Annotated in this window: 110 protein-coding genes and 2 pseudogenes (1 of these 112 running past the window's edge); 58 read left to right on the top strand and 54 right to left on the bottom strand. The window is 38.8% G+C overall.

Features of this window, described 5'->3' with window-relative positions; all coding sequences use genetic code 11:
• The 4 genes from lepB to J678_RS07255 form a co-directional block, all read right to left on the bottom strand.
• On the bottom strand, window positions 1-294 hold the start of the coding sequence (lepB, locus tag J678_RS07270) for a signal peptidase I (RefSeq protein ID WP_017394349.1). Its footprint begins 534 nt before the window's first position; the window shows 294 of its 828 coding nt (coding positions 1-294); it begins with the start codon at window positions 292-294; its stop codon lies beyond the left edge, outside the window.
• 70 nt (window positions 295-364) lie between these two features.
• Window positions 365-2,182, bottom strand: coding sequence for a translation elongation factor 4 (lepA, locus tag J678_RS07265; RefSeq protein ID WP_002052578.1), 1,818 nt, complete (start codon window positions 2,180-2,182; stop codon window positions 365-367).
• A gap of 176 nt (window positions 2,183-2,358) precedes the next feature.
• Window positions 2,359-2,811, bottom strand: coding sequence for an acyl-CoA thioesterase (locus tag J678_RS07260; protein WP_002052732.1), 453 nt, complete (start codon window positions 2,809-2,811; stop codon window positions 2,359-2,361).
• A 118-nt stretch (window positions 2,812-2,929) separates the two neighbouring features.
• Window positions 2,930-4,306, bottom strand: a complete 1,377-nt coding sequence (locus J678_RS07255; RefSeq protein ID WP_004707541.1) for a Do family serine endopeptidase — start codon at window positions 4,304-4,306, stop codon at window positions 2,930-2,932.
• A gap of 230 nt (window positions 4,307-4,536) precedes the next feature.
• On the opposite strand from J678_RS07255, the gene nadB reads away from it, so the two are divergent.
• Window positions 4,537-6,180 carry an L-aspartate oxidase gene (nadB, locus tag J678_RS07250; protein WP_017394350.1) on the top strand — a complete coding sequence of 548 codons (1,644 nt, stop codon included), beginning with the start codon at window positions 4,537-4,539 and terminating at the stop codon, window positions 6,178-6,180.
• 50 nt (window positions 6,181-6,230) lie between these two features.
• Here nadB and J678_RS07245 read toward each other — a convergent pair whose 3' ends face one another.
• From J678_RS07245 to pabC, 4 genes are all read right to left on the bottom strand, one after another.
• Entirely contained in the window at window positions 6,231-6,653 is a 423-nt protein-coding gene (locus J678_RS07245; RefSeq protein ID WP_004885824.1) for a PaaI family thioesterase, read from the bottom strand.
• A 133-nt stretch (window positions 6,654-6,786) separates the two neighbouring features.
• A complete protein-coding gene (gene tmk, locus J678_RS07240; RefSeq protein ID WP_017394351.1) occupies window positions 6,787-7,386 on the bottom strand; it encodes a dTMP kinase in 600 nt (199 codons plus the stop codon).
• 9 nt (window positions 7,387-7,395) lie between these two features.
• Window positions 7,396-8,466 (bottom strand): endolytic transglycosylase MltG, encoded by a 1,071-nt coding sequence (gene mltG / locus J678_RS07235; RefSeq protein ID WP_017394352.1) that lies wholly within the window; start codon window positions 8,464-8,466, stop codon window positions 7,396-7,398.
• 1 nt (window position 8,467) lies between these two features.
• Complete coding sequence (gene pabC / locus J678_RS07230; RefSeq protein WP_004885819.1) at window positions 8,468-9,280, bottom strand: aminodeoxychorismate lyase; 813 nt, start codon at window positions 9,278-9,280, stop codon at window positions 8,468-8,470.
• Between the two features lie 262 nt (window positions 9,281-9,542).
• On the opposite strand from pabC, the gene J678_RS07225 reads away from it, so the two are divergent.
• The 6 genes from J678_RS07225 (at window position 9,543) to J678_RS07200 (ending at window position 15,052) form a co-directional block, all read left to right on the top strand.
• Window positions 9,543-10,550 carry a sulfate ABC transporter substrate-binding protein gene (locus tag J678_RS07225; protein WP_017394353.1) on the top strand — a complete coding sequence of 336 codons (1,008 nt, stop codon included), beginning with the start codon at window positions 9,543-9,545 and terminating at the stop codon, window positions 10,548-10,550.
• A 30-nt stretch (window positions 10,551-10,580) separates the two neighbouring features.
• Window positions 10,581-11,189: an RBBP9/YdeN family alpha/beta hydrolase gene (locus J678_RS07220; protein WP_017394354.1), complete on the top strand. Its 609-nt coding sequence runs from the start codon at window positions 10,581-10,583 to the stop codon at window positions 11,187-11,189.
• Between the two features lie 80 nt (window positions 11,190-11,269).
• Complete coding sequence (gene cysT / locus J678_RS07215; RefSeq protein ID WP_004707527.1) at window positions 11,270-12,103, top strand: sulfate ABC transporter permease subunit CysT; 834 nt, start codon at window positions 11,270-11,272, stop codon at window positions 12,101-12,103.
• Window positions 12,100-12,984, top strand: a complete 885-nt coding sequence (gene cysW, locus J678_RS07210) for a sulfate ABC transporter permease subunit CysW (RefSeq protein ID WP_004707525.1) — start codon at window positions 12,100-12,102, stop codon at window positions 12,982-12,984. Before cysT ends, cysW begins: the two co-directional genes overlap by 4 nt.
• 11 nt (window positions 12,985-12,995) lie before the next feature.
• A complete protein-coding gene (locus J678_RS07205; RefSeq protein ID WP_031981985.1) occupies window positions 12,996-14,057 on the top strand; it encodes a sulfate/molybdate ABC transporter ATP-binding protein in 1,062 nt (353 codons plus the stop codon).
• A 71-nt stretch (window positions 14,058-14,128) separates the two neighbouring features.
• Window positions 14,129-15,052 (top strand): CysB family HTH-type transcriptional regulator, encoded by a 924-nt coding sequence (locus J678_RS07200; protein ID WP_017394355.1) that lies wholly within the window; start codon window positions 14,129-14,131, stop codon window positions 15,050-15,052.
• Window positions 15,053-15,142: 90 nt separating this feature from the next.
• On the opposite strand, the gene carO is transcribed toward J678_RS07200, so the two are convergent.
• Entirely contained in the window at window positions 15,143-15,886 is a 744-nt protein-coding gene (gene carO / locus J678_RS07195) for an ornithine uptake porin CarO type 2 (RefSeq protein ID WP_000866523.1), read from the bottom strand.
• 285 nt (window positions 15,887-16,171) lie between these two features.
• Between carO and dapD the strand changes: the two genes are divergently transcribed.
• From dapD to J678_RS07155, 8 genes are all read left to right on the top strand, one after another.
• Window positions 16,172-16,993: a 2,3,4,5-tetrahydropyridine-2,6-dicarboxylate N-succinyltransferase gene (dapD, locus tag J678_RS07190; protein WP_017394356.1), complete on the top strand. Its 822-nt coding sequence runs from the start codon at window positions 16,172-16,174 to the stop codon at window positions 16,991-16,993.
• A gap of 78 nt (window positions 16,994-17,071) precedes the next feature.
• On the top strand, window positions 17,072-17,782 hold the full coding sequence (gene queE, locus J678_RS07185) for a 7-carboxy-7-deazaguanine synthase QueE (protein WP_017394357.1): 711 nt from the start codon (window positions 17,072-17,074) through the stop codon (window positions 17,780-17,782).
• Between the two features lie 40 nt (window positions 17,783-17,822).
• Window positions 17,823-18,494 carry a 7-cyano-7-deazaguanine synthase QueC gene (queC, locus tag J678_RS07180; RefSeq protein ID WP_001247780.1) on the top strand — a complete coding sequence of 224 codons (672 nt, stop codon included), beginning with the start codon at window positions 17,823-17,825 and terminating at the stop codon, window positions 18,492-18,494.
• A 13-nt stretch (window positions 18,495-18,507) separates the two neighbouring features.
• A complete protein-coding gene (locus J678_RS07175; protein WP_002052853.1) occupies window positions 18,508-18,924 on the top strand; it encodes a hypothetical protein in 417 nt (138 codons plus the stop codon).
• Window positions 18,925-19,015: 91 nt separating this feature from the next.
• A complete protein-coding gene (locus tag J678_RS07170) occupies window positions 19,016-19,702 on the top strand; it encodes a diphthine--ammonia ligase (protein WP_017394358.1) in 687 nt (228 codons plus the stop codon).
• A 17-nt stretch (window positions 19,703-19,719) separates the two neighbouring features.
• A complete protein-coding gene (locus J678_RS07165; RefSeq protein ID WP_004885795.1) occupies window positions 19,720-20,181 on the top strand; it encodes a peroxiredoxin in 462 nt (153 codons plus the stop codon).
• A gap of 121 nt (window positions 20,182-20,302) precedes the next feature.
• Window positions 20,303-20,872: a CAP domain-containing protein gene (locus J678_RS07160; RefSeq protein ID WP_017394359.1), complete on the top strand. Its 570-nt coding sequence runs from the start codon at window positions 20,303-20,305 to the stop codon at window positions 20,870-20,872.
• A gap of 11 nt (window positions 20,873-20,883) precedes the next feature.
• Window positions 20,884-21,246, top strand: coding sequence for a glyoxalase superfamily protein (locus J678_RS07155; protein ID WP_017394360.1), 363 nt, complete (start codon window positions 20,884-20,886; stop codon window positions 21,244-21,246).
• A gap of 11 nt (window positions 21,247-21,257) precedes the next feature.
• On the opposite strand, the gene J678_RS07150 is transcribed toward J678_RS07155, so the two are convergent.
• Window positions 21,258-21,833, bottom strand: a complete 576-nt coding sequence (locus J678_RS07150) for a nicotinate-nicotinamide nucleotide adenylyltransferase (protein ID WP_017394361.1) — start codon at window positions 21,831-21,833, stop codon at window positions 21,258-21,260.
• A 109-nt stretch (window positions 21,834-21,942) separates the two neighbouring features.
• On the opposite strand from J678_RS07150, the gene J678_RS07145 reads away from it, so the two are divergent.
• Entirely contained in the window at window positions 21,943-22,743 is an 801-nt protein-coding gene (locus J678_RS07145) for an enoyl-CoA hydratase (RefSeq protein WP_017394362.1), read from the top strand.
• Here the strand turns inward: J678_RS07145 and J678_RS07140 are convergent.
• The 4 genes from J678_RS07140 to purL all read right to left on the bottom strand — a co-directional run bounded on the left by J678_RS07140 (window position 22,740) and on the right by purL (window position 28,573).
• Entirely contained in the window at window positions 22,740-23,057 is a 318-nt protein-coding gene (locus tag J678_RS07140) for an NIF3 1 (protein ID WP_004707506.1), read from the bottom strand. The genes J678_RS07145 and J678_RS07140 overlap by 4 nt on opposite strands.
• Before the next feature lie 68 nt (window positions 23,058-23,125).
• Complete coding sequence (locus J678_RS23930) at window positions 23,126-23,251, bottom strand: KGW motif small protein (RefSeq protein WP_000977276.1); 126 nt, start codon at window positions 23,249-23,251, stop codon at window positions 23,126-23,128.
• 200 nt (window positions 23,252-23,451) lie between these two features.
• Complete coding sequence (locus tag J678_RS07130; RefSeq protein WP_017394363.1) at window positions 23,452-24,657, bottom strand: multidrug effflux MFS transporter; 1,206 nt, start codon at window positions 24,655-24,657, stop codon at window positions 23,452-23,454.
• 82 nt (window positions 24,658-24,739) lie between these two features.
• Complete coding sequence (purL, locus tag J678_RS07125; protein WP_017394364.1) at window positions 24,740-28,573, bottom strand: phosphoribosylformylglycinamidine synthase; 3,834 nt, start codon at window positions 28,571-28,573, stop codon at window positions 24,740-24,742.
• Window positions 28,574-28,882: 309 nt separating this feature from the next.
• Between purL and J678_RS07120 the strand changes: the two genes are divergently transcribed.
• The 11 genes from J678_RS07120 to pal all read left to right on the top strand — a co-directional run bounded on the left by J678_RS07120 (window position 28,883) and on the right by pal (window position 39,209).
• Complete coding sequence (locus J678_RS07120) at window positions 28,883-30,223, top strand: deoxyguanosinetriphosphate triphosphohydrolase (protein WP_004885767.1); 1,341 nt, start codon at window positions 28,883-28,885, stop codon at window positions 30,221-30,223.
• A complete protein-coding gene (locus J678_RS07115) occupies window positions 30,223-30,891 on the top strand; it encodes a hypothetical protein (RefSeq protein WP_017394365.1) in 669 nt (222 codons plus the stop codon). The genes J678_RS07120 and J678_RS07115 overlap by 1 nt, the downstream gene beginning before the upstream one ends.
• A gap of 8 nt (window positions 30,892-30,899) precedes the next feature.
• Window positions 30,900-31,499 (top strand): Holliday junction branch migration protein RuvA, encoded by a 600-nt coding sequence (gene ruvA, locus J678_RS07110; RefSeq protein ID WP_017394366.1) that lies wholly within the window; start codon window positions 30,900-30,902, stop codon window positions 31,497-31,499.
• 8 nt (window positions 31,500-31,507) lie between these two features.
• On the top strand, window positions 31,508-32,512 hold the full coding sequence (gene ruvB, locus J678_RS07105; RefSeq protein ID WP_002052424.1) for a Holliday junction branch migration DNA helicase RuvB: 1,005 nt from the start codon (window positions 31,508-31,510) through the stop codon (window positions 32,510-32,512).
• 204 nt (window positions 32,513-32,716) lie between these two features.
• Window positions 32,717-34,051, top strand: a complete 1,335-nt coding sequence (locus J678_RS07100) for a M20 family metallopeptidase (RefSeq protein ID WP_017394367.1) — start codon at window positions 32,717-32,719, stop codon at window positions 34,049-34,051.
• Window positions 34,052-34,260: 209 nt separating this feature from the next.
• On the top strand, window positions 34,261-34,668 hold the full coding sequence (ybgC, locus tag J678_RS07095) for a tol-pal system-associated acyl-CoA thioesterase (RefSeq protein ID WP_002052673.1): 408 nt from the start codon (window positions 34,261-34,263) through the stop codon (window positions 34,666-34,668).
• Window positions 34,669-34,692: 24 nt separating this feature from the next.
• Window positions 34,693-35,391, top strand: coding sequence for a protein TolQ (gene tolQ / locus J678_RS07090; protein ID WP_002052880.1), 699 nt, complete (start codon window positions 34,693-34,695; stop codon window positions 35,389-35,391).
• Window positions 35,391-35,843 (top strand): protein TolR, encoded by a 453-nt coding sequence (gene tolR, locus J678_RS07085; protein WP_002052868.1) that lies wholly within the window; start codon window positions 35,391-35,393, stop codon window positions 35,841-35,843. Before tolQ ends, tolR begins: the two co-directional genes overlap by 1 nt.
• Before the next feature lie 3 nt (window positions 35,844-35,846).
• On the top strand, window positions 35,847-37,247 hold the full coding sequence (tolA, locus tag J678_RS07080; protein WP_017394368.1) for a cell envelope integrity protein TolA: 1,401 nt from the start codon (window positions 35,847-35,849) through the stop codon (window positions 37,245-37,247).
• Between the two features lie 90 nt (window positions 37,248-37,337).
• The gene (gene tolB / locus J678_RS07075; RefSeq protein WP_017394369.1) at window positions 37,338-38,618 is read left to right on the top strand and encodes a Tol-Pal system beta propeller repeat protein TolB; all 1,281 of its coding nucleotides are present in this window, start codon (window positions 37,338-37,340) and stop codon (window positions 38,616-38,618) included.
• A gap of 27 nt (window positions 38,619-38,645) precedes the next feature.
• Window positions 38,646-39,209, top strand: a complete 564-nt coding sequence (gene pal, locus J678_RS07070; RefSeq protein WP_002052670.1) for a peptidoglycan-associated lipoprotein Pal — start codon at window positions 38,646-38,648, stop codon at window positions 39,207-39,209.
• 55 nt (window positions 39,210-39,264) lie between these two features.
• Here the strand turns inward: pal and J678_RS07065 are convergent, their stop codons facing one another.
• Window positions 39,265-39,453: an NF038105 family protein gene (locus J678_RS07065; RefSeq protein ID WP_002052586.1), complete on the bottom strand. Its 189-nt coding sequence runs from the start codon at window positions 39,451-39,453 to the stop codon at window positions 39,265-39,267.
• A gap of 182 nt (window positions 39,454-39,635) precedes the next feature.
• Between J678_RS07065 and J678_RS07060 the strand changes: the two genes are divergently transcribed.
• From J678_RS07060 to J678_RS07040, 5 genes are all read left to right on the top strand, one after another.
• Complete coding sequence (locus tag J678_RS07060) at window positions 39,636-40,607, top strand: class 1 fructose-bisphosphatase (RefSeq protein ID WP_025466205.1); 972 nt, start codon at window positions 39,636-39,638, stop codon at window positions 40,605-40,607.
• Window positions 40,608-40,664: 57 nt separating this feature from the next.
• On the top strand, window positions 40,665-41,441 hold the full coding sequence (locus tag J678_RS07055) for a TrmH family RNA methyltransferase (RefSeq protein WP_017394371.1): 777 nt from the start codon (window positions 40,665-40,667) through the stop codon (window positions 41,439-41,441).
• 159 nt (window positions 41,442-41,600) lie between these two features.
• A complete protein-coding gene (locus J678_RS07050) occupies window positions 41,601-42,215 on the top strand; it encodes an RNA polymerase sigma factor (protein WP_004707480.1) in 615 nt (204 codons plus the stop codon).
• Window positions 42,205-42,525 carry a hypothetical protein gene (locus tag J678_RS07045; protein ID WP_002052599.1) on the top strand — a complete coding sequence of 107 codons (321 nt, stop codon included), beginning with the start codon at window positions 42,205-42,207 and terminating at the stop codon, window positions 42,523-42,525. Before J678_RS07050 ends, J678_RS07045 begins: the two co-directional genes overlap by 11 nt.
• The gene (locus J678_RS07040) at window positions 42,515-42,904 is read left to right on the top strand and encodes a DUF3106 domain-containing protein (RefSeq protein ID WP_002052406.1); all 390 of its coding nucleotides are present in this window, start codon (window positions 42,515-42,517) and stop codon (window positions 42,902-42,904) included. The genes J678_RS07045 and J678_RS07040 overlap by 11 nt, the downstream gene beginning before the upstream one ends.
• An 81-nt stretch (window positions 42,905-42,985) precedes the next feature.
• Here J678_RS07040 and J678_RS07035 read toward each other — a convergent pair whose 3' ends face one another.
• From J678_RS07035 to cxpE, 4 genes are all read right to left on the bottom strand, one after another.
• A complete protein-coding gene (locus J678_RS07035) occupies window positions 42,986-45,415 on the bottom strand; it encodes a CSLREA domain-containing protein (RefSeq protein WP_017394372.1) in 2,430 nt (809 codons plus the stop codon).
• Between the two features lie 15 nt (window positions 45,416-45,430).
• The gene (gene rbtA / locus J678_RS07030; protein ID WP_017394373.1) at window positions 45,431-47,284 is read right to left on the bottom strand and encodes a rhombotarget A; all 1,854 of its coding nucleotides are present in this window, start codon (window positions 47,282-47,284) and stop codon (window positions 45,431-45,433) included.
• Between the two features lie 324 nt (window positions 47,285-47,608).
• The gene (gene hda / locus J678_RS07025) at window positions 47,609-48,307 is read right to left on the bottom strand and encodes a DnaA regulatory inactivator Hda (protein ID WP_001249536.1); all 699 of its coding nucleotides are present in this window, start codon (window positions 48,305-48,307) and stop codon (window positions 47,609-47,611) included.
• Between the two features lie 20 nt (window positions 48,308-48,327).
• Window positions 48,328-49,521, bottom strand: coding sequence for a chloramphenicol efflux transporter CxpE (gene cxpE / locus J678_RS07020; protein ID WP_002052735.1), 1,194 nt, complete (start codon window positions 49,519-49,521; stop codon window positions 48,328-48,330).
• 135 nt (window positions 49,522-49,656) lie between these two features.
• Between cxpE and purM the strand changes: the two genes are divergently transcribed.
• Window positions 49,657-50,727 carry a phosphoribosylformylglycinamidine cyclo-ligase gene (gene purM, locus J678_RS07015; protein ID WP_000071984.1) on the top strand — a complete coding sequence of 357 codons (1,071 nt, stop codon included), beginning with the start codon at window positions 49,657-49,659 and terminating at the stop codon, window positions 50,725-50,727.
• Window positions 50,724-51,353 (top strand): phosphoribosylglycinamide formyltransferase, encoded by a 630-nt coding sequence (purN, locus tag J678_RS07010; protein WP_002052470.1) that lies wholly within the window; start codon window positions 50,724-50,726, stop codon window positions 51,351-51,353. Before purM ends, purN begins: the two co-directional genes overlap by 4 nt.
• A gap of 64 nt (window positions 51,354-51,417) precedes the next feature.
• Here purN and J678_RS07005 read toward each other — a convergent pair whose 3' ends face one another.
• Window positions 51,418-52,227: an alpha/beta fold hydrolase gene (locus tag J678_RS07005; protein WP_017393003.1), complete on the bottom strand. Its 810-nt coding sequence runs from the start codon at window positions 52,225-52,227 to the stop codon at window positions 51,418-51,420.
• An 18-nt stretch (window positions 52,228-52,245) separates the two neighbouring features.
• On the bottom strand, window positions 52,246-53,262 hold the full coding sequence (gene sppA, locus J678_RS07000; protein ID WP_025466117.1) for a signal peptide peptidase SppA: 1,017 nt from the start codon (window positions 53,260-53,262) through the stop codon (window positions 52,246-52,248).
• Window positions 53,263-53,398: 136 nt separating this feature from the next.
• Here sppA and J678_RS06995 point away from each other — a divergent pair, with 136 nt between their 5' ends.
• Entirely contained in the window at window positions 53,399-54,382 is a 984-nt protein-coding gene (locus tag J678_RS06995; RefSeq protein WP_079377395.1) for a lysophospholipid acyltransferase family protein, read from the top strand.
• Here J678_RS06995 and J678_RS06990 read toward each other — a convergent pair.
• From J678_RS06990 to J678_RS06980, 3 genes are all read right to left on the bottom strand, one after another.
• On the bottom strand, window positions 54,335-56,767 hold the full coding sequence (locus J678_RS06990; protein ID WP_017393006.1) for a DNA internalization-related competence protein ComEC/Rec2: 2,433 nt from the start codon (window positions 56,765-56,767) through the stop codon (window positions 54,335-54,337). The two genes, J678_RS06995 and J678_RS06990, sit on opposite strands and share 48 nt — an antisense overlap.
• Window positions 56,768-56,850: 83 nt before the next feature.
• Window positions 56,851-57,537 (bottom strand): lipoprotein-releasing ABC transporter ATP-binding protein LolD, encoded by a 687-nt coding sequence (gene lolD / locus J678_RS06985; protein ID WP_004707461.1) that lies wholly within the window; start codon window positions 57,535-57,537, stop codon window positions 56,851-56,853.
• Window positions 57,530-58,765: a lipoprotein-releasing ABC transporter permease subunit gene (locus J678_RS06980; RefSeq protein WP_004707458.1), complete on the bottom strand. Its 1,236-nt coding sequence runs from the start codon at window positions 58,763-58,765 to the stop codon at window positions 57,530-57,532. Before J678_RS06980 ends, lolD begins: the two co-directional genes overlap by 8 nt.
• A gap of 137 nt (window positions 58,766-58,902) precedes the next feature.
• Between J678_RS06980 and J678_RS23970 the strand changes: the two are divergent.
• Window positions 58,903-58,983: pseudogene (locus tag J678_RS23970) on the top strand (PilZ domain-containing protein); the annotation flags it as partial.
• Window positions 58,984-59,012: 29 nt separating this feature from the next.
• Here J678_RS23970 and J678_RS06975 read toward each other — a convergent pair.
• Together J678_RS06975 and J678_RS06970 are read right to left on the bottom strand one after the other, a co-directional pair.
• Window positions 59,013-59,921: a DMT family transporter gene (locus tag J678_RS06975; protein WP_004707455.1), complete on the bottom strand. Its 909-nt coding sequence runs from the start codon at window positions 59,919-59,921 to the stop codon at window positions 59,013-59,015.
• A gap of 10 nt (window positions 59,922-59,931) precedes the next feature.
• Window positions 59,932-60,417, bottom strand: coding sequence for a YaiI/YqxD family protein (locus J678_RS06970; protein WP_079377047.1), 486 nt, complete (start codon window positions 60,415-60,417; stop codon window positions 59,932-59,934).
• Window positions 60,418-60,673: 256 nt separating this feature from the next.
• On the opposite strand from J678_RS06970, the gene J678_RS06965 reads away from it, so the two are divergent.
• Both J678_RS06965 and J678_RS23660 read left to right on the top strand, forming a co-directional pair.
• Entirely contained in the window at window positions 60,674-61,615 is a 942-nt protein-coding gene (locus J678_RS06965) for a hypothetical protein (RefSeq protein WP_031955690.1), read from the top strand.
• 33 nt (window positions 61,616-61,648) lie between these two features.
• Window positions 61,649-61,795 (top strand): hypothetical protein, encoded by a 147-nt coding sequence (locus J678_RS23660; RefSeq protein ID WP_000691795.1) that lies wholly within the window; start codon window positions 61,649-61,651, stop codon window positions 61,793-61,795.
• A 58-nt stretch (window positions 61,796-61,853) separates the two neighbouring features.
• On the opposite strand, the gene serC is transcribed toward J678_RS23660, so the two are convergent.
• Complete coding sequence (gene serC / locus J678_RS06960; RefSeq protein ID WP_001203175.1) at window positions 61,854-62,933, bottom strand: 3-phosphoserine/phosphohydroxythreonine transaminase; 1,080 nt, start codon at window positions 62,931-62,933, stop codon at window positions 61,854-61,856.
• A 376-nt stretch (window positions 62,934-63,309) separates the two neighbouring features.
• On the opposite strand from serC, the gene J678_RS06955 reads away from it, so the two are divergent.
• The 8 genes from J678_RS06955 to J678_RS06920 all read left to right on the top strand — a co-directional run bounded on the left by J678_RS06955 (window position 63,310) and on the right by J678_RS06920 (window position 72,216).
• Complete coding sequence (locus J678_RS06955; RefSeq protein WP_001142040.1) at window positions 63,310-64,797, top strand: TolC family protein; 1,488 nt, start codon at window positions 63,310-63,312, stop codon at window positions 64,795-64,797.
• 12 nt (window positions 64,798-64,809) lie between these two features.
• Window positions 64,810-65,928 (top strand): HlyD family secretion protein, encoded by a 1,119-nt coding sequence (locus J678_RS06950; protein ID WP_016803995.1) that lies wholly within the window; start codon window positions 64,810-64,812, stop codon window positions 65,926-65,928.
• 3 nt (window positions 65,929-65,931) lie between these two features.
• Window positions 65,932-67,062, top strand: coding sequence for an ABC transporter permease (locus J678_RS06945; protein ID WP_212753003.1), 1,131 nt, complete (start codon window positions 65,932-65,934; stop codon window positions 67,060-67,062).
• On the top strand, window positions 67,059-68,150 hold the full coding sequence (locus J678_RS06940; RefSeq protein ID WP_004707441.1) for an ABC transporter permease: 1,092 nt from the start codon (window positions 67,059-67,061) through the stop codon (window positions 68,148-68,150). Before J678_RS06945 ends, J678_RS06940 begins: the two co-directional genes overlap by 4 nt.
• A 256-nt stretch (window positions 68,151-68,406) precedes the next feature.
• Window positions 68,407-69,201 (top strand): ChbG/HpnK family deacetylase, encoded by a 795-nt coding sequence (locus tag J678_RS06935; RefSeq protein ID WP_017393009.1) that lies wholly within the window; start codon window positions 68,407-68,409, stop codon window positions 69,199-69,201.
• Window positions 69,198-70,178, top strand: coding sequence for a glycosyltransferase family 2 protein (locus J678_RS06930; protein WP_004707439.1), 981 nt, complete (start codon window positions 69,198-69,200; stop codon window positions 70,176-70,178). The genes J678_RS06935 and J678_RS06930 overlap by 4 nt, the downstream gene beginning before the upstream one ends.
• Window position 70,179: 1 nt before the next feature.
• Window positions 70,180-70,560, top strand: coding sequence for a GtrA family protein (locus tag J678_RS06925; protein ID WP_016803997.1), 381 nt, complete (start codon window positions 70,180-70,182; stop codon window positions 70,558-70,560).
• A 9-nt stretch (window positions 70,561-70,569) separates the two neighbouring features.
• On the top strand, window positions 70,570-72,216 hold the full coding sequence (locus tag J678_RS06920; protein ID WP_017393010.1) for an ArnT family glycosyltransferase: 1,647 nt from the start codon (window positions 70,570-70,572) through the stop codon (window positions 72,214-72,216).
• Between the two features lie 55 nt (window positions 72,217-72,271).
• Here J678_RS06920 and gyrA read toward each other — a convergent pair whose 3' ends face one another.
• The 6 genes from gyrA to xerA form a co-directional block, all read right to left on the bottom strand.
• Complete coding sequence (gyrA, locus tag J678_RS06915) at window positions 72,272-74,986, bottom strand: DNA gyrase subunit A (protein WP_002048588.1); 2,715 nt, start codon at window positions 74,984-74,986, stop codon at window positions 72,272-72,274.
• 395 nt (window positions 74,987-75,381) lie between these two features.
• Window positions 75,382-76,341 carry an MBL fold metallo-hydrolase gene (locus J678_RS06910; RefSeq protein ID WP_017393011.1) on the bottom strand — a complete coding sequence of 320 codons (960 nt, stop codon included), beginning with the start codon at window positions 76,339-76,341 and terminating at the stop codon, window positions 75,382-75,384.
• 90 nt (window positions 76,342-76,431) lie between these two features.
• Window positions 76,432-77,274, bottom strand: a complete 843-nt coding sequence (locus J678_RS06905) for a helix-turn-helix domain-containing protein (protein WP_017393012.1) — start codon at window positions 77,272-77,274, stop codon at window positions 76,432-76,434.
• A gap of 77 nt (window positions 77,275-77,351) precedes the next feature.
• Window positions 77,352-78,284 (bottom strand): electron transfer flavoprotein subunit alpha/FixB family protein, encoded by a 933-nt coding sequence (locus tag J678_RS06900; protein ID WP_004699815.1) that lies wholly within the window; start codon window positions 78,282-78,284, stop codon window positions 77,352-77,354.
• Window positions 78,285-78,301: 17 nt separating this feature from the next.
• On the bottom strand, window positions 78,302-79,051 hold the full coding sequence (locus tag J678_RS06895) for an electron transfer flavoprotein subunit beta/FixA family protein (RefSeq protein ID WP_000646180.1): 750 nt from the start codon (window positions 79,049-79,051) through the stop codon (window positions 78,302-78,304).
• Between the two features lie 465 nt (window positions 79,052-79,516).
• Window positions 79,517-80,404: a site-specific tyrosine recombinase/integron integrase gene (xerA, locus tag J678_RS06890; RefSeq protein ID WP_079377049.1), complete on the bottom strand. Its 888-nt coding sequence runs from the start codon at window positions 80,402-80,404 to the stop codon at window positions 79,517-79,519.
• A gap of 162 nt (window positions 80,405-80,566) precedes the next feature.
• Between xerA and J678_RS06885 the strand changes: the two genes are divergently transcribed.
• A complete protein-coding gene (locus J678_RS06885) occupies window positions 80,567-81,190 on the top strand; it encodes a LysE family translocator (RefSeq protein WP_002048581.1) in 624 nt (207 codons plus the stop codon).
• Window positions 81,191-81,239: 49 nt separating this feature from the next.
• On the opposite strand, the gene J678_RS06880 is transcribed toward J678_RS06885, so the two are convergent.
• From J678_RS06880 to J678_RS06850, 7 genes are all read right to left on the bottom strand, one after another.
• Window positions 81,240-81,842, bottom strand: a complete 603-nt coding sequence (locus J678_RS06880; RefSeq protein WP_017393014.1) for an alpha/beta fold hydrolase — start codon at window positions 81,840-81,842, stop codon at window positions 81,240-81,242.
• 1 nt (window position 81,843) lies between these two features.
• A complete protein-coding gene (locus J678_RS06875; RefSeq protein WP_017393015.1) occupies window positions 81,844-82,767 on the bottom strand; it encodes an ADP-ribosylglycohydrolase family protein in 924 nt (307 codons plus the stop codon).
• A gap of 80 nt (window positions 82,768-82,847) precedes the next feature.
• Window positions 82,848-83,693 carry a diaminopimelate epimerase gene (dapF, locus tag J678_RS06870; protein ID WP_002048521.1) on the bottom strand — a complete coding sequence of 282 codons (846 nt, stop codon included), beginning with the start codon at window positions 83,691-83,693 and terminating at the stop codon, window positions 82,848-82,850.
• Window positions 83,694-83,698: 5 nt separating this feature from the next.
• Window positions 83,699-84,949 (bottom strand): diaminopimelate decarboxylase, encoded by a 1,251-nt coding sequence (gene lysA / locus J678_RS06865; RefSeq protein ID WP_004707425.1) that lies wholly within the window; start codon window positions 84,947-84,949, stop codon window positions 83,699-83,701.
• Between the two features lie 22 nt (window positions 84,950-84,971).
• A complete protein-coding gene (gene lptM, locus J678_RS06860; protein WP_002048546.1) occupies window positions 84,972-85,196 on the bottom strand; it encodes an LPS translocon maturation chaperone LptM in 225 nt (74 codons plus the stop codon).
• Window positions 85,197-85,336: 140 nt separating this feature from the next.
• Window positions 85,337-86,743, bottom strand: a complete 1,407-nt coding sequence (locus J678_RS06855; RefSeq protein WP_004885673.1) for an amino acid permease — start codon at window positions 86,741-86,743, stop codon at window positions 85,337-85,339.
• A gap of 300 nt (window positions 86,744-87,043) precedes the next feature.
• Window positions 87,044-88,462, bottom strand: a complete 1,419-nt coding sequence (locus J678_RS06850) for an amino acid permease (protein WP_002048578.1) — start codon at window positions 88,460-88,462, stop codon at window positions 87,044-87,046.
• A gap of 175 nt (window positions 88,463-88,637) precedes the next feature.
• Between J678_RS06850 and radA the strand changes: the two genes are divergently transcribed.
• Window positions 88,638-90,026, top strand: a complete 1,389-nt coding sequence (gene radA / locus J678_RS06845; RefSeq protein ID WP_004707421.1) for a DNA repair protein RadA — start codon at window positions 88,638-88,640, stop codon at window positions 90,024-90,026.
• An 82-nt stretch (window positions 90,027-90,108) separates the two neighbouring features.
• On the top strand, window positions 90,109-91,095 hold the full coding sequence (locus J678_RS06840; RefSeq protein WP_002048497.1) for a Tim44 domain-containing protein: 987 nt from the start codon (window positions 90,109-90,111) through the stop codon (window positions 91,093-91,095).
• A gap of 57 nt (window positions 91,096-91,152) precedes the next feature.
• On the opposite strand, the gene epmA is transcribed toward J678_RS06840, so the two are convergent.
• The 5 genes from epmA to J678_RS06815 form a co-directional block, all read right to left on the bottom strand.
• Window positions 91,153-92,127 (bottom strand): EF-P lysine aminoacylase EpmA, encoded by a 975-nt coding sequence (epmA, locus tag J678_RS06835; RefSeq protein ID WP_017393016.1) that lies wholly within the window; start codon window positions 92,125-92,127, stop codon window positions 91,153-91,155.
• The gene (locus J678_RS06830) at window positions 92,124-93,191 is read right to left on the bottom strand and encodes a 4-phosphoerythronate dehydrogenase (protein WP_017393017.1); all 1,068 of its coding nucleotides are present in this window, start codon (window positions 93,189-93,191) and stop codon (window positions 92,124-92,126) included. Before J678_RS06830 ends, epmA begins: the two co-directional genes overlap by 4 nt.
• Before the next feature lie 103 nt (window positions 93,192-93,294).
• Window positions 93,295-93,687 carry a YkvA family protein gene (locus J678_RS06825; protein WP_004885664.1) on the bottom strand — a complete coding sequence of 131 codons (393 nt, stop codon included), beginning with the start codon at window positions 93,685-93,687 and terminating at the stop codon, window positions 93,295-93,297.
• A gap of 119 nt (window positions 93,688-93,806) precedes the next feature.
• Window positions 93,807-94,598, bottom strand: a complete 792-nt coding sequence (gene fdhD / locus J678_RS06820; protein ID WP_017393018.1) for a formate dehydrogenase accessory sulfurtransferase FdhD — start codon at window positions 94,596-94,598, stop codon at window positions 93,807-93,809.
• A gap of 77 nt (window positions 94,599-94,675) precedes the next feature.
• Window positions 94,676-97,084 carry an FdhF/YdeP family oxidoreductase gene (locus J678_RS06815; protein ID WP_017393019.1) on the bottom strand — a complete coding sequence of 803 codons (2,409 nt, stop codon included), beginning with the start codon at window positions 97,082-97,084 and terminating at the stop codon, window positions 94,676-94,678.
• Between the two features lie 394 nt (window positions 97,085-97,478).
• Here J678_RS06815 and J678_RS06810 point away from each other — a divergent pair, with 394 nt between their 5' ends.
• Entirely contained in the window at window positions 97,479-98,636 is a 1,158-nt protein-coding gene (locus tag J678_RS06810; RefSeq protein ID WP_017393020.1) for a glycerate kinase, read from the top strand.
• On the opposite strand, the gene J678_RS06805 is transcribed toward J678_RS06810, so the two are convergent.
• On the bottom strand, window positions 98,633-99,199 hold the full coding sequence (locus tag J678_RS06805; RefSeq protein WP_017393021.1) for a TetR/AcrR family transcriptional regulator: 567 nt from the start codon (window positions 99,197-99,199) through the stop codon (window positions 98,633-98,635). The two genes, J678_RS06810 and J678_RS06805, sit on opposite strands and share 4 nt — an antisense overlap.
• A 121-nt stretch (window positions 99,200-99,320) precedes the next feature.
• Here J678_RS06805 and J678_RS06800 point away from each other — a divergent pair, with 121 nt between their 5' ends.
• Window positions 99,321-100,103, top strand: coding sequence for an SDR family NAD(P)-dependent oxidoreductase (locus J678_RS06800; protein WP_017393022.1), 783 nt, complete (start codon window positions 99,321-99,323; stop codon window positions 100,101-100,103).
• Window positions 100,104-100,140: 37 nt separating this feature from the next.
• The gene (locus J678_RS06795) at window positions 100,141-100,746 is read left to right on the top strand and encodes a nitroreductase family protein (protein WP_017393023.1); all 606 of its coding nucleotides are present in this window, start codon (window positions 100,141-100,143) and stop codon (window positions 100,744-100,746) included.
• A 69-nt stretch (window positions 100,747-100,815) separates the two neighbouring features.
• Here J678_RS06795 and adeE read toward each other — a convergent pair whose 3' ends face one another.
• Window positions 100,816-103,929, bottom strand: a complete 3,114-nt coding sequence (gene adeE / locus J678_RS06790) for a multidrug efflux RND transporter permease subunit AdeE (protein ID WP_017393024.1) — start codon at window positions 103,927-103,929, stop codon at window positions 100,816-100,818.
• Window positions 103,930-103,938: 9 nt separating this feature from the next.
• Window positions 103,939-105,063: a multidrug efflux RND transporter periplasmic adaptor subunit AdeD gene (gene adeD, locus J678_RS06785; RefSeq protein WP_017393025.1), complete on the bottom strand. Its 1,125-nt coding sequence runs from the start codon at window positions 105,061-105,063 to the stop codon at window positions 103,939-103,941.
• Window positions 105,064-105,142: 79 nt separating this feature from the next.
• Between adeD and J678_RS06780 the strand changes: the two genes are divergently transcribed.
• Window positions 105,143-105,760: a TetR/AcrR family transcriptional regulator gene (locus J678_RS06780; protein WP_004885637.1), complete on the top strand. Its 618-nt coding sequence runs from the start codon at window positions 105,143-105,145 to the stop codon at window positions 105,758-105,760.
• Between the two features lie 107 nt (window positions 105,761-105,867).
• On the opposite strand, the gene J678_RS06775 is transcribed toward J678_RS06780, so the two are convergent.
• From J678_RS06775 to J678_RS06760, 4 genes are all read right to left on the bottom strand, one after another.
• Window positions 105,868-106,623, bottom strand: coding sequence for an SDR family NAD(P)-dependent oxidoreductase (locus tag J678_RS06775; protein WP_017393026.1), 756 nt, complete (start codon window positions 106,621-106,623; stop codon window positions 105,868-105,870).
• Between the two features lie 73 nt (window positions 106,624-106,696).
• Complete coding sequence (locus J678_RS06770) at window positions 106,697-107,704, bottom strand: alpha/beta fold hydrolase (RefSeq protein ID WP_017393027.1); 1,008 nt, start codon at window positions 107,702-107,704, stop codon at window positions 106,697-106,699.
• A gap of 90 nt (window positions 107,705-107,794) precedes the next feature.
• Window positions 107,795-108,844, bottom strand: a complete 1,050-nt coding sequence (locus J678_RS06765; RefSeq protein WP_004885628.1) for an alpha/beta fold hydrolase — start codon at window positions 108,842-108,844, stop codon at window positions 107,795-107,797.
• 28 nt (window positions 108,845-108,872) lie between these two features.
• On the bottom strand, window positions 108,873-109,970 hold the full coding sequence (locus tag J678_RS06760; protein ID WP_004885626.1) for an alkene reductase: 1,098 nt from the start codon (window positions 109,968-109,970) through the stop codon (window positions 108,873-108,875).
• Between the two features lie 111 nt (window positions 109,971-110,081).
• Here J678_RS06760 and J678_RS06755 point away from each other — a divergent pair, with 111 nt between their 5' ends.
• Window positions 110,082-110,684 (top strand): TetR/AcrR family transcriptional regulator, encoded by a 603-nt coding sequence (locus J678_RS06755; protein WP_032011602.1) that lies wholly within the window; start codon window positions 110,082-110,084, stop codon window positions 110,682-110,684.
• Window positions 110,685-110,843: 159 nt separating this feature from the next.
• Here the strand turns inward: J678_RS06755 and J678_RS06750 are convergent, their stop codons facing one another.
• Window positions 110,844-111,398, bottom strand: coding sequence for a TetR/AcrR family transcriptional regulator (locus tag J678_RS06750; protein WP_017393029.1), 555 nt, complete (start codon window positions 111,396-111,398; stop codon window positions 110,844-110,846).
• A gap of 725 nt (window positions 111,399-112,123) precedes the next feature.
• On the opposite strand from J678_RS06750, the gene J678_RS23815 reads away from it, so the two are divergent.
• The 3 genes from J678_RS23815 to J678_RS06740 all read left to right on the top strand — a co-directional run bounded on the left by J678_RS23815 (window position 112,124) and on the right by J678_RS06740 (window position 114,170).
• Window positions 112,124-112,402 (top strand): hypothetical protein, encoded by a 279-nt coding sequence (locus J678_RS23815; protein ID WP_017393030.1) that lies wholly within the window; start codon window positions 112,124-112,126, stop codon window positions 112,400-112,402.
• Between the two features lie 484 nt (window positions 112,403-112,886).
• On the top strand, window positions 112,887-113,195 hold the full coding sequence (locus J678_RS06745; RefSeq protein ID WP_017393032.1) for a hypothetical protein: 309 nt from the start codon (window positions 112,887-112,889) through the stop codon (window positions 113,193-113,195).
• Between the two features lie 168 nt (window positions 113,196-113,363).
• Entirely contained in the window at window positions 113,364-114,170 is an 807-nt protein-coding gene (locus J678_RS06740) for a hypothetical protein (RefSeq protein ID WP_224272957.1), read from the top strand.
• 113 nt (window positions 114,171-114,283) lie between these two features.
• Here the strand turns inward: J678_RS06740 and J678_RS06735 are convergent, their stop codons facing one another.
• Window positions 114,284-115,024, bottom strand: a complete 741-nt coding sequence (locus J678_RS06735; protein ID WP_079377404.1) for a hypothetical protein — start codon at window positions 115,022-115,024, stop codon at window positions 114,284-114,286.
• 124 nt (window positions 115,025-115,148) lie between these two features.
• Here J678_RS06735 and J678_RS06730 point away from each other — a divergent pair.
• Window positions 115,149-115,343, top strand: a pseudogene (locus J678_RS06730) (IS256 family transposase); the annotation flags it as partial.

The following is a 115,343-nucleotide window of genomic DNA, read 5'->3' as shown; positions in this document are numbered from 1 at the left end:
ATTTACGATAGGTAAACGCACACCATAGTCGAATTTATTAACTAAGATAAAATCGCCAGTCTCTAAAGTTGGAACCATAGAGTCTGATGGAATATTAAATGGTTCATAAAGAAATGAGCGAAGTACAAGCACAATAGCTAAAACTGGCCAAAAGTCATAGGCCCATGTAATAACAAAATTTTCGTTCTCTCGCCCTTTATTTGCACGCTGTTTAAAAACAAGCTTATCTAGCAACCACACTGCAAATAAAATCAGCGTAACTGGAACAAGAATTAAATTAAAATCAAAATCCACATGACCTCACTCGCAGCCTAGCTGCTTGCTTTATGGCTGGGAGAATATAAGTTCATCCCAGCCCTTTCTTTTATCTTTCTACTTTCAAAACAGCTAAGAACGCTTCTTGTGGAATTTCTACACTACCCACTTGTTTCATACGTTTCTTACCTTCTTTTTGTTTAGAAAGTAATTTCTTCTTACGAGACACGTCACCGCCATAACATTTTGCTAGAACGTTTTTACGCATCGCCTTAACAGTCGAACGAGCAATAATTTGAGCACCAATAGCAGCCTGAATTGCAACATCAAACATTTGACGTGGAATCAAATCTTTCATTTTTTCAACTAAAGCAATACCACGATGGCGAGCATCATTACGGTGACAAATCATAGCCAAGGCATCCACCTTTTCACTATTAATTAATACATCAACCTTAACTAAAGATGAACTTTCGAAACGTACGAAGTTATAGTCTAGCGATGCAAAACCACGTGAACATGATTTAAGCTTGTCAAAGAAATCCATCACAACTTCAGCCATTGGAATTTCAAAAGTAATCGAAACTTGATTACCTAAGAATTTCATGTCTTTTTGTACACCACGACGCTCAATACATAAGGTCATGACATTACCTAAGTATTCTTGCGGCACAAGAATATGACACTCAGCAATTGGCTCACGTAAATCTTCAACAACTGAACCATCAGGCATTTTAGACGGACTGTCGATATAGATCGTATCGCCTTTTTTGGTAACGGCTTCATAGACTACTGTTGGTGCAGAGCTAATCAAATCGAGATCATACTCACGCTCTAAACGCTCTTGTACGATTTCCATATGCAACATGCCTAAGAAACCACAGCGGAAACCGAAACCAAGTGCATCTGAACTTTCAGGTTCAAAGAACAAAGCAGAATCGTTAATTTGTAATTTCTGTAATGCTTCGCGGAATGGTTCAAAGTCGCTTGAATCGATTGGGAAAAGACCCGCATAAACCTGTGGTTTAACCTTTTTAAAACCAGGTAAAGTTGCAACATCTGGTGTAGACGCAAGCGTAATAGTATCACCTACTGGTGCACCAAAAATGTCTTTAATACCAGCAATAACAAATCCTACTTCGCCAGCTTCAAGAATATCGGTTTCAGTATGTTTAGGGTTAAATACACCTACAGAAGTTACCGGATGAGTTTGTCCTGTCGACTTAACCAACATTTTATCGCCCTTACGGATACGACCTTCTTTAATGCGGACAAGAGAGACTACACCTAAGTAGTTATCAAACCATGAATCGATGATTAACGCTTGAAGTGGAGCTTCACGATCACCTTCTGGCGCTGGAATAACATCGACTAAACGTTCTAATACACCTTCAACGCCCAAACCTGTTTTTGCTGAACAAGTTGGCGCATCCGTCGCTTCAATCCCGATAATTTCTTCAATTTCATGAATTACACGTTCAGGTTCAGCCTGCGGTAAATCAATCTTATTTAAAATAGGAAGAACTTCGAGGCCTTGTTCAATCGCGGTATAACAGTTTGCAACTGATTGAGCTTCTACGCCTTGCGCCGCATCTACGACCAATAACGCGCCTTCACACGCTGCTAATGAACGCGATACTTCATACGAGAAGTCAACGTGCCCCGGGGTATCAATAAAGTTAAGCTGATATTCTTGCCCATTTGGATGGGTGTAATACAATGTCACAGACGCTGCTTTAATGGTAATCCCACGTTCGCGCTCAAGCTCCATTGAGTCCAAGACCTGAGCTTGCATCTCACGATCTTGTAAGCCACCGCACATCTGAATAAAACGGTCAGCCAAAGTAGACTTACCATGATCGATATGAGCGATAATCGAGAAATTTCGGATATTTTTGATATCAACTGATTTTTTAGCTTGCGCCATGGGCTACCTTGAGAAAATATAAAGTGCTATGTAGCTTGTTTTAATACATAGCCAAAGCGGTTTAACAAATTGCGAGAGATTATAGCAGATGGATATTTTAAAGTATCCAAAATAATCATGAGCTTTGTACTTATGTTCTAAAAAATGACAATTCAAAACACATGTAATACTTCCGACTATCGAGCATACGAAATAGTAAAATCTAAAGGATTTATACTTGAGTCAAGTGGCTTATAGGCTTGTGTAAAAGTCGGTGACATACGTTTTGGTCGGCCAGATTCAATTTCAATACATGCCCATTTGGTATTCCCAACAAATAAGACAGCCTGATCAGAAGGGCGAAAAAAAACATACTGGCGAAATGAATAAAGTGCATTGATATCATCGAGCCATGTCCGTAGTACGATTTCTTCGCCTTCAAACGCAGCTTTACGGTATTGTACATGATGCTCAACAGCAACCATTGCATGTTTAAGCTCAAGATATTTGGTTACGCCTACTCCTAATGTTTCAACATGAGCAGCTGCAACATCTTGCATCCATTGGACATACATTACATTGTTAACATGGCCCAAAGCATCAATATGCTGTGGCTGAACCTGAATATGTAAATCGAAAATACTGCTCACAAAACACCCACTTTAATTATTAAATCTAAAGCTACATTCAAATTAGCTAGATCACATTATGCCGAATCCAAATAATAAAAAACCACCCATTTTCAGGGTGGCTCATTTTTATGTCATATTACTGGATGCGCAAACCAAGCATTGCTCGTTGGCCTTGACGAATAATCCCAACCCGAGCAACCGTATTTTTTTGTAAGCTAGAAACAACTTTAGCAAAATCTTGGCTATTCAAAATTTGAGTATTATTAACCTGAACAATTACATCACCAGGAATGATATTTGACAATGATGCTAGCCCACCACGGCGAACATCTTGAACATAAATACCACCTTTCACGCTTAACGCATTTTTCTCTGGTTCAGCCAAATCACGAATACTCATGCCTAATACTGGACCTTTAGAAGTAGAAGCCTGAGTACCTGTAGCAGGTGTTTCATCTGGTGCAGTTGCCAGAGTTGCCGAAATATTACGAGTTTTATCATCGCGTAATACTTCAAACTGAACTGTTTGGTTTGGCTGTACTTTGTTTAAGGCATAGAGCAAATCACTTGTACGAAGTACAGAAGCACCATTAAGTTTTAAAATCACATCGCCAGCTCTAAGTCCTGCTTTTTGAGCAGGTGAATTTGGCGTAACTTGTGTGATAAGAGCACCTTCTGGTTTAGGCAGTTTGTAAGCATCGGCAAGGTTACGGTCAATATCTTGCATCATAACGCCTAGGTATGAACGAGTAACTTTGCCTTTTGTTTTAAGCTGTTCGGCTACATCCATCGCTACATCGATTGGAATAGAGAAAGACAAGCCCATATAACCGCCAGTACCACTAAAGATACGTGAGTTCACCCCGACAACTTCACCATTTTGGTTAAACAATGGACCACCTGAGTTACCAGGGTTTAAAGCTACATCGGTTTGAATAAATGGTACAGAGGTTTCACCGCTCATGTTACGTGATTTAGCGCTGACAATACCTGCTGAAGCAGAGTAGTCAAAACCAAATGGCGAACCAATCGCTAAAACAGGCTCGCCCACTCGTAAACGGTCAACATTTCCTACTTTTAAAGCAGGATAATTATTTCCATTCACTTTTAATAAGGCAACATCGGTACGTTCATCACTACCAACAACAGTTGCATCAATCTCACGACGGTCATTTAAAGTAATACTAATGCGGGAAGCATTTTCAATCACGTGATGGTTCGTAAGTAAGTAACCATCTTTACTAATAAAGAATGCACTACCGTATGCAGTTTTTTCTTGAGGACCTTGTTGCTGTGGAATGATGACCTGATTACCAAAGAAACGTTTTAAAATTTCAGGAACTTGCTGCTGTAACAGTTCATCCTGCGTCATTTTTTTTACAACGTTTACACTCACCACAGCCGGACTAACTTGTTCAACGAGGTTTGAAAAATCAACAGCAGCGTTTGCTTGAACAGCAGCAACTGTAAATACCGCTGCATACATTCCTTGTTGTAAATAGCGAGATTTCATTCGGTGCTCACCCACAATTGGTCTACGAGAATAAGAATAAAACTGTTGTATCACAACGCTTTGGAATTGTGCGTAACAATATGTTTATTTGTAAGGCATCCTCATCACGTTTATTTTACACATTGCAATTTTTTAAGCTAATTGCAATTTTTCTGTGACTTAGAGCGCTTAAGCTCTTGCCTTTTTAGGTAAAAAGGGGTGTCATTAGCGGACGTTTTAAATTGATGCGAATGGACATGCCTAATCAACAGACAATTCACCACTTTGACGTGATTATTGTGGGCAGTGGCGGTGCTGGTTTAAGCTTAGCTTTATCGTTACCAAGTCATTTTAATATTGCAGTTTTAGCCAAAGCTGCTTTAACTGAAGCAAGTACCTTCTATGCACAAGGTGGTGTTGCTGCAGTTCTTGATGAAACTGACTCTATTCAACAACATATTAATGACACTATGATTGCAGGTGCTCATTTATGTGAAATAGATGCAGTACAGCATACTGTAGAAGGTGGTCGTCCTTCTGTTGATTTTCTTTTAAAGCAAGGCGTGCAGTTCACCTTAGATGAAGATGAACAGCTTCATTTAACTCGTGAGGGCGGTCACTCACAGCGCCGTATTATCCATTCTGCTGATGCAACAGGCAAAGCTATTTCAACTACATTGGTTGAACGAGCGAAAGAACGCAAGAATATTACAATTTTTGAAAATTACATTGCGATTGATTTAATTACGTCGCATAAGTTGGGTCATATAGATCAAGCGAATCGTGCTATTGGTTTATATGCATTAGATGAAAAAACAGAAAAAGTTCATACTTTCCTTGCTCCATTTACCGCACTTGCTTGCGGTGGTGCGATGAAAGCTTATCTTTATACATCTAATCCAGATATTGCTACAGGTGATGGTATTGCTATGGCTTACCGCGCAGGTTGCCGTGTAGCCAATATGGAATTTAACCAGTTTCATCCAACCTGCCTATATCATCCGCAAGCACGTTCTTTCTTAATTACTGAAGCGATGCGTGGTGAAGGTGCTTATTTACGCCTGCCAGACGGCGAACGTTTTATGCTACGTTTCGATGATCGTGCAGAGTTGGCTCCTCGCGATATTGTGGCACGTACCATTGACCACGAAATCAAGCGTCTCGGTATTCGTCATGTCTGGTTAGACATTACCCACAAATCACCTGAGTTTATTAAAGAGCACTTCCCTACACTCTATGCAAGATTGCTTGAGCTAGGTATCGACATCACTAAAGACATGATCCCGGTGGTGCCGGCTGCACATTATACATGTGGTGGTGTTGTAGTTGATTCCAACAGCCAGACCGATATTGAAGGTCTATATGCAATTGGTGAAACCTCTTATACAGGCTTACATGGTGCAAACCGTATGGCAAGTAACTCGTTACTTGAGTGCTTTGTTTACGGTATGAGTGCAGCAAAAGACATCGAAAATAAATTTGATGAAAACTTCAAATTACCAGAAGTACCAACTTGGGATGATTCACAAGTAACCAACCCAGATGAAGATGTGGTTATTTTACAAAACTGGGATGAGTTACGTTCAACCATGTGGAACTATGTTGGTATTGTCAGAACCACAAAACGTTTAGAACGTGCTTTACACCGTATTGAGATGTTAAAGCGTGAAATCACTGAGTATTATCAAGACTACCGTGTCAGCAAAAACCTGATTGAACTGCGTAACCTTGTTTTAGTATCTGAAATGATTGTGCGCTGTGCCATGCAACGTAAAGAATCGCGTGGCCTACATTACACTCTAGATTATCCTGAAACTTCGAGTGAGATTCGTAAAACGGTACTAACGCCTCCAAACTTTGCAGTAGAGCAGCCCTTGGTTAATACTGACATTTAGGCTATTTTTCTACAAAAAAGCACAGCTCTGGCTGTGCTTTTTATTTAGTTTTATATTTGTGGTCTTGGTGGAATTGAATAAGTCGCGGTCACATGCGCTACTGGTTCTTCTAGCCCAACTGAATAAATCCAGACCTCACCCACGACTAAGCTTTTTCCTACTTTCATAAGCTTACATTCACTACGTAAGTCTTTATCACCTGCAGGTTTTCTTAGAAAATTAATATTAAAATTCGTCGTTACCGCCAAACCCACAATTCCAATTTCACCGAGTATTGCAATATACAAAGCAAAATCTGCCAAAGTCATCATGGTTGGACCAGATATGGTACCGCCTGGGCGTTGATGTCTTTGATCTACATGATAATAAACGACAGCAGCTCTAGGTGTAACTGATTCAATCGTGCAATGTTCAAGACTTGGGGGAAATTCCTTTTCAAGAAACGCTATGATTTCTTCTTTTGAACTTTTCATCCTTATTTTTCTTCAATTTTAGAACAGTATTCAAAATAGCATAAAATACTGTTCAATATGTTCTATGATCTTTTTAAGCAGATTTGTCGTCATTTTTAACCACTCCCACAGAACTGAGAGTGGCTTTTATTATTTATCCTAAGTATTGCAAGGCTTGCTCAAATACCTGTTCAGGACTTTGCGTAGCATCTAAACGTTTAATACGTTCTGGTTCAGATTTCCATAAAGTCTCATAACCTTCGCGAACTTTAGTAAAGAAGCTTAACTTTTCTTGCTCGAAACGGTCTAAAGCTCCACGCTCACGTGCACGATTCATACCGAGTTCAATCGGTGCATCTAACCAGAAAGTCACCTCTGGCATACGTGAAACAAAATTCTGATTTAAAAGCTGTAATTTTTCTTGGCTTAAACCACGACCAGAACATTGGTAAGCAAAGCTGGCATCTGTGAAACGATCACTTAAAACAATTTTGTTAGAGGCTAAAGCCGGCAAAATCACTTGTTGTAAGTGTTGAGCACGTGCCGCATAAATTAAGAGTAGCTCAGTATCATGACTCATATTTTCATCATGATTTACCGCTAAAAGCATCGAACGTATCTGTTCTGCGAGCGGTGTACCACCTGGCTCGCGAGTTAAAACAACTTGTTTACCTTGCTTTTCAAAATGCTGATGAATTTTTCGAATGAGTGTAGTTTTACCTACCCCTTCCGTGCCTTCAAAGCTAATAAACATCTCTTTTCCTTATTTCTTCGATCTCAACACGGATAAGTACTCTTGCACCGCTTGATTATGAGCCTGTAAATCTGCTGTAAATTTATGGCCACCATTACCAGTTGCCACAAAATAAATATTATTTGAGTCATCTGGATGTAGTGCTGCTTCAATTGCTTTTTGACTAGGCAAAGCAATTGGTGTTGGCGGTAGGCCGTTAATTGTATAGGTATTATATGCGGTTGGTGTACGTAAGTCTTCGCGACTGATCTTACCCTTATAGTTATCACCCATTCCATAAATCACGGTTGGGTCAGTTTGTAAACGCATACCAATTTTCAAACGGCGTACAAATACACCAGATACTTGCTCAAGCTCACTATCTATACTTGTTTCTTTTTCAACAATTGAAGCCATAATTAAAGCTTCATACTTATCTTTATAGGGTAAGTTTGGTGCGCGATTTGCCCAAGCAGTATCTAAAGCTTTCATTTGATGATGATATAAATCGGTGAGGATTTTTTTGTCAGTCTCACCCTTTGCGAAGAAATAAGTGTTAGGCGCAAATAAACCTTCCGGGTGATGATAAGGAATACCTAAAGCCTTCATAAGCTGGTCATCTGGTAAATCGAGTATTGTATTTTTTACATTTTTATCATTTTTGAGTGCAGTAATAAGCTGTTTAAAAGTCGTACCTTCAATCACCAAAATACGGTTCATCTGAGCATTATCAGCATTAGACAACATCTCCAATACTTGTCCTACGCTCATTCCCTGTTCGATTTCATACACACCAGCTTTCATGCTGTCATGAATCATAAACTTTTGATAAAGCTTAAGTACAATTGGGAAATGGATTTTATTTTCTTTGGCTAAACGATCAATAAAACCAGAATAGGTCTCACCTGATGTGATCGATAGCATCTGCTTTTTCCCTTCAACAGGATAAGCTTTAAATAAACTTGACCACAAAATAGCAAAAATAGAAATTAAAACGATAAAAAAGCCAATCAGCACCAACTTTTTAGGAAAATGAGATGCTGTTTTCTTGCCCTTTTTTTTAGCATTTTTTGCTTTCGCGTTCACAGGTGGCTTCGGCATATTAATGAATCTGATTCAAGTTAAGATTATGAAATAAATTTAGGCACGCCTGTGAATCTAGAGTTTGTTCACCGATTTGAGTAACCACTCGCATTGGATGTAAAGCATTACAAAAGAATAGACTCTGTATTTGTGGCACTTCATCTAATTCAATTATTCTGACTTCGCAGGCAATTCCATGGTGCTGCATACGTGCCAAAATTTCTGCACGCATCACACCGTGGACGCCATTATAGCGAAGTTCCGGTGTAATCCATCTATCATTTAAACGAATAAAACAATTACTGCTTACCCCTTCAACAATATAACCTTGTACATCAGATACTAATGCTTCTGCCCACCCTTGTTGATCTGCTTCTTTTTTTAGCAATACCTGTTCTAGACGGTTTAAAGATTTAAGTCCAACTAGACTCGGCATGGTTAAACCCAAGGCCTGATTTAAAACCCCGCACTGTATAAAGTCGGGTTGGAATTGCTCCAGTGCTTTTGGATAAAACCAGACATAAATATCTGCCTCATGCTTTGGTAAAGTATAACCACGATCACCTTCACCGCGGCTAATCACAATTTTTAAAGTGCCGTTGAGCACAAGGTTTTGTTGGTATAAATGCTGCAAACTCTGTTCAATTAATTCAAAATTTGCAATTAAAGCTAGTTTTTGACAAGCAAGTTTTAGACGTTCCCAGTGACGAGCTTTTAGCTCTATCTCATTCTGAAAAACACGAATTGTGCTAAAGCAACCATCTCCATAATGAAATGCTCGGTCTAGTAACGGAATGGTTTCAACAGGTTGTCCATTTTTAAAACACCACATGTTTAATCCGTCCTTATTTAAAAACCACTCAACAATACAACACCATTCATTTAATTAATAAACGACTGATTTTTAAAAATTATACCGATTTAGTTTGTACTTTTGAAACTTGTTATATATCAAGATTTAAGAATAGTTTATCCATTTTTATTATTTCTATTTTTTTCATATTAAATTCGTTTTTTATTATTTTTTTAGAATAAAGACTAGCGCTATTCTGCGTTCATGTTTTGAACATTTCGTATTTTTGAGGGGTTATCTCATGCGTTTTTCTCAATTAAAAGTTGGGGTTATTGCTGCGCTTCTTTCTGTTTCATCATTTGCAGCGCAAGAGTTTTTAAACGTTTCTTACGATCCTACTCGTGAGTTATATACAGACTTTAATAAACAGTTTGGTACTTACTGGAAGCAGCGTACTGGTCAAGATATTCAGTTTAAGCAATCACACGGCGGTTCTGGTAAACAGGCTCGTGCAGTAATTGATGGCTTAAATGCTGACGTTGTGACATTAGCACTTGCAGCTGATATTGACGAAATTGCTGAAAAAGCAAAATTACTTCCAACTGATTGGCAAAAGAAGTTGCCACAAAACTCTACACCATACACATCAACAATCGTGTTTTTGGTACGTAAGGGTAACCCTAAACAAATTAAAGACTGGGGTGACTTAATCAAACCAGGTGTAGAAATTATTACACCAAACCCAAAAACTTCTGGTGGTGCTCGTTGGAACTATCTTGCAGCTTGGGCTTGGGCAAAACATCAACCAGGTGGTAACGATGCTAAAGCACAAGAATATGTCCGCCAAATTTATAAGCACACTAAAGTTTTAGACTCAGGTGCACGCGGTGCAACAACAACTTTTGCTGAACGTGGCATTGGTGACGTATTGCTTGCTTGGGAAAACGAAGCTCATTTAGCTGTTCGCGAACAGCCAGGCAAGTTTGAAATTATTACCCCATCTCTATCTATTTTAGCTGAACCACCAGTTGCTGTTGTTGAGAAAAACGCTGCCAAAAAAGGCAATCTCACCATCGCGAAAGGTTACCTCAACTACCTGTACTCACCTGCTGGCCAAGAAATTGCAGCACGTAACTTCTACCGTCCGCGTAATGCAGCTGTACTCAAAAAATACAGCAATATATTTAAACCATTGAAACTCGTGACAATTGATAAAGAGTTTGGCGGTTGGACAAAAGTACAAAAACAACACTTTGATAATGGTGGTGTTTTCGATCAAATCGTGAAAATCAATAGTGCAGAGAAGTAATTCTTTGTACTAACGATAAGGAGAACAGACATGACTCACTCTGTAATTGTCCCAGGTGTAGGTGGAAGTGAACATCAACATTGGCAATCTTGGTTGCAGCGTCAACTCGTGTCTAGTTCTCGTGTTGAGCAAAAAAACTGGGATAGACCCGTATTAAGTGAATGGATTGAGCAATTTGTTAAAACAGTTCAATCAGTACAAGCACCCGTACAAATCGTTGCGCATAGTTTCGGTTGCTTAACCAGTGTTGCTGCTTTGGCTGAGCATCCTGATTTACAACTTCAAGTTAAAAAATTAATTTTGGTTGCTCCTGCAAATCCAGCACGTTTTGGTGAAGCAGGTTTTGCTCGCCATAGCCTGACTGACTACAAAGATTATTTTCATCAGTTAAAAATTAATGTGCCTACAACACTACTGATTAGTGAAAATGATCCTTGGCTAGATTTTTTCGATGCTTTACAACTTGCTAAAGCTTGGCGATTAGACCCGATTAATCTTGGACAAGTTGGGCATATTAATGTTGCGTCTGGTTTTGGCCCATTTCCTGACTTACTGAACTATCTACTTCCTGAAGACTCGATGTGTAGCCACTCATCTATTGATCCGGTAAAGACACATTTCTCTTTGAAATTTGCTTAATACCCAGCTTTATACCGCGCCGTTTATCTTTATTTATTCGCTTACTGGTTTCAGCAGGCTTTTCTCTTTGAGGAAATATCATGTCGCAGCGATCCCGAGTGCTGCCTGGGTTTGGTCTATCATTGGGCTTCACCCTCGCCTACGTTTCTTTTATTGTGCTTATTCCATTAGCCGCAGTCTTTATCAAATCATTTGGAATCGGATGGGACGGACTATGGGAAATTTTAACCTCTGAACGTATTTTAAAATCGCTTCAACTCAGCTTTAGTTCAGCTTTAATTGCGGCGTTTATTAATGTTGTTTTCGGACTACTTTTAGCTTGGTGCCTTGTCCGTTATAACTTTCCCGGAAAACGTCTAGTTGATGCTTTAGTAGACTTACCTTTTGCACTACCAACGGCAGTCGCAGGTATTGCACTCACTTCGCTTTATGCTCCTACTGGCTGGATTGGTCAATATTTAGAACCACTTGGTATTCATGTTGCTTATACCCCTATCGGGATTACGCTAGCTTTAGTATTTATTGGTATTCCTTTTATTGTTCGAACTGTTCAACCGGTATTAAGCGATATCGAAACGGAGCTTGAGGAAGCTGCTTCTGCACTTGGGGCAAATCGCTGGCAGACCATTACTAAAATTATTTTGCCCATATTACTCCCTGCTCTATTTACAGGCTTTGCTTTAGCATTTGCCCGTGGCGTGGGTGAATATGGTTCTGTAATTTTCATTGCAGGAAACCAGCCGTTTAAAACAGAAATTGCTCCGCTCATGATCATTTCGCGCCTTGAAGAATATGACTATGCAGGTGCAACGACTATTGCAGCAGTAATGTTGGTTCTCTCTTTCATTATTTTATTTGTCATTAACTTACTTCAAGCATGGGCAAACCGTCGTACAGGGAGAAATATCACATGAACCTACATACCGACAGCAATGCACTTGCCTTGAAATTGCAATCTCGTGATGCGACACGTGAACCAACTTGGGTACGTTATACGCTCATTACAATTGCGCTGATCTTTTTCCTTAGCTGTCTGATGTTGCCTCTTATTCTGGTTTTTGTTGAAGCATTTAAACAAGGCCTTGAAGTCTATGTTCAGGCTTTGATTGATCCAGATACCCTGTCAGCAGTGAAACTAACACTATTAACCGCAGCAATTGCCGTTCCGATTAATGTGATTTTTGGTGTTGCGGCAGCATGGGCTGTTTCTAAGTTCCAGTTTAAAGGCAAAGCAGTTTTAACCACCATTATTGATATGCCCTTTTCAGTTTCACCTGTTATTGCAGGTTTAATGATTGTACTGATTTTTGGTGCTCAAGGTTGGTTAGGCGGCTGGCTAATGGATCATGACATTAAGATTTTATATGCCGTACCTGCAATTGTTTTAGCGACCATTTTTATTACCGTTCCTTTTGTTGCACGTGAGTTAATTCCTCTTATGGAAGCGCAAGGAACAGAGGAAGAAGAAGCAGCTATTGTACTCGGTGCATCAGGTTGGCAAACCTTTTGGAAAGTCACTCTGCCTAACATTAAGTGGGGTCTGATTTACGGTGTGATTTTGTGTAATGCCCGCGCAATGGGTGAGTTTGGCGCAGTATCGGTAGTTTCGGGACACATCCGTGGTGAAACCAATACTCTGCCACTGCATGTTGAAATTTTATATAACGAGTACACCTTCAGCGCAGCCTTTGCCGTGTCCTCATTGCTTGCTTTCTTAGCCTTATTAACACTGGTATTGAAAACTTGGTTAGAACTACATCAAGACAAACCAGAACCGCATTCAACTGATTCGTAAGGAATGAAATCATGAGTATTCAAGTTAAGAATATTGAAAAACACTTTGGTGCATTCCATGCGCTTAAAAATATTTCCCTAGACTTTCCAGAGGGCGAGCTGGTTGCGCTACTCGGACCATCTGGCTGCGGTAAAACCACACTACTTCGTATTATTGCCGGCTTAGAATCGGCCGATGGCGGTCAAGTATTACTTGAAGGCGAAGATGCAACTAATGTCCATGTTCGCGAACGTCAAGTTGGCTTTGTATTTCAGCACTATGCTTTATTCCGTCATATGACTGTATTTGACAATATTGCTTTTGGTTTACGTGTTCGCCCTCGTGCGACACGTCCTTCGGAAGCTGAGATTAAAAAACGTGTTACTCGTCTGCTTGACCTAGTTCAACTGGGCTTTTTAGCAGACCGCTACCCTGCTCAGCTTTCTGGTGGTCAACGTCAACGTATTGCCTTAGCGCGAGCACTCGCTGTAGAGCCTCGTGTGCTATTGCTTGATGAACCATTTGGTGCACTTGATGCCAAAGTCCGTAAAGAACTACGCCGCTGGTTACGTAACTTGCATGACGAATTACATATCACTTCAATTTTCGTAACCCATGATCAAGAAGAAGCACTTGAGGTAGCTGATCAAATTATTGTGATGAATAAAGGTAACGTCGAACAAATTGGTTCGCCGCGTGAAGTTTACGAGAACCCTGCCACACCATTCGTATTTGATTTCTTAGGTCAAGCAAACCGTTTTGAAGGCGAACATGCTGGCGGTATTATCCGTATTGGCAATGATCGTATCGAATTACCGACTACAGTTCAGGCACCGCAAGGAAAAGTGATTGCTTTTGCCCGTCCGGATGAGTTACATATTCATTCGCAACCACAGGCAAATACAATTGAAGCAACTTTTGTACGTGAAGTCTGGATTGCTGGAAAAGTAGTGGCGGAATTACAAGATCGTAATGGACGTTTAATTGAGATTGCTTTGAGCAGTGAAGCTGCAAAACAACATGCATTTAAACCGAATCAAACTGTTTGGGTGAGTGCATCTCAACTTCACCTATTTGCAGATCAAGTTGCTTAAGGAATTATTTGGTGAGGAGCCATCTCGCGGAATTTAAAGCCGTTCCTCACCTCTTTCGAGGAAAAGTGTAAATGAACTTTCAACAATTAAGAATTATCCGAGAAACAGTACGCCAAAACTTTAATTTAACGGAAGCATCTGCCGCGTTATATACCTCTCAATCAGGTGTAAGTAAACATATTAAAGATTTAGAAGATGAGTTAGGTGTACAACTTTTCGTTCGTAAAGGTAAACGTTTACTTGGTTTAACCGAACCAGGCCAATCGCTACTTAGCATTGTGGAGCGTATGCTTGTAGATGCAGAAAATATTAAACGTCTTGCCGATGACTTTAATAAAGTGGACGAAGGTACTTTAACGATTGCGACAACGCATACTCAAGCACGTTATGTACTACCACCGATCGTCAATCAATTTAAAAAGCTGTTCCCTAAAGTACATTTGATTTTGCAACAAGCCAGTCCTGTCGAAATTGCAGAAATGCTTTTACAAGGTGAAGCTGATATTGGTATTGCGACAGAATCTTTAACAACTGAAGAAAATTTAGCAAGTATTCCATACTATCAGTGGCAGCACAGTATTATTACTCCGCAAGATCATCCACTTGCAAAGCTCGATAAAATCGATCTTGATGCTTTATCTGAATATCCATTGATTACTTATCACGGTGGTTTTACAGGTCGCTCTAAAATTGATAAAGCATTTGAAGATGCTCAAATTGATGCAGATATCGTAATGTCTGCTCTTGATGCCGATGTTATCAAAACTTACGTTGAACTCGGCATGGGCGTCGGAATTGTCAATGATGTCGCTTACGATGCAGAACGTGACTATCGTTTAAAACAAATTAAAACTAATATCTTTGGTGTCAACACTACATGGATTGCTGTTCGCAAAGGCCATTTATTACGTGGTTATGGTTATGAGTTTATTTCTTTATGCTCACCTGATGCTGACATTAAAGCATTGAAAAAAATTGCCTATCCAGATGAGTAAAGTTTAAGAACAAAATAAAAGAGCTACTTAGGTAGCTCTTTTATTTTTAGATATAAAAAAACGAGCCGAAGCTCGTTTTTTTACTATTTATTACCAGTAGAAGTTTACACCAACTTTACCAACTGGCAACCATTTGTATTTATCATCGTTAGCAATTTTACGTTCTTGATCATCTAAGGTTTGCCCTAGAGTACGCCCATCACTACCAATCAATGCATCATTATTTGAAGCTAAACTTACTTTAGGATTACCACTATAATAAGCACCTACCTCACCAAATACACCCCAATTTTTACTGAATTTTGGAGCAAAACCAAAACCAATATATGGAGCAATATCATTATCATATTTTAAATTACCGGCAATACTCACTCCGTTAGCACCACCATTAAAACGGTTTCCATCAATTTCAACGGAAGCGTTTGTACCTACATTTTTTGTTAAATCATATTGGTTATCAACATAAGCTGCACCTGCAGCTACATATAAACCTTGAGCCCATGGATTCGTACTAGCACCCCAAGGGCGAATTTCAGCATTCAGATATGCTAATTTATTGTCCATATCCATATCATACTTGGTACCATTGATTGATAAATCATCAGACCAAGAAATGTCACCGCCGTTATAACCCAATGCTAAACCTACATATGGGTTTGCTTGCCATAACAAAGCACCACCGTAACCTGTAGTACCTACTTCAGCACGAGCGCCTACTGGAATTAATTGGTTTTTATCGAATGCATAGCTGTCATGAACAACAGCTTCATCTGCCATTGCAGCACCAGCAGCAAGTAAAGCTGTAGTTGTCACTAAAACACGTAATACTTTCATCGTTTTCTCCTCAAGAAAAGGCTCTGTTTTTAATTTATTCAGCTTGTGACAAAAATTATATTCAAGAGCATAGATTCTTTTTTATACAAAAACTGCTAGATTTCTGTTATTTTTTGATACAAATTGAGTTAAATTTTTATTTTCAAATCATTTTTGTGTAAAAAACACTTGATTATCTAATAAGCTTTTCCACTTTAACTCTCGCTTTAAACGTAACACGTTTTTTCAAAGATTCTTGTCACAAATTAGTGTAAAATCTTTAAAATTTTTTATGGAAGGAAGATCATGTCTCAGCTTTCTACGATCATTGAGCAAGCATTTGAAGACCGCACAAACTTTACTGCAGCAGATTGCTCAAGCGAAATTCGCCAAGCTGTTGAAGAAGCAATTGCTGGATTAGATAACGGTACACTTCGTGTTGCAGAGAAAATCAATGGTGAATGGGTTGTTCATCAATGGTTAAAAAAAGCTGTTTTATTATCATTTAAACTAAATGACAATAAACCAATCGAGTCATGTGATCTTCGTTTCTACGACAAAGTTGAAACTAAATTCTCTGGTTGGACTGAAGAGCAATTTAAAGCTGCGGGCGTTCGTGTTGTTCCTCCTGCTGTTGCTCGTCGTGGTAGCTTCCAAGCTAAAAATGTGGTGTTAATGCCATCTTATGTCAACATTGGTGCTTATGTAGATGAAGGTACAATGGTTGATACATGGGCAACTGTAGGTTCATGTGCTCAAATCGGTAAAAACGTTCACTTGTCTGGTGGTGTAGGTATTGGTGGTGTTTTAGAGCCATTACAAGCTAACCCAACCATTATTGAAGACAATTGCTTTATCGGTGCGCGTTCTGAAATCGTTGAAGGCGTTATTGTTGAAGAAGGTTCAGTCATTTCAATGGGCGTTTTTATTGGTCAATCAACCAAAATTTATGACCGTGAAACTGGCGAAATCCATTATGGCCGCGTTCCTGCTGGTTCAGTTGTTGTACCAGGTAACATTCCGTCTGCTGATGGTAAATACAGCTTATACGCTGCAATTATCGTGAAAAAAGTTGATGCGCAAACACGTGCAAAAACAAGTTTGAACGATTTGTTACGCGCTGACTAATTTCAGTTTGATCAAGCATCTCTACGGTCAACACTGATCGTAGAGATTTTATTTTTTATATAGTGTGGTATTTCTAGAATGGCTTCCTTACGTTCCTCTGCAATTCCTGTCTCTGACCCTGCGTCTGGTTTACGCATTACCGAGATTTTTTACTCGTTGCAGGGTGAAGCAAATGCCTCTGGTCTACCGACTGTATTTATTCGTCTCACAGGTTGCCCTTTACGTTGTAGTTATTGTGATACCACCTATTCTTTTGAAGGAGGTCAACGTTTATCACTAGAGCACATTATTGAAACGGCTGAAAAATATCAAACGCCTTATATTTGTGTGACTGGTGGCGAACCTCTAGCCCAGCCAAATTGCTTAATTTTATTACAACGTTTATGCGATGCCGGTTTTGATGTTTCTTTGGAAACCAGTGGCGCGCTCGATGTGTCAAAAGTAGACCCACGTGTTTCTAAAGTTCTTGATTTAAAAACTCCAACTTCTGGTGAAGAACATCGTAATCTCATCAGTAATCTTGACTACCTAACTTCACATGACCAAATCAAATTTGTGATTTGTAATCGTGAAGACTATGAGTGGTCAAAACAACAAGTTGAACAATATCAACTGCAGAACAAAGTCAGTACCGTTTGGTTCTCCCCTGCCTTTGCAGTTGAAAAAGGTGCTGTTGGCCTACCACGTTTAGCACGTGATCTGGCACAGTGGATACTGGACGATAAACTGCCTGTTCGTTTCCAGCTACAGTTACATAAACTGCTCTGGAACGATGAATCAGGTCGTTAATCATTCAATAAAACAAATCATTCCGAATATGGAGAAAAATATGCGCCCTCGTGCCATTGTTTTACTTTCAGGCGGCTTAGACTCAACCACTTGCCTAGCTTGGGCACAAGCGCGCTATGAATGTATCGCTATTAGTTTTATGTATGGTCAACGCTCAACCACTGAACTTGATGCAGCAAAAGCATTAGCGCAGCGCGCAGGCGTTGAACATCGTGTTATTAATATCGATTTAGCCAATTTAGGTGGATCTGCACTTACAGACCATAACATTGCTGTACCAGAACAATTACAAGAAGGCATTCCTGTAACTTATGTACCAGCACGTAACACAATTTTCCTCTCTTATGCCTTAGCAGCAGCAGAAGTTTTCAATGCTGAAGCGATTGTTATTGGTATCAATGCTGTTGATTATTCAGGATATCCTGATTGTCGCCCAGAATTTATTGATGCTTTTGCCAATATGGCTCGTTTAGCAACTAAAGCTGGCGTTGAAGGAAAACCACTTAAATTTGAAACACCCCTGTTACATTTATCCAAAGCGAATATTATACGTTTAGGGATTGAACATGGCGTAGACTATAGTCAAACGGTATCTTGCTATCAAGCAGATGCTCAAGGACGTGCGTGTGGCAAGTGTGACAGTTGCCGTTTGCGTAAAGAAGGCTTTATCGATGCTGGTGTTACCGATCCAACACGCTATATACCGCAATAAGTAGGTAAAATTTATGAAGTTGTTAAAATCAAATCTTATTCTTTCATCTTTATTCTCAGCAGCTGCACTTATGGCTGGTTCAGTTCATGCAGCTGATAACCCAGTTCAAGCAGCATATAAAAGCACTAACGTTAAAGGTGCATTAATCAACGTTTGTAAAGACCAAACTGCAAAAGGCGGTAAATTAAGCTCAGCTGAAGTTAGCAAATTCTGTAGCTGCCAAGTGGAAGCACAAGGTAAAGTGACTGAAGCACAAAAATGGGAAATCCAAAGCGCAATCAATGCGAAGAAAAGCCCAAGCTCTTTAGCTTTTGTACAACAACAAAACCGTGATCTTAAAGCATGTTTCGGTCCTCAGTTAACAACTAAGCTTGAAAAATTAACTGAAGAAGCGATGAAAGCAGCTCAACAACAAGCTCCTAAAAAATAAGCTTTTATTGCTTCAAATTAAGCCTGCATTTATGCAGGCTTTTTTTATAGCTCTGTTAAAATGACACTGACCTCATCATTCGAAATAAACCATGCAAGAACAATGGAAAACCAACGCACATAACAGACAGTCAATTGTCTCCTTTAGTGGAGGTAAAGACAGTTCTCTTGCACTGTATGATGCAATGCGAACTGGTAATGTAATTGGTTTAATCGTTATGCTGGAAGAACATGGCCAACGCTCCCGTTCCCATGCTATGCTACTTGATATTATTCGAGCACAAGCGAAAGCAATTGGCTTACCCGTGTTTATGGCTTCATCTAGCTGGAATGACTATGAAAGTAAATTCATTAACTTATTGAATGAAGCTAAACAAAAAGGTGCAGAAGTACTGGTTACAGGTGACTTAGATATGCCTAAACATGGTTGTTGGCATGATCGAGTCACTCAAATGGTTGGACTTAAACTAGGCATGCCACTTTGGCTACGCCCTCACCGTGAAGTTGTTGAAGAGTTTATTAAACTTGGATTTCAGAGCATCATTGTGACCGTAAACCTTAAACTCGGGATGAAGGTGGAAGATTTAGGTCAAATGTTATCGCTAGAGTATATACAGGAACTTGAAAACCGCGGAATTGATCCATGTGGTGAGGGCGGCGAATTTCATACCACTGTCATTGACGGCCCAATTTTTAACAAAGCTATTCCTGTAAGAAAACTCGATATTGTTTATCATGAAGAATATGCTTTTCTACCACTTGAATTAGATCGAATTTAACTTTTAAAGGATAAGAAATGTCTGAAAATATTCAACTGCCAAATCAGGTTTTCCCAACTACACACGGCGAAGTGAATTTGGCTGAAGTCGATAATGAATGGCTGATTATTTACTTCTACCCTAAAGACTCAACTCCTGGCTGTACCACACAAGCTGTCGGTTTTTCTTGTTTAAAAGACCAGTTTGATGCTTTGGGTGCTCGTATTTTTGGAGTATCACGTGACTCAGTAAAAGCCCACCAAAACTTTACAGAAAAACAGGCACTGACCATTGATCTCATTAGTGATAAAGAAGAAGTGCTTTGTAATCACTTTGATGTCATTAAAGAAAAGAATATGTATGGAAAAAAAGTAATGGGTATTGAGCGCTCTACTTTTATTTTCCATAACAAAACTTTAGTTAAAAGCTATCGCAAAGTAAAAGCTGCTGGACATGCAGAACAAGTTTTAGAAGACTTAAAAGCATTACAAACGGCTTAATAAGCTTGAGCAACAAAAAAGCGGGTTTAAGACTCGCTTTTTTACATGTACAAAAATTGCTCATATATTTTAATTTGGCGTATGATAAAAATATTAAAATAATTCGAACTCAAGCATTATTATGAATCTACTAAAAGTTTGTACTTTATTGCCTTGTAGCCTTGTTATTGCTGCTTGCTCCGTTAACTCATCAAGTACGCCTCCTACACTGAGCTCTTCTACACCACAAGTTCAAAAATCATCTATAGAAATAAACTGCCAAGATTTAAAAAACCCTGCCTATCAAAAAGCTATTCTTAGTACAATCAATCAAATTCGCCAGCAATCACGCCAATGTGGTCCGCAGTATTTTTCCGCAACCACGCCGCTGAGTTGGAATAATAATTTATATAAAGGTGCACTTTCTCATAGTGAAGATATGGCGACACATAACTTTCTTGGGCATGTTGGCTCGACTGGCCTCGATCTAAAGTCACGATTAAAACTTTACAATACGCTTAGTAACGCCAACGGTGAGAATGTCGCGAGTGGGCAGAAAACTTTAAATAAGGTAATGTCTAAATGGCTATCGAGTCCCCTACACTGTAGCAATTTAATGAATCCAAAATTCACAACTTACGCAATTGCTTGTGCTTCTGACCAAACAGGTAAACAAAAGAGCTATTGGACTCAACAATTTGGTACACGTTAAAAGGAAAAATGATGCAATCAGGTTCTATTACACCAATTTTAAGAATTTTTGATGTTGATTTAGCTCGATCATTTTACCTTGAGTTTTTAGGCTTTCAGCTCGATTGGCAACACCAGTTTAAAGACAACTTTCCACTGTATATACAGATTTCCAAAGATGATTGCATCATTCATTTATCTGAACATTTTGGAGATGCAAGTCCGCACAGCGCAATCCGTATTTATTGGGAATATATTTATGAGTTACATAGTGAACTCAGTCAAAAAGATTATAAATTTTCTAAACCTCAGGTTGAAAAAACAGATTGGGAAACGCTAGAACTCAGTATTACCGATCCTTTTTCCAACCGAATTATATTTTGGGCAGATGCTTAATCTATATTTAATTACTCAATTTCATCTAAGTTAGAGCGGTCATCTTGCTCAAAACGTTGTTGAAGTTGTTGGTAAGTACGTGTTTTTTTAAATTCATCTAAAAATTGAATAGTTCCAACAGGAAAAAATTCCGTTTGGATTTCACCACGATAATACGCCTCACGCATTGGTGTTGCTGAAATAGAGTCTTTTAAACTATCCAGCTCCACCATTACCCATTCTGGAAATAATCTTAAATAATAAGATGACTCATCTTTAAAGTGGCCAATTAAACCAACTTTTGAGTTCGGCTCTATCACGCCATTTACCAGTGATTTGACTTGTTTTACCCACTTCTCATCATTATAAACATCGACAACATGCACAAAACGAATACGCTTTTGGTCATCTAATGAAAAATTAGATAAAATCATTTGCTCTCGTTCAATCGCGAGAAACGGATTTTTAATATTACGTTCCATTTGGGCGGAACCTAATGCCAAAATCACATAACGGCTTTGTTGTAACGCGATTTCGATCGTTTGCATATGTGCCAAGTGAAATGGCTGAAAACGACCTATAAAAACGAGATAATCAAATGTATACATAATGAGTTTTTCACTTTTTATGAACTCACCAGTTACGCTTATTACAAAAAATATGCGCCATAATGAGAACTTAAAAATCAACAACGTGGTTTAAAGCAAGGATAGTACGATGACACTTAGCTGTATTCAACAACCTCATCAACATTTACAAGCAAATTTAGAAGGTGGCGTACTCACCTTAGCCATAAATCGCCCAGAAGCAAAAAATGCATTATATGGCGAACTTTATTTATGGATTGCCAAAGCACTTGATGAAGCTGACCAAAATAAAGATGTACGAGTAGTCGTTCTACGTGGTGCCGAACATGACTTTACCGCTGGTAATGACATGAAAGACTTTATGGGTTTTGTACAAAATCCAAATGCTGGCCCAGCAGGTCAAGTTCCTCCATTTGTACTCCTTAAATCTGCTGCCAGACTATCAAAGCCGCTTATTATTGCAGTAAAAGGCGTGGCAATTGGTATTGGCGTTACGATTTTATTACAGGCAGACTTAGTCTTTGCCGACAATACGGCCCTCTTCCAAATTCCTTTTGTTAGCCTTGGGCTTTCTCCTGAAGGTGGTGCAAGTCAATTATTAGTTAAACAAGCCGGTTATCACAAAGCAGCTGAACTACTGTTTACTGCGAAAAAGTTCAATGCAGAAACTGCTCTACAAGCTGGCTTAGTGAATGAAATCGTCGAAGATACTTATGCAACTGCTCAGGCAACTGCTCAACACTTAACAGCTTTACCACTTGCTTCATTAAAACAAACCAAAGCCTTAATGAAACATGATTTAGATCAGATTATTGAATGTATTGACCATGAAGCAGAAATCTTTATGCAACGCGTTCAATCTCCAGAAATGCTAGAAGCTGTGCAGGCATTTATGCAAAAACGTAAACCGGACTTTTCACAGTTTAATTAAAAATCAACTTCTATGATTTGAATAAACTCAAAGGCAGGCTCTTCGTAAGGATGGCTTGCCTTTAATGCTTTTGCTACTGCATTTGCCTTTTCTTCAAGCACAATCGTTTCAACACGCCATTCGTCAACTTGCTCAAGTTCACCTAGCTCTCCAATATAAGGATCAGCTCCTTTAACTGGCTTGAATTGCCCTATTCCTTTAACTTGCCAAGCACATTGTTCATAGTTCCCTATCCCACCTGCTCCAGCCGCAAATATAGACTCTTTAGTCGACTCAAGATGTGACTCAGGTACGTAATAAATCAGCTTTAACATGAATAGAATGACTCAAAACTAGTAAATTTGCTTTAAATCATACCCTTTAAGAAGACCACGAATCAAAGTCAGCTCATCATTGCTAGATAATTTGCTCCAATAAAAAGTATTTGTATGGCAAGCGCCAAGCCAAATAAGCGCCAACCTTTATCTCTTGTGTACATCGTTCTTATATGATTTTTGTTTTTCATCATTTTGATCTCCGATTTTTATCGTTGTTACAGAGAAAGCAAAAATTGAACCAACAGCAATCCAAGCATAAGGGGTTAAATACACTTATGTCTATACTCTTATAGATTTTCTTAAAGTCCTTAAAAAACGTATTTTCTTCCCTTTACTTTAAGTTTAAAGAAAATTTTTCTAATTCAGTGAGCTATCATTATTCTGAATCATTTTAAGCATTCGATTTCTTTAAATATCTGTTCTCATATACTGTCATCATAAATGCTAAACCACATAAAATGACAAAACCGCAAGTCATTGGAATTAATGTGCCGTTATATAATTGCCCAATAATAGAGGCAAGAATAAGTGACAATACAGACGAAGCTGCACCAATAATAGCTGATGCCATACCAGCTACATGTCCCATAGGTTCCATTGCAATCGCATTTAAATTACCGAATAAAGTTCCAAATAATAAGAACAGAATGCAGGCATAAAGCATGAACATCCAAAATGCTACAGTCACACCTATAAGTTGAATCCCTAAGAAAATGACTGAAATTAAGCAAAGACCGAGAAATCCATAAATACAGATTGGACGCATACCAAATTTCATGACAATTTTAGAATTGGTAAATGAAGCAATGCCCATTACACCAGCAAGCACAGCAAAATAAGCACTAAATTCTTGCCCAGTTTTACCAAACTGCTGCATAAAAATTTGCTGAGAAGTTCCTAAGTAACCAATAAATCCACCAAAACAAAAGCCCGCACATAACAAATAGCTCATGGTGGTTTTATTACTCACTACTTCTTTAAAGCCCTCTTGAAATGCTTGTAAACGCATAGGTAAACGGTTTTCAAGAAGTAGTGTCTCTTCTAATCGTAGAGCGACCCATGCCCCAACGACTAGTGCATACGCCATGTATAAAACAAAAATATCACGCCAACCAAAGAAATGAATAATAAGCTGCCCCAGACTTGGTGCAATCGCAGGTGCAACCATAAAGACCATCATGATTAAAGACATGATACGGGCCATTTGAGCACCGCTGTATTTATCTCTAACAATTGAAATAGAAGCAACATAAGGCCCAGAAACCCCAATACCTTGAATGAAGCGTCCTACTAAAAACCATTCAAAACTTTGTGTGGTAAAGCACAATAAACTTCCCAAAAAGTAAATGATGATACCGGTAAATAAAATGCGCTTACGGCCGATTGCATCGGATAGCGGTCCCGCTATAAGCTGACCTATTGTCATACCGGAAAAAATACCAATGATGACCCACTGTGTCTGATTATTATTTTTTAATTCAAAAACTCGTCCAATCTCACCTAAGGCAGGTAAAACTGCATCTATCGAAAAAGAAACAATAGACATGAGTAATGCCATCAGAAGTGCAAACTCACGGAAATGAATTTTTGACGTCATTTTTCTTCTCTACTATTTATTTTATTCACATTGTACTACATACAAATAAGCCACCTGACGGTGGCTTATCTCAATTTTTATATTAACCAATAAACTTACGTGCATTACGGAACATACGTAACCATGCACCGTCTTCAGTCCACTCTTCTGGACTCCAAGAGTGTTGAATTGCACGGAAGGTACGCTCTGGGTGCGGCATCATAATCGTTGCACGACCGTCTTTAGATGTTACACCAGTAATCGCTTCCGGCGAACCGTTCGGGTTCAATGGATAATGTTGAGTCGGGTTACCGTGACTATCAACATAACGCAATGCAACTTGGTTCGCAGCATTCAAGCTTGCTATGTTAGCTTCACTCGCAACTGCACGGCCTTCACCATGTGCTACAGCAATCGGTAAAATCGAACCTTCCATACCATCTAGTAATACAGAAACAGATTTTTCAACACGAACGTTTACGCTACGAGCTTCAAAAACTTCTGACATATTGCGGTGGAAACGTGGCCAGTGTTCAGCACCCGGAATAAGCGGTGCTAATTGTGACAACATTTGGCAACCATTACAGATACCTAAGCTAAACGTACCTTCACGGTGGAAGAATTGTTCAAACTGATCACGTAATTTTGCATTAAACAGAACTGATTTTGCCCAGCCACCGCCAGCACCCATTACGTCACCGTAAGAGAAACCACCACAAGTTACCAAGCCTTCGAAATCACTTAGGCTTACACGACCAGCAAGTAAATCACTCATGTGCACGTCAACGGTATTGAAACCAACCTTGTCAAAGGCTGCCGCCATCTCAATATGACCATTTACGCCTTGCTCACGCAAGATTGCCATATTCGGACGACGTGTGTTAATGAACGGTGCTTCAATAGGTTCATTCAAGTCAAATGTTGGTTTAGCAATTAAGCCTTGATGTGATTTATCTGCAATTAAAGCAAATTCTTGGTCAGCAGTTTCTACGTTATCACGTAAACGTTGGATCTGATGAGATACTTCAGACCAAGCTTGTTGTAACTCTGCACGCTCTAAAGTTAAGCCATTTACAGATAATTGATCGGTGTTATTTACACGACCAACTACAGCAATTGCATCTTTTAAGCTAGAAGCAGCAACTTCTGCTTGTAAAGCTTCCCAATCAGCTGCTTTGATTTGAACTACTGCACCAATTTCTTCTGCAAATAAGCCCGCATTAGTTTGGTTCTCTAATGCTACACCTAAACGTGAAGCAAACATCATTTCAGCTACAGTTGCAAGTAAACCACCATCACCGATGTCGTGGTAAGCTTGAATCAAGCCACGGTTATTCCAGTCTTGAATTAAAGCAAAGAACGCTTTGAAATCATCAAAACTATCAACATCTGGAGTGACTGAACCAATTGCTTTATATACTTGCGCAAGAATCGAACCACCTAAACGGAACTGACCTTTAGATAAATCAATACGTACAAGTACTGAATCTTCTAAATTCTTAAGTTCAGGCGTTAAAGTCTTACGAACATCAGCTACTGGAGCAAATGCAGTAATTACACCAGTCATTGGAGATGTTACAGCTTTATCTTCGCCGTTTTCATTCCAAGTGGTACGCATTGAAAGTGAGTCTTTACCTACAGGAATCGCAATTCCTAAAGCTGGACACATTTCCATACCAATCGCTTTCACACCTTCAAACAATGCTTGGTCTTCACCTTTTTGACCAGCAGCAGCCATCCAGTTTGCTGAAAGTTTGATATCGCTAATTTGTTCAATATTTGCACATGCAATATTGGTAATTGCTTCAGCAACAGCCAAGCGAGCAGACGCTGCTGGATTTAACAATGCAACTGGTGGACGTTCACCCATTGCCATTGCTTCACCAGTGAAGCCTTGTAGGCTTGTAGTCGTTACTGCTGCATCTGCAACAGGAATCTGCCAACGACCAACCATTTGGTCACGTGCAACCATACCTGTAATTGAACGGTCACCAATAGTAATTAAGAATGACTTAGACGCAACTGTAGGATTTTTCAATACACGGAAAATGGCATCTTTCAAATCAACTTTTGAAGCGTCAAATTCGTTACCTTTACGTTCAATTGTTTCATAAGAACGTTGCATACGCGGTGTACCACCAAGCATCACTTGCATTGGGATATCAACTGCGTTGTTTTGGAACAATGGATCTTCAACAGTTAAGTGACGAGCTTCAGTTGCTTCACCTAACACGGCAAACGGACAACGTTCACGAGCACAGATTGATTCGAACTGTTCTAAAGACTCTGGACGAATTGCAAGAACATAACGCTCTTGTGCTTCATTTGACCAGATTTCCATTGGGCTCATGCCCGGCTCTAATGAAGGAATCTTACGAAGGTTAAGAACTGCACCTAACTCGTGGTCGTTTACAAGCTCAGGCATTGCATTTGATAAACCACCTGCACCTACGTCATGAATAGATACGATTGGGTTGAAGTCTTCTAAACGCCAGCATGTATCAATCACTTCTTGACAACGGCGTTCCATTTCTGGGTTTTCACGTTGTACAGATGCGAAATCAAGGCTTTCACCCATTGTGCCGCTATCTACAGAAGAGGCTGCACCACCACCAAGACCGATTAACATCGCAGGACCACCCAATACAATGAGCAGGTCACCCGGTTGAATCGCATCTTTTTCTACATGGTCAGGACGAATGTTACCGTAACCACCAGCGATCATGATTGGCTTATGAAAGCCCTTCACTTCACCATTTACATTTTGTTCGAAAGTACGGAAATAACCATTTAATGCAGGACGGCCAAATTCATTGTTAAATGCCGCGCCACCTAATGGACCTTCAATCATAATTTGTAATGGCGATGCCATACGTGAAGGTTTACCGTAGTTTTCTTCCCAAGGTTGTTCAAAACCAGGAATATTTAAGTTAGAAACTGTAAAGCCTGTTAAACCTGCTTTCGGTTTACCACCACGACCAGTTGCACCTTCATCACGGATTTCACCGCCTGAACCTGTTGCTGCACCAGCAAATGGAGAAATTGCTGTTGGGTGGTTGTGCGTTTCAACCTTCATTAAAATATGAGCAGCTTGGCTCTTATATTTGTAAACAAAATGACCGTTTTCATCTGCTTTCGGATAAAAACGCATCGTGTCATAACCAACAATTACAGAAGCGTTATCTTTATATGCTGATAACACGTCAGTTGGAGATTCTTTATAGGTGTTTTTAATCATTTGGAACAATGATAATGGTTGTTTTTCACCATCAATTGTCCATTCAGAACCAAAGATTTTATGACGACAATGTTCAGAGTTTGCTTGTGCAAACATCATTAACTCGATGTCATTTGGGTTACGACCAAGTCGAGTAAATGCTTCTGTTAAATAATCAATTTCTTGTTCAGATAAAGCAAAACCAAATTCGTTGTTGGCTTTTACTAATGCTTCTTTACCTTGACCTAAAATATCAATTGAATTTAAAGGTTTTGGTGCTGTTTCTGAAAATAGTGCTTTTGCATCTTCAATTTGTGCAAAAACAGTTTCAGTCATACGGTCATGAAGTACTTGTTTTACTTCATTAGAAATTTCAGAAACACCTTTTAACGTAAATAAAAGACCACGTTCTAAACGGTGAACTGGTGTATTACAGTTCTTGAAGATATCAGTTGCTTTAGAAGACCAAGGTGAAATAGTACCCACACGTGGTGTCACTAAAATCTGAATCTCATCACTTGCAGGTTGACGAAGTTCAAAAGACTCACCGTCATTTAATAATTGCAAAGCAGATTGATGTTGCTGCTCGTTGAGCGCTTGATCAAACAAATAGACCCATTGGCTGTCAAAAGATTGAACAGAACTAATTGACGATAAACGTGTTAATAGTTGAGCTTTCTTAAAAGAAGAATGTGCTGCTGCACCGGCCACGATAAACATGTTGATTTTGGCTCCACGGGCAGGTCTTGTGAACCTTACCGCAATGTGACTTTAGAGAGAGCGCATATTCTACTGTGTCTTGCTAAAATCAGCTAGATGTAGAATCAGTATTCTGTAACCTAATTCTGCAAGAAGTGACGTGTTTTTTGTTCAAAATCATTTTTTTAATCATTCTCACTCAAAATAAATTGTTTCATGTTTATTCAATAACATAATAAAACCTGAACTAAGACAAACTATGTCGCACCACGCTAGTGCTTTTAAGTTTTTTTTGGCATGATCAGGCTTTATAGTTTTGAATAATGATAAATGGAACAAATGCGTTGGTTAGAACTGCTTTCTGCAGTTCGTTTAGGCAGTAAAAAAAGCAGTACAGAGTTGGCTCGTAGCCCATTTCATAAAGATTATGACCGCATTATATTCTCGCAAAGTTTTCGTCAGTTAAACCGTAAAACTCAAGTTCACCCTCTAGCACAGCATGACGGTATCCATACCCGTTTAACTCACTCCCTTGAGGTTTCCTGTATTGGCCGTTCCATGGGCATGCTGGCAGCCGAAAAAATAAAAGATGAATTGCCCGTTTGGATTTCTCCTGCCGATGTCGGTGCAATCATTCAAGCAGCCTGCCTTGCTCATGATATTGGCAACCCACCCTTCGGTCATGCCGGCGAGTATGCGATTCGTGAATGGTTTGACGATGCCTCACATAATGATTTTCTAAAAAAATTGACGCCCGAAGAAGAAGCCGATGTTCGTCAGTTTGAAGGCAATGCTCAAGGTTTACGTTTATTAACCCGTATTGACTACCACCCAGATGATGGAGGTATGCGTTTAACTTACGCGACCTTAGGCGCTTATTTAAAATATCCTTGGCTTTCAAAAACAATTGCTTCCCAAGGCGATCGTCCCTCTCACCAACGGGCGAAGTTTGGTTGTTATCAATCTGAAAAAGAAATTTTAAAGCAAATTGCTGAACAGCTTGGTCTCATTCAATTAGGTGAATATCACTACTGCCGCCATCCACTTACCTATTTGTTAGAAGCTGCTGATGATATTTGCTATGCCCTCATCGACTTAGAAGATGGCATTATTCTAAATATGCTGAGTTACCAAGAGGTTGAGCCGATTTTTCTCAACTTAATTGCAGATTATGGTCAACCTGAAGAGCTATCACTTCCAAGCAGCACATGGCAACAAAAAATCTCGGCATTACGTGGCCGTGTTATGAAACGTTTGGTTGATGAAGTCACAACAGCTTTTGCCAAGCATCAGTATGAAATTATTACGGGTCAGCTTCAAGGTAGCCTTTTACAATACTGCTCACCTGATATTGCTAAAGGAATTGAAACAGCCAAAAATCTGGCACGTGAAAAAATATTTGAACATCCACAAAAGTCTGGTTTAGAAATTATTGCTCATCAAAGTTTGCAAACTATTCTTGATGCATTTGTACCATTAACTATGCCGCATAAATCTTTAAGCTTTAAAGAGCAACGTTTAATGTCTATTCTTCATTTATACGGTGCTCGCTTTAGCAACAACCACTACAACAATATCATGCAGGTACTCGATATTATTAGTAAGTTTTCAGATCATCAGGCTTATAGCTTGGCGCAAGAGCTACAAGGTAATAAAATAGGTTTGTTTTAATGATAAGTCGACATGTAGATAGAGGGCTTTATCCATCATCTTTTATGTATTCAGATCAGTGGGTCAAATGTCCTAAATGTTCTCATCTGAGTATCTTGAAATATGACAGTCCTTTGTCACTAGTAAATGCGCCTTATCACGGAACTTTTTCTTTTAGTTGTCTAAATTGTTGTTATCAAATTAAAGCTGAAGATAGTTCAATATCGAGTCGTCACAATGGCCATTTTTACGCCACAACTTATCAGCGTTGTCACAGTTGTGGGGGGTCATGGCTCAAAGCAAATCAAAAGCTGAATAATTCCGGAGCATATCCTCCGTATATTCAAGCTAAATGTCATTTATGCCAAAATTTTTCAAAATTTGAAAAATATAATGTAGATTTTGTTTTAGACCAAAAATTTGGTTATACAAATTATGGACTTGAACTTTATTTGAAAACTTCAAGTAGGCATGGAGATATATACGTTTATAACCCTACACATTTAAAAGAATTAAAAATGTTTGTTGAAGCTAATCTAAGAGAACGAACGAAACAGACTGGTAATAGCAGTTACTTTTCGCGTCTACCTGCATGGATAAAATCCACACGAAATCGAAAGGAAATTTTAAAAGCCATTTTGCGTTTAGAACAAATGGCATCTACTATTCAACCATTAACAAATAAGTGAAAGATTCAATGATCGGATGTTTAATTGGCGAAGTGTTTGCCCTAGAAGCCCCAACTGTCTTACTGAATGTAAATGGTGTGGGCTATGAAATTGATACGCCACTTTCAACATTTTGCCAATTACAAAAAGGCCAGAAAGTTACGCTATGGACGCATTTGGTCGTCCGCGAAGATGCTCAGCAGCTTTATGGTTTTAGTGATGCTCAAGAGAAAACAATTTTCCGCACCTTATTAAAAGTAAATGGTGTTGGCCCGAAAATGGCATTAGGTATTCTCTCTACTTTAAGTGTTGAATTGCTAGTACACACAATTGAACATGACGATGTAAACACTTTGGTTAAAGTTCCGGGTGTAGGTAAAAAAACGGCTGAACGTTTAATGATTGAACTACGTGACCGTTTCAAAACCTTGGCTCAAGGCACTTCAACTTTGGCTACCATGCCTCAAATTCAATTTGCTGCAAACTCTCCTGTTGCTGAAGCAGAAGCAGCATTACAGTCTTTAGGTTATAAACCACTTGAAGCACAAAAAGCTGTAGCTGCGGTTAAAGCCGATTACACTGAATCAGCCGATATTATTCGTGCTGCTCTTAAATCAATGATGAAGTAAATACATTTATGCAAGACCGTCTAATCAGTGGAACAGAAAAACCTGAAGATCATTTTGATCGGGCTATTCGACCGACTTCACTTGCCGATTATATTGGACAGCCAGTTGTACGCGAGCAAATGGAAATTTTCATCGGTGCGGCTCGTGGTCGTGGTGAAGCACTCGATCACACACTGATTTTCGGTCCACCTGGCTTAGGAAAAACCACGCTTGCCAATATTATTGCGCGTGAAATGGGTGGCAATCTCAAATCCACTTCAGGACCTGTTTTAGAGCGTGCGGGTGATTTGGCTGCAATGCTCACCAACCTTGAAGAAGGCGATGTTCTATTTATTGATGAAATTCACCGTCTTTCTCCAGTGATTGAAGAAATTCTGTATCCGGCAATGGAAGATTACCAACTCGATATCATGATTGGTGAAGGCCCTGCTGCTCGTTCAATTAAACTAGATTTACCACCTTTTACGCTCGTTGCTGCCACCACACGTGCCGGCTTACTCACCTCACCTCTACGCGACCGTTTTGGTATTGTGCAGCGTCTTGAGTTTTACTCTGTAGAAGACCTAACTCATATCGTGTCACGTTCTGCAAATCTCATGGATGTACCAATTACAGTTGAAGGTGCAGAAGAAGTAGCTCGTCGCTCACGCGGTACTCCGCGTATTGCCAACCGTTTATTACGACGTGTTCGAGACTATGCACAAGTAAAAGGTACGGGTGAAGTGACTCATGAAATGGCACAACGTGCGCTTGATATGCTCAATGTTGATAAAGCTGGTCTAGATACCCTAGACCGTCGTTATTTGAGCATGTTACTCGAGCGTTTTGATGGCGGTCCTGCTGGAGTTGAAGCGCTTGCAGCTGCCATGGCTGAAGACAGCGGCACACTTGAAGATGTCATTGAACCTTATTTAATTCAACAAGGTTATGTCATGCGTACCGCACGAGGTCGTATAGCAACCAACCAATCTTATTTACAGTTTGGAATGACGCCCCCTGAGCCTAAAAACTAATCAAAGGAAGAGAATTTTCTCTTCCTTTTTTAATTTAACTATTCTTTTTAACTCAAATAATAACTGTCTTATCAATAAGTTAATTACTCTATACCTTTTAAGTCTTTATTTATACCTTATTGATTTTTTAATATTTTTAAAAACTGAATTATAAGAAATCTAGATATTAAATCTTATGAACAATAATATTTTTAGGATAAGGACATGTACAAAAAAGCCGCTTTACTTCTGCCATTCGCCTTAATGAGTCAACTGAGCCTAGCAGATTGGATCAAAGATGCTGCACAACAAAATGAAAATCAGGTCATTCAGTTAAGACAACATATTCATCAAAATCCTGAACTTGGCAATATGGAATTTAAAACATCTGCACTTGTTCAAAAAGAATTAAAGTCTTATGGCATTCAAGTCAAAACGGGTTATGCCAAAACAGGGGTTGTAGGTATTTTAAAAGGAAATAAACCCGGCCCTATTATTGCGCTTAGAGCCGATATGGATGCACTACCTATGGAAGAAAAAAGTGGTGTGCCATTTGCAAGTAAACAAAAAGCAATTTACCAAGGTAAAGAAACCTATGTAATGCATGCTTGTGGACATGATGCGCACACTGCAATGTTATTAGGGGCTGCAAAAATTCTGGCTGCCAATAAAGATAAAATATCAGGTACCGTTGTCTTTGTTTTTCAACCCGCTGAAGAAGGTGGAGCAGATATAGACAATTTCACGCAAGGTGATCAAATCGGATCAAGAAAAATGATCGCAGATGGAGCATTTAGAGACTATAAACCTGAAGCCATTTTTGGCATACATGTCATATCTGGTATGCAAAGTGGACATCTTTATTATAAAGACGGTGCTATTTTAAATAGTGCAGATCATTTACGTATCCAAGTCAACGGCAAGCAAGTACATGGCTCTACCCCTTGGTTAGGTAGAGATCCAATTTATGCATCGGCACAAATGATTAATAATTTACAAAGCCTTATTAGCCGAAGGACTGATCTCACCAAAGGTATGGGTGTAGTGAGCATTGGTAATATTCAGGGTGGCACAGCAGGAAATATAATTCCTGAACAAGTTAATATGGTGGGGACTATTCGTTCTAATAACGAACAGATACGGGCGAATATCTTAAAAAGTTTACCAGCCATGATAGAGCATAATGCTCAAGCCAATGATGTGACTGCCAAAGTTGAAATTGCGCCCTATGCTCCCGTAACAATGAATGACAAAGCACTGACTCAACTTATTCAACCCACATTACTCAAGGTTGTTGGAGACTCAAAACTTCATGTTTTGGATCATAATGCAAGCGCAAGTGAAGATTTTGCCTATTATGGCAAATTAATGCCCTCATTTTTTATTTTCTTGGGTGCAACACCAGAAAATCATGATTTAACTCAAGCTGCACCAAATCATAGTCCCTATTTTATTGTAGATGATAAGGCCTTAAAAACAGGAACTGAGCTGCATATAAGATTTGTATTAGATTATCCCAATATAGCTAAACAAGTTCAGGCTGCGTGGAAACAGTCTTAACTTAACAATATGCTTGCATAGAGGGTACCGTTTTAGACAACAAAGACAGCCATCGCAATTGAAAGGTTGTGCCATAGGACTTAGTATGCAATCTGCTAAACTGCCCCGTATTTAAAAGCAGATGTATGACTTGAGATAGAACTGATGTTTTATTCAGCAGTCATATTTTAAATATAAAGCTCTATAGTGAACTAAAACGGAATACTCTCATGGCGAATCATTTTGAATTCAACATTCGTGTTTATATCGAAGATACGGACGCAGGTGGTATTGTTTACCATGCCAACCACATTCGCTATATGGAACGTACCCGTACAGAATGGCTCCGCGCTGCTGGTGTTGACCATTACTGGCGTCAAAAAGATTACAACTTTGTTGTTCATAAAATTGATGTGAAATACATGCGTCCTATTTTAATGGATGACTTAATTACTGTTACAGCACGTGTAGTTTCATGTAAAGCTGCGTCATTTGTGTTGCAACAAAATATTTATCGTGGTGAAATCTTGCTTGCTTCTGGCGAGGTTGAATTGGCATGTTTAAGTAAAGAAATGATGCCACGTCGCCTTCCTGAAGAAATACGTGATCTTATTCGTAAAGAATTGGAACAAGACTAAAAAAAGCAACCGGCATATGTAACTATGGCAACAAACATTGAATCAACCCTGCATATTTCTGACCTTATCTTACAAGCAAGTCCAGTCGTCCAATTGGTCATGCTAATTTTATTGTTAGCATCAATCTTTAGTTGGTACTTAATTGCCAAGTTACATATGGGTTATAAAAAAGCACGTCAAGGTGATGAACATTTCCAAAAAATGTTCTGGTCTGGTGCTGAACTTAATACGCTCTATAACAACGCACAACTCAATTCAAAACGCTCAGGCCTTGAGGATATCTTTTATCAAGGACTGAGTGAGTTTTTCAAACTTAAAAAGCGTAACGCGTCTACCTCTCAAACGATCGAAGGCACCGAGCGTATTTTACGTGTAGGTTTAAGTCGTGATCAGGGTACTCTTGAATATGGCCTAGGCACTCTAGCAAGTATCGGTTCTGTTGCTCCATATATCGGTTTATTCGGTACAGTTTGGGGAATCATGAATGCCTTTATCGGTTTGGCTGCCGTTGATCAAGTGACTTTAGCAACAGTTGCGCCGGGTATTGCTGAAGCGCTTATTGCAACTGCTATTGGTTTATTTGCTGCAATTCCTGCGGTATTAGCTTTTAACCACTTTACGGCTAAAGGTGAAAGCGTCTACTCTGACCGCGCACTATTTGCCGAAGAAATGATTGCTTTATTGCAACGTCAATCTGTGGGTTCATCACAGGAAGATGCATAATGGCTATTCAACGTTCAGGGCGCTTTGAGCGCATAAAAAAACCATTAAAAAGTGACATGAACGTCGTGCCTTATATCGATGTAATGCTTGTGCTTTTAGTCATTTTCATGGTGACTGCTCCCATGATTACTAGCGGTATTAAAGTTGATTTACCGCAGGCAAATAATCGTCCAATTGAATCCAAAGATATGCCAGCCATGGTAACCATTGGTAAAGACGGCAATATTTATCTTCAATATCAAGACTACAAAGATAACGAACCACTTTCTCGTGAAAAACTTGAATCTGTTTTAAGTGAAGCACAAAAGCAAGCTGAACAAGAAAACAAACAGCTTACAGTTTTAGTGAATGGTGATAAATCTCGTCCTTATGGCGAAGTCGTATCATTGATGGCAAGTTTACAAGAAGCAGGTTTAACGCAAGTTGGCCTTCTGACAGAGCCTTTAAAATAAGCTATGAACAAAAATCAAAAGCCTCCGTTTAAACAAAATGCAATTGCATTGGGCTTCACACTTGGAGTTCATGCAATTGCTATTGTCGGCTTGCTTTTTTTAGGCTTGAGTAAACCACCTGAACAGCCAAAAAAGCTGACGACTATTTTAGTTAAGCCAGAAGATTTACCACCGCCTTTAGCAAAAGAAGTTGAGCAACAAACCACAGCAGAAAATCAGGCTGAAGAAGTTTTAAGTCCGATTGTGGATGAAAATGTTCCTCAAAATATTCCAGCAGTACCAGTGCCACCTCCTCCACCAACAGCACAACATCTGGTTGCCCAAAAGCAAAAAGCTGAGCAAGCAAAATTAGCTGAGGAAAAACGTAAAGCTGAAGAAGCGGCTAAAGCGAAGCAAGCTGCGGAACAACAACGTTTAGAGGAAGCTCAAAAACAGCAGGCTGAAGCTAAGCGTCAAGCTGAAGCGAAAGCTGCAAAAGTTGAAGCTGAACAAAAGCGTAAAGCTGAAACTGAAGCAAAAACTAAACATGAACAAAGTGAAGCTCGCAAAGCTGCTGAGGAAGCCAAACGTAAAGCTGAGGCTGACGCAAAACTAAAACGTGAAGCAGAAAATGCAAAACTTCAGGCACAGCAAGAAGCAAAACGTAAGGCTGAAGCTGAGGCAAAAGCTAAACATGAAGCCCGAAAAGCTGCGGAAGATGCTAAACGTAAAGCAGCTGAAGAGGCGAAAGTTAAACAGCAGAAAGTAGCTGAGGAAGCCAAGCGTAAAGCTGAAGCTGATGCGAAAGCCCAAAAGCAGAAAGCGGCTGAAGAGGCTAAGCATAAAGCTGAAGCTGATGCGAAGGCCCAAAAGCAGAAAGCGGCTGAAGAGGCTAAGCGTAAAGCTGAGGCTGATGCAAAAGCCAAACAGCAAAAAGCGGCTGAAGAGGCTAAGCATAAAGCTGAAGCTGACGCGAAGGCTAAAAAGCAGAAAGCGGCTGAAGAGGCTAAGCGTAAAGCTGAAGCTGATGCGAAAGCGAAACAGCAAAAAGCGGCTGAAGAGGCTAAGCGTAAAGCTGAGGCTGAGGCAGAAGAAAAAGCTGCATCTGCCAAAAAAGCACAGGAAGAAGCTGCACAGAAAAAGGGTGAAGCCAAAAAAATTGCATCTTCAGCGAAGCGTGATTTTGAACAGAAAATTCGAAATGCTTGGGATATCCCAGCAGGAACATCGGGTCAGAAAGCAACTGCGCGTGTCACTCTCAGCGATAGTGGAGCTGTATTATCAGTTATTGTTAGCTCTAGCAACCCAGATGTTAAAGCGAGTGTTGAAGCTGCGATTCGTTCTGCTGCACCTTACCCAATGCCATCCGATCCTGATGCTCGACGTGAAGCAAGGTCATTCAGTTCAACATTTACTGCAAAATAAGTATATTGTTACATGCTTTAAATAGTTTAAGGCATGTAACTATGTTACAAAATCCACAGTCACAAAAATGCCTTCAATGACTTTAAACCTATGAAAATGACCCGCAAACACCTTCTAGCCTTAACGTTGCTTACAGCATTAAGTCCTCTTGCACCGACAGCTGCCTTTGCTCAATTACATTTAGAAATTGCAAAAGCACCTGATCAGGCGCCAAAAATCGCTATTGTTCCATTTAATAATGACAATGGTCTCTACCCTATTGTTGAGACTGACTTAAACCGTTCAGGCCGCTTTACAAGTTCATCAAAAAATTTACCTGCAAATGCTGCAATTAATCAGATTCAAGCATCTGATTGGCAAGCTGCTGGTATTCCATATGTTGTTACTGGACAAATTAAGCAAACGGCTGATGGGTTTGAAGTTCATTACCAGCTTTATGATGTACAAAAACAGCAATACCTTTTGAATGAATTGCTAAATGTCCCTGCTTCACGTGTGCGCCAAGCAGGACATATGGTAAGTGACGCTATTTATCAAGCATTGACTGGTATTGCAGGTGATTTTAGTGGTCGTATTGCCTATGTACTACGTAATCCCGCAACCCCAGCGGAACGTTACACCTTACAAATTGCTGATACAGATGGTGAACAACCAAAAACTGTTCTCTCTTCACGCGACCCGATTTTGTCTCCGGCATGGACTCCGGACGCTAAAAAAATTGCTTATGTTTCTTTTGAAACTAAACGCCCAGCAATTTACTTACAAGATCTCTCTACAGGAACACGTGAAGTACTGACTAGCTTTAAAGGCTTAAATGGTGCACCGAGCTTTTCACCAGATGGTAAATCAATGCTATTTACAGCATCAATGAACGGTAACCCTGAAATTTATCAAATGGATTTATCAACTCGCCAAGTCAAACGTATGACAAATGACTCAGGCATTGATACAGAAGCACGTTATACACCAGATGGAAAAGCTTTTATTTTCACATCTGACCGTGGAGGCTCTCCTCAAATTTATCGCTATGATTTTGGAGATGGCTCAGTAAAACGTTTAACATTTAAAGGGTCGTTTAATGCTCGTGGCACTTTAAGTGCAGATGGTAAAAAAATTGCACTGGTGCATCGACCAAGTGGCAGTAACTATAAAGTTGCTATCCAAGATATTAATACAGGCATTGTCAATATTCTTACCCCAACCAGTTTAGATGAATCACCAAGTTTCTCACCAAATGGGCAAATGGTGGTTTACGCAACTCGTGAAGGAAACCGTGGTTTACTGTCTATCATGTCCACTGATGGTCGTTTCCGTATGAATTTACCGAGTGAGCAAGGTGAAGTACGTGAACCAGCCTGGGCACCTAAATAACTTTTTCTTCCATTGATGGAGATGATGATGAAATCAATCAAATATTTGGCTTTTCCTCTACTTAGTGTAGCGCTTGTCATGACAGGTTGTGCGAGCCGTAAACCAGCAACGACTGCAAATGCTGGTACTACAAACCCAAGCACCGTAAACACAACAGGTTTAAGTGAAGATGCTGCATTAAATGCCCAAAATTTGGCAGGTGCTTCATCAAAAGGTGTAACTGAGGCAAATAAAGCTGCTTTAGCTAAACGTGTTGTTCACTTTGATTACGACAGTAGTGATTTATCTGCTGAAGACTATCAAACTCTTCAAGCTCATGCTCAATTCCTCATGGCCAATGCAAACTCAAAAGTTGCATTAACTGGTCATACAGATGAACGCGGTACGCGTGAATACAACATGGCTTTAGGTGAGCGTCGTGCAAAAGCCGTTCAAAGTTACCTTATTACAAGTGGTGTAAATCCACAGCAACTTGAAGCGGTAAGTTATGGTAAAGAAGCGCCAGTTAATCCAGGACATGACGAATCAGCATGGAAAGAAAACCGCCGTGTTGAAATTAACTATGAAGCGGTTCCTCCCCTATTAAAATAAAACATCTAAAAAAATAAACGCCCAAATATGGGCGTTTATTTTTTGCATTCTTAATTTAAGAAGATTTATTTTCCTCTTCTTCTGAATGTTGCATTGACTCAATCAAATCGTGCTTATTAAAAGCTTTATATTCAGGTTTTGCTTCATAATCTTTCCAAGCCTCCTGAACACTTTCTTTCGAAATTTCTTCTAAATTGATTGGTTCCCCTGCCGTTGGGGTCGCATCAAACTTCTTAGTTGTCATTTCGATTCTCCTAAATATACATTCCTTTGCTATGCAAACAACATACCACGTAAAATGGGGCTTGTAAGCATAAATGCAACACAAATAAAGTAAGATAATTTTTATTTTCCGGCATTCTCATCTAGAATATGCCACGTATTTATTTGACTCATTTTGATGCTTGCGCACAGGAGCGTTTTTTTATGTCCAACCTCACATTGTCCCAATTTTTACAACAAGAAAAAGGGAACCTTACACCTGAGTTGGCCCAAGTTATCGACACGATTGCGACGACTTGTAAAACCATTGACCAAGCCCTACAAAAAGGTGCATTGGCTGGAATTTTAGGTAGTGCAGGTAATGAAAATGTTCAAGGTGAAACACAGAAAAAACTTGATGTGATTTCTAATGACTATTTAATTGATGCTTTAAAAGTTCATCCTCACGTAGGTGGTCTTGCGTCTGAAGAACTTGATGATTTTACACCTGCGCAAGAAAACGGCGAATACTTGGTACTATTCGACCCATTAGATGGTTCAAGTAATATTGATATCAACATGTGTGTAGGAACAATCTTCTCGATTCTTCCTGCAAAAAATGCAGTTACACAAGCGCAAGATTTCATGCAAGCAGGTACTCAACAAGTCGCTGCTGGTTATGTGTTATATGGCCCATCAACAATGATGGCTTTAACAGTTGGAAATGGTGTAGCTTTCTTTACTTTAGATCCAGAAACACAAACATTCTTACTTACTACAGAGAATGTTCAAGTATCAGCAGATACTCAAGAGTTTGCAATTAACGCATCTAACCAGCGTCATTGGGAACAACCAGTGAAGCAATATATTGAAGAGTTACTTGCAGGTAAAACATCTGTACGTGAAAAAGATTTCAATATGCGTTGGGTAGCATGTATGGTGGGTGATATTCACCGTATTTTATGCCGTGGTGGTATCTTCCTTTATCCATATGACTTAAAAGATCCGAAAAAAGCTGGTCGTTTACGTCTAATGTATGAAGCTAACCCAATGAGTATGCTCATTGAACAAGCAGGTGGTTCATCAACTACAGGCCGTGTTCGTATTTTAGATATTGAACCAACAGAGCTTCACCAACGTGTTCCGGTAATTATCGGTTCTAAAAACGAAGTTGAACGCGTAACAAGCTATCATTAATAATTAAATTATAGAGGGCGTCATATAGTATGATGACGCCCTTTTGGATATATCCCTATGGCGGTTATTTTTTTAGAATCAAAAGACAATGCAAAAATTAAACATTTGCGTGGTTTAATTGAACTCAATAGCGCCCGAAAAAAGCATCAACAAACGGTTCTTGAAGGTACTCACCTTTGCCTAGCTTGGTTACAACAACAGAAAAAACTCTTTTCTTTGTTTACAACTGAACAAGCATTGGAACACAGCGATTTAAAGAAAATAATTGAGCTCCATCAGGGCCATGTCTTTATTATCAGTGAAGTTTTATATAAAGATTTAAGTACCTTAGGTAATACCCTTCCTTGCTTAGCTATTATTGATTTGCCTAAAACTGCATCAACGATTGACTATAACGTAGACACTCTAATTCTCGAAAATGTACAAGACCCAGGTAACGTAGGTACATTATTACGGTCTGCAGCAGCAGCGAATATTAAACAAATTATTTGTACACAAGGCTCTGCCTCACTTTGGTCTCCACGCGTTTTAAGAGCAGGTATGGGGGCACATTTTAGCCTGTCTTGCTTTGAAAACTTTCAATTGACAGATATTCTTCCTAAATTCGATATTCCTGTTTTCGTTACAAGCTCTCATCGCTCGACTAGTCTTTATTCAAAAGATCTTTCAAAACCATGTGTTTGGATTTTAGGCAACGAAGGACAAGGCGCAAGTGATTACGCTTTAGAGCATGCACAATCAGTAACGATACCGCAACCAGGTGGTCAAGAGTCGTTAAATGTAGCAATTGCAGGATCAATTTGCTTTTTTGAAATGGTTCGCCAACGCCAATAAAACGTTAATTTATTTTACATCGCTCATATTTGTGAAAAAAATCATTTACACTACTAAAAAATAGCCGATTGTTGTCAACCTCCCACCTCTTTTCAACGTTATATAAGAGATATATTGAAGATAAGGTGGGTACGTCCAATGACAGGATTTTCCATCTCCATGGATTTAGCACCGAAAAAGTCTCGATCGGAAGCATCTAGTGTTCATGCCAGCACGGCTGAACAACGCCTAAAGGTTTTTATGCAAGATGTTACTGGACGTGCTTTAGTGATGATGGAAAGTGCTACCCAAGGTCAACAAGGCATTGCCATGGACTTGGTTCAAGAAGCATTTATTGCTTTACACAAGTCTTATTCTGATCGAAGTACTGAAGAATGGTATCCGCTGTTTTATACCATTCTAAACAACAAACTTCAGGATTGGCGCCGCAAAGAAGCTCGTCGAGCAAATCCATTTTCATTCTTCAAAAAAGTTAGTCTAGACAATGATGATGAAGAAATCATTGATATTGTCGATGAAAAAGCAATCAATCCAGCAGATTTTCTAGATCAAGCAGTGACCATAGAAGAAATTCAGGAAGCGATTGCAAAACTACCTGTTCGTCAACAACAGGCTTTCATGTTACGTGCTTGGGAAGGTTTCGATACCCACACCACAGCGCAAATTATGAACTGTACTGAAGGTAGTGTAAAAACCCATTATCATCGAGCAATTCAGGGACTTAGAGAGTACTTAGCGCATTTAAATCCCATGGGAGGTTCTAATGAATCATGATGATTTCACTAAAAAGGTGACGTCTAAACTCGATAGTTTGGCCCATCACCATAAAAATAAAACAGTGGTGATGAATCATGTGCTTGACCATATCCAGCAAAAACCAGCCTCTTTTTATAGTGTCTGGAAAATGACTGGTTTTGCACTTGCAGCAGCAATTACTGGTTTTGTTATTTTGCCTAATTCGGTAGATATGATGGATAAGCCACAAAATCAAGTGGTTGTAAATCCTAAATTATCACCACAAATGGTGGAAGATTTAGAAATGCTGATGGTGTTGGGTGAGGATAAAGTTCAACATGGTAGCTAAAAAGTTAGCACTTATCCTTTGTTCATTAAGTTTCCTGCAAACCAGTTTTGCGGGTTTTGAACGTTTCTGGATTTTTTCTAAAGATGCCAATACTCAAGTAGATGATACTTGGAATGCTTTGTCTGAAGAAGAACAACGAGCAGTAATTAAACGCTATCAAAGCTTGAAAGAATTACCAGCAAACCAAAGTGCTAATCTGCAACAACGTATGGATTGGTTCAACCAACTTCCAGACGCAGAAAAACAGAAAATGCGTGAAGCTTGGCAAAAAATGAGTACACAAGAACGTAATGATTTACGTCAACGCATGCTCAAAGCAAGTGCTGATGAAAGAACCGCTATACGTGAAGAATATATCAACAAATATTTAGAGCACTAAAAACTGTTTTTTTAATAATGTGCCATTCAAAAATTTAACAAGAAATAAAAAAGCCTCCTATGGAGGCTTTTTTATTTATGCTTATTTACGGTAACGTCTATAGGCAATTAAACTTAGTAAGGAAGCAAGAGAGAAAATTCCAATACTTCCTCCACCTCCACTTCGAGAATCATCTGTTGTAGTTGCTGTACTTACTAAATTAATCGTTCCTGCTTTAGCTGAAATAGTTCCATCTGCATCATAAACATAGTAAGTCAATGTATCATTGAAGGTGTTAAATACGTTACTCGCTTGAATATAGATGTTACCACCATAGCAAGTATTACCGCTATCATCTTTAGGACATGGCCCTTCTCGATCTGCTTTGACTACCTTGAAAATACCATCCTTTGAAGTTTTACTTGGTATATAAATCGGTAACTCTACACCCTGATCATTCACCCAAAATTTAGGTTTATTTGGCTTTGTCTTAAGTGTACTTGTAGGACCGTCCCCATCATCATTCGCATACTGTAATAAATTCAAAGGAATGACTTCATTTGCTAAATATTTAAAAGTTACAGTTCCATCACTAGCAACTGGTGGGATATTATCAAATCGGGCTTCTAATAACCCAGATGATTGAGTGGTGCCATCTTTACTGCTAATAGTATATTTACAATAGTTATAATCGCCTGCTTGGGTAATAATATCATCTGAACGATAGAATATAATTTGCTGTAAAGCATCATTCCATTCACAAAAAAGTCCATCATCCTTTTTAATGTTTGTAACTTTATCGTCGATCAATCCTGTACCGACAGTTTCAAGATTAATATTATAATCAGATGTATTAAAGAACTTTAATAAGTGACTACTATCTTCATTTGGTAAAGGTAAACCATTTGCCTTTAAGTCGATATAAATTGCTCGATATTTTGCATTTGCTTTAGTTTGATCAAGAAGGTTCTTGTAATTTGCTGAATCGATTTTTAATACATTTAATAAATATGCATAATCTGGATTCAAGATATTCTTCTGAACCGTATCATATTGAGATTGATATTTTGCAAGCAGATCTGTAAGTGACGTATTACCTAAACCTTTTATATCTCCAGCGGTCAGTTTCATTAGTTCAATCGAACCAATATCACAGCTATTACGACCATTTGGTTGATAATATAATTTACTATCGGCAAGGCGTGAAAGTCCGCGCTGGTCGATAGAAGTACATGAGTCTTTACCCTCTGGGTCTACATCTACTAGATTCTTACCACCTATATTATTTTTAGGATAATAAATTGGTAAAAAACCAGTCTCTGGCCCAGCTGAATGTAAAGGTTCTAATAATGAGTCAAAAGACTGGCCTGCTATATCAACAGTTCGATGTGTAGACGTAAGAGCTTCCGTTGGTAGATCACATTTTCCAGCATCATTCGACAAATTTAATGCGTTAAAAGACAGTATGAAACCAGCATTTTTTAAATCAGTGGCTGGCCCTATAAAATAATGACAGGCATAGGTTCCCGGGTTATAACCGATTAAATTAAATCTTAATTCTTTACTTCCTAATGTGTCATATAAAAATGTGGTATAAGCATTATTTTCAACAATAGTATTATTTTTTAAGGTTAAACTACTGTTAGCACTAAGTATGGTTGAAGGATTAGGAGTACCGTTAGGAGTAGCATCACCAGTAAATTTCAAAATGCTACCATTTACTGTATTTGCAATATTTTTAGCTATTGTATTAATTGTAAAGGTTGCTTTCGGCTCTCCGCAAAACTCAAAAGTATTATTAGAACTATTTGAACCATTACTCATAATACTAGAAGAGGTAAATGTTACTTCCCGTTTTGTATAGGCTGTGCCATTCCAACAACTCATTGAAAGTACACTTCCAGATGTTGCATTATTACCTTGAATCAAAGAGTGAGTTGCAGATAAATTAACATTATCGCCACCGAGGAAAATAGCACCACCTTTAGATGCTTGTGAGTTCAAGATTTGACTATTTAATAAGGTAACATTACCACCTGCATAAATAGCACCACCAAAGTCTTGTGCTGAACCATTTTCCAAAATAATATTTTGAAGAAATAAAGGTTGTTTATTTACTGCTGTATTAAAGATACGTGACTTACCAGCAGCATTAATTCTCGTCTGTAACGGTTGTAATGCTGGATAATCATTGGTTAAAACACTTTTTTCTGCCCAATTTTTATCTTGATCTTTTTCACCATATCCATAAATCGCAATATCTGCATTTGGAACCAATTCTTTGTTTAATGTATAAGTTCCTGCTTTTAATTGGATTACCTGACTTTTAGAGGTGTTATAGACTGTACATCCATAATCAGATCTTCGTGTTTCAGCAACTTTTATCGCTTCCCTTAACGAACATGCATTAGGGTTTTCACCATCTTCATCTGCAAAAGTTGTTACTTCGATTCTTTGATTTGCTGTATCAGCAAAAAGTGGCATAGCCGCTAGCACAGCTAATGCTAATACTGCTTTTTTATAGTTTTTCATAGTCCTCATCCCTGATTATGACTTGAAACGGCGCAATGCAATTAATCCGAATAATCCTAAAATTAATCCACCACCAACACTTCCCCCACCACCAGTACTAACAGACTTATCTTCAATACCAGATACAGGTTCTTGGACTACGGTTGCTGGAATCGAGACATATTGGAAATCGGTTCCATCATTAAATCTTGATACACTCGTAACGACTTGAATACTAAAAATGTCTGCACCATGCCAGTTTCCATTTGGCGTATAAACCACGTTTCCATTTTGGTCTATGGTTACACTACCTTTAGAAACTGGCGTATCAGTACTTTGTTTTATTTTTAGACAACCTGGTTGCCATTCTTTTCCATCGGGACGGTCACCAAATAGACGCTTACATGTAGCTGGTGTGACCAAATCTGCTTCACTTAAAGAATTTAAAATATTAAATTTTGCAACTTGTCCATATTTAATATCTTGCCCTACTGTTGCGATTTCATTATTTAAAATATATTCAATTGCCCCTAAATCACATAACTCATCATAACCACTACGGTTTTTTCCACGTTGATCGAGTTTCTCACAACTCGCTAAACCAATTGATGAGCCATCACTATATAAACGTCCTTTATTAATAATTAAGGAGTCAGCTAAAGTGTTATAGCTCTCAAGTAATCGTGGTTTAAAAAAGCCAAGGAAACTATCTTTTGGTGTATTAAATGGACATAACAAGCCGTCTTTAGCGGTTACATCACATATGCCTTCATCATTATCACCCGCAATTAACTTTTCACTCGTAGGCAAAAGTATATTAGGCAGCTTTGCAGAAGCATTGCGATTACAATCAGTGGTCACTAAGTTGCTTTGGACAACAGTTTGATCATTTGTATTTGGAGTACAGTTAACCCCATTACCAACTAAAATACTGTTAGAAACAGAAGCATTTCCTTGAGGAGCATCTAAAAATAAACCTGCTGCATTTTTAATCATTGTAATATTATTAACAAACATTCCATCTTTAATGTTTGCAATAAAACCAACTTTATTATGGAAAAAGGTACTATTACTAAAGCCTATGGCACGTACATTTAAGTATCCACCAGTACTTTCATCATCAAATTTTGTTGCGCCATAAAATAAGGCACCCTCTGCAGAAGAAACTTCATTATCTCGGACTACAGATTGGGTCACTAAATATAAAGGCTGCTCGCTGTAAATGACGCCACCTTGGGTTGCTTTATTATTTTGAATCAAACTATTTATGATAGTTACAAAGCCAGCTGTTTGACCTGTTTTCGATAACAATCCTTGATTGTAAATCGCCCCACCCTGATTGGCATATCCACCAATCAATCGAGAGTTTTGAATAGTCAATTTTTCATGGTTTAAAATTAAACCACCTGTTAAAACATTAGAGTTTGCGCCTGCACCTTGTAAGTTAAGATCACTTAAGGTCACAGCAAAAGATGCTTTTTCAACGCTACCATCATCAATTTTAAATAATTGATCTGTACCGACCATTTTGATAGTTGCATTATGAGAACCAGGCTGATCAGTATCAACTAATGTAGAATCATTTTTTGCTGTACTAATTGTAAGGGGAGCTGTAATCGTTATTCTGCTATTTAAGCTATATTCTTGATCGCGCTGTAAAATAATATTTGATGAAGCATCTTTATTTCCACAACCATGATACCCATTTGCATATTTTTCAACGTCAGCTGCATTAGATGAGCCACGATAATTTAGGAACTGTACAGCTTCCCTAAGCGTACATACCGTATCATCTTTATCTTCATCAGCTAAACTTGTCACTTGAATATCAGCAGAATAAGCGTGCCCAGCAGCAGCCAATAATGCAAAAGCAATGCTCCGTTTGAGCATACCCTTCTCCTTACCTATTTTTTTCATTTTTCTTTGTCAATATTGCAAAGTGTCCACTTTTGCAATCGCATCCTTTGTGCGTACTTTGTCACAGGAATCAGAATTTCTCAAGATATTTTGATCGGCCTATACGGTCATTTTGTTCATATAACTTTATAAATATTTGGTTATTTAAGCATCTATTGATATATGAAAATTTTCTTAGGAAAAAATTTAACAATACACTTTAAAGTTAAAAGCATAAGTATTTAATAGTTCATTATTTTTTTAGCAAAAAACCCAAGTTCACCCTAACCAAAGAAATAACGAGATGTATGAAACAATTTATTGTTGGTACTCATCAATTAAAGCATAAATTTGTCTTAACGTTGCATTTGAAAGCTTAGTCTTCTCACCTTTAAGAAGTTTTTCTAACTGTGCTACGGTTTGTAATAAAACAGAAGCTTGATGCGGCCCATGTAAAAGTAAATAGTCGACAATCTGCTGATCGAAATGGATACCACGTCTAGCCATAACGGAAGTAACTAAAGCATAACGGTCTGCGTATAGACTTCCACTTGGCACTTTTACACTGACCGCTTGGGTAAGACGTGATTGCAAGTCTGGTAACTCGAGTTTTAGTTCAATCGGCGCAACCCGTGAAGAAAATACAAGTTGTCCTTCATGGTTATTCATTAAATGAAACACAGCTTTTTGCCAGTGCGGCACGCCACTAATAGATTCAATATCATCTAAAGCAACTAAATCATAATGCTCTAAACAAGTAATTGCCTCAATCGGAGCATCAAGAAGTTCCAACAGTGAAACTTTTATTGCTGACTTGCCTACTTCTAAATAAGAATCACAAATCGCTGAAAGCAAATGACTCTTACCTGTTCCAGCTCCACCATAGATATAAAATCTATTGACTAGACCTGCATGTAGTTGACGCACTGCATCGACTACATGCCCCCAACCTGGTCCCGAAAAATCACTGATTCGGGCATCAAGTTGAGGTTCTATATCCAGTTGGAGTTGACGCATATAATGAATTGGCCTTGAAATTATTTCTGATCTGAAAGATTTGGTGTATCTGTATCTTGCTGTGTTTTAACTTCAAGATCAAGTTTAGTATTTTCAGTTTCTACATGAATTTGCTGAATATTACCCTCTTGCACAAATAATTCCGAATACGCACCATAAAGGCTACTCTTTTCATAGTTATCCCTTAAGTGCTTTAAGAGTACAACAATGACCGCAGCCACTGGTAATGCGATGAGCATTCCTAAGAAACCAGCAAGTTGCGCGCCTGCCAAAACAGCAAATACAACAGCAACTGGTGAAAGACCAATTTTATCACCGAGTAGGAATGGTTGTAGAATATAGCCTTCTACAGCTTGACCAATCATAAAAACCACACCAACGAGTAATAAATGGGTCCAGTCCATTCCAAACTGAAATAGACTTGCAATAATGGCTGCAATAATGCCGACTGCAAATCCCAAATAAGGAATAATACTGGCAAGGCCTGCGACCATACCAATAATAAGTCCAACCTCTAACCCAATTAATTGTAGACCTACCGCATAGACCACACCGAGCAAAAGCATAACGAGGAACTGACCTTTAACAAATGCTCCTAAAACACTATGACATTCACGAACGATTTGTAAGGTAGTGGCTTCATATGGTCGTGGGATGAGACGACGTAAGTTCTGCAACATACGGTCCCAGTCTAATAAAAAATAAAAAGCGATAATTGGAATTAAAACGAGTGTTCCACCAATCTGAATAAAATTCAGACCTGATTGTGCAAGCTTTAATAAAACAGCCTGAATGCTATCGGCACTGTAATTGGTCTGGACATAATCCATAACCGCTTTGGACATTTGATCGGTATCGATTTCCATTTGTTGTACATGGAAGGTCGAAGAAATCCAAGGTAGTAGCTCTGCATTAATCCAATGAATTCCAGCAGGGATACTATCTCGAGCATAAACAAGTTGTTTCCAGATGAGTGGAACCAAATACCATAATGCAACAGTTAAAGTTACACCGATACCGATAAAAACGATGCTAATTGCCAACCAACGAGGGAGCTTAATTTTTACTAGAACATCGACAAGTGGACTGAATAAATAAGCCAGGAAAAAAGCACCAAGAAATGGAATGACCACAGGCTTGAGCAAGTATAATACCCATACCAGCAATACAATACCTGCGAGTAAGAAAATACGGCGCAGTATACGATCTTGCATAAAATCTAGCCTTTTTTGATTTAATCGTTATAAATGGAAAAATATTTTTATTAAAGATAGCATTTTCGAGCATAAATAACATAAGAGTTTCGTATATTCAGGTTATAATCTGCCGCCAATGCGGAGACTTCATTTATGAGCAACTCAACTTCTACCCCAAATACCGGTTTAAGCTACAAAGATGCGGGTGTTGACATTGAAGCGGGCGACGCACTGGTCGATCGTATCAAGTCAGTCGCTAAACGTACAACTCGTCCAGAAGTAATGGGCGGACTTGGTGGCTTTGGTGCACTATGCAAAATTCCTAAAGGTTACGAAGAACCTGTTTTGGTTTCTGGAACTGACGGTGTAGGTACTAAATTACGTTTAGCACTTAACCTTAATCGTCATGACACAATCGGCCAAGATCTTGTCGCTATGTGTGTTAACGATCTTTTGGTTTGTGGTGCAGAACCATTATTCTTCCTCGACTATTATGCAACTGGTCACTTAAATGTAGACGTAGCTGCAAACGTAGTTACTGGTATCGGTAAAGGTTGTGAACTTGCAGGTTGTGCACTTGTAGGTGGTGAAACAGCTGAAATGCCTGGTATGTATGAAGGTGAAGATTACGATCTTGCTGGTTTTGCAGTGGGTGTTGTTGAGCAAAGCAAAATTATTGATGGCTCTAAAGTAAAATCTGGTGATGTACTTATTGGTGTTGCATCAAGTGGTGCTCACTCAAATGGTTATTCATTACTACGTAAAATCCTTGATGTTAAGAATGTAGACTTAACTCAAGTGATTGATGGCCGTCCTCTTGCAGATGTCGCAATGGAACCAACACGTATTTATGTAAAACCAGTTCTTGAGCTTTGCAAACAAGTTGATGTGCATGCTATGGCACACATCACTGGTGGCGGTTTACCTGGTAACTTACCGCGTGTATTACCAAATGGTGCTCAAGCTGTCATTAATGAAGCTTCTTGGGAATGGCCAGAATTATTCAAACTTCTACAACGTGAAGGTAATGTAGAACGTTTTGAAATGTACCGTACCTTTAACTGTGGTGTAGGTATGGTGATTGCAGTTGACGCAAATGATGCAGAAAAAGCAATTGAAGTGCTTAATGCTCAAGGTGAAAAAGCTTGGAAAATCGGACATATCCAAGAAAATGCTGAATCAGTGGAAGGTGCAGACGAAAAAATTCGTGTGATCTTTGAATGATGAAAATTGCTGTTCTAGTCTCTGGGAACGGCAGTAACTTACAAGCCTTGATAGATGCACGTCTATCAGGGCAAATTGTAGGTGTATTGTCCAATAAAGCCGATGCTTATGCCCTAGAGCGTGCTCAAAATGCCAATATCGCAACAGCGGTAATTTCGCATAAAGACTTTCCTAGTCGTGCCGATTTTGATGAAGCGATGCATCAGCAACTTATGGCATGGCAAGCTGATATCGTTATTTTAGCTGGCTTCATGCGTATTTTAACTGCAAACTTTGTCGATAAATGGCAAGGTAAAATGCTCAATATCCATCCTTCGCTATTACCTGCTTATAAAGGTGTTAATACACATCAGCGTGTATTAAATACGGGCGATCGATTGCATGGTTGTACAGTTCACTTTGTAACTTCTGAACTTGATGCTGGTCAAGCAATTGCTCAATCTGCAATTGAAGTCAAAGAACATGACAATGTTGCTTCTTTGGCAGAACGTGTACATAAACTTGAGCATTTTATTTATCCTCAAGTTGCAGAATGGTTATGTAATGGCCAGCTGACATGGAAAGATGGACAAGCCTATTTCCGTAATCAAATTCTTGAACACCCTATTCGTTTTGCATCTTGGTAAAAGATTTGCTCAACGTAAGTAAAAAAAGGACATGCATGCATGTCCTTTTTTTATAAAAGTCTTATTAGCGTGAATTGCTATGAATAAGCTTCTTAATATAATTCACTGTATCAATTGGATGCTCTAGAGGGAACATATGCCCTCCTTCAACCACACTAAATGGAATTCCCATTTTACGCTTTGCCATTTGAGGAAAACCTCTTTTTAAGAAGGCACTCTCTTTACCCACGACTAGATGTACAGGCATTTTCGGTTTTGGCATAGGTAGCCACCACCAAGAAGGATTTTTACGGAATATCGCAACTTCATCTTCACGAGAAATAGTTAAAGTAACACCGCCACGAACTGGATCTTCTTTTAAAGCATAGTCAATATAGGCTTGAAAGCAGTCTTCATCAAAGTCTTTATAAAAACCTTTTGGACGTAACAATGCAGCGGCTTGCTCACGAGACTCCCAATGCTCACGACGACGTGCAGATAAACCCGCAGGTGTCATGTCATCGACTATTTTAGGTTTAAATAATTTTGCCATATGAAAAGCAAAAGAGTATCGACCCAAAATAAGAGGCGGATCTAGCATAATTACTTGTGAAAAAAGCTCAGGGCGTTTAAAAGATGCCATTAAGGTTAAAACTGAACCTAACGAATGACCAAGTCCAATCACCTTGCGCCCCTTCGCTTGACGTACAATACTATCAATTACCTGATCGACCAAAAAAGGCCAGTGATTGGTAATCGGATAACGTTTGTCAGGTCCAATGAGTGGAACATAAATTACGTCATACTCATCTTTTAATTGATCAAACAATTTTTGATACACCATAGATGGCACACCATTGGCATGCGCAAAGTGTATAACCGGTTTTACTGACATACCGTTATCCTACTTAAATTATTGTAGTTTTGCGTCCTGACTTGTTTGTAAGCGTTCAGCAACCGACTCACTTAAACCTTTCCCCATTTCTGATCCCATTCGTCCGAGAATGGATTGTAATGGGTTACGTTCAATCGTGTAGTCAACTTTATTATCAAGCTTCAGTTCACGCATCAAGCTTGTAATGTTACCTGAACGATCAGCTACGCCTAACTGAATTGCTTGCTCACCAGTCCAGAAAAGACCAGAGAAAATAGCAGGATCATTAGATTTTAAGCGTTTCCCACGCCCTTCTTTGACCGCGTTAATAAAATGAGTGTGGACATTATCGAGTACAGATTGAATATGCTCTCGTTGTACAGGATTAATCGGTTTTGTCATACTTAAAATGTCTTTATTCGTCCCCGCTGTAAGAGTTCGGTCTTCAATTCCTAGTTTTTGAGCTAAACCAGTAATGCCATAGTTTGGCATAATGACACCAATTGAACCTACCAAACTTGATGGATTCACAATAATTTCATCGGCAGCAGAAGCAATATAATAAGCACCCGAAGCACCCATATCGCCAATTACCGCATAGACTTTCTTATCAGGATGTTCTTTTTTCAAATAGCGAATTTCCTGCCAGATTTCATCTGACTGAACAGGTGAACCGCCAGGAGAATTAATATTAAGGGCAATTGCTTTACTATTCGATGCCTCAAAAGCACGTTTAAGCGCTTTGTTTGTATCTTCACTATTCACAGCCTGATTGCTTGAAGCATCAATAGTTCCAATAATATCAACTACTGCAAGGTGAGCACTGCTACTACTTGCTGTAGAGCCATCTTTAGTGGTCGAACAACCTTTGCCCATTAACACAACAATGAACAATAGATAAATAAAAGTAAGTGTTTTAAAGAATATACCCCAGCGACGACTACGGCGTTGTTCTTCTACAGAAGCCAGTACAGCTTTCTCAAGGATTTGCCATTCCGGTCCGTTCTGTTTAGGGGTTATAGGTTCATTTTGTGGTTTTGGTGGCCAATCGGACATAAAATTCCAATCCAAATCAATCGAAATGATGTCATTATATACTTTGATTTGATAAAAACTGTCTAAATAATATGATTTCATTTATAATATTTTTGTCTTTTTTTACTTGTTGTTTCTTCCTTACTTACTGCTATAGATGACTAGACCAGATTCAAAAAGCATGAACTATCAATTACTCAAAACATTTAGCCGCCAACCCATTCAATTTGGGCGTTTTCTTGCTCGTCTGTTAGCAGGACTTGTAAATACTCTAAAAATTACTAGAACATCAAAAAGTATTGAGCTTAACTTAAGAATTGCGCTTCCGTATTTAACACCTCAGCAGCGTATAGCGATTACAGAAAAAGCTGTAAGAAACGAATTAACTTCATATTTTGAGTTTTTAAGTATTTGGGGTTCATCAAATAGTAAAAATATCTCACGCATTCACCGTATTGAAGGTGAACATTTTTTTCATGAAGCATTGGCTGCAAAAAAAGGTGTAGTTCTTATTGTTCCACATTTTGGTACTTGGGAAGTCATGAATGCATGGTGTGCTCAATTCACATCAATGACCATTTTATATAAACCCGTTAAAAATGCTGATGCAGACCGTTTTGTAAGAGAAGCCCGTAGCCGTGAACAAGCGAATCTCGTCCCTACCGATGAAAGCGGTGTAAGACAAATTTTTAAAGCATTAAAGCAAGGTGAAACGACAGTAATTTTACCGGATCATACCCCTAATGTGGGTGGAGATATGGTGAACTATTTTGGTGTTCCACTTGCCTCTAGTAATTTAAGCGCAAAACTCATCCAGAAAACTAAAGCAAAAGCTCTGTTTCTTTATGCGATCCGTAATGAAAACGATGGCTTTACCATGCATATCGAGCCAATGGATGAGAAAATCTATGAGGGCACTGCGGACGATGGAACGTATGTCATCCATCAAGCGATTGAGCAACTCATCCATAAATATCCAGAACACTATCACTGGAGCTATAAACGTTTTAAAGCGAACCCCGCTTTAGACAATATCTATAATATCGATCCGACAGAAGCACTTAAAATTGTAGATAGGCTCAAAGCAGAAGCTTTAAAAACCTCTACTCAACCAGAGCCTATCCAAACGTCGGTCATGTAAAACTATTTTGTGGTTTTCCAACACAAAACTTAAGGTTCCTTGTTCCACAGTGCTTTTTAGCGGAATATGTAGAGCTTTTAAACGTGCTATAACTTGTTGGCTAGGATGGCCATAACGGTTATCAAACCCTGCCGATGCAATGGCCAGTTTAGGTTTTAAGGTCGCCAAGAAATCATAAGCCGAACTGTGCTTACTTCCATGATGCCCTAGCACTAACACATCTATCTTCAAGTTAGGATAATCTTTTAATAACTCGTATTCAGCTTCCCATCCTGCATCGCCCATAATAAGAAAATTTTGGTAACCAGCAACTTTTTTAAATTGAAGATATACAACACAAGAATATTGATTCTGGTTAGAAGCAACAAAAACCAGATCTTTTTCTTTAGGCCATAAAATTTGAATATCTAACTCAGGATAATGCCATTGTTGCCCTTGATGGCAATATTGGAACGGTTGCTTTAAATAATTTGGTAATTGTTCATTCGAAATAAGCTGCGTTACAGGAATCTCTTGTTCAATAATAGGAAACGCGCCACTATGGTCTTGATCAAGATGGGATAACACAACATGATCTAATTGTCTTACGCCTTGCTGACGTAGAAAAGGCACTACAACATTTTGTCCAATACTAAATATTTTTTCATCGTAAGAACCGCCTGTGTCAATTAACCAGTTTTGTTCGGAATGTTGTAAAAAAATGGCCTGCCCCTGCCCAACATCTAAAATATGAAGTTGAATTGGTTGGTTCGTTTTATTCACAACAATGAGAGGTAAACAACAGAGCATTCCCCATGTTTTTGGCAAAATGCCTTTAGGCAAAAATAAAATAAGGATGCCTAAACTCACTGCGAATAAAGCCAGTGGCGTCAAGCTTATACCTTGTAGTGGTAAAGACAGTTTTTCTAATAAGCCTAAACAACTCAGCAATATACTGAGCAAGATATCATTGAAATAAAAAAGCATGTTTCCAAATGGTTTGGCAATAAACCATGTACAAGCAGCCAGGATATTTAAAGGAACAATAATCCCACCAACGATAGGCACCGCAACAATATTGGTTAATGGAGCAACCCAAGAAATTTGTTGAAAGAAAAGTAAGGTTAAAGGACTTAATGCAATAAAGATTTTGCCTTGAGACTCAATTAAAACCTTAGTCATAAAAATCATTTTCGAGCGTAAGCTTAAAAAATGTTGATCAGGTATTTGAACTATAGTTTGATAAATTCTTAATAAAATAAAGCATGCCCCATAAGACAACCAAAAACCTGCAGACAAGACACTAAACGGGTCCATGAGTAATAATAAACTTGCACTGTATAGGAGCAACGCAAATGGTTTAAGAGGTTGTTTTAATAATATAAAAGAAATAAATATAAAGACTGACAACAATGTCCGTAGTGCAGGAATTTCGAAACCCACAAAAGCTGTATAAATTAAAACACCGAAACAGCATGGTATAGCCATCAAAACTTGTTTGGGTTTCCATAAGTAAATTTGAGGATAATAACGGCAGATGACTTGATGACAGAACCAAGACAACATCATGGCAAAAATAAGTACATGTGGCCCTGAAATCGCTAACAAGTGAGCAATTCCCAATTGTTTAAATTGTATTTGGGTCTCATCTGATAAAAGGCTTTCATCACCAGTCAGCAAAGCTAAAATTAGTCCTTTTTGATGTAGTGAAGAATTTTGCAATAGATGCCTAAAATTTAAGCGCAGCTTTTCTATATTTATTTGAAATCTATTAAAAAAGGACTGCTGTTCTCTTGAATGCTGTTGATATCCCAATCGATAAATTTCATCACGGCTTAAAGGCTCAATATGCTGAACAATAAAACCAAACATTATATTTCGCTGAATAAACCACTTTTCCTGATCAAAAGCTCCTGCTGTGGCGTAACTATGAGCAGGTTTTGTTTTTCCAGATAGTCGATAGTAATGGCCTAATTGAAGTTCTTGATTGCTCTTCAACACACTTTGATTATCATTTTTTAAATACAGTAGCCAATTTACCGGATCTTTAGATAGGTTTAATACTTGAGCATTTTGTTGAACTTTATTGTCTTTTTCTTCACTTAGTTGATTTATATAAACAATAATATCGAGATTTTTTGAATCCATTTCTCTTTGTTGTAAGCGTTCGACCAACGCATTCTCGGCATATTGATACCCCACAACAAAAAGGCTGGCTGCACATAACAAAGAATACATTGCCTTTAAAAATGGTCGGCTAACGAATACTGAGCGTTTAAAAAGATAGAAAATAAAAGCAAGTAACAGCAGAGCTTTGCCTACTTTTCCATATTGCATAATTAAAGGTAAATTAATGCCCATCAATGCAATACCAACAACCCACCCCAATAAAATAATTTTAAGCATTTAAAATCTTGTCGTTATCATTTTAGGGGCAAAATTAAAGCCCAACTCAGTGGGCTTTAACAATGTGATTTAATGACAATTTTTTAAGAACCGCTTACCCACAAACCATCTTCCATATGCAAGATAGAATCTGCTGCCTGAGCTAATTGCTCATCATGGGTCACAATGAGCATCGCCATATTTAGTTCTTTCTTCAAGTCGGTAAGTAATTGGAAAATACCCACAGCTGTTTTACGGTCCAAATTACCGGTTGGTTCATCAGCTAAAACGACCGCAGGCTTAGTCACCAATGCTCGAGCAAGAGCCACACGTTGACGTTCACCACCAGAAAGTTCACCTGGTTTATGGTCCATACGATGAGATAACCCAACTCGATCTAACAAATATTCAGCCTGAGCCTTAACCGACTTATATTGACTGTCCGCTCGAAGCATCAAAGGCATTGCCACATTTTCAAGCGCACTAAATTCAGGCAATAAATGGTGAAACTGGTAAACGAAACCTAAATACTGATTACGTTGAAAACCACGTTCTGCTTCACCCAAGTTATCAAAGCGCTGACCATTTAAAAAGACTTGGCCTTGGGTCGGTTGATCTAAGCCACCGAGTACATGTAACAAAGTACTTTTACCTGAACCACTTGCACCAACAATAGATACAAACTGCCCTGCTTCAACTTGTAAAGAAAGACCTTTAATGACTTCAACCTTAGATTTACCATCATCAAAATGCTTATAAATATCTTTTGCTTCTAGAACGACTTTACTCATAACGCAATGCCTCGGCAGGTTGAACTTTGGCTGCACGAAGCGCCGGATAAATTGTTGCCAAGAAACTTAAGAGTAAAGAAACAATCACGATAATTGTCACGTCTTGCCATCTTAAGTACGAAGGTAAGTAATGTACAAAATAGGCATCGAACAAATTAAGTCCAAGAACATTATTAAACCAAGAAATAATATCACTGATCGTAAGTGCCAAAATTACACCTAAAACCGTGCCCGCAACTGTACCAATCACACCAATCACGGTACCTTGCACCATAAAGATTTTAGTAATCATGGATGGTGACGCACCTAAAGTACGTAAAATTGCAATGTCCGATTTTTTGTCAGTTACGACCATGACCAAAGACGAAACAATGTTAAATGCAGCAACCACAATAATCAGTACAAGTAATAAACCAACTAATGTTTTTTCCATTTGAATGGCATTAAACAAATTACCGTGTGTATAAGTCCAGTTCGTTGCGTAGAAATTGCTTGGCAAGTTTTTCACAATATCATCGGCAACTTGAGGTGCTGCAAAAATATCATCCATTTTTAAACGGACGCCTTGAGCACCATCAGGTAAACGCAATAAAGTCGATGCATCATATAAAGCAATGTATCCGACCATTGAGTCCACTTCAGCACCTACACTGAAAATACCCACCACTTTAAAGCGTTTAAAACGAGGCACAACACCTGCCGGAGATGGAGTTGCTTCAGGTAAAACCAGTGTCACACTGTCATTTAGACGTAAACCAAGTGAATCGGCCATGTCTTTACCAAGCACAATACCGAACTCACCCTTTTTAAGTGAGTCGAGGCTACCGGCAACAATATGATTTTGAATGATAGACACATTCTTTTCATATTTCGGATCAATACCCGTCACCATGATACCAGCCACTTGCCCTTGAGCAGTTAACATACCTTGCAATTGAGTAAAAGGTGCAACTCCAGTCACATGGGGATGATTTTCAACTCGTTTAATCAGCTCAGGCCAATCCGTAAGAATTTGCGTTGAAGAAACTGTCGCTTGCGGTACCATTCCCAAAACACGATTTTTCAATTCGCGGTCAAAACCGTTCATTACAGAAAGTACCGTGATCAGTACAGCGACACCAAGTGTCAAACCGACCATCGAAACCAATGCAATAAAAGAAATAAAATGATTACTGCGTCGTGCGCGAGTATATCTCAACCCTATATACAGTGAGATTGGTTTAAACATACCTTCTAAATCCAAGGTCATTGATGGAAAATAGAGAAGTGCGATCCACACTTCTTATTTAGCCATATCGTTAGATGCTGTATTAAGGTTTAAAAATCAGTAAGTTCTGACCTACCCTTAACAATCCTAATATTATATTGCTGCGCTATTTTCTACTACTTAAGATATGAGATCAATTTGATCATGCATTTAGCTACGAATTAGAACAATTTAATGAATAAGCTCAACAAATTACCCTCATCTTCTCCTATTTAGATTTAATATGTTGGGCAAAATTACGGTTTGCTTGAATGTCTTTATAGAAATACAGGAATAGACCAAACAAGATAATAAATGCCCCCACAAAAACCATCATTGAAAGATGTTCATGGTTTAAAACAGCACCAATCATCATAGCTAACATAGGCGTAATAACGGTTGTAAGCGATAAAGTAGTTGCTTTGATATTTTGTACAAGTTTGAAATAACAGAACATAGCAACGAGTGAAGCCATAAGAACTGTATAAATTAGAGCAAATAAGGATTTAGCTTGCGGCAAATGGGTCGGAGCATATTGCCAAATAAATGGAATAAGGCAGCTCGCCAAAAGCGATGAGACCAAGATTGAACCTGTTGCCTGAGCCATAGGTTGAATTTGGGCATTCACTTTTTTTACCCAAAAAATAGAAAATGAATAAACAAAAACACTGATCAACATTAAAACAATGCCAAATGGATGCACGTGCTGACCAGATCCATTCAAACAAATGATTGCTAGACCACAAACGGCAATCGCCATACCAAGCCACTGCAATTTATAAAGATGCTGACCAAAAGCAAAACGGCCAATTAATCCAGCCATGATAGGCGCCAGACCAAACATGAGTGCGATCATGCCTGAACTTAAATATTGAGTTGCAGCATAAGTAAAAATTTGAGAGCCAATTAAACTAAAAGACCCTGCAAAATAACTATGGAGAGCTTGCTTATGAGTGGGAAAAGAAGTTTTTAGAATAAGTAAAACAATAACCGAAAGAGGTAAAGCAATATAAAAACGTAGTAGTAAGGCCCACATGACATGTAAGTCAGACACGCTCCATACAATGGCTAAAGGTGTCGTTGCCCAAATAAATACAAGCAAGACATAAGTTGAAGCCAAGTTGGTCTGGGATGGCATAAGAAGCTCACTAAGCAGTTTTACGTTTTTGCTTTAAAATTGTTTGGTCGAGTGCACTGGAAAATTCACGCTTATCACGTTCTGAAATTGGAGGAGGACCACCTGTCTGGACTCCAGCACCACGCAGCGTGTCCATAAAGTCACGTAAGTGCAATCGTGCCTTAACATTTGCAGTGGTATAAATCTCACCACGTGGATGAATCGCGATACCACCTTTTTCAATGACTTGAGCAGCAAGCGGAATATCTTGTGTAATTACAATGTCATTTTCAGACATGCGATCAACGATTTCCTGATCGGCCTGATCAGCCCCACTTAAAACCTGTATTGATTTAATGCGTACCGATGGGGTAATGCCGACATTTTGATTGGCTACAAAAATCACTTCTAACTGATAACGATCTGAAGCTCGCAAAATGACTTCACGCAGAATTTTAGGTAATGCATCTGCGTCTACCCATAACTTAAATGGCAGCACGTTATTCTCTATTTCCACTAAAAATATAAGTCTAACAGATGCATTTCATTAGAGAATAGCGCTAAATATAAAACTTGTTTTCTAAATTTAATTTTAACAATCTCTTAACAGTCGACTATATTCACTCTTAAAAGCACGTGTTTTGCCTATTGAAGGGCTTTTTAATAAGTAAATATGTGCTTTTGCAAGAGAATTTACATATGTTGACTTGAAAAATAGCAATTACCCTCGATTTAATATAACAAGTGAGATAAACCCAACATCAATCGTACTTATGAAAAATCAAAACAGTCCAGAAGTTATTACGGTAAACGACCAAAATTTTGGTAGTCATGGCGAGCATTGGAATCTACTGACCGCCCATCCAGAGACAGATGTACCAAAATGGCTTGGACTGGCGCTTGATGCTCCTGTAATGCCAATGGGTTTATGCCAAAGTGAAGATGAAATGGATCAATCTTTTTGGCTGATTCAAGGTCCTCAAGGGCAAAATGTCACCATTAACCAAATTATTGCAGTTGAAAATCAAAAGCCTCGTGCTCTAAAAACAGCATTTCCTAGTTTTGAAAGCCCGTATCAATATAATGCACAAATTGAGCGCATCATTACTTGTGATTCAGCAACTCAGGCAGTATTAAGTTTAAGATTAAATAAAAATACGACTATTTATGCATTTGATAATTTATTTAGTGTTAATCGTTGTCAATATGACAAAACCCAAACTTACCAAGTTCAATTTAATGCATGGGCTTATGAATTAGAGTCCGTCCCTGCCGGCGAAACAATTGTTGTAGATGATCCGGCATCAATTAAGCATCACCGTGCGTTAAATGCAATTTTAACTGAAAATAATGGTATTGCACCTGAAAACCTACAAGAACTCATTAATGAATGGCAACCAAAAACTGAGGAAGATCAACAACCTGTGACGGTTGATTTTTCAAAAATGGTTGCATATTTATATGGGGAAAATCTTGGTCAAGAAGACGAAGCATGGTTCCAAGGTAATATTGTCGGTAAAACTTCAATGACATTTATGGGTGCAGAATATCCCCTTTACGATGTCACTTTAGTTTTAGAAGACAATCTTCCTGCCATATTAGTGCGCATCGCGACCCAAAATGATTTGTACAAAAACTTTAATATTGGTGAATATATTCGCGGTAATATCTGGATTCAGGCGAATATTTATGCTAAAAATAGTGAAACTAATTGAATTTCACTAATATTTTAAAAATTAGGCTATTGAATGAAGATTATACCTGAACAAACCACCAGCCTCATTCAAACTAGTAACCCACGTATAAGGGTCGATACTGGTGCGTTTTGCTTTTTCGTTTTAGGTATGTTCTTAGCCGCGATGATGATACATCAATTTGGTTTTATGCCTTTTTAATTAATAAATTATATAAAAATAAAGCCCTCTTTTTGAGGGCTTTATTTTTTTGATTTACTTAACCATTACGTTTAGCAAAATCATCCATAAAGCGAATAAGTGCTTGCACGCCTTCTAATGGCACAGCGTTATAAATACTTGCACGCATACCCCCAACTGAGCGGTGACCGGCCAAGTTCAATAAATGATTTTCTTCAGCTTCTTTCAAGAATTGCTTTTCTAAAGCTTCATCTGCCAAAGTGAATGGTACATTCATAATTGAACGGTTTGGAATAGCAATCGGGTTATTATAAAAATCGCTTGAATCGATATAACCATAAAGTAACTGAGCTTTTTCAAGGTTAACTTTATGAATAGCGTCTACCCCACCCTGCTCTAGTAACCATTCGAATACTAAACCAGACAAGTACCAAGCATAAGTTGATGGTGTATTTACCATAGAACCATTTTTCGCTTGGTCACCATATTTTAAAATGCTTGGAATTTCTGGCTTAGCTTGGTCAAGTAAATCATCACGAACAATAACGATTGTTAAACCAGCAGGACCAATATTTTTTTGTGCGCCGGCATAAATTAAACCAAACTTGGTCACATCTAATGGAGCTGATAAAATACTTGATGAATAGTCGCATACAAGTGGCGCTTTAACATCAGGAATACCTGCAAACTGTAATCCGCCAATTGTTTCGTTATCTGCATAATGAACATATGCTGCATCGTCAGACAAGTTCCATTCGCTTTGATCAGAGATGGCGAACTTACCATCTACTTTAATACCTGCTTCTACAGTATTAATATCACCATAGCGTTTTGCTTCTTTTAACGCTTTTTCAGACCAAATTCCTGTATGGATATAATCTGCTTTGTTATTTTTACCAAGCAGGTTTAAAGGAATTGCTGAAAATTGTAATGACGCGCCGCCTTGTAAAAACAGTACTTTATAGTTTTCAGGAATATTCATAAGCTTACGCAAATCTGCTTCAGCTTTTTCAGCTACGGCAACATAGTCAGCACTACGGTGACTCATTTCCATGATGGATAGACCTTTACCTTGCCAATCCAACAACTCTTTTTGAGCTTTTTCTAAAACGGCAGTAGGTAATGCAGCAGGACCAGCACAGAAATTGTACGCGCGCATGATTTTTCCCTTGTAAAGTGAAACACAATAAAAAAAGGCATTTAACCACAGATTGCTTAAGCTTGCAGCAGCTTCTCTAGTAAATATTTCAATGCTAGGGCGTATTTAGGTTTATTTTTTCAATAACTATTTTATTTATTTCTTTGCTTTCACTTATTTTTTTATAAGTTTTATTAGATAAAGTTCAACTTGACTTGTTAATCGAGTTCCCCATACTGTGAGGAATATATAAAGTTTGCTGTATGATTTTCCGTCAAGCAAAATAAACTCAAAATCATTTTGTGCTTTTATACAATTGTATAATAAACAATATGATAATTGAATTTAATAACAAGAAATTTAAACTATAAGGGATGATCAAAAATTGTTATATAAAATGCCAACACATCAGTATCGACAGTCAATACGCCCTTTTTTCTTTAAACCCAATTACCTTGCGTTGGTATTGGGAGTATTTATTGCAACGCCTATTTATGCACAAAGCTTAAGTTATGCTGAAGCAGAACAACAAGCTTTAAAAAGCTCGTATAGCACTCAAGCCAACCAAGCTTTACAACAAGCCTCTCAATTAGAAGCCGAAGCAGTAAAAGGTTTAGGCTTACCCAGAGTTGATTTAAACGTTAGAGCATACGCGTTTCATAGTGAAACAGATGTGCCACTTAGTGGTTTTAAGCAAAAACTTGAGAATGATTTAAGCCAAGGATTAAACGACAAATTGTCTCAGTGGAACAATGTCATTCCATCAGATGTTTTAGGACAAGTTCAAGAAGGTTCAAACCAAATCATCCATGATGGAATCAATCGTTTTCCTAACTACGCTAATTTGACTGTAGAAGACCAAGTAGTCCGCCCCTCTATTTCAGTTGTGATGCCAATCTATACAGGAGGCTTGACGACTAGTGCAAAGAAAATAGCTAATATTCAAGCTCAACGTTCCGAGCTTTCAAGCCAACAACAGCAAGATATACAGCGCTTCGAAGTCGTACAAAGTTACTTTAATGTGCAATTACAACAACAACTGGTCGCGAGTAGCTTATTTAACTTTAATGCAATGCAAAAGCATTACAGCAACGCGCTAAAGCTCGAACAGCAAGGTTTTATTAGTAAAGGACAACGCATGCAATTTGAAGTTGCCCGTAACAATGCCGAACGAACTTTACAAAATGCTCAAGCAAATCTGAATGCTAGCCAATTCAGTTTAAACAATCTTCTTCATCAGCAAAGTAATCCTGATTTGAGTACTCCTCTTTTTGTAAATACAGTTCGTAGCCAATCTTTAGAAGCACTGCTAAGTAGTTACGCTCAAAAATCAAGCCTTGTGCAAAAAATGCAGTTAGACACCCAATTGGCTAATGCGAATATTCAGGCTCAACAAGCAGCTAAAAAGCCAAGCCTCTTTGCTTTTGGTGAATATTCACTCGATGAAAATGAAAACTGGATTGTAGGTGTCATGGCAAAATACAATCTGTTTTCTGGCGTAGATAAAAATAAGAATATTCATGCTGCCGAGTTAAAACGTTATGCCTCAGAACTCATGACTGAACGAACTAAACAAGAGATTGAAGCTTTATTGAATAAGTCTTATAACGAGCTCAATTCAGCGCAGCAAAGTCATACCTTACTTCAAAGAAATATCAATGCAGCTCAAGAAAACTTACGTATTCAGGAGCTTTCTTTCCGTGAAGGTATGGGAACAGCCACACAAGTCATTGACGCGCAAAATGCGTTAAGTGCTTTAAAAACAGAAATGGCTTTAAATGCTTATAAATATGTCATGTCGCTCGCAACGCTATTGCAAAGCCATGGTTCTATGGATCAGTTTAAAGCTTATGTGACTCAACCACACACCGACTATATCCGCTAATGGGGGCATAACATGAATCAAGAAACATCTTCTTCTCAGCAAGATTCACCTGTTACGGATACAGAGCATACAGGTCAAGATCAACAAAATATTCAAACCGACAATGCGCAAGAAGTAAAAACGAGTAAAAGTTCTCAACCGCCTAAAAGTTCAAAAATTAAACTAATTATTGCGGTGGTCACTATTGCTCTATTAGGGCTAATCATTTTCGGTTTATGGAAAAGTTATCAACCTAAGCCTATTGAGTTACAAGGCAGAGTTGAGGCTGAAACGATTCACGTCAGTACTAAAGTTCCAAGTCGTATTGAAGAAATTTATGTGCAAGAAGGCCAAAAAGTTTCTAAAGGACAACCTCTGGTTCGTTTAGTCAGCCCAGAAATTGAAGCTAAAAAGCAGCAAGCTTTAGCTACACTACAATCAGCTTTAGCTTTTCAGTCTACTGTAGACCGTGGTTCGCAACAGGAAAATATTGATACACTTTATGCCAACTGGCAAAGTATGAAAGCTCAAGCGAACCTTGCAAAAACTACTTATCAACGTGGTGAAAATTTATATAGACAAGGTGTTATTTCTCGTCAAAGACGAGATGAGATGTTAGCTGCACAAACCTCTGCTCAAGAGTTAAGTGAAGCAGCTTATCAACAATATGCTCGAGCAAAGCGCGGAAGTACCAGTCAGCAGAAATCTACAGCAGATGCACAAGTTGATATTGCCAAAGCAGCAGTCAGTGAAGCTCAAGCACTTGAGGCAGAAACCCGCCTACTCGCTCCTATTTCAGGTACAGTTTCAAAAACTTATGGCAAACCTTCTGAACTCGTTGCGATGGGTGTACCGGTTGTCAGCATTTTAGAAGATGATGATTTGTGGGTGAGTTTAAATGTCGGTGAAAATCAGTACGCTTCTGTTTATAAAAACAAAACGCTAGAGGGATTCATTCCTGCGCTGAACCAAACCGTAATGTTTAAAGTGAAAAATATTGATGCCGAAGGTGAATTTGCCACCATTAAAACCACACGTCAAACCGGCGGTTATGATATCCGTAGCTTTAAATTGCATTTGGTACCTGAGCGTCCTGTCAAAGATTTAAAAGTTGGCATGAGTGTTCTATTTAAAATTAAAGAAGAAAAATAAAGCATGTTTGCCAGTATATTACGTGAACTAAACTATCTAAGAAGCAATAAATGGGATTTGTGTATGGTGACACTCATCCCTGCTTTTATCATTTTTTTGTTTAGCAGCATGTTTTATGCAGGTAAGGCTGAACATTTACCTATCGCGATTATTGATCAGGACCAGAGTGAACTGAGCCGTAATATTGAAAAGTATCTTTCGTTAAATCATACGGTAGATGTTAAAACAATTACTGCAAGCTCGACCGAAGCTGAAAAACTACTCAATGAAACCAAAATTTGGGGCTATGTTTTTATTCCTGACGGCGCTGAAAAACGTTTTGTAAAAGCTCAAGACGCACAAATCAGTATTGCTTTTAATCAGTCATTTTTTAGCGTAGGAAATACAATTTCCTCAGCAATGCTAGTCAGTACACTGAATGCTTTAGCAGACTATGCAGGCCAGAGTTATCTTGCAAATAATATTCCTTATTTAGATCTCCCTACAGCGCACGTTAAAATTTCAACGCTCTATAATCCAAGCATGAGCTATGAATTTTATTTAGAACCTTTCATGGTTCCTGCTGTTTTGCATCTATTACTCTGTTGTTGTGTGGCTTTTGCTATTGGACAAGAGCTTAAACGCAGCACATTAACCCAGTGGGTCAACCGCGAAAATTTTATTCGCGGCTTACTGGCTAAAAATTTACTTTATAGCTTTATTTTTTGTCTTTGGACTTGGTTATGGATGTTTTGGCTCGTTGAGATCCGAGGTTGGTTTGTCGCAGGTTCTCTTAGTCTTTTATTAGCTGCCCAGTTTTTGCTTTATTTTTCTTATGCACTCATTAGTAGTACTGTCATTTTAGCCACCAAAAATTTAAGTAAAACTTTTGGTTTTATTGCAGTATACGGCGGGGCTTCTTTAAGTTTTGCAGGGGTTACCCTACCTTTAAATAATGCACCGATTTTCACTAAATTTTGGTCTTTAATTATTCCATATACACCTTATGCAAAGCTCCAAACCGAACAATGGGTGATTGGAAGTCCACTTTTTATTTCAATGACGCCCTTTTTAATACTGATTGGCTACTGCCTTATTTATTTCATTTTGAGTTCCTTGCTGCTTAAAAAACTAGTTCGGGGGGCAGCGCAATGAAAGAGTTCTTAAAGGCTTATGCCCAAACGTTTAAAGACATTGTTGGTAATAGTTCGGTTTTCACGACACTGATTTTATCAGTCATTCTTTATAGCTTTTTTTATCCAACTGCTTATAAAGCTGAACGCGCTGAATCAATTCCAATTGTCGTGGTTGATGAAGAACAAAGCCTTTTAAGCTCTCAAATTATTGGACAGGCGAGCAATAGTCCGCACGTTAAAATTGTTAATGTGACTGCTAATTTTCTTCAAGCTGAGCAAATGGTTCGCGAGCAAAAAGCAGATGGTATTTTGCTTTTACCCAACAACTTAACACAGAGCCTACGCCGCGGAGAAACTGGTGGAATTGGCTTGTACTTAAGTACAACCAACTTCTTAAAAACTAAAGAAATTGGGTTAGGTCTTGCTACATCTATTGAAGCTACATTAAAAGAATATGTTGAAAAATTTGGAGAACGTACACATTTCCAACCAGCTCTTTCTATTCATCAGGTTCCTTTATTTAACCCCCTTTCAGGTTATGGAAGCTATATTTTTCCAGCAGTTGCAACACTCATTATTCACCAAACGATTGTATTAGGTTTAGCCATGCTGATTGCAAGCTACCGCGAACAGCATGAAAAAATTACCTCCATTCGTTTTGCTGGAATTTTTGCCAGCCTGTTTACTATTGGTTGTTTAAGCAGCTTTTATCTTTTTGGTTTTACCTTGTGGTTCAACGACTACCCACACGGTGGAAACTTTATTGGTTTACTCGTCGCGGTTCCTATTTTTATTAGTTGTGTGATTGGACTAGGCATGTTAGTTGGTTCACTTTTAGACATGCCTGAACGTGCCGGACATATTATTGTATTTAGTTCAGTTCCGCTTTTCTTATTAACCGGTACCGCATGGCCCCACCACGCCATGCCAGAATGGCTAGAATGGTTTGCTTGGTGCTTACCCTCTACACACGGGGTACAAATGTTTGTACAGCTTAATCAAATGGGTGTTCCTTTAAATGTTGTGATTCCTAAATTGATTTTTCTTGCAACAATTGGAATCATTTTTTTAATTATTGCTCATTCACGTTTAAAAAATTCCAAATAAATTTAATGACTCATAAATGTGTATAAATTATATTTTTATTTACTATAAAATCTTATAGTTAAAGCTTATTTCTTAAATAATTGACCAAAAAAATCTAAAAAAACAAATAAATTCAAAGTATTAATTTGTATCAATTGTCATGAAACCTTAAGAAAACTTTAAGTTGAAATTAAGAAATTTTCTCCATAGTAATTAGTATAGTTTTTCAGCAGCTACGCAGAGTATTCTGTAATCCTGCCTATGACGGAATCTGGATATGGCAAAAGTGTGTTATTGCGCAGATGACTTTGCAATGAATGCAGAAATATCAGACGCAATTATTCAACTCATTGAACAAGGTGCCCTACAGGCAACCTCATGTATGACCCAATCTGAATTGTGGGAAACTGCTGCTGCCAAATTAAAACCTTTTAGCGATCAAATTGATATCGGTTTGCATTTAAATCTTACCCATCAATTCGCTTCAGGTAATACTGTTTTTTCCTTACCTATGCTTATTTTACGTGCATGGTCTTCAAGCCTGAATCGTGAATTAATTACGAAATGTATTGAAGAGCAATGGGACTTATTTGTTTCAGTCATGGGAAAACAGCCAGACTTTATTGATGGACATCAACATATTCATCAATTTCCGTTTATACGCGATATTTTGCTGCAATTGTTAAAAGAGAAGAAATTTTCGGGCTGGATTCGAAATTTACAGCATCCGATTGATTTACCTCACTATCGTTTTAAGACTCGTGTGCTCTCTGCACTTGGTTCTAACTCTTTGGCAAAAGCATGTCAAACATATCAATTTAATCAGAATGACCAATTTGCTGGTATTTATGATTTTAAGCAAACTGATTATGGCGAACTCAATCAATACTGGCTTGCACATGCAAAAGACCATTTACTGATAATGTGCCATCCAGCACTTGCAGAATCAAATGATCAAGATCCGATTCAGCACGCCCGAATACAAGAATATGAATATTTTAGTTCGGATCAGTTTCAAATTGATTGTCAGCAATATGGTATCCAGCTCACTAGACTAGGGGCAATGCAATGAACACAAAACCATTTTTATCCTGCGTTGTTCCAGCCTATAACGAAGCAGAAAATTTAAAAACTTTTATTCCTGCTTTAGCAAATAGTCTAAAACAGCAAAATCTTAGCTTTGAAATTATTGTGGTCGATGATGGAAGTAAGGACGATACTATTCCAATTTTGCAAACAATGATTGATGACTATCCATTAGTTGTGCTTGAACTTTCACGCAACTTTGGTAAAGAAGCAGCTTTAAGTGCTGGTTTAGATCATGTGACAGGCGAAGTTACTTTACTAATTGATGCGGATTTTCAACACCCATTTGAAGCAATTCCAACCATGATCAACCTTTGGAAAAATGGTTATGACATGGTGTATGGCATTCGTAATCGCTCCACTGAATCTTGGCTTAAACGTGTTTTAACTCAAGGTTACTATCGTATATTAAACTTAAGCTCACCGATAGATATTCCAGAAAGTGCTGGAGACTTTCGTCTATTAGACGCAAAAGTTGTTGAAGCAATTAAACAATTGCCAGAAAAAAATCGCTATATGAAAGGCCTATATGCTTGGGTTGGTTTTAAAAGTATAGGCGTTAATTTTTCTGAACAGGAACGTCAACACGGCCGTTCTAGTTTTAACGTAAAATCTCTATTTAACTTGGCTATGTCAGGTTTAACTGGTTTTTCAGATTTACCTTTACGCATCTGTATCTATTTAGGTGCAATTCTGGCTTTAGGTGCTATGGGCTACGGCGTATGGATCATCATTAAAACGTTGATAGAAGGAATTTCTGTCCCAGGTTGGGCAACACTTGCAGCAGGTATGACTTTACTTGGCGGTATACAGTTGTTATTCCTAGGTATTGTTGGTGAATATATTAGTCGTATTTACGCTGAAGTAAAAAATAGACCAAAATATATTGTTGCATCCGAACATTCTCGTATTAAACAAGAAAAATCTATCACAAAGCCGGAAAATACTTTCTCTAGTTTCTAACATGTTTGCTCATATTCTTCAGCTCACGCGGTTTGCTACTACCGGAGCCGCAGCAGCACTTACTCACTATAGTGTCGTCATGCTTCTGTTTAAGAAGCATGTTGCACTGCAATATGCCAATTTACTCGCATTTTTAGTTGCCTATTGGGTGAGCTATTTCGGGCATCGTATTTTTACTTTTAAAGCACAGCATCTTGATCATCGTCAGACTCTACCAAAATTCACATTGGTTGCAGGCTTAGGTTTTTTATTTAATGAAAGTTTTCTTCTACTCTCGAACCTCTATTTTAACGTCCCTGTTTCAACCTTAGTGTGTATTGCAATTGTTCTGACTTCTGTCGTGACTTTCTTGCTTAACCGTTTTTTTGCATTTCAACATTAAGGATTGTGTATGCAGCAATGGCTTCGTAATTCCAAATTTTTATTATTTTTTTTACCGTGTTGGTTACTTCTTCTTTCTTGGATAAGACCTCTATCTGTACCTGATGAAGGACGCTATGGAGATATTAGCCGAGCTATGGTCGAGTCTGGAGATTGGTTAACTCCACGAATCGATGGTTTGCCATTCATGCATAAACCCCCTCTACTACACTGGTTAAGTTCTATTTTTATGGAGCTTTTTGGCGTACATGTATGGGTGTTACGGTTAGTACCAGTTTTAGCTGGTACCCTCATGTTAGTGGGACTATTCTTATTTGTAAAAAAGCATATTTCGGAAGGCGTAGCACAGCTTACGGTTATCATTTTAGCGACCAACCTGCTTTTTTTTGGTAGTAGTCAATATATTAACCATGATTTATTAGTAGCCTCATGGATTACGATTAGTGTTTTATGCTTTGCTGATTTCACCATTTCTGCACGTAAACCTATTTTATTTTTAGGTTATGTCGCTGGTGCAGCTGCTTTTCTAAGTAAAGGTCTCATTGGCGTTCTCATTCCAGGTATGATCCTGTTGCCGTGGATACTCTACACAAAACAATGGAAGAAAATACCTTCTCTTCTTAATCCATTGGCGATCTTGCTATTTTTGCTCATCATTAGTCCATGGCTCTACGCAGTACAAAGTAAATATCCTCAATTTTTACATTACTTCTTTATTGACCAACAATTTAGTCGATTTAGTTCAAAAGAGTTTAATAATAAACAACCATGGTGTTTCTATCTGCTTATTTTATTTGTCAGCTGCTTACCATGGTTTTTTGCGAGTAGATTTGAATCTATTAAGACCATCTTTAAAGACTATAAGCAATCAGGTGTATTTGCCCTGCTTGTATGGTGGTTTATTTCTGTTACGGTTTTTTTCTCTATTCCGCCTTCCAAGCTAGCAGGCTATATTTTACCTGCTGTGCCACCTCTTGCTATTTTCTTAGCACTTGTGATGAATAAGGTTCTTGAAAGCAGTTATAAAACCAAATTACAGATTTGGGGTACTCCTGTATTTATTATACTTCTTGGAATTGGTATTGCTGCTACACCTCGTTTTATTCGTGCAAATCAACCTTTTTTCCAACACGAAGCTGTATTTATTTATACCATTGGTGCGCTGTTAATTGTGCTCCCACTGGTTTTAGTGTGGTTATACAAAAAGCAAAAAGTAAGCTATTTAAACTATATTTTTATAAGTTTAATTGTTTTATGTAGCTCTGTTCCTTTTGCCGTTCGTATTTTAGATACCAAAAATAATGTTGGCCAAACAGATTTTGCTGAGTACATTACTCCATCTACAAAAATAGTTTTCTACAATTACTATTTTTATGATGTGCCATTCCTTTTAAAGCTTAAACAGCCTGTCTATATTGTAAATGAATGGGATAGTGTCCATTCCGATAGTGCTTCTTTAGAAATTAAAGATGGCTTGTTATTTGAGCCCCAACTTAAAAAGTATTTGTGGAACGAACAGCAGCTCAAAGATGCTTTATCTCAAAAGCAAGATCTAATCGTGGTAAGTCAACCAAATAATTTTTCGACTAAAGACCCATCGGTAAAAACTCTACATTACCGAAACTATGATGTATTTATTTTCCATCCGGCAAAATAAATAGACGAGAAATAAAAAAGGAAGCCTAGGCTTCCTTTTTTTATTTTAAAACGTTTTACTCTTCAGAAGTATCTTCATTATTAGATACAACTTCTTCGCTATCAGTTTCAGTCGTATCTACTTCGCCTTCAAGAAGTTCTTCTTCGTCTTCTACAGCTTCAATTGAAACTACACCAACGAGGGTTTCTTCTTCACTTAAACGGATGAGACGAACACCTTGAGCATTACGGCCTGTCATTGCAACTTCTGCTGCACGTGTACGAACAAGCGTACCACCATCAGAAATCAACAATAATTCTTTAGTTTCATCAATAGAAACTGCACCAACTAGCTCACCGTTACGTTCACTTGTTTTAATTGCAATAACGCCCTTACCACCACGTTTCTTGGTTGGGAAGTCATTTACAGGAGTACGTTTACCGTAACCGTTGGCACTTGCACATAGTACTTCACCTGTTTCAGGTACAACGACAAGCGATACGATACGACTTACTAGATTCGAATCTGCTGAATCATCATTATCATCTGATTCATCATTTTCTACATCTGCATCTTCTTCACTTAGGATACTGCTAGCAAAGCTCACGCGCATACCACGTACACCTTTAGCTGTACGACCCATTGCACGTACGTCAGTTTCAGCAAAACGAATTGCCTTACCTTCGTTAGAGAACAACATGATTTGCTGATTACCATCAGTAATCGCAACACCAATTAAGGTATCTTCTTCATTAAGCTCAATAGCACGTAGACCATTTGAACGAATGTTTGCAAATTGTTCTAACTCAACACGCTTAACCGTACCAGAAGCTGTAGCCATAAACACATAGTGGTTTTCTGGGAACTCTGTTAACGGCAAGATTGCAGTTACTGTTTCTGTTGCATCTAGAGGTAACAAGTTCACGATTGGACGACCTTTTGCCCCACGTGATGCTTGAGGAACCTCAAATACTTTTAGACGGTACACTTTACCTACATTGGTAAAGCAAAGTACAGTCGCGTGATTCGATGCCACAATCAGATGTTGAATAAAGTCATCATCTTTCATTGAGGTTGCAGACTTACCACGTCCACCGCGACGCTGTGCCTGATAGTCTGAAAGTGGTTGAGTTTTTGCATAACCCGTTTGTGAAACAGTTAATACAACTTGCTCTTCCGGAATCAAATCTTCACGGCAAAAATCAACACGAGATTCAACAATTTCAGTACGACGTGCATCGCCATATTGTTGTAATACTTGTGCTAACTCTTCACGAATAACGCCCATCAACAAGTTAAAGTCGTTTAAAATTGCTGTAAGTTCAGCAATTTGACCTAAAATTTCAGTATATTCTGCGTGTAACTTGTCTTGTTCCAGACCTGTTAAACGGTGTAAACGTAATTCTAAAATTGCGCCTACTTGTGTCGGAGATAAGCGGTAAATTGAATCGCTTAGACCAAATGGACGATTTGGATCTTCACCTTCAATTTCATCTGGACGAACAGAAATAGCACCTGCTTTTTCAAGTAATGAAACAACACCACCACCTGCCCACTCACCAGCAAGTAAACGCTCACGCGCTTCAGCAGGGTTAGCAGAAGTTTTGATGGTTTCAATAATTTCATCAATATTAGCTAAGGCAACTGTCAAACCTTCCAAGATATGACCACGTTCACGCGCTTTGCGTAATTCGAACATGGTACGGCGTGTCACAACTTCTTGGCGATGACGAATAAATGCCGCAATAATATCTTTCAGATTCATCAACTTTGGCTGTCCATTGTCTAGACAAACCATGTTGATGCTGAATGAGTTTTCAAGCTGGGTATTTAAGAATAAGTTATTTACAACGACTTCTGCGTTTTCACCGCGTTTTAAGTCAATTGCAATACGCATACCTTCTTTGTCAGACTCATCACGAAGTTCTGAAATACCTTCAAGTTTTTTCTCTTTTACTAACTCGGCAATACGTTCAATCACTCTTGCTTTGTTTACTTGATATGGAATTTCAGTAAAGACGATGGTTGTACGCCCCGTCTTTTCATCTTCTTCGAAATGGTATTTACCACGAATGTGTAAACGACCTTTACCGGTACGATAGGCATCAACAATACCTGATTTACCGTAAATAATACCGCCTGTAGGGAAGTCAGGACCGGTAATATATTCCATCAACCCTTCAATCGAGATATTCGGATTGTCAGCATAAGCCAAACATGCATTCACAACTTCAGTCATGTTATGTGGTGCCATGTTGGTAGCCATACCTACAGCAATACCCGCAGCACCGTTAATTAACAAGTTTGGAACACGTGTCGGAAGTACTTCAGGAATACGTTCCGAACCATCGTAGTTATCTTCCCAGTCAACTGTGTCTTTTTCTAAATCTGCAAGAAGCTCATGTGCCAGCTTAGTCATACGGACTTCGGTATAACGCATCGCCGCGGCGCTATCGCCATCGATCGAACCGAAGTTACCCTGACCATCAACCAATAAATAACGTAAGCTAAAGTCTTGAGCCATACGAACAATGGTTTCATAAACAGCTGAGTCACCATGCGGGTGATATTTACCGATTACGTCCCCAACGACACGAGCAGATTTCTTGTAGGCTTTGTTATAGTCATTGCCCAATTCGTGCATGGCATAAAGCACACGACGGTGAACAGGTTTAAGACCGTCTCTCACATCCGGCAATGCACGAGATACGATTACACTCATTGCGTAATCTAAATATGAATGCTTGAGTTCGTCCTCAATGGCAATCGGTCGGATTTCCGATACGCTCATGCATACTCCTTCTTACAGATAGATATTTCTATCCGTTTATATGTCTTGATCTTGCAAAAAATTTAGTTCCGGAAAGTGAACTAAAATCGAAAAAAATATAGCTGTATACTATAGCATAAATTGCTCGATAACTGGGAGTTTAGCGATCTGAAAATAGCATTTTTTTACAATAAAAATTCTATTAGAATTAATAAGTTAAAATTATAGGTTTCTACTTTTAAATGTATTCATTAAAACTTAATTATTCGACCAAAATATAAACAGCATGAAAGTGCTCTTTTTAGAACACATTTCATGTATTTAAAGAATCTAACTTTTCGTCTTAGCTCAACTTAGCACTATTTGAGTTAAAGATTCCGAGTTCATTTTTAAAGCTAATTATGCTTTTTGAAGAATCAATTTACAGGGCGATATTGAGCCGGTATCCATTGGTATCCTGTTGAGCTTTTACCAATGTGTCCAATGCCAGGAAAAGCGATATGTGCTGCCCCTATCCACCAATGGTTTTTATAGGCTTGCTCAAAGATATCTTTACGGACAGCTATGGCTAGTTTCGAGTCAGTATCGGGCTTATAGCTTGCTTCAGGATAAGGAAACTGTACCGCACCGTAGTGCACAACATCACCTAGACCTAAGAACTTTTGTCCGTTTTTTCCATCTACTAAGTATGAAGAATGACCTTCCGTATGACCATGAGTCACGATGAGTTGAACATTCGGTACGTTAAAAGAGGATTTGGTAAACGCAACTAACTGCCCTGCCTTTTGGTATGGCTGTAATGCATCACGCGTCATTTTAAATATTGGTTTAAAAAAATCAGTGGCTTTTGCTTCATTAACAGGCGATGTCCAAAAATCTACATCTTCTTTAGCTAGATAAACTTTCGCATTTGGATAAGCCATTTTGCCATCAAGTGTAATACCGCATAAGTGATCGGGATGGGCATGTGTAATTAAAATCGTATCTATTTGTTCAGGCTGTACGCCTGCTTTCTTCAAGTTTTCACGTACATGACCTAAAGTTGGGCCAAAACATTTTGCAGTCCCTGCATCAATCAAAATATTTTGCGTAGGCGTTTGCACAAGATAGGCAGAGAAATCCGTGACAATCTGATTATGCTCGTCTACAGGAACAAAGTTTTCTGCAAACAGTCGATTGGCTTTTTCAGCAGAAATACCCAGTAAATCACTACGAGGCAGTCCCAGTTCCCCATCAAACAATGCCGTTACTTTAAGGTTTCCTATTGGTTGTAAAAAATAACCATCAACCTGATGCACGGTTGGCTTTTGTTCTGCATGTATAACTGTACTGGCACTCAGCAGTAATAATATCGCAAGTGATTTTAATGATTTCATCATAGAGTCCTTGGTATTTTCATACTTTAACTCTATTGGTTTTTACTTATTTAAATCGCTCAATAAACTACAAGAAACGCTCAAATTGACTTATTCCGCAGCTAGAACAGCTGGATCTATCCCATAACGCTCTACAAAGCGATCACGAAAAATAGCAACAGACTGGTATCCAGATTTTGCTGCAATCGTTTTCATAGGTAACTTTTTCGAATACAACAACTCAAGCGCATATGTAAGACGTGCATGCGTAATCGTTTCTCTTAAGGTTGTATCTTCATGGCTAAGTTTGCGACGAAGTGTTGCACTGCTCAAACCTAAACGCATTTCAAACTCACTAGACTGCCAATGATGCTGCGGATTCTCTATTACCCAATCGTGAATGATTTTTGTCAATTTAGGTGGCGGTACAATTAGCACATCTGAGAAGTGCTGTTGACATAACTGTACTAGTATAGCGGTAATACATAAACGCGCTTTCACCACATCATGACTAAATAAAGCGGTTTGCCACTCGGTTAAAGAGGTAGCGAAATCATCAATTGAAAACTTTAATATTGCGTCGGTTCTGTCTACAACTGGCTTCGCCCAAATCATTTGTGCGGCTTGAATGACTTCATCACACATAGGCACAAGAATAGTGAGATATTCACCCGTTATAGGGTCAGGCAAATTAACTGCATCGATAACCGTATCTGGTTTTATAATGTATAGATCACCGGCATTAAAATTGAATTGTTTTTTTTGAAGATTTAATTGTTGTTGCCCATATAAAATAAATCCCATGTGCAACTGGTTAACTTTAATATTGGCTAGCCCATGCTGATTTTTAGATCGAATACATAAATAATCTCGTGCCATATCTGCCCGTGCCAATCTCACCAATGATTGGTGCAATTGATGGGCCTCAATGGAAGCAGAATAGTTAATATTCATAATAATGATCGAAATAAAAAACGCCCTTGGCTAGTTATAGCACAAGGGCGTTTTTCGAATAAGTATTAAGCTGTAAATTACAACTTGCTTACCAACTCTGGTACTACAGCATTCAAATCACCAACTAACCAGTAGTCAGCAACGCTGTTGATTGGCGCTTCTTCGTCTTTGTTGATTGCAACAATAACTTTAGAATCTTTCATACCAGCCAAGTGCTGAATCGCACCAGAAATACCTACAGCAATGTAAAGCTCAGGCGCAACGATTTTACCAGTTTGACCAACTTGGAAATCGTTAGGTACGAAGCCTGCATCAACTGCTGCACGTGAAGCACCTTGTGCTGCACCAAGCTTATCAGCTAATGGGTCAAGTACTTTGTGGTAGTTCTCACCAGAACCTACACCACGACCACCAGATACAACAATACGAGCAGCCGTTAATTCTGGACGATCAAGTTTAACGATTTCTTCAGATACGAATTTAGAAATGCCAGCGTCTTTTACTTCGCCAACAGTTTCAATCGCAGCCGAACCACCTTCCGCAGCAACTGGATCAAATGCTGTACCACGAACAGTACCAACAATGATTGCTTCGTCAGATTGAACAGTTGCAATCGCGTTACCAGCGTAGATTGGACGCTTGAATGTGTTCGCAGATTCAACAGAAATAATGTCTGTGATCATGCTTACATCAAGAAGCGCAGCAACACGTGGAAGAATGTTCTTACCAGTCGTTGTAGAAGCAGCTAAAACGTATTTGTAACCTTTAGCCAAGTCAGCAACTAAGCCAGCTACGTTTTCAGCTAATTGGTTTGCATAAGCAGCGTTGTCAGCAAGTAATACTTTGCTTACACCAGCAACTTTAGCAGCAGCGTCAGCAACTGCTTGAGCGCCTGAACCAGCAACTAATACAGTAATATCACCACCGATTTTTTGAGCTGCAGCAACAACGTTTAAAGTAGCACCGTTAAGTGTCTGGTTGTTGTGATCAGCGATAACTAAAATACTCATGATTTTATCCTTCCGTATTAGATCACTTTCGCTTCATTTTTCAATTTTTCAACAAGCTCATCTACAGATTTCACTTGTACGCCAGCTTTACGTTCTGCAGGCGCTTCAACTTTAACAGTTTTAAGCTTAGTACCAGCTGTAACACCGTAATCAGCAGGAGATTTAGTATCAAGCGGTTTTTTACGAGCTTTCATAATGTTAGGCAATGCAGCATAACGTGGCTCGTTTAAACGCAAATCAGTTGTAATAATTGCAGGAAGCGCAAGTTCAACAGTTTGTAAACCACCGTCGATTTCACGAGTCACTTGTACTTTACCGCCATCCACTTTCACTTCAGAAGCAAACGTACCTTGACCAGCACCTAATAATGCGCCAAGCATTTGACCTACTTGGTTAGAGTCATCATCAATTGCTTGCTTACCAAGAAGAATAAGTTCTGGTTTCTCAGCATCAACAACACCTTTTAAGATTTTAGCAACTTCTAGAGCGCCAATTTCGTCAGTAGTTTCAACTAAAATACCGCGGTCTGCACCCAAAGCCATTGCAGAACGGATTTGTTCTTGAGCTTCTTTAGGACCAATAGAAACAACAACGATTTCTGATACTGTTCCTTTTTCTTTTAAGCGAACCGCTTCTTCCACTGCGATTTCACAAAATGGGTTAATTGACATTTTAACGTTGGTAAGGTCAACCCCACTATTGTCCGGCTTAACACGAACTTTAACGTTGGCATCAACCACACGTTTTACAGCAACAAGAGCCTTCATGTAATCCTCGGCTGTTCTAGCAAAAGTAAATGTTGAGAAAAGTATATTAACTCTTCAATTCAAATTTTTTAGGTACCCTATCTTGCAATGTGTTTGGCATTTCGGTCAAGTCACAATTTTCTGGAACAGTACAAAAAAAATGAAATCATCAGTTCATAAAAAAAATTTCACACCTGACTCGCACTTATTTTATTCTTTTTAAAGTCTATTTTATACATTGATTTTTATTATCTTTTTATCTTATTTACCTTATTAGTCAGAAACATAAACGCCTTATAAATGAATCAAATTTTATCGTTTTTAGGCCATATATGCCGACAAAATGTGCAAAGTTCAAAATGGTCAATTGGGTAATTTCACATATTTCTTTTAAACAAATTTGTAAAAAAGTACAAATGATCTCTACATTCATCTTATTCAATGCAATCAAAGTTGCTTATTGATGGATAATTTATCTTAAATGTCTTAATGCTTGGTCGCTCGTGGATGGGCCTGATCATATACTTGAGCCAAATGATCAAAATCGATATGCGTATAAATTTGGGTAGTCGATAAGTTGCTATGGCCTAACATTTCTTGGACTGAACGCAAATCACCACTACTTGATAACATATGGCTAGCAAAACAATGTCGAAGTAAATGTGGATGTAAGTCGACATTTACACCTGCTCGTTGTGCCTGAAGTTTTACTCGTTTTTCAATTTGTCGTGGAGTGAGCACACCACCATGCTGTGAAATAAAAACAAAAGCATTTTGATCAAAATGCCCTTTCCAGATTTTATAAACTTTGAGCCAGTTCAATAGACTTTCTTTTGCCTTTTTCCCAAACGGGACAATACGGGTTTTATTTCCTTTACCCGTAATACGAACAAGATGACGATTAAAATCGATATCTTTAATTGTGAGGCCTTGTAGTTCAGCGAGTCGTAAACCACTTGAATACAGTAGTTCCAACATGGCTTTATCTCGCAACCACAATTGCTGATCAATTGGTTTTTCCGGCATGGGTTGATCTAAAATTTGATTAACCGTTTCTATGTCGATCATGCCCGGTAAAGGTCTAGGCTGACGTTTCAATTTAAAATCGTCAGTAGGATTAATTTCTAGGTATTTGCCCTGTTCAGCCCACTTCATAAACTGGCGTATAGAAGTGAGATGACGCTGCATGCTACTTGCGCTTAACTGGTCTTGCTCAACACGCTGAGCCAGATATTCACGTAAATCTGAAGCTTCAACATTTTTTAAATTAATTTTTTTTGAGTCACAGAATTCAAGAAAGCTTTTCACATCTCGCTCATAAGCCGTGATTGTATGCTCAGACTGGTTCTGAATTTTTCTTTCTTTTAACCACATTGAGAGCAGTTGTAATGCAAAATCCAAATTGCTCTCCATTATTTGCCCATTTTTTTGAGTGTACCAAAAACTATTTGATCATGAAAATTTCATATCACCCAGCATAATGAATCTAACTTATATATTACAATTTATACCAAGTATTCATTGGACCTTGCTGCCATGACCACCATACTCATTCCTTATTTAATTGCCATTACTTTACTTACGCTTACTCCCGGCTTAGATACAACCTTAATTATTCGCACTGCCACACTTGAAGGTAAATCTAAAGCATTTCAAGCAGCTCTTGGAATTAGTCTTGGCTGTATTGCTTGGGGAGTTATCGTGGCCTGCGGTTTAGGTGCCCTGCTCATGGCATCTGACTTAGCTTTTAATCTATTGAAATGGATGGGTGCAGCTTATTTAGCATGGCTGGGTTTAAATATGATTTTAAAACCACGTAGCCAACTTGCAGACATACAAGAAAATAATCCAAATCGCTCTACATCAGAGAATTGGTTTGTTAAAGGTTTCTTTGGCAATTTACTCAATCCCAAAGTTGGTATTTTTTATATTTCATTTCTTCCACAATTCATTCCAGCCCAAGCATCTGCTATCACTTGGGTGATGGGACTTGTAATGATTCATGTCGTGATTGGCGTATTATGGTCAAGTCTATTAATTATGGCTATGCAACCACTTTCACGTTATTTAAAACAACCTAAATTTGTGAAATATATGGACCGAATTACGGGCAGTATTTTTGTTCTGTTCGCATTGAAATTAGCTTTAAGTAAAAGATAAATTTTAAAAAGTGTGCTAACCCATAGCACGCTAAATAATAGTTAAAGATTTACATTAGGTTTCTTAAATAGCTTTCTATTTTGACTGCTACTTCATCGGCATGTTTTTCTGCTAATTGATGGTCCCCATCTTTCACAACATATAAAGTCGACTTTTCAAACTTTTGATTTAAATATTGGCCCACCGAAACTGGACTTACCCGATCTTTATCACCCCAGATTAATAAAGTTTCAACATTTATATCCGCTAAAAACTCTTCATAGTTAGCATTAGTGGTAACAAACCAATCTGGATATTTTAAAAATGTTTGCCAGTATGCTTCACGCCAGTCTTGCACATTAAATCGTTTAAGGTTGATTCCACCAGAAGTTGCAATTAAGACCAACCCTTTCACCAAATGAGGTTTTTGTAGCGCTGCGGCAACGGCAAAAATCCCACCCATAGATTGGGCAACAATGATAGATTCTTCATTAATTTGATCGACCACATAATTTGTTAGGTCTTCAAAGTTTTTGATCTCAAGAGATTCTGGTGTATCACCGAAACTGGGGTAACCAATAATTTTTGTACGGTATTGCTGAGGTAATTTTTCAATTAAAGGATGCCAAAATGCAGTACTGCCTGACGCACCGGGTAAGAAAATTAAATTCATGTCATGCTTCTTCTAATTGTGTTAATAGAGGTTCTAGTACCTCTTTCCCTCTTAACTGTTGTACCCATATTTGTGGAATCCCTTCATATCCAAACATAATTCCTGCTAATCCTCCTGCAACACAAGCAGTTGTATCAGTATCTTGTCCTAAGGCAATAGCTGTTTTAATGACATCTTCATAATTATTTTGTTGCAGAGCGAAACGAGCTGAATGTAAACAATCCACTACGTAACCACTGCCCGATATTTCTTTCTCATGTGTTGAATCGATAATATGATTAAGTTCTTGTTGTTCATTAACACTATTTTTATAAAGTTGCATCAGTATGGAAATACTAGATTCCCAAGCCTCATTAACTGATTGCCCTTTCAATAAATATTTTGCCCATAAGCAATATAAAGCACAGCAAATTTTTGATCGAAGATGAGCATGGGTCAAATGAGACTGCTGATAGGCTAATTCAACTAATTGTTGATCAGATCCTCTATGCCATAATGCCAAAGGTAATGTTCGCATCAACGCTCCATTACCATTCGAATGTTCATCTGTATTAGCCATTTCTTCTACAGATACCCCAGCTTCATAACGTTGTAACGCCTGAGCAGTTTGCACTCCAATATCAAACACTTGATAATCAACTGCCATATAACCATAACGGTACCAATTGCGAATACGGTTAGCAAAATCGATACTATCGAGTTTCTGACAATGCAATAGTGACGCTAATAAGCATAGAGCCTGAGCTCCATCATCTGACCACGTTCCAATTGGAACATCTGGATAAGTTCGCTTAAAATCTTGAGGTGGAATCATATCAATATGTGAGTAAGGTGGAAGCTGCAAAGCTGAATGAAATTCATATGGTACACCGACGGCATCACCAATCAGCAAACCATAAATTGCTCCTCTAATTCTATTTTGCATTTTTCTCTCAATATTTATTCTTGTAAAAAATAAAGGGGAAAGGTCATATTTTAAGGCCTTTCCCCTAAGACAAATCCTACTTAGCCTTGGAAATAACGTAAATCCAAACGCCCATCATATACATGGGTTGTTGGACCAGTCATCCAGACCACATCACCTTCTTGCCATTCAATTTGCAACTTACCACCAGCAAGTTCAACTTCAACTGAGTTCGCAAGCAAACCACGGCGCATACCACTTACCGCAGCAGCACATGCCCCTGTACCACAAGCTAATGTTTCACCAACACCACGTTCAAATACACGTAAGCGAACATGTTTTTCATCAATTACTTGCATAAAGCCAGCATTAACACGCTCAGGGAAACGTTTATGTGATTCAACTTGTGGACCAATACCTGCTACATCAGCAGTGAGTACGTCTGGAACAATAGTGACTGCATGAGGATTCCCCATGTTGACTACGTCAATACTAATGTTTTGGTCATTTGCCAACTCAAGCGTATATAAGGCTTCTGGCTCTTCCGCAACAAATGGAATTTCATTTGGTAGAAACTTTGGGTAGCCCATATTTACGCGTACCCAACCATTTTGCCCAAGCTCAGGCTTAACAATACCTGCTTTGGTTTGTACGGTAATGTTGGTTTTATTGGTTAAATGACGTTCATGCACAAAACGAGCGAAACAACGTACGCCATTACCACATTGTTCAACCTCAGAACCATCTGCGTTGAAAATACGGTATTTAAAGTCAGCTTCTGGTACATCTGGTGGTTCAACAATTAAAAGCTGGTCAAAGCCAACACCAAAGTGTCGATCTGCCAAACGTTGAATGGTTGCTGTATCTAAATAAGCTCTTTGGCTAATTAGGTCAACCACCATGAAATCATTGCCCAAACCATGCATTTTGGTAAATTCTAATAACATCTCATTTACTCCTCAGGCAATAAACGTTCTTTTTCCCAAAGCGACTCAACCGTTTCACGTTCACGAATTAAATAGCTGTTTTCACCTGATACCATGACTTCTGCAGCACGGCCACGCGTGTTGTAATTTGAACTCATCACAAAGCCATAAGCCCCTGCACCGAGTACAGCCAACAAGTCATTTTCTTGTAATGCAAGTGAGCGGTCTTTACCAATAAAGTCACCTGTTTCACAAATTGCACCAACGAGGTCCCATACTTTTTCTTCAGTATCGGTACGTGGCACAACAGGCTGAATATCCATCCAAGCTTCATATAAAGCAGGACGGATTAAATCATTCATTGCTGCATCAATAATAGCGAAGTTACGATGTGTCGTTGGTTTAAGCAAATCAACTTTAGTTAAAAGTATGCCCGCATTTGCACTGATGCTACGGCCCGGCTCCATATAGACTTTTAAGCCTAATTTTTCTAAAGCAGGTTTCATAGAGTTTGCATATTCTTCAACACTTGGCGGTGTCTCATCTTTATAACAAACCCCTAAACCACCACCGATATCGATATGTTTAAGATTGATGCCTAGTTTTTTCAACTCATCAATCATCACAATGACACGGTCTAAAGCATCAACAAATGGTTTAGTTTCAGTGAGCTGTGAACCAATGTGACAGTCAATACCTACAATTTCAAGGTTAGGTAAAGAAGCTGCGTATTGATAAGTTTCATAAACGGTATCACTTGGAATACCAAATTTATTTTCTTTTAAACCAGTTGAAATATAAGGATGTGTTTTTGCATCGACATCAGGATTTACACGCAAAGAAATAGGCGCTTTTTTACCTAAGCGAGCAGCTACTTTTTGAATGCGGTCTAGCTCTGCATAAGACTCAACATTAAAACAAGCAATGCCTACATTGAGTGAGGTTTCAATATCGACTTCAGTTTTACCTAAACCTGAAAATACGATTTTAGAAGCATCCCCCCCCGCTTTTAAAACACGAGCCAGCTCACCACCAGACACAATATCAAAACCCGCACCAAGTTTTGCCAAGACACTAAGAACAGCCAAGTTTGAGTTAGACTTCACCGCAAAACAGATTTGATGATCAATAAAGTCAAAAGCACGGTCCATATCTAAATAATGTTTTTCAAAAGCTGTTTTTGAATAAACATATAACGGTGTGCCAAATTGCTGCGCAAGCTGCTCTAGAGAACATTGCTCTGCATGCAATACTCCATTAATGCGGGTGAAACTCATGAATGTGTCCTTATTTCAAAGCTTAAGGTGAAGTTGTTTGGGTTGGAGCTGATGATGACTCGACTGGCTGTTCAGCCTTTTCATCCTTTTGCACAACTTGTTTTGATTCTTTATTACGATAGAGCAAGTATTTTGCACGGTGGTCATAATTTGGATCAGAAGGTAGCTGTAATGCTCCTGACTGACCGCAAGCTGTAAGCAAAATACTGCTGCTCAATAAACTGATGAGGCAAATGACACGAAGCATCTGAGCACCTGATTTAAACAATTCGATGCAGTATACCGTGATCATGCAAGCGGCTAAAGAGTAAACTTGAATAGAAAAACAATATGCATAAAAAACGCCAGCTTTTCAGCTGGCGTTTAGTCATAAGTAAATCAATTTCATTACTTTTTATGACGTGGTTTATAGAAGAAGAAATAACCAATGATCAGAATAACAAACCAGATTGGGCTGACTTTCAGTGCTTTAAAAGTATCTGGCTCTAAAGACAGCACATAAATCATGCCAACAAAGAAAATAATCGTGATCCAACAGGTAAATAGGCCGCCCGGCAATTTAAATGTTGATTTAGCATGCAGTTCAGGGCGTGTCGTGTAGTAACGGATATAACTCCAGATAATTAGTAACCACACGCAAATGAACAAAATAGTTGAAAGCGTTGTTGCAAGAGTGAATGCTTCAACTGTATTTGGTACAAAATACTGTAATGCCGCACCTAACAATAAACATGCAGCAGAAAAATACAATGCATTTGCAGGTACTGCACGTCTGTTCAATTTACCAAAAGCTTTTGGACCTTGATCTTCACGAGATAAACCAAACAACATACGGCTTGTTGAGAATACACCGCTGTTCATCGAAGACATAACTGATGACAATACTACTAAGTTCATCAAGATCGCTGCTGCCGCAATACCAGCTTGGCTAAACAAGTTTACAAATGGGCTGATTGCCGGATCAATTCTATTCCACGGAGTTACCGACATCACAATAAGCAATGCCAAGACGTAGAAAATAATGATACGAACTGGAATTGAGTTAATCGCTTTAGGTAAGTTACGCTCAGGATCTTTGGTTTCAGCAGCTGTTGTTCCAACAAGTTCTACACCCACGAAAGCAAAGATCGCGATCTGGAAGCCAGCCAAGAAGCCATGCACCCCTGTTGGGAAGAAACCGCCATTTGCCCATAAATGAGTAAATGAAGCCACCTCGCCCGTACTAGAAGTAAAGCCAGTAAAGATCATCCATAGACCCACTGCAATTAAAATAATAATCGCAAGAATCTTAATAAGCGCAAACCAGAACTCTAATTCACCAAATAGGCGTACAGTTAACAGGTTCAAGCCCATAATAAATACAATAGCAGCCACACTAATCATTGCCCCTTCAACTGGTGAGAAAGGCTGGCCGTTATTGAAAAATTGTAAGTAATAGATAATTGCAGACAGATCGGCGATACCAATCGTGATCCAGCACAACCAATAGGTCCATCCCACAAAATAACCTGCCCATGGGCCAATTAAATCTGTGGTGAAATCAATAAATGATTTATAGGTTAAATTTGACAGGAGTAATTCGCCAAGCGCACGCATGACAAAAAACACCATTACACCAATAATCAAATAAATGAATAAGATAGATGGGCCGGCAAGACTAATTGTTTTACCTGACCCCATGAATAAACCAGTACCAATGGCACCACCAATTGCAATCAGCTGTAAATGCCGATTGGAAAGACTACGATGGAGCTCACCTTGTTCATGAGGATCACTCAGATTTTGATTCGACATTTTATGAATACACTCCAGTAATTTTTTTAGTCCGTTAGCTAAATTCAAATCAAAAAGACGATATCGCACCATTTGCAGGTATCTTTTAAATGTATATTTTTTGACAACTTTTCAGCTAACCAATTTTTGTCTGTATGGCTGATAATTTCAAGATACATACAATTAAATCCGATAATACGCACAAGAACATAGCAATACAACGCACCTTCCAGTCTAAAATTAAGACTTGAACCACTTTGATTTTTCAATTAAAAAAGGCAATCAGATCGATTGCCTTTTTATATTTTGCTTCTAAGTTATTTATTCTTGGGCAAAATTACGTTTTATTTTTGACTTATAAAAACCAAAGTAACCAATTGCAAGAACGAGGAACCAAATTGGACTGACCATAAGCGACTTAGCTGTGTCTGCTTCAAGGCTTAAAATCGCAATCGTAAATAAGAAGAAAACAATAACGACATAACTCATCGCTACCCCACCCGGCATTTTAAAATTCGATTTTTCATGCAGTTCAGGAGATAACTTACGGTAGCGGATATAACACACCAAAATCAAAATCCATACCGTTAAAAATAAAATGGTGCATAACGTTGTTGCCAAGGTAAATGCTTCAATCGTATTGGGCACAAAATATTGTAATAAAGCACCACCCATAATACAGGCACAGGAAAAAATTAAACCATTTGCTGGAACTGCACTTTTAGTCAACTGACCTAATGTTTCAGGTGCTTGACCATCACGCGATAAGCCATACATCATTCGGCTAGTTGAAAAAATACCGCTATTCATCGATGACATTACCGATGACAACACCACTAGATTCATAATAATTGCAGCAGTTGGAATACCTGCCATTAAGAATAGTTCAACGAATGGACTACGGTCTGCTTTTACCTGATCCCAAGGCGTTACAGACATCACCACCATTAATGCCAATACATAGAATAAAATGACGCGAATCGGAATTGCGTTAATTGCTTTAGGCAAATGTTTATGAGGGTCTTTAGTTTCAGCAGCTGTGGTTCCGACCAGTTCTACCCCAATAAAAGCAAAGATCGCAATCTGGAAGCCGGCAAGGAAACCATTTACCCCATGAGGAAACATACCGCCATGATTCCAAATATTAGAAATAGCCGCAACAGAGCCAGATGGTGATTGGAACTTGGTCACTACCATATAGATGCCGGCAAGAACTAAAGCAATAATGGCAACAATTTTAATAATCGCAAACCAAAATTCGACTTCGCCAAATAAACGAACCGTCAATAAGTTTAAAATCAATAGAAAGAGAACACAGCCTGCACTAATCATTGCCTGTTCTATTGGGCTAAAACTAACTCCATTGGGGAGCCAAAAGCTCAAATAGCTCGTCACCGCAGTTAAATCTGCCATTCCAACGAGCACCCAACTTACCCAGTAGGTCCACCCGACATAAAAGCCAGCCCAAGGCCCAATCAGGTCATAAGCCATATCGACAAACGACTTATAATTTAGGTTTGAAAGTAAAACCTCTCCCAAAGCACGCATAAGAAAGAAAATCATGGTGCCAATAATTAAATAGATAAATAAAATTGATGGCCCCGCCAATGAAATAGTTTTGCCCGACCCCATAAACAGGCCTGTTCCAATGGCCCCTCCAATAGCGATCAATTGTAAATGGCGATTGGTCAGCTTACGCTGTAAGTCGCCAGCATGATCATGATGCTGAAGATTAGACATAGGTAAATATCCTAAAAATTTCCCACCTTAGCTAAAGCAAAATACATTCCAATATTTTTGGACAACGCGTGAAAAATAAGCCTTTGAAAAATGATCGGGTTCTGCCTACGTTCAGGGTGTCGTTTTGCTATACTCTGTTTTTACTGATTATGAAGTTAACAAACCGAAGTCGAATATGAGCAAAGTCAAAACTGTTTACCGTTGCGAACAATGTGGTGCGGATCATCCTAAATGGGCTGGTCAATGTTCAGAGTGTGGTGAATGGAATTCTCTGACTGAAGTTAAACTCGAACCTACTACAGCCCATCGCGCTCGTCCTAAAATTGGGGGCTACGCAGGCCAAGTTGCCAATATAACAACACTAAATAAAGTCTCGGTTTCTCATGAAACCCGCTTACCTACAGGTATTAGCGAGTTTGACCGCGTACTTGGCGGTGGCTTGGTCACAGGCTCAGTAGTCCTGATTGGTGGTGACCCAGGTATTGGTAAATCGACCATTCTTTTACAAACAGCAACCCACATGGCAAGTGCAAAAAGTTCTGCACTTTATATTACGGGTGAAGAATCATTGTCTCAGGTGGCCTTACGTGCTCAGCGCCTTGACTTGCCTACAGACCAGTTAAAAGTCATGGCTGAAACCTGTGTCGAACGCATTTGTGAAGTTTTAGAGCAAGAACGCCCTGTGGTAGCAATTTTGGACTCGATTCAAACGCTTTACACAGAAACGCTTCAATCTGCACCTGGTGGGGTTTCACAAATTCGTGAATCTGCTGCGTTATTAACCCGCTATGCAAAAAATAGTGGCACGGCGTTATTTATTGTTGGTCACGTGACCAAAGAAGGTGCACTGGCAGGCCCACGTGTTTTAGAACATATGGTGGACTGTGTGCTTTATTTTGAAGGCCAATCAGACTCACGCTATCGTATGATTCGTGCGGTGAAAAACCGTTTTGGTGCAGTCAATGAACTTGGTGTATTTGGCATGACCGATAAAGGCTTACGTGAAGTGGCTAACCCTTCTGCTATTTTCTTAAGTCGTTATGACGAAGCCATTCCCGGTTCAATTGTCATGATTAGCCGTGAAGGAACGCGCCCGCTTTTAGTTGAAGTTCAAGCTTTAGTCGATGATGCTCAAGGACAACCTAGACGTGTCGCTCTTGGTCTTGAACAAAACCGTTTAAACATGTTGCTTGCTGTAATGCACCGTCATGGTGGTGTACAAACCACAGGGCAAGACGTTTATGTCAACATTGTCGGTGGTTTAAAAATTACTGAAACAGGTTCTGACTTGGCTGTTTTACTGGCGTGTGCATCAAGTTTACGTACCAAGGCATTGCCTCAGCAACTTGCAGTTTTTGGTGAAGTTGGTCTTTCAGGTGAAATTCGACCTGTACCGAATGGACAAGAGCGCTTAAAAGAAGCAGCAAAACATGGCTTTAAATATGTCATTTTACCTAGAGGCAACGCACCGCAAAAAGCGATTCCGGGAGTACAAGTAATTGCTGTGGCACGCTTACATGAAGCCCTTACCGAAGCGATGCAGCTCAGCGATGAATTGACATAAAAAAACATATTTTTATAGTTGAAATTTAGTGTAAATGACTGCATAAATACAATTACAAATTAATTTTAAACAGGAATTTCCTATGGAAGTACACCAGCGCGGCTTGATAACCGGTATTTTAATGGCTGCTTTGGCAATTTCTCCTCTTGCTGAAGCAAAACGTGCAGGTGGTGGTAAAAGCCACGGCATGGCACGCTCTACCACTTCAAGCCAGTCATATCAACAACCTCGTCAAGTGACTCCAGTTCAACAACCTGCTACAGCACCTCAAAGATCTGGTCCGGGTGTTGGTTCAATGGTTGCAGCTGGTGTAGCTGGTGCTGCCGTAGGTGCTGTTGCAGCACATGCTTTAGCTGATGACAAACCAACATCAACTGAACAACGTGTAACCCAGCCAGACAACGAGCAACAAGCGGTTCAAGCTCAACAGCAACAAGAGAAGAAAGGTGGTATCCCAGGCTGGTTATGGGTATTACTTGCTGCTGCTGTTGCCTTTTTTGTATTCCGCAAATTGGGCGGGAAAAAAAAATTAGCAGCAAATAATCCTTACGCTCCAAACAGCAACGGACAAAACACATTTGGCCGTTCAGCTGCACCAACTAACTCAAACGACAACACCAATATTTTTGGTCAGTCTGTTGGTGGTGGTACAGCAACTCAAGCTCCGTTTGGTGGTGCAACAACAAGTAATGGCAACCAGTTACCAGATGGTAGCGAACCTGCTTCTTTCTTACGTGTTGCCCGTCAGCGTTTTAACCACATTCAGTCAATCAACAGTGCAAGTAACATCGAAGAAATTCGTCGCTACTTAACACCTGAACTTTATAACTCTATGTATAACGACATCATGGAGAATCAAGATCAGGACGTTGCCGAGTTTAGTAACTTAAATGCAATGGTTGTAGACAGTGCGACTGAAAATGGTCAATACATTGTGAGCGTACGCTTTACAGGTACAGTAAGTGAAGATTTAAATAGCTTGCCACAGCCATTTACAGAAATCTGGCACTTTGTAAAACCTGTTGGCTCTCAGCAAGACTGGGTTGTTGCAGGTATTCAACAAGCTTAATTTAAATAAGCTCCAAATAAAAAAGCCACAATATGTGGCTTTTTTATTTGCTCGCCCTCAGGCAATTTCGGCTGGAAATGCGATGACTTTTTCAATTTTAAGTTGTTCGGTTGCAACCATGAGTAAACGGTCTATGCCTAAAGCAATTCCTGAACATTCTGGCATATGAGGCAAAGCTGCTAACAAGTACTCATCTAATGGCATAACATGAAGCCCTTGCTTAGCCCGTTCTGCATTGTCTGCTTCAAAGCGTGAACGTAACACGTCTGCATCGAGCAATTCATCGTAAGCATTAGCAAGCTCTAAGCCTTCGATATAAACCTCAAAACGCGCTGCGACCTCTTCCCCATCTTCATCTACTTTCACTTTTGCCAAAGACGCCATTTCTGGTGGAAAGTCAGTTAAAAAGACAGGTGCATCAAAACCTAAACTTGGCTCAACAAAATGAGAAAACAACAAGTCCATATAAGCTAAGCGGTCATCACCTAAATCGAGATTTAACCCCACACGATTTGCAGTATCTTTGAGTTGCTTTAAAGTTGCTTGTAACGGGTTAATATCTAAACGGTCCTGAAAGGCATGCTTATAGCTCAAAATAAATGGACGAACTTCACCAAAACGATGCTGCAAACAGGTTTGCAATAAATCGGCTGTTTCATGCATTAATGCTTTTAAGTCTAAACCCGGACGATACCATTCGAGCATAGTAAATTCACTGTTGTGTTTACGCCCGTGCTCATCGTCTCGGAAAACCTTACAGATTTGATAAATCGGCCCGCTCCCACTTGCTAGCAAACGTTTCATAGCAAACTCAGGAGAAGTCTGTAAATACTGAGTCTGTAATTTGCCATTGATATGGCGTAACGCCTGAACCGAAGCCAAATGCACATCGGTAACGCCTGCTTGTGAAACTACGGGTGTTTCAACTTCCATGACCCCACGTTCTGCAAAGAACTGGCGAATTTGGGTATAAAGCTTGGCACGAGCCTTTAAAGCATCAATTGAACACGTAGGTTGATAACTTAAACTCATGCTTGCGGTCCCCCGTGTGCTGCCCATTCACGACGTAGCGGGTAATTCTTACGTAATAAATCAAATGTTTTTTGCTCTACTTTGCCGTCTTTAACACAGGCACGAATATTGGCATCATCTTGAGCAATATCATAAATATGAGATATTTTTTGCTTTAACACTGCTTTTAAGTCATGTCCTGAAAAATAATCTTCGCATGCAGGCAACTGCGTTTCGAAACGCTTATTAATGTCGTAGCCAAATTTTTGGCAAAACGCTTCATAAATCATTTGTGTACCACGAGCTTTTCCTTCCAAGCTATAACCTGCTATATGCGGTGTCGCCAAAGCCAACATATTTAAAAGCTCATCTGATATCACTGGCTCATGTTCAAATACATCAAGTACAACTTTACGTTTGGTACGTTGAATGTCTTCGATTAAAGCAGCTTCTTTCACAACCGGACCACGAGCGCTATTAATTAAAATCGTATCTGGTTGAAGCGCTGCAAAAGTTTCTTCGTTGAAAAGATGATATGTCGCATGTTGACCGTTTTTCGTAAGCGGCACATGAATTGAAATAGCATTCGCTTGTTGTAATAGGGCTTTAAAGTTCACATTTTCAATTGAATCTAACTTTACATATGGGTCAAAGCCAATTACGTTCCAGCCAAGCAACCGAGCCATATAAGCTAAACGTTTCCCCACGTTTCCAAGCCCCACAATGCCTAGCGTAAATTTTTCTTGTTGTTCTAAAAGGCTACCATCTAAATGAAGTAAAGCGGTAATCACATATTCAGCAACTGCCTGTGCATTACAACCTGCGGCATTGGCCCATGTAATATTATGTTTTTCTAGGGCTTGAATATCTAAATGATCAGTACCAATTGTGGCACTACCTACATATTTTAAAGCGGTGTTTTGAATTAAACTTTCATTTACAACAGTAACTGAGCGGACCAATAAAGCTTCAGCATCTTTCACATCTGCGTGCGTTAAGGTGCGTCCTGCATGATGTTGAATATCGCCAAATTCTGAAAAAAAGTAATCGGTAAACGCCAAATTTTCATCTGCGACGATTTTCATGGTCTGCAACCCATAGTTTATAAAAACGTTATTATCCTTTGAGTTGTAGCAAAGCACAATGTTAAGGGTATTAAATTCGCACAGGTTTTAAGACTCAGTTCAACTACAAACCACCACCAAAATAAAAGTAAGCCATCACGGCAAGTGTGAGCCAAATTAAAATAATCAGTACAGCAACCAAATAATTTCGTGGCCCTTTCTCATGTTCATCTAACCATTCTTTGGCTTGTTGTTCTGCATCGAAAATGACTTGCTGAGGCGTAAAACGAAGCGCTAACCAAATGAGTATGGGTAAAATGATGGCATCATCAATAAAGCCTAATATAGGAATAAAGTCTGGAATTAGGTCGATAGGACTAAAAGCATAAGCCACAGCCACTACCGCAATAATTTTGGGTAACCACGGCATTTGAGGATGCCTTGAGGCAAACCAAAGCATAATAATTTGTTTTTTTAGACGTTTTGCCCATTCTTTTAGTGATTGTAACCAAGACATTTGGACAGACTCTGAACCTTTTGAGTTTTATAATAATCTATAAAATCTATCCATAGCTTAAAAGCAACAGAGATGTCAGATGAGCTTCGTTTTAAGCCCCTCATATTGAACGATATATTTTAAATTTCTGTATATAAAACAAACCGGTCTCCCCTACAGAAACTTGCCAATGTGAGGCCAGATTGTTTGGCTAACTGAATGGCCATACTGGTCGGTGCTGAAATTGAAGCTAGCAAGCTAATATTGAGCTGGGCACATTTTCGTATTAGTTCATAACTTGCCCGACTGGTCATCACCACAAAACCTAAACTGGTGTCATAGTTTTCTTGCGCTATATAACCAATTAATTTGTCTAAAGCATTATGGCGGCCAACATCTTCAAATAAAGCCACGATTTGACCATCAACCACCCAAGCAGCGGCATGCGCCCCACCCGTTAAAGCAGTAATTTCTTGCTGGGCTTTTAAATGAGAAATGGCACTCGGAATTTGCTCAAGCCATAGCTTTGATGCATGCGTTGTAATTTTGGGAACATCTAACTGAAACTGCTCCAAACTTTCAATGCCACATAAACCACAGCCTGTACGACCAACCATCATGCGACGATGCTCTTTTAATGCAGCAAATGCTCTCGATGAAATGGTCATTTCAACCGTAATGCCCAACTCATTTTGATGCACATCAAGAACATATAGCTCTTTTAAACTGGTCAAAATGCCTTCCGAGAGACTAAAACCTTTGGCAAATAATTCGACATCGGTCGGTGTTGCCATCATCACCGCATGCGAAATACCGTTATATACCAAGGCAATTGGATACTCTTGCACAATATGATCTAAAACCTTTTCAGATTCGGTTTTGTTAAACCGCTGTACTGGCAATGTTTCAACCCCATAAGCATGTGGTGTCAAAATTATTTCCTTTATTTCAAAATGGCGCTTGTTTAGAGCGCCATTTGCTTAGATTTCATTTTAAAAAACAGGTTCACTTAGAGGCTGCTGACTTTCTTATTGGCATCTTCAGGGTCAACGGCTGTTGCCAAGTTAAAGTGCTCTGGTGCATTCCCTGGATGTAAAATCACAGGAACACTTTTTGATGCCGGAATCTTGGCATATTTATCATGACTGCTTAAGGCCACCAAAGGATTGGTTTCCGGATAGTAAGCCGCTAAGCTGCCGCGTGGAATGTTGTACGGCACAATACGGAAACTATGCACAATACGCTTCACACCATCCGAGAAAACACTTTCAATATCAACCCACTGATTTGCTTCAAAGCCCGCTTCATCAATATCGGCTTGGTTCATAAACAACACACGGCGCTGACCAAACACCCCACGGTAACGGTCATCCAGACCATATAAAGTGGTGTTGTATTGGTCATGAGAACGGGTAGTCATTAAGGTATAAACCTTACTTTCGGTATATGCGGCAGCGTACTGGTTTTCTTTATCCGCGTAGACTTCTTCAAGTGGCGTAATCAGAAATTGCGCTTTACCACTCTTGGTATTCCAGATGTGCTGATTAGCAGGATGCTCTAGGTGGAAACCGCCCGGCTTATAAACACGTAAATTAAAGTCATGGAACTCATCAAACACATCGGCAATGGAGTCACGAATGCGGTCATAGCTTTCGATGTACCATTTCCATTTAATCTGACTGTCTGGAAGAACAGCTTCAGCCATTCTTACCACAATATCGGGTTCAGACAATATGTTTTTAGAAATTGGCGTATTACGTCCTGCCGACAAGTGAACATTACTCATGGAGTCTTCAACCGAAATGGCTTGTGGGCCATGAAGCTGCTCGTCTATTTCGGTACGGCCTAAACATGGCAAAATAAGTGCATCTTTACCGCATACCAAATGACTACGATTTAACTTGGTTGCTACATGGACGGTTAAATCACATTTTCTAAGCGCTTCTTGCGTATATGGGGTATCAGGAGTTGCAACTGCAAAATTTCCACCTAAACCAATAAAGACTTTTATCTCGCCTTCAGCCATGGCTTTAATCGTTTCGACCACGCCATATCCATTTTTTCTTGGTGATTTAATACCGAATACACGGTCAATGTTATCGAGTAGTTTAGGGCTAGGCAGCTCATTGATGCCCATGGTGCGGTCGCCTTGCACATTACTATGACCACGAACCGGACACAGCCCTGCACCCGGTCTACCAATTTGACCACGTGCCAACAATAAATTTGCTAGCATATGTACGTTAGCAGTTCCGTGACGGTGCTGGGTAATCCCCATACCCCAACAGAAAATGGAGCGCTCTGACTCTAAAAAGAGTTTAGAAAGTTTTTCCAAATGTTCAGGCGACAGACCTGAGTGCTTATAAATATCTGCCCACTCAGTTCTTTCCACCTCGGCAATCATCTCATCGAAACCAACGGTATTGACTGCAATAAAGTTTCGGTCAAAAACGCTTGGTTTACCTGAAGCAAGTGCTTTTTTATCCCATTCATTTAAGTGCTTTAACATTCCTAACATCAGTGCATAGTCGCCACCAATTTTAGGCTGGAAATAATAACGGCTAATTGGCGTACTGCCGTTGGTCATCATTTCAAGCGGTGCTTGCGGGTCTTGGAAACGCTCTAGGCCTCGTTCTTTAATCGGGTTAATCGCAATAATGTTGCCACCACGTTTAGACACTTCACGCAAAGTGCCTAACATACGTGGATGGTTGGTTCCCGGGTTGTGCCCAAAACTAAAAATGGCATCGGCTAAATCAAAATCTTCTAAAGTAACGGTGCCCTTTCCTAAACCAATTGAGTCGAGCAAGCCTACACTTGTGGTTTCATGGCACATGTTTGAACAGTCTGGAAAGTTATTTGTACCAAAGCTTCTGACAAACAATTGATATAAAAATGCTGCTTCGTTACTGGCACGGCCAGATGTATAAAATGCCGCTTGGTCTGGGTTGTCTAGCGCATGTAAATGTTGAGCAATGAGCTTAAAGGCATCGTCCCATGAAATAGGAACATATTTATCGGTTGCAGCATCATAACGAACTGGGTCTGTTAAGCGGCCTAAGTCCTCTAAAAAAAAGTCACTTTGTTCTGATAGCCAACTAACCGTATGGCCTGCGAAATATTCGGGAGTAACGGTTTTACTGGTTGCTTCAAAAGCAACTGCTTTGGCACCATTTTCACAGAAGTTAAAGGCATGGGCATCTTTCTTTTCGGGCCATGCACAACCGGGACAGTCAAAACCTGTAGGCTGGTTAATGTTGAGTAAGGTAATTGAACCTTTACCTAAAATATCTTGTCGCTTTAGGTTTCGAGCGACACTAAGGAGTGCGCCCCACCCGCCAGCAGGATGAGTATATGGCTCAATTCGCGCAAAACCGTTATTTTCCTGTATATGCTTTTGTTCTTCTGAATTATCCACTTTTTCATCCTCTTATTTCTTTTACACTCAACAGATCCAATAAAATCACAATTTAAATTATGGTTATATCAAGACAATCTGCTGTTTAGCTTATTTGTAGAGTCTACTTTTTATAGGTTTCCGCTATTTTAAAAGCTGGCTCAACCGTTCTTATAATATGTGCCATATTGTTTACAATTACAATCATTCAAAACAACCATACTATTTATATAAAAATTTATAAAACAATGGCTTAAAAATTTTATAATCCAAATTTTTACAGATAAAAACATTATTGATTTTCATTTTTATCAGATTGAAATATTTAAAAATTGACGCCTACATGTGTTTATCTATGTTTTTTTCGTATTAAGCAGTATAAAACAATGAGAAATTTATCCGTATTAGAACGTTTATGAAGCTTGTGATTGCCCCTGACTCATTTAAAGACAGCTTATCTGCTTTGAAGGTAGCTCAAGCCATTGCCAAAGGATGGCAAGCTGTTTTTCCCGATGCCGAAACTGTTTTGTGCCCGATGGCAGACGGCGGTGAAGGCACCATTGAAGCTGTTTTAGAAGTCTGTGAGGGTCAATGGCGTGAAAAAACGGTGGTTGGGCCATTAGGTCAGCCTGTTCAAGCCAAATGGGGATGGTTAGAAAAGCAAAAAATCGCCATCATTGAAATGGCTCAAGCAAGCGGCATACAGTTAGTCCCACCGTCTGAGCGTGATGCTTGCCACAGTACAACCTTTGGCACAGGGCAGCTCATTTTAGATGCTTTAGATGCAGGTGCAAAAGAGATTATTTTAACTGTGGGCGGCAGCGCCACCAATGATGGCGGCACAGGTTTACTCAGTGCTTTGGGTGCAGTTTTACTCGATGCTAACCAAAACGCCTTACCCGCCGGTGGACTTGCTCTAAGCAACCTATCCAAAATTGATTTAACAGATTTCGACTCACGCATTCAGCACACACGGTTTTTACTGGCTGCCGATGTGACCAATCCACTTTGCGGCCCAAATGGTGCATCACATATTTTTGGCCCACAAAAAGGGGCTTCCCCTGCTCAAGTACAGTTACTCGATGTAGCGCTTGCACATTTTGCCGATGTCTCAGCGGAGCTTTTAGGTTTCGACAAACGAGATGAAGCAGGCTCAGGCGCTGCTGGTGGCTTGGGTTTTGCCGCCAAAAGTTATTTAAATGCAGACTTTAAAGCTGGGGTTAAGGTCGTGGCTGAACTTAACCAACTTGAACATAAAATTGCTAACGCAGATTGGGTAATTACGGGTGAAGGTAAATTTGACCAGCAAACTTTAAGTGGCAAAACTGTTTTTGGGGTGAGCCAAATTGCTAAAGCTCACAACGTACCTGTGATTGTGATTGCTGGGACTTTAGGCGAAGGCTACCAAGCACTTTATGAGCACGGCGTAAGCGCTGCTTTTTCGCTAGCAAACGGCCCGATCACATTAGAACAAGCTTGCGAACATGCAGCAGAACTCATTTATGAAAGAACCGTAGATATTGCGAAATTAATTCAATTTAGCCAAATGAACTGGAAAGATAAAAAAGCTTAATTGGCTAATTTTAAAAGGCTCTCTTTACAGCTTTCTAAGATTTCATCGCTAAGGTTTGATTGGTCTGGGCATGCGCGTGATAAGGCAATTGCCCCTACAGACTGGGCAAGAATATTAATGGCTTGCTTTCTTAACTCAGGCGCTTCTAAAGAAACTTGTTTGGCTCGCTCGGTCATAATGAACTGAATAAGTTGCTCAATGCCCTCTTCAAACTCGACTTTTACTTCGTCGGGCTGTCTTGCAGCATCACAAGATAATGCTGTTAGTGTGCAGCCCAAATCCCGATTATCTCGATGAGTGCGAGATACATAAAGCTGAATAAATTGAGTTAAGTTTAAACCTTCTATTCTTTTCAAAACCTGCTCAAGTCCATGTTTAACAGTAATGGAAACAAGGTCTGTTTTCGAGCTGAAATGTTTATAAAAGCCGCCGTGGGTGAAACCTGCGCTAGACATTAACTCGGCAATGCCGACCCCATCGTAGCCTTTGCTACGAAACAGTTGAGTCGCCTTTTCAACAATTTTATCTCGGTTTTCTTTTACCTGAGTTTTACTGACTTTCATGTTGGCGCACCCACTTTTATTCACCCTACTGGTCATAATTATACATTGATTATGATTGACATCAAAAATTAGTTATTTTAGATTATGATCATCATCTAAAAATAAAGCGTGGAGACATCACATGTCAGCTCAATCAAAAGTACTTATTACAGGAGCTTCGTCAGGAATTGGTTCTGTCTATGCAGACCGTTTTGCACAACGTGGCCATCACTTAATCTTGGTTGCACGAGATACCAACCGCTTAGACAAAATCTCGAGAGACCTTCAAGCAAAATACGGTGTACAGGTCGAATTTATTCAGGCCGATTTATCAAAGGATCAAGACATTAGCAAAATTGAAGATGTTCTAAAAAACGATGCTGATATTGAAATTTTGGTAAATAACGCAGGTATTACACTTAGCGGAAATTTTTTAACTCAAGATATTAAAGAAATTGAAACACTCATGACTTTAAATATGACGGCGGTTGTTCGTTTGTCTCATGCGGTTTCCGAGCAACTCGTACTTAAAGGTAAAGGTTCAATTATTAATTTAGGTTCTGTTGTTGGGTTGTCTCCTGAATTTGGTTCTACCATTTATGGTGCAAGTAAGTCCTTTATACATTTTTTTAGCCAAGGCTTACATTTAGAGTTAAAAGATCATGGCGTACATGTACAAGCCGTATTGCCTTCTGCAACCAAAACTGAAATTTGGGAACGTTCAGGTATCGATTTAAGCCAAGTTCCGCCATTAATGGACGTCAATGATTTGGTGGATGCTGCTCTAATCGGCTTTGATCGTAAAGAAACAATTACAATTCCTGTGCTGAAAGACGAAAATCAATGGAATAATTTTGAAAAATCACGTATGACATTATTACCAAACTTTTCTTCGGCTGAAGTAGCCCAACGTTATACAAACTAACGAGTACAGCTACCCAATTCTCAAGTAGGAAAATCTTATGAATGTTATTGATGCTCTCCGTAAGCGCCGTGCAATTAAACGCTTCGACCCTTCTTTTCAGTTATCTGAAGATAACAAAAAGCAGTTATTACAAGAAGTTTTAGCAAATGCACCAAGTGCTTTTAACTTGCAGCATTGGCGTCCGGTTGTTGTCGAAGATGCTGAGTTAAGACAAAAAATTCGTGCTATTGCTTGGGACCAACCACAAGTTACAGAAGCATCTTTACTCATTGTATTATGTGCAAAATTAAATACATGGGAAGTTGATGCTAAACGTGTATGGGATGGTGCGACTCCAGAAGTTCAAAATATTATGGCCGGCGCGATTGACCAGTATTACCGTGACCGCCCACAAACCCAACGTGACGAAGTTATGCGTAGTGCGGGGATTTTTGCTCAAACTCTGATGTTACTTGCCCAAGAACATGGTTTAGATAGCTGCCCGATGGATGGTTTTGACTTTGACGCAATGGCGAAGCTCGTTAACTTGCCTGAAGACCATGTGGTGTGTTTAATGATTGCTGTTGGTAAGTCAGCTTCTGAACCTTATCCACGTGTGGGTAAACTTCCTTACGATGAAGTCATTATTCAAAATACATTCTAAGTGATATGTCTTTTAGACCCTCATGCTGTAAATAGTGTGAGGGTCTAATTTTTAATGACTTTCATTATCTTATGACATCTTTTTTTCGTTTAGCTTATTGGTTAAACGGCGAACTAAAAGAAAGAATAAAGGCACAAAGAAAATAGAAAGCAAGGTTCCTGAAATCATACCGCCCGTTACGGCTATACCAATTTCTTTACGGCTAACAGCTCCTGCTCCTGTAGATACAGCCAAGGGAAGAACGCCCGCAACAAATGCCAGAGATGTCATAATAATGGGACGTAATCGCTGACCTGCTCCTTCAATAATCGCTTCCATTAATGCTTGCCCTGCCTCTAACTTGGCTGCCGCGAACTCAACAATCAAAATAGCATTTTTGGCAGAAAGTCCAATGGTAGTAAGCATAGCTACCTGAAAGTAAATATCATTCACAAAACCAGCCAGACTTGCAGCCACCACAGCTCCAATCAGACCTAAAGGAATCACTAGCATGACAGAAACAGGAATGGACCAACTTTCATAAAGTGCTGCCAAACATAAAAAGATAAAGATAATGGATGCTAAATATAACCAAATGGTTTGACCGCCAGCTAACTTCTCTTGATAAGACAACCCGCTCCACTGAAGGTTAAAGCCTTGTTGTTGATCAACTAACTCCTGCATCTTATCCATAGCCCCACCAGAACTTTCACCAGTTGCCGCAGAACCTTGTATTTGTACAGCTGAAAGACCATTAAAGCGTTGCAGCATTTGTGGTCCCATTTGCCATTTTACAGAAGAGAAACTAGAAAATGGTGTCATCTGACCTGTAGCACCGCGAACATACCATTGCCCAATATCTTGAGGTAAGGAACGATAAATCGCGTCTCCTTGCATATAAACTCGCTTAACACGTCCCTGATCGATGAAATCATTAATATAAGATCCACCCCATGCCGAAGATAGCGTATTACTGATATCTGTTTGAGCCAAACCAAGTGCACTGGCTTTTCTTTGATCGATATCGACTTGTAACTGAGCTTTATCTTCTAAACTATTTAGACGGACTGCTGCTAAGCCAGAATCAGCACTTGCTGCTTTTAACACATTATTTTGTGCCGCCAGTAAAGCATCACGTCCTTTATTTTCAGCATCTTGTAACCAAAGCTCGAAACCACTTGATTGTCCAAGCCCCCTCACTGCGGCTGGTGAAAGTACCTGAACACGTGCGTTACGCAGTGATTTAAAATATGAGTTTGCCCGAGCAATCACTGCTTCTGCTGTGTTTTCACTCCCTTCTCGATCATCCCAATGTTTGAGTCCAGCAAATGCCATTCCCACATTTTGCCCACTGCCCGCGTTATTTCTACCCATCACCATGAAAATCACATTGAGATTATCCTTTTCTTTCGTCAGGAAATAATCTGCTATCAAGTTACCCACCCGTTCTGTTTCAGCGAGTGTTGTGCCTACTGGCGTACTAAACTGGACCATAACTGAGCCTTGGTCTTCTTGTGGTAAAAACCCAGTATTCATACGCGTATATTGCCAGCCTAACAAAGCTGTAATACCTAAGAATATGATCATAAATATTTTGGGCTTACCTAAAACAGCGAGCAGCTTTATACGATAGCTTGACTGCCCTTGTTCGACTTTACGATTGAACCAAGTAAAGAATTTTCTCTGCTTTTGTTTTTCATTTGCAGGTTTAAGTAAGGTTGCACATAACGCAGGTGAAAGGGTTAAAGCAACAATGGCTGAAAGCACCATAGCCGATACGAGTGTTACCGAAAATTGGCGATAAATAATGCCGACAGAACCACCAAAAAAAGCCATAGGTAAAAATACCGCAGCAAGTACCATCGCAATACCGACCAACGCACCCGATATTTCTTTCATTGAAATTAGGGTAGCTTGCCGGGCATCAAGATGTTGCTCATGCATAACCCGCTCTACATTTTCTACAACGACAATTGCATCATCTACAAGCAAACCAATTGCCAAAACCATCGCAAATAAAGTCAGCGTATTAATGCTATAACCCAATATACTGAGTACACCAAACGTTCCTAACAATACGACCGGAACCGCAATAGCCGGAATTAATGTGGCGCGCCAGCTCTGTAAAAATAAGAACATGACAATAATGACTAGAACAATTGCCTCAGCTAAAGTTTTAATCACTCCTTTTACAGATGCTTCAACAAATGGAGTACTGTCACGTGGATATGCAACTTTTAACCCTGATGGCATAGAACCGGTTAAACGCGTGACCTCAGCTTTTACTCTTTCAGCTGTTTCTAAAGCATTGGCACCCGAAGCAAGTTGAATAGACATACCCGAAGCTGGCTTTCCATTCAAACGTGTAGAGGTTTGATAATTTTCTGCACCGCGCTCTACACGAGCTACATCTTTAAGTAAAACTACAGCTCCGTTTGTTTGAGTCCGTAAAATAATATTTTCAAATTGATTTACGGTCTGTAGACGGGATAATGCTGTTACGGTTGCATTTAAAGCCTGTCCGTCACGAGTTGGTAATGCCCCCAACTCACCTGCTGTAATTTGTGCATTTTGAGCTTCAATTGCAGTTCTGACATCTGAAGGCATAAGGCCATAGCTATTTAGTTTATGTGGATCGAGCCATATGCGCATTGCATATTGAGCACCAAATACTGTGATTTCACCTACGCCATCGACGCGACTTAGTGGGTCTTGAAGTGTGCTCACCATGTAGTCGGATATATCGACAGAAGTTCTTGTATTACTTTCATCGTAAAGTGCAAAAACCAATAAACTATCGCCTTGTGACTTTGTCACGGTTATACCTTGCTGCTGCACTTCTTGCGGTAGTCGGCTAAGCGCCTGATTGACTGCATTTTGGACCTGAACTTGAGCGGTATCCGGGTTTGTTTTTTGATTAAAACTTAAGCTTATACGTGCCTGACCAGCCGAGCTGCTACTCGATGAAAAATAAAGTAACCCATCAATGCCCTTAATTTGCTGTTCCAAAATCTGGGTTACACTATCTTCAACAGTTTTGGCAGATGCCCCGGGATAATTTGCAGTGACGTTTACACCCGGTGGTGCAATATCTGGATATTGTTCAATGGGTAAGATCAAAATAGAAATGGTACCTAAGGCCATAATACAAATAGAAAGAACCCAAGCAAAAATAGGCCGTGCAATAAAAAAACTCGACAACATAGTGCATCCTCAGGTCATTGGAGTAGGTTCAATCGCCATACCGGCACTTAAACCTTGCAGGCCATCAACAATGACTTGATCTCCTTCGTTCAAGCCCGATTTCACTAACCAACGGTTATCAATTGCATTTCCTAGCGTAATTTTTCGTTGTTCAGCTTTATTATCTTTTCCAACCACCCATACAAGCGCGTTTCCATCTGCATCTCTAAAAAGTGCTCCTTGGGGAATTAAAATGCTGTTAGATCGCGTACCCGTTCTAAGCTCTGCACGTACATACATTCCCGGCAATAAACCATGATTTGGATTTGAAAATGCTGCACGCAACGTGATACTTCCAGTTGCTTCATCTACTGCAATATCACTGAACTTAAAAGTTCCTTGTTGCGAATAAGTGGTGCCATTTTCGAGCTGTAAACGTACTGAAAGTTCAGTTGGTTTTATTCCATTTTCAGTGAGCTGTTTACGTAGCGCCATATATTCATCACTCGACTGAGTTAAATCGACATACATCGGGTCAAGTTTTTGAATGGTTGCTAAAGGATCTGTTTGTGCAGAAGTCACTAAAGCTCCGCGTGTAATCGAAGAGCGCCCTATCCGCCCTGAAATAGGCGCAGTAACTTGTGTATAACGCAAATTAGTTCGCGCTGTTTTTAATACTGCTTCATTTACAGCAACGGTGGCTTTTGCCTGTTCATAGGCACTTAACGCATTATCAAGTTCTTGCTGACTAATGCCATTTACCTTAATTAATTCCTTATAACGCTCAGCTTGCAGACGAGTTGAATTCACTGTCGCTTTAGCAAGTGCAAGGTTACCCGCAGCCTCATCAACGCTATCGCGATAGAGTGATGAATCAATTTTATAAAGAGGCTGTCCCTTACTTACCTGAGAGCCTTCTTTAAATAATTGCTCGACAACTACTCCATTTACTTGTGGCCGCACCTGAGAAATTTCAGAGGCCACTGTTCTCCCAGCTAACTGGTAAGAAGATTCAATAGTCTCTTTTTTTATAGTGATAATGCCGACCTTTTGATTATTTTTAACAATAGGCTTATCAGAATCACATCCATTTAAAAAAACAATCAAAGGCAATAAATACAAGGTATTACGACAAAGAAAACGAACTTTTGGCATATCTGGAACCCCAGAATTATGGACAATTTATTTACTTTACTGTAAAGTAAATAAATAAGATGTGCAAGAAAACCTCAATATGTTAAAAAAATCTCCAGGACGTCCCTCTCGAATCCGCCCGACCATTGTGGCAGCAGCACGTGAACTCTTTCTTGAACATGGTTTAGAAGTTCGTTTAGAGGCAATCGCCACGAAAGCAGGCACCAATAGACAAACTTTATACAACCATTTCCCAACGAAGACTGCACTGCTAATCGAAGTTTTTGATCATTTAAAAACAGAAATGGAAGCCCCTTTTATTGAGCAACATGAGGTCAACAATAAGCGACTGGATCAGCGATTGTTGGACATTGGGCAAGCCGTGCAAAATCATTTTTATAATATTGATGTAATTCGCCTGCAACGATTACTGATTATTGCTTTAGTTGAAATGAAAGAAATTCTTCCTAAAATTCAGACCCGTACTCAAGGTAATATTAAAAGGTCTTTAAGTCATATTCTTGAAACCGCGCACAATGCTGGCGTGATTCAAGTTGAACATCCCGACGAAGCAGCTAAAGCCTTTTTGGGCGCAGTGATGGGATATGCCTATCCGGCAACGCTTCTAGGAGGCGCAGTGCCAACACCAGAAGAATTAAAAAAACTTAATGAAGAAACTTGTACTATGTTTTTAAAAGCATGGCAGTATAAAGAATAACTGCAAAAAATAATAAAAGCCCCTATTCAACGGGGCTTTTTAAAATAGGCTCATAACTAAAACATGCTAAACAATATTGACCATATCAATCTAAACCACATCCTCACCTAAATACCATAACCGCCATCAATATTAATATTTGAACCAGTGATATATCCCGCATGCTCGCTACAGAGCCATAAAACTAAATCTGCAATTTCATTTCTATTACCATAACGTTTAATCGCCATAAGGTCTAAAAGTGAATTTGCCATTTCGCCTTCTGCCGGATTCATATCAGTATCGACAGGTCCCGGTTGAATATTATTTACGGTAATAAATCGTTCACCCAAATCTCGCGCCATACCTTTGGTTAAGCCATTCACCGCAGATTTAGTCATAGCATATAAAGTTAATCCAGCTGTAGGCACACGTTCAGCATTGATACTTCCTATATTAATAATACGCCCATAATCAGGCATATATTTAACAACCTCATGGCAGGCTACAATCACGCTTTTAATATTTACGGCCATGATCTTTTCTATTTCTTCTAATGTCACATCTTGTATTTTGTTCATCACAAAAATACCAACATTATTCACTAAGATATCAATTCGACCGAACTCATCTGCAACTTTATGGATGGCGTGAATAACCTGTTCTGGTGAACGACTATCAGCTTTAATTCCCATCACTTTTAAGCCATTCGCTTTAAGATCATCTACCAAACGGTTAGCTGCCTGATCTGAGTTTGCATAAGTAAAGGCTACTGTTGCTCCGTGTTCAGCCAATTTAGTGACAATAGCCGCACCTATACCACGTGAACCACCTTGTACAAATGCAATTTTACGTTCTAAATCATGTGATGAAGTCGTTTTCATAACTTATTCCTCTCACAAACTATTTAATTGAATTTAAATAAATTATTTTCATCTTGGTAACAGACCAAAATAGTTAGTCGTATTTCTTTAAAGTTCCGATCAAAGCATCATGAAACATTTTAGGATTTTGCATTTGTGGCGAATGCCCCATGCCTTCAAACTCAATTAATTCAGCATTTGGAATCATTTTTGCGGTTTCTTTACCCAAAACGCTGTATTGACCAATTTTTTGTTTAACGTCAGGTGGGGCTATATCGCTACCAATTGCAGTCGTATCACCCGTACCGATATAAAGCACGGTAGGTACTTTAAGTTGAGAAAACTCATAATAGACGGGTTGTGTAAAAATCATGTCGTAAATAAGAGCTGAATTCCATGCGACCTTTTCGTGTCCTTTGCCCGCATTTAGTCCAGCCAGCATATCAACCCATTTGTCATATTCTGGCTTCCATACGCCTTGATAATAAGTTTTTAATTCATAGGCTTTAATTGACTCAGCACTCACCTTCAGTTCACGCTGATACCATTGATCAATAGTACGATACGGAACCCCTTTTGCTTTCCAATCTTCTAGTCCAATTGGATTAACCATTGCGAGGAGTTTTGTTTGTTGGGGATACATAAGAGCATATCGCGTTGCGAGCATGCCACCTGTTGAATGTCCTAATAAAATCGGTTGTTTAACACCCAGTTTTTCGAGTAAAGCATGAGTGTTTTGTGCAAGCTGTTGGAAACTATATTGATAATGATCGGGTTTACTAGAAGTACAAAAACCGATCTGATCGGGAGCAATCACCCGATAACCATTTTGTATTAGAAAATTAATGGTTTCTTCCCAAGTTGCAGCACAAAAGTTTTTGCCATGAAAAACCACTACTGTTTGTCCATTCGGCTTCTTGGGTTGAACATCCATATATCCCATTTTTAAATTTTGCTGTTGGGATGAGAAATTAAAATACTGGAGTGGGTAAGGATATTTAAATCCTTCTAAATGCTCGCCATAGACATTATTTGCATAACTAACTGATGACGCAGTGAGACAAGCAAAAAATAAAGACAAGAATGGAAGTTTATTTTTCATCTATCATTTCTCCCAACCACTTGGAATAAAGATGTTTTAGGTGAGTTACATCCGAATCCAAGATAGATTCGGATATAAAAGTTTTAGTCATTATTTAAATAAAAAGTTCGATAAACTTTTTTCAACACCTTCAGCATTTTCTTCCACCATCCAGTGTCCTGTATCTGGCAAAATAATGGCAGTGTATTGGGCAGGATCAGCGACAAATCTTGCTCGCATCTCTTTCACCAAAACATCATTTACGCCTTTTTGGCCAGTAAGCGCCATAGAAGGTATTGTTAACTTTTTACCATTAGCGAGCAGTGCTTCATTTTGACGAATTGAGTCGGCATGCGAACGGTAATATCCAAAAGCTGCTTTTAATTTATCTCGAGTCGAATACGGCTCAATCAACTCAGCAAGCAGTTCAGGTGTAAAAATTTCTTTTTTACCTGCATACGTTTTAATAAAGTACGAGAAAAATAAATTTGGATCATTCGCAATTTGCTTCTCAGCAATATCACCAAAACTAAAATAACCAAAGTGCCAACCTAGACCCGGACCATCTGCGGTATATCCCGGATATTCAAACATCGCACGATCCGGAATTGGCGAGTCCATAAATACCGCTTTTTTGATATAGCCTTGATTATTGGCAACGAGTGGATAAGAAGCCGTATTACCTAAATCGTGGCTGACATAATAAATCGGCCCCTTCCCAGCAATTTTCTTAATCGCACCAATTAAAATTTTTGAGGTATTTTCTGCTGAATAATCATCATTAAGTATGGGACCAGATTGACCCAGACCCGGCAAATCAATCGCAATGACTTTATGATCTTTCATATAAGAAAGCATGACAGGTTCCCACATTTTCCATGTCGAACCAAAACCATGAATAAATACGATCGGCGTGCCTTTAGATCCACCTTCAACATAATGGAGTTTTACGCCTTCAGACTCGATAAACTTACTAGATAGGCCCTTTGCATAAGCATATTGCCCTAGTCCATTAGATTTCACCTTATTAAACATTTGTTGTGAAACGGCTGGGGGCGTATCAATCGACTTTAAGTTTGGGTCATATTCTGCATTTGCTTGATTTAACCCAAACATCCCCATAGCTGCGGATAAAGTCATAACTTTAAAAAACTTTTTCATTTTCTTAACCTTAATTTATCGTGTGAGCTTATTGAGCAGTAGGATAGTCGGTATAACCCGTTGCATCGCCACCATAGAAATATTCAGATTTGGCTTGCGCTAAAGCATGACCTGACTGTAAACGCTCAACTAAATCTGGGTTGGAAATAAAAGGACGTCCAAATGCCACTGCATCTGCTAAGCCTTTATCAAGAATAGATTCGGCTCTTTCGAGTGAATAATTTCCACAAACAATTAATGTATTTGTGAACAATGAACGAAGTTTTTCTCTGAAACCTACTGGATAAGTATCACCATGTGGAAGCATGTCCCATTCAGCCAAATGGATATAGGCAATATTTCTTCTTTGTAATTGTTCAGCTAAATAAAGGGTAATTTCTTCGGGTTGTTGGTCTGTCATGCCATTAATCGTTCCCCAAGGTGATAAACGCACACCTACTCGGCCGGCACCAATCGCATCAATCAATGCGTCGACAGTTTCCAATAAGAAACGTGCACGATTTTCAACAGATCCACCATAGTTATCAGTACGCTGGTTCGCATCTGTAGATAAGAACTGGTCAAATAAATAACCATTCGCGGCATGAATTTCGACTAAATCAAAACCTGCTTGTACAGCGTTGCGAGCAGCTTGAATAAATTCCTGTTTAACGTTTTGAATATCATCAAAATCCATTGCTCTTGGCATTTCGGCAGGCACCATTGCCCCTTCACCTTTTTCATTGGCAATAAATACTGAAGCTTTGGCCTGAATAGCAGATGGTGCAATGGGTTGTTCGTGGTTGCTATGCAGTGAAGAGTGCGACATACGCCCAACATGCCATAACTGAGCAGCAATTTTTCCGCCTTTTTCATGTACAGCTTGAGTCGCTAAAGCCCAACCTTTGATTTGTTCTTCTGAATAAATACCGGGCGTAAAAGAATAACCTTTACCCACATCAGAAACTTGTGTGCCTTCGGTGATAATCAAACCAGCACTTGCACGTTGACCGTAATAAAGTGCATTAAGCTCGGTCGGCACATCATTAGGTTGTGCTGCTCTTGATCTGGTCATCGGTGCCATAACAATACGATTGCTTAGTTCAACATCGCCCACAATCACTGGATTAAATAATTTGTGATTCATATGTTAGCCCTTAAAATATGCATAAGATTATTTATGTAGTGATCACTATATAATCGTGCTAAAATACAGTCAACATGTTTTTGTAGTGATTGATACAAAATGGAGAGTAAAATGAATAAAACCGCAGGTCGTGGCCGCCCTCGTAATTTCGATCGAGATGCTGCATTAGACAAAGCGATGAATCTATTTTGGCGAAATGGTTATGAAGCGACGTCGATTAATGACCTGACAAAAGCAATGGAAATCACCCCGCCAAGTCTTTACGCTTCTTTTGGAAACAAAGAAAAATTGTTTATTGAAGCTGTTGATTATTATGTTAAAAATTTTGGTAATTATCGAATTGAGGCACTCAAAGAGTCTTTAACTGCTCAAGAAGGCATTAAAAATTTGTTAATCAGAACGATTGATCAATTTTATAGTAAGCCTGATAAAACAGGCTGTTTAGTTGTCTCTGCTGCATTATCAGGTTCATCTGAAAGTAAAAATGTACAAGACATCTTGAGTAATGAACGCAGAAAAACCGTTGCTCTTATTAGAGCGAGACTTGAACAAGGTCAAAAAGATGGTGATGTGGCTGAAAGCTTAAACTTAGATGTTTTAGCAGATTATTTTGGCATGATTCTATTTGGTATTACGGTTCAAGCAAAAGATAATGTGCCTATTGAAAATCTATACGACAGTGTAGAAATGGCTTTAAAAACCTTAAACAATTAATTTTAATGATTTTATAGTTGAAATCATTTGATTTGATTTCAACTTAAATCACTAAGATAAGATTGCTTTAAACAACCAATAAGGTTTGTAGGTTAGTGAAAAAAACGCTCACCTTGATGGTTTTTTATTGTTTCTAACTTTTCATTTCCACACTTTTAGCTAAGCCAAAGCATTTAGAAAGTAATTAAATAACCTCTCTTTTTGATCGATCTGTTCTGAGCTTAAAAGCTGAATAATTGCGCCTTCAATCATATATAGCAATATTTTGGCATCATTAAAAGCTGCATCGTTTTTTAGTAATTTAAGCTGACTATAAATTTCATTGCTAAGCCATGTTCTGTATCTGACCGCAGTTTGGTAAGCGTTTGGATAACTGTTTTTAGTTTCAAAAATGGCCTTAAATAATAAGTAGTACGGCCCTTCTAAGTCGGTATGTAATATATAAAGTTTTTTGAGTTTATCGATTGTGCTTGTGTCATGGTCGTACTCCACTATTGCAACCACTTGGTCTTGGAGCCGTTCTTTTTGCACAATTAAACAGATATCAATGAAGCGTTCTTTAGAGTGAAAATAATTATAAAACGTCATTTTATTCACTTCGGTTTCTTTCACAATTTTGTCGACGCCGACCATATGAAAGCCACCGTAGTGAAATAAGTCGATCCCTTTTTTTACAACCTCAAAAGCACGTGTTGGGAGAATTAAATTTGGCATAGTTTTACCGTTATAAAATAAATTGTTGTTGTATATAAATGAGATATAAAAGCCTTTTATTTTTTTAAAGCTGAAAAAAAGGCATAGCAAAGCCATAAAGACTGTGCTTGGCACATCTCAAGTTTTATTGTTGCTGCAAGTTTTTAGTCGTGACGATTTAAAGCCTGATTTGCCGCATGGCGATCAAACTTGTTAAAAACTAAGTTGTGTTGTTATAGCTTTTGGCAAAGGTTGCCAAGAAATAATGGATGTGCAAAGCCAACTCCTTTTTATTTGGAGTTCTGCCAGACATTTATAGAATTATGGTGGCAGAACGAGAAAGGGTTCGCAGACTAGTAATAACTCAAACTAGCACACCCGTAGGTGTCCCTCTCCCGTCCTACCGCTACGGGAAAGGGACGAGTAGCTACCACACAAGAGTATTCCTCAGAAGAAATATCTCTGATGCGGGAGTTATTATGCGGTCTGCGACGACCGACTGGCAATGTGGCCAGCAGGCAAAGAATAGTGCTCAACCCTTTTGCAGTCAAGCACACAAAATGACATTTGTTTTAAATTAGATCATTAAAAAGCAAGGATAAATAATGAGTGAGTTATTGTTAAATGGGGGTTTATAAAGTTAAAACATGACCGTTTGGGATTTTTAATGTTCCCCTAACATTATATACAAAGAATATGTTATTTTAATTTGCAATATCAATCAGTTGTTTTACTAGAGCTTATTTATGCATTCATACAAATTAAAATTTATTTTATTACTAATGTCTTCTCTATTTATTACTTCATTCAGCCATGCTGGGGAATATCAGGATAAATTAGTTGAGTGTTTAAAAAGTTCAGTTACCGAACAAGACCGTAAGGATATGGTGCAATGGATGTTTTTTGGTTTTGCTACGAAACAAGATTTAGCAAACTACACAAAAATATCAAGCGCAGATTTAGAACGTGTAGATCGCAGGGTTGCGAATATTTTTGATAAAATCATGACGCAAAGTTGTACGTAAGCAGTTACTGCAGTTGTAGAAAATGAAGGAACCAATGCGCTAGCACATTCATTTGAGTATTTCGGACGTTATGCAACGGAATCAATGATGAATGATCCAAAAGTCGCACAACGCTTACAAAACTTTACCAAGTATCAGGATAAAGAAAAATATAAAAAGGCTTTTCCACTGCCTTCCCAATAATCTAATTGAGATTTAAAAATACTCACAGACCAAAGAGCTATTTAACATAATGGGCGCCACATGGGATATGACAATAAAACTCATTTATAATTAATCATTTATAAAAATTAATATTTATTTGCAGTAAGTATTGATTCAATTACAATGCTTTAAATAAACTAAAGCTAAGCCTAATAAATATGACTTAGCTTTGAAAAATAAATAAGCATGCTGTATCGACAAAATATTCAATAGGTAGAGTTCAAGAAAATGTACTACTTTGCAGAGGACCCCTTCTAGGTAATGTTACCTAGGAGGAACAATGAAAAAACTGAAATATCAGTATCAACAATCTGTAAAAAAACCACGCTCAAATGGCTTATTTTGGGAATACTTTCCTAATATGAAAAGTGTTCATTATAAAAAGTTCAGTACGCAGCAAGAGAAAAGCTTTTATTCAATTCATTGTATTGAATATAAAGATTATCCTCTTAAGCTTCGTGTAGCCCGTGGCCCTGGTTTAGCTGATGCATGGGATGATCTTCCAACATATGTCACAAAAGTTGCTAAAAGTTGGAAGCATAATTCTAAGAGAGCGCATCAATACTACAAAGAACATGAACAAAAATAGAAAATGGGAGCTAGTTGCTCCCATTTTTTTATCCGTATAAGGTGTATTACTTTGATTTTATAGAAATTTAATAAGTAAATATTCTTATTTATCTCTGCATTTCTCTATAAGCCACATAGTTATATATTCTAATCTAGACATGAATGGAAAATTCTCATTATGAACTTCATGAAAATTATAATTATTCTAATACAATGTACTGCTATATTCGGATGCACAGACTCATCGAAAACAGCATCTCAACATTTATCTGAAAAATCTAATGTCAAATATTATAAAGACACCTCTAAACAAGGGGATTTAGTTGTTTGGGGTATTTCATCGGATTTAACTTTAAAAACAGTTGTAGGTGATAAAAAAAATATTGCACAAGGTACTATTTTAAAGAGCCCTTTTCTTGGTCAGTTTCCTATTAACTTTATTCCTAAAATAAAAAATCTAAGTAAAAATGATACCATCGAAAATGTTGCAGACCCTGAAAATCCTATGCAATTTAACTTACTTTTGAATAATGCTAAAAATATAGAAATTAATAATTTCTATGATACAAGTCATCAAAACCAAGTAAAAGTATTAGTAGAAAATTTTAGTACAGCTGATCCAATATATTTGAAATATAAAAAAACACCACGAGAGTGGATAAATTATTTTACATCTCAAGAAGTTATTAAAGATGAAGATTTATTCAAAAAATTTGACTTAGAATGTTACTCACTTAAGAATTTGAAAGCTCATATTTCTCGTTTTTATCATTGTATAGGAAATGCATCAGACCCCTACCATTCTGAATTTTTAATGACAATTGCTAAACAACATGATGGAAATAATCAAATTGTAGTGACTACAGAAGTTGAAACACCTCTATATCCAAATATAAGTATAAAATGGACAATGCCTTATGAATCATTAAAAGATTGGAAAAAGGTAGATAAAAATATCTGGCGTTTATTAAAAGCTTGGAATGTGCATAAATGAACTGACTCCCAATATTTAACCTAATTTTTGATCAATTTAACATTATGAGCATTATCTAAATTATAAAAAAAGCCCCTGTTTCTACAGAGGCTTTTTTTCAATTCAACACTTAATTATTTATGAAACCAAGGTTTCTTTGGTGCAGTCCCAGTATATGCAGGATCAACTTTAATCGGCCCCTGACCTTTTTCGCATTGGTGAACACCCCACTCACTCGGGCGAAAACGTGCATTAACTCCATCAGGCTCAGGTTTACCAAATTCTTTTGCAATATCATAATCAATGAGTGGTATTTCAAGTAGTACGATGTCTCCACGAGAACAAGCGATAGTAGGACGTTTCGTATCGTAAACCCATTCACCGTAACCATCGGCCTCATTAGGATCAAAGCGCATAACTGGACCTATTTGCTGATCCCACGCCAATTCCATTCGAGGAGGCTCCATCGCAGTTACCCACATTCCTGCAACCTGTACAGGATGAGGAAAACGTACAGCCTCTAATCCACGTAAGCTAAAGGGTACTTGTGGCTCACCGTTATCAAAAGCATCGTAACGACTAATTAAACTCCCTTTAGGAATCAACAGTTCGCCATATTGTGCATCTTGAGATAAAACGAAATGGCTGCGACGTTCCTTATAATGCTGCTTAAGTGCGAACTCATACTCTACCGATGCAGCCATATAAAATAAATAACCTGCCCACAAGTCACATATTAATGCCACTAGCGTAATAAATAATGTCTTTTTAGAAAAAAACCTCACATGCTTTTGAACCTTATTTCGCCAAAAGAATAGTGCTTTCACCACTAAACCTAGTGTTAATACAACACCAATCAATGGAGCAATAAACAACAGAAAAATTGCAAAAACCGAGAATGTCTGTACAGGTATCATAATTATTGGGACTGTTCTAAATTTTGTGTAAGTACTTAATTTTCATTTATCCTTCAGAGGATAATTACAAAAGGTACTTCACATGGATGAAGCAACAATCAAAAGTATGGCTGCCGAATTGGCTAAAGGTCTAAAAACACCAGAAGACTTAAACCAAATGACAGCAGTCTTTAAAAAATTCATGATTGAAACTGCACTCAATACTGAACTTTCAGACCATCTCGGTTATGAAAAGCATCAGCCCAAGAAAGGCTCAAATAGCCGTAATGGGTTTAGT

The sequence above is a fragment of the Acinetobacter sp. 1424608 genome, from assembly GCF_000588255.1.
GTDB classification, from domain to species: domain Bacteria; phylum Pseudomonadota; class Gammaproteobacteria; order Pseudomonadales; family Moraxellaceae; genus Acinetobacter; species Acinetobacter nosocomialis.
This window is presented reverse-complemented; position numbering and strand designations above follow the sequence as displayed.

Excerpts from the sequence above, each read along its gene's own strand:
- J678_RS07065 (WP_002052586.1), bottom strand. The coding sequence starts at position 39,453 with ATGACAACTAAGAAGTTTGATGCGACCCCAACGGCAGGGGAACCAATC.
- J678_RS07005 (WP_017393003.1), bottom strand. The coding sequence starts at position 52,227 with ATGTCAGTAAAACCGGTTATACACTTTGCGCATGCCAATGGTGTGCCA.
- pabC (WP_004885819.1), bottom strand. The coding sequence starts at position 9,280 with ATGTGGTGTTTTAAAAATGGACAACCTGTTGAAACCATTCCGTTACTA.
- ruvB (WP_002052424.1), top strand. The coding sequence starts at position 31,508 with ATGCAAGACCGTCTAATCAGTGGAACAGAAAAACCTGAAGATCATTTT.
- lysA (WP_004707425.1), bottom strand. The coding sequence starts at position 84,949 with ATGAGTTTCACCCGCATTAATGGAGTATTGCATGCAGAGCAATGTTCT.
- J678_RS06795 (WP_017393023.1), top strand. The coding sequence starts at position 100,141 with ATGAATGTTATTGATGCTCTCCGTAAGCGCCGTGCAATTAAACGCTTC.
- J678_RS23660 (WP_000691795.1), top strand. The coding sequence starts at position 61,649 with ATGAAGATTATACCTGAACAAACCACCAGCCTCATTCAAACTAGTAAC.
- J678_RS06900 (WP_004699815.1), bottom strand. The coding sequence starts at position 78,284 with ATGAGTATTTTAGTTATCGCTGATCACAACAACCAGACACTTAACGGT.
- J678_RS07050 (WP_004707480.1), top strand. The coding sequence starts at position 41,601 with ATGGATTTAGCACCGAAAAAGTCTCGATCGGAAGCATCTAGTGTTCAT.
- J678_RS06885 (WP_002048581.1), top strand. The coding sequence starts at position 80,567 with ATGACCACCATACTCATTCCTTATTTAATTGCCATTACTTTACTTACG.
- purL (WP_017394364.1), bottom strand. The coding sequence starts at position 28,573 with ATGTTTATCGTGGCCGGTGCAGCAGCACATTCTTCTTTTAAGAAAGCT.
- J678_RS07175 (WP_002052853.1), top strand. The coding sequence starts at position 18,508 with ATGAAGTTGTTAAAATCAAATCTTATTCTTTCATCTTTATTCTCAGCA.
- J678_RS06850 (WP_002048578.1), bottom strand. The coding sequence starts at position 88,462 with ATGTCTAATCTTCAGCATCATGATCATGCTGGCGACTTACAGCGTAAG.
- J678_RS06780 (WP_004885637.1), top strand. The coding sequence starts at position 105,143 with ATGTTAAAAAAATCTCCAGGACGTCCCTCTCGAATCCGCCCGACCATT.
- J678_RS06775 (WP_017393026.1), bottom strand. The coding sequence starts at position 106,623 with ATGAAAACGACTTCATCACATGATTTAGAACGTAAAATTGCATTTGTA.
- tolB (WP_017394369.1), top strand. The coding sequence starts at position 37,338 with ATGAAAATGACCCGCAAACACCTTCTAGCCTTAACGTTGCTTACAGCA.
- J678_RS07130 (WP_017394363.1), bottom strand. The coding sequence starts at position 24,657 with ATGACGTCAAAAATTCATTTCCGTGAGTTTGCACTTCTGATGGCATTA.
- tolQ (WP_002052880.1), top strand. The coding sequence starts at position 34,693 with ATGGCAACAAACATTGAATCAACCCTGCATATTTCTGACCTTATCTTA.
- J678_RS07160 (WP_017394359.1), top strand. The coding sequence starts at position 20,303 with ATGAATCTACTAAAAGTTTGTACTTTATTGCCTTGTAGCCTTGTTATT.
- J678_RS06950 (WP_016803995.1), top strand. The coding sequence starts at position 64,810 with ATGAATCAAGAAACATCTTCTTCTCAGCAAGATTCACCTGTTACGGAT.
- J678_RS07060 (WP_025466205.1), top strand. The coding sequence starts at position 39,636 with ATGTCCAACCTCACATTGTCCCAATTTTTACAACAAGAAAAAGGGAAC.
- dapD (WP_017394356.1), top strand. The coding sequence starts at position 16,172 with ATGTCTCAGCTTTCTACGATCATTGAGCAAGCATTTGAAGACCGCACA.
- purM (WP_000071984.1), top strand. The coding sequence starts at position 49,657 with ATGAGCAACTCAACTTCTACCCCAAATACCGGTTTAAGCTACAAAGAT.
- J678_RS06770 (WP_017393027.1), bottom strand. The coding sequence starts at position 107,704 with ATGAAAAATAAACTTCCATTCTTGTCTTTATTTTTTGCTTGTCTCACT.
- J678_RS06880 (WP_017393014.1), bottom strand. The coding sequence starts at position 81,842 with ATGAATTTAATTTTCTTACCCGGTGCGTCAGGCAGTACTGCATTTTGG.
- J678_RS07155 (WP_017394360.1), top strand. The coding sequence starts at position 20,884 with ATGCAATCAGGTTCTATTACACCAATTTTAAGAATTTTTGATGTTGAT.
- carO (WP_000866523.1), bottom strand. The coding sequence starts at position 15,886 with ATGAAAGTATTACGTGTTTTAGTGACAACTACAGCTTTACTTGCTGCT.
- J678_RS06920 (WP_017393010.1), top strand. The coding sequence starts at position 70,570 with ATGCAGCAATGGCTTCGTAATTCCAAATTTTTATTATTTTTTTTACCG.
- J678_RS07225 (WP_017394353.1), top strand. The coding sequence starts at position 9,543 with ATGCGTTTTTCTCAATTAAAAGTTGGGGTTATTGCTGCGCTTCTTTCT.
- nadB (WP_017394350.1), top strand. The coding sequence starts at position 4,537 with ATGGACATGCCTAATCAACAGACAATTCACCACTTTGACGTGATTATT.
- J678_RS07220 (WP_017394354.1), top strand. The coding sequence starts at position 10,581 with ATGACTCACTCTGTAATTGTCCCAGGTGTAGGTGGAAGTGAACATCAA.
- J678_RS06740 (WP_224272957.1), top strand. The coding sequence starts at position 113,364 with ATGAAAATTATAATTATTCTAATACAATGTACTGCTATATTCGGATGC.
- J678_RS06930 (WP_004707439.1), top strand. The coding sequence starts at position 69,198 with ATGAACACAAAACCATTTTTATCCTGCGTTGTTCCAGCCTATAACGAA.
- J678_RS06760 (WP_004885626.1), bottom strand. The coding sequence starts at position 109,970 with ATGAATCACAAATTATTTAATCCAGTGATTGTGGGCGATGTTGAACTA.
- J678_RS07205 (WP_031981985.1), top strand. The coding sequence starts at position 12,996 with ATGAGTATTCAAGTTAAGAATATTGAAAAACACTTTGGTGCATTCCAT.
- J678_RS06755 (WP_032011602.1), top strand. The coding sequence starts at position 110,082 with ATGAATAAAACCGCAGGTCGTGGCCGCCCTCGTAATTTCGATCGAGAT.
- ruvA (WP_017394366.1), top strand. The coding sequence starts at position 30,900 with ATGATCGGATGTTTAATTGGCGAAGTGTTTGCCCTAGAAGCCCCAACT.
- J678_RS06745 (WP_017393032.1), top strand. The coding sequence starts at position 112,887 with ATGAAAAAACTGAAATATCAGTATCAACAATCTGTAAAAAAACCACGC.
- J678_RS07045 (WP_002052599.1), top strand. The coding sequence starts at position 42,205 with ATGAATCATGATGATTTCACTAAAAAGGTGACGTCTAAACTCGATAGT.
- queE (WP_017394357.1), top strand. The coding sequence starts at position 17,072 with ATGGCTTCCTTACGTTCCTCTGCAATTCCTGTCTCTGACCCTGCGTCT.
- J678_RS06945 (WP_212753003.1), top strand. The coding sequence starts at position 65,932 with ATGTTTGCCAGTATATTACGTGAACTAAACTATCTAAGAAGCAATAAA.
- J678_RS07120 (WP_004885767.1), top strand. The coding sequence starts at position 28,883 with ATGGAACAAATGCGTTGGTTAGAACTGCTTTCTGCAGTTCGTTTAGGC.
- J678_RS07165 (WP_004885795.1), top strand. The coding sequence starts at position 19,720 with ATGTCTGAAAATATTCAACTGCCAAATCAGGTTTTCCCAACTACACAC.
- J678_RS06980 (WP_004707458.1), bottom strand. The coding sequence starts at position 58,765 with ATGTTTAAACCAATCTCACTGTATATAGGGTTGAGATATACTCGCGCA.
- J678_RS06975 (WP_004707455.1), bottom strand. The coding sequence starts at position 59,921 with ATGCCATCCCAGACCAACTTGGCTTCAACTTATGTCTTGCTTGTATTT.
- J678_RS06800 (WP_017393022.1), top strand. The coding sequence starts at position 99,321 with ATGTCAGCTCAATCAAAAGTACTTATTACAGGAGCTTCGTCAGGAATT.
- J678_RS06940 (WP_004707441.1), top strand. The coding sequence starts at position 67,059 with ATGAAAGAGTTCTTAAAGGCTTATGCCCAAACGTTTAAAGACATTGTT.
- J678_RS06990 (WP_017393006.1), bottom strand. The coding sequence starts at position 56,767 with ATGCTTAAAATTATTTTATTGGGGTGGGTTGTTGGTATTGCATTGATG.
- cysW (WP_004707525.1), top strand. The coding sequence starts at position 12,100 with ATGAACCTACATACCGACAGCAATGCACTTGCCTTGAAATTGCAATCT.
- J678_RS07255 (WP_004707541.1), bottom strand. The coding sequence starts at position 4,306 with ATGAAATCTCGCTATTTACAACAAGGAATGTATGCAGCGGTATTTACA.
- J678_RS06965 (WP_031955690.1), top strand. The coding sequence starts at position 60,674 with ATGAAAAATCAAAACAGTCCAGAAGTTATTACGGTAAACGACCAAAAT.
- J678_RS06830 (WP_017393017.1), bottom strand. The coding sequence starts at position 93,191 with ATGAAAATCGTCGCAGATGAAAATTTGGCGTTTACCGATTACTTTTTT.
- queC (WP_001247780.1), top strand. The coding sequence starts at position 17,823 with ATGCGCCCTCGTGCCATTGTTTTACTTTCAGGCGGCTTAGACTCAACC.
- pal (WP_002052670.1), top strand. The coding sequence starts at position 38,646 with ATGAAATCAATCAAATATTTGGCTTTTCCTCTACTTAGTGTAGCGCTT.
- J678_RS06995 (WP_079377395.1), top strand. The coding sequence starts at position 53,399 with ATGACTAGACCAGATTCAAAAAGCATGAACTATCAATTACTCAAAACA.
- J678_RS07200 (WP_017394355.1), top strand. The coding sequence starts at position 14,129 with ATGAACTTTCAACAATTAAGAATTATCCGAGAAACAGTACGCCAAAAC.
- J678_RS07115 (WP_017394365.1), top strand. The coding sequence starts at position 30,223 with ATGATAAGTCGACATGTAGATAGAGGGCTTTATCCATCATCTTTTATG.
- J678_RS23815 (WP_017393030.1), top strand. The coding sequence starts at position 112,124 with ATGCATTCATACAAATTAAAATTTATTTTATTACTAATGTCTTCTCTA.
- cxpE (WP_002052735.1), bottom strand. The coding sequence starts at position 49,521 with ATGCAAGATCGTATACTGCGCCGTATTTTCTTACTCGCAGGTATTGTA.
- tolA (WP_017394368.1), top strand. The coding sequence starts at position 35,847 with ATGAACAAAAATCAAAAGCCTCCGTTTAAACAAAATGCAATTGCATTG.
- J678_RS07140 (WP_004707506.1), bottom strand. The coding sequence starts at position 23,057 with ATGTTAAAGCTGATTTATTACGTACCTGAGTCACATCTTGAGTCGACT.
- adeE (WP_017393024.1), bottom strand. The coding sequence starts at position 103,929 with ATGTTGTCGAGTTTTTTTATTGCACGGCCTATTTTTGCTTGGGTTCTT.
- epmA (WP_017393016.1), bottom strand. The coding sequence starts at position 92,127 with ATGAGTTTAAGTTATCAACCTACGTGTTCAATTGATGCTTTAAAGGCT.
- J678_RS07170 (WP_017394358.1), top strand. The coding sequence starts at position 19,016 with ATGCAAGAACAATGGAAAACCAACGCACATAACAGACAGTCAATTGTC.
- cysT (WP_004707527.1), top strand. The coding sequence starts at position 11,270 with ATGTCGCAGCGATCCCGAGTGCTGCCTGGGTTTGGTCTATCATTGGGC.
- rbtA (WP_017394373.1), bottom strand. The coding sequence starts at position 47,284 with ATGCTCAAACGGAGCATTGCTTTTGCATTATTGGCTGCTGCTGGGCAC.
- purN (WP_002052470.1), top strand. The coding sequence starts at position 50,724 with ATGATGAAAATTGCTGTTCTAGTCTCTGGGAACGGCAGTAACTTACAA.
- J678_RS07035 (WP_017394372.1), bottom strand. The coding sequence starts at position 45,415 with ATGAAAAACTATAAAAAAGCAGTATTAGCATTAGCTGTGCTAGCGGCT.
- J678_RS06825 (WP_004885664.1), bottom strand. The coding sequence starts at position 93,687 with ATGTCTTGGTTACAATCACTAAAAGAATGGGCAAAACGTCTAAAAAAA.
- ybgC (WP_002052673.1), top strand. The coding sequence starts at position 34,261 with ATGGCGAATCATTTTGAATTCAACATTCGTGTTTATATCGAAGATACG.
- J678_RS06840 (WP_002048497.1), top strand. The coding sequence starts at position 90,109 with ATGGAAGTACACCAGCGCGGCTTGATAACCGGTATTTTAATGGCTGCT.
- J678_RS07145 (WP_017394362.1), top strand. The coding sequence starts at position 21,943 with ATGACACTTAGCTGTATTCAACAACCTCATCAACATTTACAAGCAAAT.
- xerA (WP_079377049.1), bottom strand. The coding sequence starts at position 80,404 with ATGTGGTTAAAAGAAAGAAAAATTCAGAACCAGTCTGAGCATACAATC.
- serC (WP_001203175.1), bottom strand. The coding sequence starts at position 62,933 with ATGCGCGCGTACAATTTCTGTGCTGGTCCTGCTGCATTACCTACTGCC.
- J678_RS06855 (WP_004885673.1), bottom strand. The coding sequence starts at position 86,743 with ATGTCGAATCAAAATCTGAGTGATCCTCATGAACAAGGTGAGCTCCAT.
- J678_RS06895 (WP_000646180.1), bottom strand. The coding sequence starts at position 79,051 with ATGAAGGCTCTTGTTGCTGTAAAACGTGTGGTTGATGCCAACGTTAAA.
- lptM (WP_002048546.1), bottom strand. The coding sequence starts at position 85,196 with ATGCTTCGTGTCATTTGCCTCATCAGTTTATTGAGCAGCAGTATTTTG.
- J678_RS06750 (WP_017393029.1), bottom strand. The coding sequence starts at position 111,398 with ATGCCAAATTTAATTCTCCCAACACGTGCTTTTGAGGTTGTAAAAAAA.
- mltG (WP_017394352.1), bottom strand. The coding sequence starts at position 8,466 with ATGCCGAAGCCACCTGTGAACGCGAAAGCAAAAAATGCTAAAAAAAAG.
- J678_RS07245 (WP_004885824.1), bottom strand. The coding sequence starts at position 6,653 with ATGAAAAGTTCAAAAGAAGAAATCATAGCGTTTCTTGAAAAGGAATTT.
- J678_RS06910 (WP_017393011.1), bottom strand. The coding sequence starts at position 76,341 with ATGAAATCATTAAAATCACTTGCGATATTATTACTGCTGAGTGCCAGT.
- J678_RS07040 (WP_002052406.1), top strand. The coding sequence starts at position 42,515 with ATGGTAGCTAAAAAGTTAGCACTTATCCTTTGTTCATTAAGTTTCCTG.
- tmk (WP_017394351.1), bottom strand. The coding sequence starts at position 7,386 with ATGTTTATTAGCTTTGAAGGCACGGAAGGGGTAGGTAAAACTACACTC.
- J678_RS06935 (WP_017393009.1), top strand. The coding sequence starts at position 68,407 with ATGGCAAAAGTGTGTTATTGCGCAGATGACTTTGCAATGAATGCAGAA.
- lolD (WP_004707461.1), bottom strand. The coding sequence starts at position 57,537 with ATGAGTAAAGTCGTTCTAGAAGCAAAAGATATTTATAAGCATTTTGAT.
- tolR (WP_002052868.1), top strand. The coding sequence starts at position 35,391 with ATGGCTATTCAACGTTCAGGGCGCTTTGAGCGCATAAAAAAACCATTA.
- sppA (WP_025466117.1), bottom strand. The coding sequence starts at position 53,262 with ATGTCCGATTGGCCACCAAAACCACAAAATGAACCTATAACCCCTAAA.
- dapF (WP_002048521.1), bottom strand. The coding sequence starts at position 83,693 with ATGTTATTAGAATTTACCAAAATGCATGGTTTGGGCAATGATTTCATG.
- J678_RS06925 (WP_016803997.1), top strand. The coding sequence starts at position 70,180 with ATGTTTGCTCATATTCTTCAGCTCACGCGGTTTGCTACTACCGGAGCC.
- J678_RS06810 (WP_017393020.1), top strand. The coding sequence starts at position 97,479 with ATGAAGCTTGTGATTGCCCCTGACTCATTTAAAGACAGCTTATCTGCT.
- adeD (WP_017393025.1), bottom strand. The coding sequence starts at position 105,063 with ATGCCAAAAGTTCGTTTTCTTTGTCGTAATACCTTGTATTTATTGCCT.
- radA (WP_004707421.1), top strand. The coding sequence starts at position 88,638 with ATGAGCAAAGTCAAAACTGTTTACCGTTGCGAACAATGTGGTGCGGAT.
- J678_RS06955 (WP_001142040.1), top strand. The coding sequence starts at position 63,310 with ATGCCAACACATCAGTATCGACAGTCAATACGCCCTTTTTTCTTTAAA.
- lepA (WP_002052578.1), bottom strand. The coding sequence starts at position 2,182 with ATGGCGCAAGCTAAAAAATCAGTTGATATCAAAAATATCCGAAATTTC.
- J678_RS07055 (WP_017394371.1), top strand. The coding sequence starts at position 40,665 with ATGGCGGTTATTTTTTTAGAATCAAAAGACAATGCAAAAATTAAACAT.
- J678_RS06765 (WP_004885628.1), bottom strand. The coding sequence starts at position 108,844 with ATGAAAAAGTTTTTTAAAGTTATGACTTTATCCGCAGCTATGGGGATG.
- J678_RS06875 (WP_017393015.1), bottom strand. The coding sequence starts at position 82,767 with ATGCAAAATAGAATTAGAGGAGCAATTTATGGTTTGCTGATTGGTGAT.
- J678_RS07150 (WP_017394361.1), bottom strand. The coding sequence starts at position 21,833 with ATGTATACATTTGATTATCTCGTTTTTATAGGTCGTTTTCAGCCATTT.
- J678_RS06805 (WP_017393021.1), bottom strand. The coding sequence starts at position 99,199 with ATGAAAGTCAGTAAAACTCAGGTAAAAGAAAACCGAGATAAAATTGTT.
- gyrA (WP_002048588.1), bottom strand. The coding sequence starts at position 74,986 with ATGAGCGTATCGGAAATCCGACCGATTGCCATTGAGGACGAACTCAAG.
- J678_RS07100 (WP_017394367.1), top strand. The coding sequence starts at position 32,717 with ATGTACAAAAAAGCCGCTTTACTTCTGCCATTCGCCTTAATGAGTCAA.
- hda (WP_001249536.1), bottom strand. The coding sequence starts at position 48,307 with ATGCGTCAACTCCAACTGGATATAGAACCTCAACTTGATGCCCGAATC.
- J678_RS06905 (WP_017393012.1), bottom strand. The coding sequence starts at position 77,274 with ATGAATATTAACTATTCTGCTTCCATTGAGGCCCATCAATTGCACCAA.
- J678_RS23930 (WP_000977276.1), bottom strand. The coding sequence starts at position 23,251 with ATGATGAAAAACAAAAATCATATAAGAACGATGTACACAAGAGATAAA.